The sequence below is a fragment of the Clostridium sp. MCC353 genome (assembly GCF_018785315.1).
Lineage (GTDB): Bacteria > Bacillota > Clostridia > Lachnospirales > Lachnospiraceae > CHH4-2.
In genome coordinates this window covers 1-115,343 of the sequence record NZ_WQPN01000005.1, presented here as the reverse complement: position 1 = coordinate 115,343, position 115,343 = coordinate 1, and the positions used below count along the sequence as shown (strand labels likewise).

Sequence of the window (115,343 nt, the reverse complement as noted above, 5' to 3'; positions counted from 1 at the left end):
GAATCGGCCGGAAAATACCGAAACTGATAAACAGGGACAACGCATCCAATAAAATCGAAATACACCGCAGGTGTGTAGAATCAGCGAATACATTGCTGGACGGAGACCGGGGCGCGTTTGCAAAACAAGCGGCGGAAATGTTCGGGTATACCCATCAGCTCATCATTGAGGAGTGTAAACGGCTGGGCTACTGGAAGACAGTTCGGAATCTGTATGACGGTTCCCAACTGTGGAAATAGTAATATATTATGCCGGGGAGGACGGAAAATCAAAATGAAAATTGAAATGGGTGGCAAAGCCCAAAATACCGGAGCGGAAAAACAGCCGTGGCCCCAGAGCATGACCCTTCTGCTGGCGTTACTGCTCATTTTTGAGGTGTTTTTGTTTACCACTGCATATCGTCATTTAAACCAATCCATTCAAAATGAGCGCATCGATTCCATTGAGCAGATGAGCACCCTTATTTCGGAAAAACTGCTTCTGCTGAGGCAGAATTATGAGGATAAGGTACGGCAGGCGGCCTGTGTCATCATGGGCAACCGCATCCGGTCGCTGGACCAGGGGAGGGAGCTGCTTTTGGCCTTTGAGCAGTTATATCTGCTGTCTGAAGACGGTTCCTGCATCTCTTTTAGCGGAGAAAAAATCGTGCTGCCCGAATCGGAAGAAATCAAGATGTTGAAAACCTCAGATGTGGTTCGGACGGATTTCTGCACCGTGCAGACCAAGGGGGATTTTTGGATCTTTATGTCTCCTCTATCCAATGTAACCATAGACAATAAAGAATTTTTCGGCGTTATCATGCTGGTGGACTCGAACACCTACTCAGATACCGCCGCTACTGCCTTATATGAGAATCAGGGCGCCTCCTATGTGGTGAACCAGATGGGTGTGGTTGAACTGCGGCCAACGGAGTCAACTGCCAACGATTATTTTGGCGGGTATAACCTGCTCCATACTTTACGGGATAAAGGGGTTAGGGAAGAACAGGTCCATGTGCTGCAACAGGGAATTGAGGAGAGACAGGAAGTCAACATAACTGCCAAAATAGGAGGGGAAACATGGCGGATACAGAGTTTCCCGGATAGCTGGGGCAACAGCATCGTCATTGCAGTCCCCGTTTCAATCACGGCCCGGGCCACGTTTGACGGCATGCGCAATGTTATCGTTTTGATTGGACTCATCCTCTCAACAGTGGTGGCCTTAGCTCTGGTTTGGATCTCTTACTATGTGAAAAAAGGACAGAGAGTAAAGCTGGAGCAGGCAAAAGCCACATTGAAGAGTGAATTTATGAATAAGGTCTCCCACGATATCCGCACACCGCTGACCGCCGTGATCGGGCTGAATGATCTGCTGATGCACAATGCGGACAAACCTGATATTGTAGCGGAGTGCGCGCAAAAGGCGAAAAAGTCCGGTGAATACCTGGTCTCCATTATCAATGACGTATTGGATTTGAGCCGGATCGAAAGCGGAAAGCTGCGTCTCTCACATATGGCCTTTGATATGGAGGAGCTGCTGGAGACGGTTGTCCAGCTGGAGGCCTATCCCGCCGGTGAGAAAGCGCTGACCTTCCGACTGGACTGTCCGGATAACTTCCACAGAGGATTTTTAGGAGATGCCGTCCGCATCAAGCAGTGCCTGGTCAATCTGGTTTCCAATGCAATCAAATTTACACCCGAACATGGTACTGTGATCCTGACCTACCGGGAACAGACAGAAAGCGGCAGTTATTCCAGGGCTTATTTTATGATCGAGGATACCGGAATCGGCATGAGCGAGGAGTTTATGAAGCATATGTTCCATCCCTTCGAGCAGGAACAGTCCTCTCTTACCTCCACCCATGTAGGCAGCGGTTTGGGGCTGGCCATTGTACATAGTCTTGTGACCCTGATGGACGGCTCCATCCATGTGGAGAGCAGATTAAATCATGGAAGCAGATTTGTTATAGAGATTCCTTTGGAGAGAACCGGGCTCAGTGAACGGAACCTGGAAAACGGGCGCATTGAGGAACTGCCGGCATATTTGCTCGGCAGGAGAATCCTGTTGGCAGAAGATAACGATATCAACCGGGAGATTGTCACGGATCTCTTAGAAGGGCTGGGCTTTACCGTCGATGGGGCGGTAAATGGCGCTGAGGCTGTGGAGCGCTTCAAAAATTCGGCTGCGGGATATTATTCCATAATTTTAATGGACATCCAAATGCCGGTGATGAATGGTCTGGAGGCTGTAGCAGCCATCCGCGGTTCAGCTCACATGGACGCCAAAAACATCCCCATCATTGCCTTATCCGCGAACGCATTTGAAGAGGATGTGGAGAAATCCATTGCCCATGGCATGCAGGCCCATATCAGCAAGCCGGTAGATATCGATATGCTCAAGAAATTATTCGTAAAATTTATACACTAAAGAGGGAGTGCTGAATGAAAAAGCAGAAGTTTTTAAGCATCGTATTGGCGCTGAACATTCTGTCAGCCATGAGCGGCTGCGTCAATTCGCCGCGTGAAATGGAGGTTAAATCGCGATTCTGCCCGGAAAATGAGATTTTAACCTATGAACCTGTGGATTTTGACAAAACGGTTATCACTATTGGCGCATACGCCCCATGCAATTCAGATCCGGTGGAGCTTGCTATTGAGGCTCAATTCCCCGATATTGATATTGTCATCCTGGAAAAAGCCAGCATTCCCGACATTCAGACGCATGTAAAACAGCCTGGCGTACAGAAGGATTTAGAGGATATTTTATTCACAGGCTATATAAGGGATATGGAGGTAAGTAACAGCATATTTTACGATTTATCTGCGGAGGCTTTTACTTCTCTTTACAATCAATCTGTGTTGAACAGCATGAGTACCAGCGGGAAACTTTACCAGCTTCCGATCAACAGCTCCATACAAGGAATCTTTTACAACAAAAGCCTGTTTGAGGCGCACGGATGGGAAATTCCAGAGACAATTGAAGCATTTTATGATTTGTGCGATGAAATTTCCGCACAGGGAATCCGCCCCTTTGTCCCCTGCTTTAAGTATTCCCCTGATGGGGTTGGCCTGGGGTTCAGCAACCGCGCCATTTTTTCCACTATGGACAAGAGGGAACAGTACGACCTTTTCTGCAGCGGCCAAGCCTCTTGTAAGGGGGTGCTGGAGCCGTATTTCGAGGTGCACAAAACCCTCTATGACCGGGGCATCGTGGTGGAAGGCGACTTCTCCACCAGCTTGACGAAAAACCGCCATGCCCTTTACGCCGGTGAGATCGCTATGCTGCCGGAACAGCTTACCATGTTTTCCCTGTACGAGGACGAACGGCCGGAATGTGAGATCGGATTTTTCGGTTATCCCTCCGATACGCCCGGAGAGCGGTGGATGCAGATGATGACGGGGCGCAGCATGGCGCTTTCAAAAGCATCCATGGAAGATCCCGATAAAAAACAGGCTCTGCTGGACATCCTGACATTTCTCAGCACCAATGAGGGGCAGGCGGCTTTGCTGGAAGTCTTTTCGGGGCTGAGCAGTGTTAAATCCGCTCAGGCAGATTTGAGAGAAGAATTTTGGGACGTGCAGAAATGTATCGAAAACGGGCAGATTTTTTATGCCTCCAGAATTGGAAACGATCTGCACAACCAAACTCTGAAGGAGTATTTGGAAGGCAGGCTGACTTTGGAGCAGGCTCTTGACCAAACGGACGCCATGGTGAGAGACATCATGGCTGACCGGGGGGCCGAGGAGTTCATCGGAACCGCGGCCGAGGAGTTTACCATCCTGGAAACCAGCACCTTTATTGCCGACGCCATGCGTTCCGCCACTGGAGCGGAGATTGCCCTCATTCCCCACAACACCTATTATGTGGGAAATTTGGCCAAGTTTTATGAAGGCGATGTCACAATGCTGTACCGCTTTTATCTGAGAGGGCTGGGTACCGGGGACTGCCTGACCACCTATGAAATCACCGGCGCCAATCTGAAAAAGCTGATGGAGCACCCCATCATCAACGGCCAGGAAGTCAATGCTCTGTACGCCTTCTCCGGCTTGAACATGGAATACGCCCCCTGGCGTCCCTGGGATGAAAATGTGATAAAACTGGCCTTGGCGGACGGAAGCGGGATTGAGGATGATAAACGCTACACCGTTGCCGCCTGGCCCACCTCCATTGACCAATCCTATCTCGCCTCCATCCGAAACGTCCACAGCGAGATCGGCAGTAATATTGATCTGGTCTCTTCCGCGGTCAAACAGGCAGGAACCATTTCCCCGGCAGAGGACCATCGGCTTACCCTGCGGTGGGATTAAAACAGAAGCTGAGTAGGAGCCTATATGAAACCATCTATGAGACAATCAAAAAAATACATAACAAGAGTTTTTTCTGCGGCCATATTGCTGGTGATCCTGCTTTTAACGGATATTCCTGTTTTGGCTGCGGAAGAACACCCTGCCCGGCTTCGGATCCCATTTCCGGAAACCGAAGGATTTACGATGACCGATGAACATGGGAAACGTTCCGGCCTGATCGTGGATTATCTGTATGAAATCGCGAAATATACCGGCTGGTCATATGAATTCATTGATACCGACGCCAATGACATGGTACAGGACTTCATAGACGGCCAGTATGACCTCATGGGCGGTACATACTATTCAGAGGCATTTGAGGAATACTTTGCCTACCCGGATTATAGCTGCGGCAGTACCAAAGCAGTTTTGCTGGCCCGCCAGGATGATGACGCCATTAAGGGCTTTGATTTAAGGGATTTGAACGGAAAAACCATAGGCGTTGTGCAGCGGGCGGCCGATAATGTGCGCCGGCTGGAGCAGTTCCTCTCCGCAAATGGCTTAGTCTGCGCAATCAAACCATACACAGCAAAAGAAGCGGCCTCCAATCAGATGAATATGGATTTGGCTGCCGGAAAAATTGATCTGAAACTTGGGAACGCAACGGATGATACAGGTGAGTTCCGCGCGGTAGCGTATTTTGAAGCGCAGCCTCATTATCTGGTTACACAGCCTGACAACAAGGAACTGCTTGAAAAACTGAATTGGGCAATGGAGCGTATTCAGTTATCTGATCCTCATTTTTCAGAAGAAGTGTATAAACGGTATTTTGATGACACAGGCGTGGAGAACCTGCTGCTGACCGAAGAAGAAAAATCCTATATTCAACAGAAGGGCACAGTTACTGTGGCGGTTCCGGAATATTTCCACCCTCTTTATTGTATTGGCTACGAGGATGGGGATCATGTTGGCCTGATTCCCGAGCTGCTGGAAAAAATCACTGCCCGGTATGGGATTCAGTTTTCGTATATATTGGCCGATTCCTATGCCCATACCCAGCAACTGGTGATCGAAGGAAAAGCCGATATGGCCGGCATTTTTTTCGATGATGCCGCGGATGCCATGCGGAGTGAATTGATACAGACCAAGCCCTATGCCGCATTAAATGACTTAATTGTACGAAACAGGGCCGTGACCTATCCGGCGGACGGATTAACCTGCGGCCTTTTGGAAGGGCGCTGCCTGCCCGCTTATATAAAGGCAAATGAAGTGATTTATTTTACGTCTATTGACGAGGTTTTGTCCGCAGTGAATACGGGAAAGGTGGATTTTGCCTGTGGGCTTTCTGCGCGAGTGGAACAGATGATGCAGGAAAATGTTTATACCAATGTGGTTCCTGTTACCTTATCGGCAAACCGCATGAATATCAGCTTTGCTATGCCTATGCCGGCAAACCCTGAGCTTTTGTCCATTATTAACAAAGGCATTAACAGCTTATCTGAGGAGGACAGGTTTACTCTTTTAGACCACAATCTGGTCTCTATTGGAGATGCTAAGGTATCGCTGAAAAGTTTTGTGGAGACCAATCCCATTTTATCCATCACCGCCATATCAGCTTTTTTACTGCTGGTCATCATAGTGATTATTATGATCGCCGGCCTGCGCGTAAAAAATGCTAATATGCAAAAAGACATTGCCAGAGCGGAGGCAGAGAACAAAGCAAAAAGTGAATTCCTCTCCCGAATGAGCCACGAAATCCGCACGCCGATGAATGCCATCGTTGGAACGACCGCATTAATCTCGATGAAGGATGATATTCCTGAAAGCATAAAAGGCAATTTGTCAAAGCTGAAGGCAACTTCACAGTATTTATTGGGGTTAATCAATGATATTTTAGATATGAGCCGAATTGATAACGGTATGCTCTCTATTGCGGAAGACGACTTCTCCTTACAGCAGATGCTTGATGAACTTTGCAGTATGATGCAGACGCCGGCAAAGGCTCGTGAAATAGCCCTTTGCTGTGAAACAAATTTCCAACATTCTGATTTGAAGGGGGATGCGATCCGGTTAAAGCAGGTTTTGATGAATTTGGTTTCCAACGCTGTTAAATTTACACCGCCAGGAGGTACGGTACATCTGACCGTGGAGGAAAGCGGGGCTTCTGACCAGCAGGCCAACTATTTGTTCAAAGTCTCCGACACCGGTATTGGCATCAAAGCAGAGGATTTGGAGCGCATTTTTGAATCCTTTGTACAAACCGGGGCCAGTTTGATGCGCAGCCAGGGAACCGGGCTGGGTTTACCGATCAGTCAGAATATTGTACAGCTCATGGGCGGTACTTTGAAAGTGAAAAGTAAAATAGATGAGGGCAGCGAATTTTTCTTTTCCATTCCCCTTTCTTTTGGAAAGCACATCGAATTAGAATTGAATACGGAATTGGAGACTTCGTTCCATTTTGAAAATGTACGGATTCTGTTAGCGGAGGATCACCCGATCAATGCGGAAATTGCAATCGAGATTTTAAATTTGAAGGGAATGCAGGTAGACCTTGCCGTGGATGGCGCAGAAGCGGTCAAACAATTTGAGCAGAGCGTCCCCGGCTATTTTGATCTCATCTTAATGGATATGAGGATGCCGAATATGGGAGGATTAGAGGCGACAAAGACGATACGAGCTTCAGACCATCCTGACGCGGCAAAAATTCCCATTATTGCCCTGACCGCCAACTCATTCCAAGAGGATAAAGACATGGCAAAGGAAGCGGGAATGAATGATTTCCTTTCGAAACCATTGGAAATAGATCTGCTTTATACGGTACTTCAGAAATGGTTGTCTGGAAAGAGCTGAGAATCGTGACAGGACAGAAGAAATGGTGGTATGAAAAAGACCGGCAGAAAGCGCCGGTTTTTTTATTTCATAGGAAGGTGCGTCCTATGAAATAAAAAGCCCTCCTATGCCAGCTTTGCTGGCTATGGGATCGCACTGTGTATCGCATATAATGCGGCAGTAGGGAATTATGTGCTGAAGCGACCCGCCGCAGGCGGAGAATCCCGCAGGCGGGATTCTTTCATGTGGGAAAAAGCAGGCATACCGGTTTATTCAATATAAGCATGGCAAAGATATTGACACGGTGTCAGAATACTGCTACAATGTGATTACTGACACCGTGTCAGAATCAACTGATTTATAAAACAAGCGAAAAAAGAGCGAAAGGAGGAGTGAAAATGCCAAAAGGTTCAGAAGAACTGACCCTTGCCCGTAAGGAAGAGATTGTCAACGCCTGCGCTTCCCTCTATGAAACCATGAGTTTTAAAGAGATTACGCTGAAAGAGATCGGCAGGGCAACTTCTTTTACCAGGACATCTATTTATAATTATTTTCAGACGAAAGAAGAGATTTTTCTGGCGCTTTTGCAAAGGGAATATGAATTATGGAATGGAAGGCTGAAACAGCTTCAGAATGATCATGAAAAGATGACCCGTTTGGAATTTGCGGATGCTTTGGCCCATTCGTTGGAAGAACGGAAGAATTTATTGAAAATCATGTCCATGAATCACTATGATATGGAGGAAAACAGCCGTTTAGAGCGGCTGGTGGAGTTCAAAACAGCTTATGGGCAGTCCCTTGCGGAAGTAAGGAACTGTCTGGATCAATTTTTCCCTGATATGACGGATGCCAGTAAACAGGATTTCCTATTTTCTTTCTTTCCGTTTATGTTCGGCATTTATCCGTATACGGTTGTGACGGAGAAACAGAGAGAGGCCATGATCCGGGCAAAGGTAAATTATGTCTATATGACAATTTATGAGATTACCTTCGCCGAAGTAAAGAAACTATTAGGGTGTGTTTGAAAGGATTTTGTATATGAAAAAAGTGCTCATTATTTTTATGGCGGGCATGCTGCTGGGATGTTTGGGAGCCTGCGGCAGCCAACGTGGTTTGGCCGGAACCCCTTCTGTTTCCGCCGATGCTGCAGCGGCAGTGCAGCCGGCGGCCGAAACAGAAGAGCAGTCCGTGGCTGCAGCGGCAGAACCCGATGAATTCCCTAAATCCCTGGTTGTTTATTTTTCAGCCACCGGCAGCACAAAATCAGTTGCTGAAACCCTGGCGGAAATGAAAGGGGCCGATCTTTATGAAATCGTTCCGGAACAGCCTTATACAGACCAGGATTTGAACTATAATGACAAGTCTTCCCGCACTTCAGCGGAGCAAAATGATGAGGCCGCCCGTCCGGCCATTTCCGGCGGTATTGATAACCTTGGAGATTACGATGTGGTTTATGTGGGATTTCCGATTTGGTGGGGAGGTATGCCCCGTATCCTATATACATTTTTTGATACCTATGATTTATCAGGAAAGACCATCGCCCCTTTCTGCACCAGCGGCGGCAGCGGGATTTCCGAAGCAGTGCGGGCAATTGAAGAATTGGAGGAGTCGGCCATGGTCACAGAAGGCCTTCGAACGGAGACGTCCCATGCGGAGACGGATCTTGAAGAATGGCTGGAAGGCTTAGAGGAAAAATAGGGATTCGGCGGAAATATATCTGGAATTGTGATAAATGTTATTATATAGTAAATTTATATTAAAGTGATGGAGGGTAAAAAATGAATGGTAAATTAGTGGCATATTTCTCTGCCAGCGGAGTAACTGCAAAAGCGGCAAAAAAATTGGCGGAAGCGGCCTCTGCCGATCTGTTTGAAATCCGGCCGGCTGTTCCCTATACGGAAGCGGATTTGAACTGGATGGATAAAAAAAGCCGCAGCAGCCTGGAGATGAAAGATCCGGCGGCCCGCCCGGAGACTGCGGGCCGGGTTGAGGATATGGACGCCTATGATGTGGTATTTTTAGGGTTTCCGATCTGGTGGTACGTGGCGCCGGTTATCATCAATACATTTCTGGAACAATATGATTTTTCTGGAAAGAAGATTATTTTATTTGCCACTTCCGGCGGAAGCGGATTTGGAAAGACCGTGGAAAAGTTACGGCACAGTGTGGCGGCGGATGTAAAGATCGTGGAAGGCAGGCTGCTGAATGGAAGAGTGTCTGAAGCGGAACTGGCGGAATGGGTTAATACATTGGGCCTTTAACATGGGCTGAAACCGGTTTCCAGTTCAGCCGCACCGCCCCAGAGTTTTCCCAGGAGTATAACGTAAACAAATGGCTGGAGCCTGTGGATGGCCAATCATATAACAGCCTGTAAGGAGGAAGAATTATGGATTACAATAAGACTGACCCGGAGTTCATGGAGCGGTTTGAACATTTTGCATTTGAAGAAGTGGTAAATGAAGAGGGACAGACGCTGGATGCACCGACCAGATATATGGCCATTTTAGCGGCTCTCATCGGCTGTCAGGGAGTTGAAGCCTACCGGGTGATGCTTCCTAAGGCATTGGATGCCGGGCTGTCCCCTGCGGCGGTAAAGGAAATTGTCTACCAATCGGTGGATTATGTGGGGATGGGAAGGACCTGGCCTTTTCTTGAAGCCGCAAACAGAATTATGGAAGAACGGGGCCTCTCCCTTCCCCTTCCGGGGCAGGCGACGACCACACTGGAAGACCGTCTGGAAAAAGGAGCCCAGGCCCAGGCGGATATCTTTGGCAGCCATATGAAAGATGCCTGGAAACAGGGGCATATTAACCGGTGGCTGGCAGCCAACTGTTTTGGCGATTATTACACCAGAACGGGCCTGTCCCTGGCCGAGCGGGAAATGATTACCTTTTGTTTTCTTGCAGCGCAGGGAGGCTGCGAACCCCAGCTTACGGCGCATGTTAAAGGAAACCTGCGCTTGGGAAATTCCAAAGAATTTCTGATGAAGGTGGTTTCCCAATGCCTGCCCTATATCGGCTATCCCCGCAGCCTGAATGCGGCGGCCTGTATCAATAAGGCATGTGATTGACCGGGAAAGCAGATGGAGGAAAACAATGTATCAGCTGATTGCATTTGATATGGATGGAACATTACTGGATTCCGGGAAAACGATATTGCCGGACAGCAGGACGGCAATTGGCGAAGCCGCCCGGGCCGGTAAAATTGTGGCTTTGAATACAGGCCGCTGTCTGGCCGAGCTGGAGGAATTTTTGAGCTTGATTCCTGAAGTGCGCTATTTAAACTGTGCCAGCGGAGCGATGGTATATGACTTGAAGGAGCAAAAAACATTGTATTCCTGTTTTCTGGATGAGGACACCGTAATACAACTACTGGCCTTTGCCGGTCTGGAAGAGGCGATGCCTCACATCCTTCTGGAGAAATCCATTGTCCAGAAAAGCCATTGGGAACAGATGGAGCGGTTTGGCATGGGAGTTTACCAGGATCAGTTTGAACGCGTTGCTGAAAAATGGGAGGATATCGCCCATACATATGAAGAGAAGCCCTTTTCTGCGGCAAAAGTGAATATTTATCATACCAGCCCTGAATCCCGTGCCAGGACTGAGCAGAGGATACGGGATGCCGGTTTACAGGTTTCTATGGTGCGGGCAGAGACCACATCCCTGGAGCTATCGGCTTCAGGGATCAATAAAGGCGTGGGACTGGAAAAATTATGCCAAATCCTGAATCTGCCGCTTTGCCGGACCATTGTGGTGGGCGATGCGGATAATGACCTGGAGGCGTTTAAAACAGCAGGGCTGGCAGTGGCTATGGGAAATGCAAAACTGTCCGTAAAAGCGGCAGCGGACGTGGTGGTGTCTGACTGCGATCACGGTGGATGCGCGGAAGCGGTTAGAAAGTATCTGCTGAAATAGAGTGAGTAATTATGGAATTTAAGCTGACCGGCTTATTCAGCTTATTTCAATAATCGGACAAAACTATGAAAGGCTTTGTATGTCCTCCATAGGTCGGAAGGAGACGGGAGATGCAGTTAGACCAAATAAAATCCTATTGTATAAATAAATGGAAAGCCTGTGAGGAATATCCTTTTGGGGAAATCCCGATCTGTTATAAACTGAACGGAAAAGTATTTGCGCAGATCTATCCAAAAGCGGAGGATTATAAAATCACGCTGAAATGTACGGCTGATGCCGGGCAGTTTTACCGGCAGGTGTATCCAGGCGCTGTGGTGAGAGGCTATCATTGCCCGTCTGTACAGCAGCCGTACTGGAATACCATTTATCCGGATCAAATCCCGGATGATGAGATTCTTAATATGATTGACCACGCCTATGACACGGTTCTCCACAAGTTCAGCAAGAAAGTGCAAAATGAGATATTGACAGCGGATGACATCAAAATCCGTCCGATGACTGAGGAGGAATACCCTCTTTTAGAGGGATTTCTCTATGATGCTGTTTTTCAGCCGGAGGGAAGCGCGCCTCTGCCAAGAGAAGTGATTTTACGGCCGGAGCTTGCTGTTTACATTCAGGGCTTTGGTAAGGCGGACGATATCTGTCTGGCCGCAGAATCCCATGGTAAGGCGCTGGGGGCGGTCTGGACAAGAATCATGGCAGGAGAGGCCAGGGGTTACGGCACTGTGGACGAATCCATCCCGGAACTGGCCATTTCCGTGAAAAAAGAATTCAGGAACCAGGGCATTGGCAAAAGGCTCATGAAGGAAATCACAGCGGTTTTAAAAGAGCGCGGATATAAGGGCGTTTCCCTGAGTGTGGATAAGGCAAATTATGCATTGAGGATGTATGAAGATTTGGGGTTCAGGGTGGTGAAGGATGAGGGAGAGGGATGTTTGATGATTCTTGATTTGTAATTTGGGGGTAATTAGTAAAGGTACGCAGAAAAGCGGAACGAGGGGGCTGGGAATCCGTATGGGCCGGGCTGGCCCCCTCGTTCCGCTTTTCTGCTGGTTTTCGCTGGTTCCGGGTAATTAAATGTAATTTTGCTATGAGAAAGTAGATTTTAACATCACCTCTGCATTAAAACGTGAAGGCATTTTCGAAAATGCCTTCACGTTTTAATGTTAATAACCAGGTCATTTATATCAAATCCAGGCCCACGATGGACTATTCAATTCTTTTATTAGACAGATTGATCCCAAGAAGGGCTGGTAAGACTGCGATTACGAACTGCCCGATCTGATGTGTGATTACTGGTGTAATTTTGCAAAGACCGGCAGCACGGTGGGACGTATAGGGGTCTGACAGCGAAAAGATTATAGATAGAAACAAAAGTCAAATGAAACTTTCCGAAATAGAAAATATCAATTTAATCATTAAAAATCAGAAAAAACAAATCAACAAGAATTTTCTGGCGAATTCCCCCTATTTTAAAAATCTATAACAAAATGTCATAAAAAAGCATATTCTTTTATCATTAGACAGTTTATGACAGACATATTATACTGGAATTACAAAGATATTTGCAAATATTTTAATAACCAATAGGAGGAAAAGTAAGTCTTGAAAAAGAAAAAAATAAAATTACCAAACACCATGGTTCTTATTTTGATGATTGCGCTGTTTGCGGTTCTTTTGACTTGGATCATACCTGCCGGAGAATATGTGAGGGTTGAAAATGCAAAGGGCATTAAGGTCGTGGATCCGAATCAATTTATTTTGAAAGACAGGACGCCGGTCAGCCCGTTTAAAATTCCGTTTTTCATCATCCAGGGATATAAAAATACATTTTCTTTGTTCCTTTGTATCCTGTTCGGCGGCGGAGCATTTCATTTTGTCAGCAGCAGCGGAGCGTTGGAATCCCTGGTGGCGAAAGCGGTTAAAAGGCTGAAAGATAAGACATGGATTTTTATCCCTATTATCACGATCCTGTTTACCTTGCTTTGCACAAGCAAATCTTTGAATTCATTTATCGCGTTTGCCCCGATTCTGGTGGTGATCGCCCGGTCATTGGGGTTTGATTCCATTGTCGGCGTTTCATTTCTGATTCTGGGAGGGGCGGTCGGATTCAGCACAGGTACGCTGCAGCAGTCCACAACTATGGTGGCCCAGGGACTGGCAGAACTTCCGCTGTTTTCAGGGCTTGGATACCGGATGGTTTGTCTGGTTGTTTTTTCTGTGATTACGAACATTTATATTCTCCGCTATGCCATGAGAATAAAAAAGGATCCGCAGAAGAGCTATATGTACGATTTGGATCAGGCATCGGGAAACCAGTATGATGTAAGCACGCTGGAATCATTTGGCCCGATGACGGCAAGAAAATGGTCAGTTCTGGCGATTCTCGTGGCTACATTGACAGTTCTGGTGGCAGGAGCCATGAAATTGAAGTGGGGTATGGACGAGTTCTCCATCGGGTTTATCTGGTGCGGTTTAGCGATGGGGCTGGCCCAGGGAATGGGGCCCAGCAAGACGGTGGAAGAATTTTTCAAAGGGGCCAAAGGTCTGCTGTTTGTGGGAAGCCTGGTCTGCGTTGCCAGTTCCATCAGCCTGATTTTATCCGCAGGCGGCATCATCGATACCATTGTTCACGCTCTGGCTGTTGTGATGCTGAAGGTTCCGGCCATCCTGCGCGGCCCTGCCATGTTCCTGGTTAATATACTGGTAAATGTGCTGATTTCGTCCGGAAGCGGACAGGCCGCCGTGGTTATTCCGATCATGGTTCCTGTGGCGGATATGATCGGCATGACCAGACAGACTGCAGTTTTGGCTTATAATTTTGGAGACGGATTCAGCAACTACGTGCTGCCCACCGTCGGCTCTCTGATGGGCATTCTCGGAATGGCCAATGTACCGTATGACAGATGGATGAAATTCATGTGGAAATTATTCCTGATTTGGGTGGCGGCAGGATGCGTGATGATGATGATCGCCCAAATGATTCATTTAGGGCCCATGTAATACTGTTATAAATTGTAACCGTTCAGACGGCTCATCTTCTTGACCAAAAAGGCCGGTCAAGAAGCATCGGATGTCCATCTGATGTGAAAATTGATAAAGAAAACTGCTTACAAGCGAGCTTGACGCAGCTTTCTTTATCAATTTCCCCGCCGCCTGAACTGTTACCATAAATTAAATTCTTTGGAGGAAACTATGACGGATTTACAGGAAATATTTGATTATGTTGACCGGCACCAGCAGGAATTTCTGGAAGATTTAAAGGATCTGTGCGCATGCAGAAGCGCGGCCGGCGATACAGAGGGATTGGAGGCGGCGAGAAAGACGGCTGTCAGACAGATGGAACAGGCCGGGCTGAACGTGAAGAGAGTGCCGGTGGAAAATGGAAATGCCATGCTATATGGGGAATTGGACGGAAAAAAAGACTATACGGTGCTCTTCTATAACCATTACGATGTAGTGGAAGAAGGAAAAAAAGAAAAATGGATCACTGACGACCCTTTTAAGCTGGAACAGATCGAAGACAAATGGTACGCAAGAGGCGTATCGGACGATAAAGGGCCTCTGCTTTCCAGGGTCCATGCGGTTCAGGCTATTTTGAATACAAAGGGAAGCCTGCCCGTTCATGTGAAGTTTCTTGTGGAAGGGGATGAGGAATCGGCCAGCCCGTCCATGTTCCGGTATCAAAGGGAACATGAGGGAGAGTTTAAAGAGATGACCAAAGCGGATATCTGCTTTTGGGAAAATGGAAGGTGTGACAAAGAAGGGCGTCCCTGGGCCAGATTCGGCGTCCGAGGAGCCTGTGGATTTAATCTGAAAGTGACTACCGCCAATTCAGATGTGCACGGCAGAATGGGAGCCACTGTTCCCAGCGCATCCTGGAGGCTGGTCTGGGCACTGTCAACGCTGAAGGACAAAAACGAAAAAGTCGCGATTGAGGGTTTTTATGATGATGTAATCCGGCCGTCGGAAGCGGATTTTGAGGCCATCAGAAACTTTCCATATGAGGAAGAGAAAATTAAAAAGGAACTGGGATTGAAGGAGTTTCTCTGCGGATCCACAGGGGAAACGCTGAAAGAGAGAATCTATCAGGAACCCTCCCTTTCCATTTGTGGAATAGAGGCAGGCGAACTCTATAACGGCCCCAGAGGGATAGTTCCCCATACCGCATGGGCAAGGCTTTCTTTCTATCTGGTTGCGGACCAGGATCCTGACAAGATCCATGACCAGCTCAGGAAACATCTGGATAAACACGGCTTTCAGGATATTGAGATTGAATATATGGGCGGCAGCCGGGCGGTGAAAACACCGGTGGATATTCCGGAAAGAAAGGTGCTTGAGGAGACGGCGGAACTTGTGTATGGAAAGCCCATGGTTCTGGAACCGAGCCAGTTGGGCGCAGGGCCTGCGATCGCCATCCGCAATGCCTGGAGCGGGATCCCCATCGTCGGCATCGGCCCGGGCAATAATGGAGGAAATCATCATGCGCCCAATGAAAACCTGATTCCGGATGATTATATAAAGTCAGTGAAACAGATCATCGCATTTTTATATGGAGCCGCCAGACTCACGGATTAATGTCCCGGATCAACTGGCAGACAGGGGGCTTCAGAAATGGTTTTTCCTGAAGAATATTGATTAAAATCGGAATAAAATAGGTGATCAGTTTCGAATTAGAAGCATCTTTGGAATAACAGATGTAACGTTCCCTTTGAAAGAGAGGGTCTTCAATGGAAAAAAATGCCATGGGTTTTATCAGGTTCAGGCGCAGAGGCGTGGTGCTGGGAGTGAATATCATGCCAATCCCTGTAGAAGCCAGGCGGAGCGCATTTTCATGCCGTGTCAGTTCCATGACTATTTTGGGAGTTAAATTATACTTTTTAAAATAGCTGCGGGCCAGAGCCCCCATACCGACTTCCTGGCTGCAAATGATAAAATCCTCATTTTGGATCCGTGACGGCGGAAGATAAAAGGGCGACAGAGGCGAGTTAAGGGTCAAGTCAAAGCTCTGGGCAATCGGATGCTCTTTTGGAACTGCAAGCAAAATGGTATCGCGCAAAAACGGTTCAGCCGTGATGTTAGGAGACAGCGGCGGTGAGGAAGTGAGCGCCAGATCAATGCGCCCTCTGTCCAGTTCTTCAAGCAGGAACCGGTTATGACCCTCTTTAAAATTCAGACTTATATTGGAGTAAGTCTCCTGGAAATGAGGCAGTATGTAAGGCAAAATATGGCTGAAAAATTCAGGTGTGATGCCAATATTGAGTTTACCGTGGGGCGTCGAGGCGATCAGTTCCAGTTCAGAGATCAAATGGTTTTCCATCTCTAGTATAGACTGTGCCTTTTCAGCAAAGATTTTCCCGGCAGGCGTCAGCGTGATGGGCGATGATCCCCGGAAAAACAGTTGGATCCCCAGGTCCGCTTCCAGCCGGTTGATGTATTTGGTCAGGGCCGGCTGGGTAATGCACAGATGCGCAGCCGCTTTCGACATGTTTTGATATTTCACAAGGGCGCAGACATATTCATAAGCATGGGCAAGCATACTGTTACCTCCTTTATAACTATAACAAAATGATATGGTTTATTCATAAAAAATTTATAATTGTAATCATATTGTATCAAATATAAGAAATAAATCAATTGATATTATGAAAATTGCTGTAAATAATGGATGAAAATGTTATAGTTTTAGTAAGAGGTGAAACAAAGGAGTTAAATGGAGAATAAGACAGGAGGTGATATTCATGAAAGAAAAATTGTTCAGTAAGATCCAACAGTTGTCTCCGGAAATGATCCAATTGGCGGACCGGATCTGTGACTATCCGGAAACAGGCCTCTCAGAGTTTCAGGCCTGCGGCTGGCTTTGCCAATATCTTGAACAGTATGGGTTTAAAACAGAAAAGGGCGTTGGAGGTTTTGAAACCGCATTTCGGGCCGAATATACGGTGGGGAATGGAAATGGCCCCGGAATCGGGCTGCTCTGCGAATACGACGCGTTGGAAGGGATCGGACACGGCTGCGGACATCACATCCAGGGGCCAGGGATCGCTGGCGCCGCAGTTGCCCTAAGCCGTACATTAGACGGCAGGCTGCCTTGCAGAATCATTGTATACGGAACCCCTGCGGAGGAAACGCTGGGAGCTAAGATTCCCATGATGAAAAACGGCTGTTTCAGGGATTTGGACCTGGCATTGATGATTCATGCCAGCGGAAGCGGGAGCAGCGTTGACAATAAAACACTGGCAATGTCTCAATTTGATGTTGTTTTTACTGGAAAAGGGGCTCACGCGGCTATTTCACCAGAAAAGGGGAGAAGCGCCCTGGATGCCATGCTGCTTTCTTTCCAGGGGCTGGAATTTTTAAGGGAGCATGTGCCGGATGATATCCGTATGCATTACTGCATTCCGGAAGCGGTCAGGCCGGTCAATGTGGTGCATGACCGGGCTGTAGGGAGTTATGCTCTGCGTGGTTACAGTAGAGAAGTGCTGAATGGGGTGATACGCCGTTTCTATAAAATTATCGAAGGGGCCGCTCTTATGACAGAAACGGAATTTGAAATTCAGCCTGTGAATGAATTTGACAATGGTATCGCTGTCTCATCCCTGCAGAATCTGTTGATGGAGAATGCCCGCCTGATTCAGGCTCCGGATATCCGGCCTCCCAGGGAAAAAGCAGGGTCTTCGGATTTTGGATCGGTTTCCCACTATATTCCCGGAGCATGTATGAGGATCGCCTGCGGCTGTGAAGGAGTCCGCGGACATTCCAAAGAATTGGCTGCCCTTGGAAAATCAGAAGATTTCCATAAGGGGATGACAGATGCGGCTAAAATCCTGGCCGCTTCCATATGGGATTATTTGAATGACAAAGAATTGCAGGAGAAGATCAAAACAGAATTTGAGGAAAAGAAGGATAAGTGAGATGAATTGTTTGGGAAGAAAACAAAATCATTACATGATCAGAGATGTGGCAAAAGATCTTGTCTATGATTGTATTGGAGCCCTGCTTCAGGGCGCAGCGCTGCAGTTTTTTGTTCTTCCCGGTGAAATCGCTTTAGGAGGAGTGCCGGGAATTGCCCAGATCATCCGCCATTTGACAGGCATTTCCATCGGCCTGCTGACGCTCTTGGCAAACATTCCCCTGTTTGCCGCCGCATGGCTGTCTCTTGGAAAGGCCGTTACACTGAAAACAATTAAAAGTGTGATCATACTCAGTCTTTTTATCGACCTGGCTGCCTGGTTTATTCCAATGCATTACGAAGGGGACCGGCTTTTAGCCGCTGTGTTCGGAGGCGCTGTCATCGGGATCGGCCAGTCCCTCATCTTTCTCAGATGCTCTACCGGCGGAGGGGGCGATATTATAGCCAAAATCATCCAGAAAAAGTCCCCCGGGATGAAACTCGGACGGGCCGTCATGATTGTGAATTTCTCAGTTATGGCAGTTTACGCGTTGGTTTTAAAGGAACTGGAAACCGTACTCTACGGAATTATATGTATGGTATTTATGGCACAGGCATTGGATATGGTTCTTTACGGCCTGAATAAAGGGGCGGCAATGCTGATCATATCCAAAAAAAATGATGAGATCACAGACCGTTTTATCAATGTGCTCAGGCGGGGAGTGACCGTCTATCACGGGACAGGCGGATACAGCAGCGATGCCTGTACAACCCTGTTCTGTGTGATGAATAACCGGCAGATACCTGCCGCTAAAGCTGTGATTGACTCCATTGATCCCGAGGCATTTACGGTTGTTTCGGAGACAAAAGATGTTTTTGGACAAGGATTTACCAGTTTTTATTAAAAAGTTTGGAGGAATTTATTATGGAATACAAGTTGAATGTAGAGACACCCAGATCATTTGCGTATGTTAAACGGAATATCCCTAAAGTAACGGTTGAACAGAGAGAGAGAGCTTTAAAAGCAACCCACTATAATGAATTTGCGTTTCCGGCAGGTATGCTGACCGTTGATATGCTTTCCGATTCAGGAACTACCGCGATGACGGATCTGCAGTGGAGCGCAATGTTTTTGGGAGATGAATCCTATGGCCGGAATAAAGGCTACTATGTTCTGCTGGATACCATGCGGGATGTTTTTGAGAGAGGAGATGATCAGAAACGGATTATTGACCTGGTCAGGACGGGATGTGAAGATATTGACCGCATGATGGATGAAATGTATCTCTGTGAGTATGAAGGAGGGCTTTTTAACGGCGGGGCGGCTCAGATGGAAAGGCCCAATACATTTATCATGCCCCAGGGCCGGGCGGCGGAGAGCGTTTTATTCAGCATGGTCAGCAAAATATTGAATGACCGTTATCCGGGCAGAAATTTCACCATTCCCTCAAATGGACATTTTGATACGACGGAAGGAAACATTAAGCAGATGGGATCTACGCCCCGCAATCTGTTCGATAAAGAGCTTCTCTGGGAGACGCCTGAAAATGGAATCTATGAAAAGAACCCATTTAAGGGCAATATGGATATTGAAAAACTGGAAGCTTTGATCCAGAGCGTGGGTCCGGAAAATGTGCCGCTGGTTTACACGACAATTACAAACAATACGGTCTGCGGCCAGCCCGTTTCCATGGCGAATATACGGTCTGCCAGCAGTGTGGCTCATAAATATGGGATTCCCTATATGCTGGATGCGGCCCGCTGGGCGGAGAACTGCTATTTCATTAAAATGAATGAGGAAGGCTATGCCGGTAAATCAATCGCTGAGATTGCCAAAGAGCTGTTTTCCTACTGTGACGGGTTCACCGCCAGCTTAAAGAAAGACGGGCATGCCAACATGGGCGGAGTGCTGGCTTTCCGTGACCGGGGATATTTCTGGAGAAATTTCTCTGACTTTGACGAGAATGGAACTGTTATCAATGATGTGGGCATTCAATTGAAAGTAAAACAGATTTCCTGTTATGGAAATGATTCATACGGCGGTATGAGCGGACGTGATATCATGGCGCTGGCAGCAGGCTTATATGAATGCGCCCGCTTTGAGTATCTGGATGAACGGGTAAAGCAGTGCGAATACCTGGCCCAGGGATTTTATAAAGCAGGCCTTCCGGTAGTCCTGCCTGCCGGAGGACACGGAGTCTATCTGAATATGGATCAGTTCTTCGATTATAAACGTGGGCATGAGACATTTGCCGGAGAGGGATTCAGTCTGGAATTAATCCGCCGTTATGGCATCCGCGTCTCAGAACTGGGTGATTACAGCATGGAATATGACCTTAAAACGCCTGAACAGCAGAAAGAGGTATGTAATGTGGTACGGTTCGCGGTTAACCGCAGCCAGTTGAGCCAGGAACATTTAGACTATGTGATCGCGGCGGTCAGTGAATTGTACAAGGACAGGGAAAATATCCCGAATATGAAGATCACCATGGGACATAATCTTCCTATGCGCCATTTTCACGCATTTTTAGAGCCGTATTCCAATATTACAGAATAGTCCGGAGACGTAACAGTTCAGACAGGTTCGAACTGTTACCCGGAGACATCTGTAAAATCCTGGCTGAACCAACTGGATTTTCAAGGCACAGGCTGATTACTGCTTCTTGTTCAAAGGATGGAGGGAGAGCGGACTTCCTTCCTGATAGATGCAGTACCGGCCTTTGCCATTCTCTTTGGCATGATACATGGCGGTATCCGCCTTGGAAAACAGCGTGGTAAAATCGCGGCCATGTTCAGGATAAAAAGATACCACCGGCCAATGAAAGAACCGGTGGTATTAAAATATCTGTATAGGAAGCATTGGAAAATCAGTTTAATAAAGAGACAAAAAGATTTAAATAACCGGCATAAGTGATCCAGATAATATATGGAACTAAGAAATAAGCCGCTTTTTTAGAAATATTATAGAAATACTTAATGGTTACAATAATTAACACCCATAAAAGTATCAGCCAGAAGAATGAAAACGAGAACCATTTAAACTTAAAGAAAAAAATGGGCCAGAAGAAATTCACCGCCAATTGAGCGATATAGGCCATAAGGGCTTTGGCCTGCTGCCTGGTATAATTGGCGGCAAGCACCAGGTAGGACGCGAATCCCATCATGAGAAACAAAATGGTCCAGACAATGGGGAATATCCATCCGGGCGGAGAAAAAGGCGGTTTTTTCAACTGGCGGAACACTGCCATGCTGTTTCTTGTTATAAAACCGGACACAGCCCCCACACCGAGCGGGATTGCCAAACAGATCATTAATAATTTATTTTTCGTTTTCAAAGGCAGCACCTCCATGGTAAAAGTATATGCCAATATGACGGTATTATACGGAAATGAAAGGAAAGAATCCGGTTTACCGGCTTCTCATTCCGGACGGACATAATTTGGAAATCATAATTTTACATACAGAATTTCATGCAGATTCCATGGCATTGGCCGCAGGTCTATGTTACAATGAAATTAATTATTCCGTCATGGAGGGATGAACATGAAAAAAGCCATTACGATCCGATTATGCATCGTCATAGCCCTCAGCATGATTGCAACCGCGGTTTTAAGCTATTATCTTCAGATAAAGTCGGCAAAGGAAGTGATGTATTCCAATGCGGAACTGCGGATCAACCAGGTAAAAGAGATTCTGGAGAAAAATGATGCGGAAATCAAACAGCTGAATGAAAATTTAGAAGAAGATTATTTCATCCGGGCGAAAGCAGCGGCCTATATTGTGCAGAACCAGCCGGAGGTGATAGGGGATTTAGAGGAAACCAGGAAAATTGCTTCGCTGCTGCAGGTGGATGAACTGCACCTTTTTGATACGGAAGGCAGGCTGTTTGCCGGTTCGGAACCTAAATATTACAATTACACATTTGAATCAGGGGAACAGATGAGTTTTTTTCTTCCCATGCTGGAGGACTATTCCCTGCAGCTCTGCCAGGAAGTGACGCCAAATACGGCGGAGAGCAAGTTGATGCAGTATATCGCCGTCTGGCGTGAAGACCATAAGGGGATTGTCCAGATCGGGATGGAGCCCATCAGGCTTTTGGAGGCCATGAAAAAGAATGAGCTTTCCCATATCTTTGACCTTATGACAACGGAAGAAGGCATCACCATTTTTGCGCTGGATTTGGAGACCGGGAAGGTATCGGGGACGACGGACAAATCGATGAACGGGAGCAGCGCTGCGGATTTTGGCCTGGATATAAGCAGTCCTCATTTGAGAGAAGGGAAACAGAGTTGGGAAATTGTCATTCAGGGAAAAAAGAATTTCTGTGTGACGGAAGTCATGGACAACATTCTGATCGGCGTCAGCGGCACCCACGAAAAGATTTACCGCAATGTTCCGGACAATATGGGGCTGATCATATTCAGCCTCTGTTTTCTGGCGTTAGTGGTCATATTTTTAATTCTCAAAATGCTGGATCAAATCATAATTCAAGGCATTTATGGGATCATAGACGGGACGAAAAAAATAGCGGCAGGAGATTTGGATTACCGGGTGGAAATAAAACATACGCCGGAGTTTGCCAGGCTCAGCAGTGATTTGAACCACATGGTTGAAAGCCTGCTGGAGACCACAGGGAAGCTTTCACTGGTATTTCAGAATGTGGATATTCCGGTTGCGGTTTATGAATACAATCAGGACATGAAACGAGTTCTGGCTACAAGTAAGATTGGGGAAATCTTAATGATGACAGAGGAAGAACTTCACAGCGCCCTGTCAGACCGGAAATATTTTTCTGAGAGAATTGCGGAAATCTGTACCAGGCCGGACGAGTTGGAAAAAGACGTTTTCCTGATCGGGGAAGAGGGCGGACCGGTCCATTATGTGAAAGTGAAATCCTATGAGGAGAATGGCAGAACCCTTGGCATTATCGTGGATATGACGGAAGAAATTACGGAAAAAAGGCGGATTGAAAGGGAGCGGGATGTGGACGTCCTCACCGCGTTATTTACCCGGCGGGCATTTTTTTCCAGATTAGACGGGCTTTTAAAGGAGCCGGAGCGGGTGAAGACGGCAATGCTTCTGATGACGGATTTGGACAATTTAAAGTATGTCAATGACAATTGGGGCCATGAGTGCGGAGATGAGATGCTGAAGGCGGCCGCAGATCTTTTGATGAACTGCAAAGGCCCGGAGAAACTGGCTGCCAGGCTGAGCGGAGACGAGTTTGTGCTGTTCATCTACGGCGCGGAATCACAGACAGAGATAGAAGGATATCTGGACGAACTTTACGCCCGGATTCAGGAAACCGAACTGGTCATGCCGGACGGAGAACGGGTGAAAATGAGCCTGTCCGGCGGCTGTCTGTATTATCCGGAATGCGTTGGCAGCAGCCGGGAACTGCTGAAAATTGCGGATGAAACCATGTATATGGTGAAGAAAAGCACCAAAGGCAGGTTTGCCCGGTACAGGAAAGACGGGTAAAAGGCTTTCCTTACAGAAAGACGAGGGGCGGATTGTAATGGAATCTGCCCCTCGTCTTTCTGTGTGTGGATTACATCTGCTGGGGCTTTTCATTGACCAGGCGTACCCGGGCGGTGAAAAGACGCCCTTTTTCATCGGAACGCAGATCCAGGCTGCCGCTGTATTTACGGGCGGCCGCGCGGACGGAATCCAGACCGATCCCGATTCTTCCTTTTCTTTTGGCGGAAACCGGATGTCCGCCTATAGGGGGAGGAGGGCCGTCAAACCGATTGCTCACTTCTATCATCAGACTGCTGTTTTCGTAAAACATCTGAAAGTTGATCAAACGCTGCTCTTTGGGCAGCTTTTTTACGGCTTCTACGGCATTTTCCAGCAGATTACCCAGTATTACGCAGAGGTCGCTGTCCGACGGATAGAGAGGATCCGGCAGATCAGCATATATTTGGATTCGGATTTCCTCTTTTTGGGCCATCATGTAATAGCAGCCCAACACCATATCCAGGCTGTGAACCCGGCAGAAGGAAAGGGGGGACGTCAGGGCTTGATCCTGAACCAGGCCGGTTATGTAGCTTTCCAGTTCCTCAATCCTTCCGGTTTTTATATAGCCGCTCATTAGAATCAGGTGATGTCTGATATCATGCCTGATCTTGTGAACCTCCTCCATTTGTCCGGTCAGAGCTTTATACCGGACGTTATCCCATTCCAGCCGCAGTTCCAAATATCTGGCCCGCTGGGTCATTTCCAGATGGCTGAGATACAGCCTTCGTGAATCAAAATATACCATCACGCAAAGACAAAAGAGAAAACCCCATCCTGCCCATTCTGAAAACCATCCGAACCGGATTGGTTCAAACATGGGCCAGATCCGGTCGGCTGCCAGGGAGGCAGACAGAATACAGGCTCCTGTGGCAAGCCAGATGGATTCCTTTAATCCCTTCCTGGCAGAAGCGAAGGAGAGAAGGAAGATCCAGATGCCGGTCACCGCCTTATACATCCGGGAGGCCGATGAAAAGAAATAGAGCTGGCGGACGCTGAGGTCCGCCGCGGCGGCGGATAGGAAAAATGCGGCGAAGGGAAAAGCCATGGCCGCGATTCCGGCTCCTGTGCAGACAGGTTTGGAAACCCCGTACATTTCCCCTGCCAGTATGACGGAAAGGCCTGCCATGGCATAGCGGCAGAACAGCTCCACTGCGTAAACCGGAAAAACGGGGCATTGAAACAGGGCATGGATCAGGACAGAGCTGACGCTTCCTGAAAATGCCAGACATATGAAAGCGCACAGCAAAGCCTTTCTGCTCTTTAAGGCGGCGGCTCCAATGAATTGAAAAACCGCCAGCAATATTCCCAGAATCGTGAGGAATAAACTCCAGATAAAACGTCCGGTCAGGAGCCGGAACACGGTTTCCTGACGTCCAAATGCAGGGGGATAGACCATGCCGCTGTAAATATGGGACCAGTCGGAGACTGCAAACAACAGGCTGGTTAAGCCTGACGCGCGGAAAGTCACCGCTCCGGACTGGATTTTGTCCTGGTAAGACGCCCGGTCAGGAACTCCTTTTTGGGCGGTCAGTTGTCCGTTGACAAATAAGCGGTAAGAACTGTAAATTTCGGGAAGTTCCAGGCAGTAGGTCTGTTCCTCCTCAGGCAGCAGCAGGGTGAGGGCATAGCTGGCGCTGCCGTGGGGCAGTCCATCTGCGGAACTGTTTTCCATTCCGCCGTACTGTCCTATAAATATGTATTCTGCCGGTGTGAGGGCCGGATCTTCCAGATCCGTTGGCTCCAACAGCCGGTCGGGATAATACTCCCAGCCGTTGATTAAAAAGGTCAGGGGAAATTCGTCTGCAAAAAAAACGTCGGCCAGCAGAATTCCGTTCATAGGCTGGATTGTTTTTGCCATGTATTTATTGTCATATCGGTAAAGCAGCGCGAAAAAAGCCATGGACAGAACAGCCGCCAGGATCAGCGGAAGGATCATTCTCAGTTCCCGCCGCTGAAGCCCGTTCATGGCTTCCTCCTTTTCAGATAATGGACTGCCGCCGCCATACATGCTGCGGCGGCAAAGCCCCAGCCGGCTTTTTTCAGCAGATCTGGTTTTTTCACCGGATCCGGCTGTTTCTGTATTTCCGCTTTTTCTGTGACTGCGGTGCTGGCAAGTTCCAGCTTTATCTCTGTTTTATCTTCAATTTCTTTACCGTCTACAGCGATTTTGACCATATAGGGGCCGATATCAGGCGTCACCTCATTCAGGGCTTCATAGACCTTAATTTCCACCTTCGAATGATCTTCCGCATGGGATAAGACATGGGGAGGAATTGAAATCTCAACATCACTTTTTTCAAAGAATAAAGGCTTGTTTGGCCGGGCAGCCTCCATGGCTTTGATCCGGCGCCCGGACAAGACGATATGATCCGGCCCTTCTTCTTCCGAAGGCATAGGTGCCATACCCTGTATATCTTCGATTTGTTCCAGCTTTTTTGTGGGTTCCGTATGAGAAGAATCGGAATCTCCATCGTTGTCCGTATGGGCAGGAGCGCTGCCGCCGGATGTACCGCCGGAAGTGCCGCCGGAAGTGCCGCCGGGTGTATTGCTGGATGTATCGTCGGAAGTACCGCCGGGTGCACCGCTGGAAGTGCCGTCAGAATTGCCGCCGGTTTCCGGCGCCGGGGAATCATTTTCCGGACGTTCTTCTGATGCCGGTTCATCAGGCGGAGGTTCTACTAAAGGCGGGTTTACAGCGGCCGGAGGAAGGGTCTGCTCCTCCCTGTCTCCTCCGTCCCTGTCGCCTCCTATGTCTATGTTATCGCCGCCCCTCCAAACCGCTTTTACAGAATTAGACCATTCTTCCCCGGCGCGGATACGGAAAAAATAGGCCGCGTCTTTTTGCATAAGGGCTGGATTCCATATCATGGTATTTCCACGGATATACAGCAGTTCTTCCTTTTCATCCTCTGTAAATGGGCCGTCATCCACCGCGTAATACGCGCGGATGCTCAGAGTTTCGTCCACTTCTTTCAGCCAGTAAGTATACAGCAGGCCGTTGGCACGCCTCTCAGGAGTAGAGAGGGTCAGACGGTCCGGGGACTGGATGGAGACCGTGTTTTCCACCCCGTTCAGACCGGAGGGCATCAATACCCCTTCCGGCAGCAAAGGTGATGTAAGAACCGGATATTCCCCTGGTATCTGAGGATTCACCTGGGAACTATCGCTCACTGCGCTGCTGATAAAATTCATCCCGTTTTCCGCGGTGAAGCTGAGAGTTCGATAAAAAGGCTGGGAAAATGAACCGCTTATTTCCTCCATATTGGTTCCCAAAGGGAATACGGTTGTGGACGGGGCCCTCTGACATTCCGTCAGCATCAGTTCTGTGGGGGCCGCCGGATCATATACGAAGACCGGCAGGTAAAATGTATTCTGCTCCCCATCAAGCCTGTGCCCGCCGCCATCCTCCAGGCGGCAGGTCAGATAATGGAGGCCGGTTTCGCTGAGAGGAAATTCTTCCGTTTCATAGACAAAATACAAAGTTACCGCGTTCCCGGATTCTGTGAACCCCCTCACGGATTCCGGAAGGCCGCTGTTAAAAATGGCGTCATCCAGGCTGTTTCCAGCTTCCGACAATTGGATGTAACTGCACAATTCCTTCACCGCCTGCCTGATATTAATGGGAATTTCCGGTACTTCCCAGGGCGCGGCGTCTGCCAGGTCATTTTCCAATTCTTCCTCACCGTAATTTTCATCAGAATCAGACGGAGAGGCATTGGACGGAGAGGCGTCAGATGGAGAGGCATAAAAAGCAGCATCCGAAGCAGCCGCATCCCACAGAACTGCATCCGGGGGAGAGGCATTTGGTGTATCAGAAACAGATACGAAAGCACAGTGGATTTTTTCTTCAGCCGTGGAAATGAGAAAGGATGCAGGCATACAGAAAAATAGTATACAGATGAAACCGAAAAATATGTGAATTCTCTTCATTTGAGAAGCTCCTTTGTATGCTTTGTGTGGTTATTAGAACAGAACTGAGGAAGTAAGTCTATTTTAACATAGGGGGATGTGTATAGGAATCATCAGATAACATTTTTGCGGACATTTCGTGCTGATCTGTGTCAGTTGGTGCAGTTTGGCTTATTTTTATTGAAAAATATGGTATATAAGACTTAATTATTGCATCAATTTGTGCCGGAGCGTCGCAAATTTTATGTGACTGGGCAGAAACTGCCCTATTGTCCACAGGGGTATTTTTACGCTTCAGAATGGAGGATAACATGGGTAAATGTAACAGGAAAGTGAAAAAGGGGATTTCTCTGCTGCTTTCAGTGTGTTTGATCTCTTCCATATCTCCGGCAGCGGGTTATGGACAGACGCTGTCTGTGAACGAAGAGAATGAAAGAAATGAAGGGGATGGCGGGAACATTGTATTGATCGCCGGATTCCGGGATTTGGATGAATCCGTGGCCTGTCAGGAAGTGTTTACCGGAACCGAATTAGAGGATGAAACACAGCTCATCTTTCCAAAAACGCTGTCAGCCGCAGAGTATGTTGAGGATGAGATGATCACTGCTTCCGGTTCCAATGGGGGACGTCAGGAGGATGGACTGGAAAAAGATGATGAATACGATCTTGTAATCGAAGGCGTAACCTGGGAATGTGATGAGATTTACGATGAAACCCAGGAGGGGGAATATGTGTTCCGGGCTTTAGCAGGCAGCCGCTACCAGGTGGCCGACGAGGCTGTGGAGTGGCCGCAGATTACAGTGACCGTGATAGAAAAAGAGGATGTTCCGGATGCGACCATGTCAGACGGAACTTTAGAAAATGATTCAAAACCCCTTTCAAATGGTATGACAGAGCTTTTTAGCCAGCGGACTGCATTTTCGGACAGCACAGAGTGGAAAGACCAGGCTGCGGACGGGTTTGAGGGAGGAGACGGATCAGAAGAATCTCCGTATCTTATTGCGGATGCCTCTCAACTGGCGTATTTGGCGAAACTCTCGTTGGAATCCAATACCGTCACTAGGGGGAATTATTATAAAATCACAGAGGATATCGATCTCGAAGGCTATAACTGGAATCCGATTAGCGATTTCCAGGGGGATTTTGACGGAGATTCCCACACGATTTCCAATATGTACTGCATTAGCAGTTCTGGATCAGGTTATACAGCAGGCGCCGGTTTGTTTGCCAGAATCAGCGGTATGGATACGGACCGGATGCTGGTGATAAAGGACATTAATTTTGCAGACTGTAAGATCGAAGAACTGTCTGCAGGGAATATCGAGAACAGCGCAGGAATTCTGGCGGGCTATATTGAGCCAGGCGTTACGGTCAGCGGATGCAGCGTTGCGGATTCCGGGATCACGCTTCAGGGAAGCCGTTTGGGAAATACAGGAGGACTGATCGGTTTTATCGGTGCTGCAAGGGCAAACCCATCAAAGTCCAATAAGGTTTTGGACTGCAGCGTATCGAATACTTGGGTAAAAAATGCATACGGCAACATAGGCGGGCTGATCGGCCAGGCATACTATTCTCTGGAAGAGATCAGCGGCTGTACATTGGAGAACGTGACTGTAAGTATTACCGCTTCCGGCCAATACACAAAAATGGGCGGTATGCTTGCTTATTACATAGCAGGAGGACGGCCTCTTACAATCGAAAATTGTTCCATAACCGGAAACAGTTCTGTCTCTTCATGTGAAAATAGTAAGGTTGAAAGGATTGGTGGATTAATCGGTAGTCTCGCTTTCAATCAATCTTCTTCGGTAGAAAAGAAACTGATTTCAGTCATAAACTGCAGCAGTGAAGCGGATGTGAACTACCATACTTCCAGTTCAACGTGCTGGATCGGAGGTTTGATAGGTGAGGCCCAGGGTGGAACCAGTTCTGCGGAAAAGGATTTTCTGCTGATTAAGGACTGCTATGCGTCCGGTGATATCAACAACCGTTCCAGTTGGAAAAATCAAAGAACCGGAGGCTTGATCGGGCTGCTGGCAGGTAATCTGGAAAACTGCTGGGCTTCCGGCAATGTGTCCGGCCAGCATTTTACGGGTGGTCTGGTGGGAGATTCATCTTCCAGCTTATCCGGCAGGATGTCGAAAATAATTAATTGCTATGCAACAGGTACAGTGGAAGGGGCCAGTTATGTAGGTGGCTTGATCGGTAATTCCGAGGAGACCTATTTTGAATCCTGTTATGCGGCTGGAAAAATTTCGGGAGAAGATACGGTTGGCGGATTCGTGGGGGCTGGAGAGAGCAATACGTTTGAAACCTGCTATGCGGCTGGGGAAACTTCGGGAGAATATAACATTGGCGGATTCATGGGATCCGGACAGCGCAATACGGTTGAATCCTGCTACGCGGAAGGAAATGTTGAAGGCGGCTTCAATATGGGCGGATTCATAGGAATGGGCACGAATCTGACGGTTGAACGGTGTTGGGCTGCCGGAGATGTGGAGGGATATAACTGGCAGCTGGGAGGATTTGCCGGAATCATCACAGCCGACATTTCCGACTGCTTCGCCACGGGAAATGTCTCGTCCCTGGTAGATGAAGATTTTGAAATAAGGATAGGCGGTTTCATTGGAAACGCCAATGGATCCGTAATAAATAATTGTTATTCAAAAGGAGAGGTTCAATCAGCGTTAGCGGATCCCCAGCCCACAAATGGCAAATTTATCGGAACCAGTCAAAAATACAGCGGCGGCTCATATAGCCTGTCGGATATAACCGTCGTCAATTGTTATTATGAAAAAGACGGCCTGGATGCGGTGGAAGGCATGGGAACTTGCGGGAGTGGTTCAGATATCCGGCTTACTGCCCTGACAAAGGCCCAAATGGCACATCCAAATCTGGCCTATCACCTCAATGAGAACGGCGTCAACAGCATATGGGGCTGGCAAAACGGTAAAAATGACAACTATCCCTATTTGGGAGATCCTGTTATTTCCAGCCCCCTCAGCAGCAATGCAGATTTAAGCTCTCTGGCAGTGTCAGCCGGAAGCCTGATACCGGAGTTTGCGTCCGGGATCAAAGAGTATCAAATCGATACATTTATGCCGGAAACCCGTATATCCGCAGCCGGTGATGGGGGAGCCGTGCTGACGATTACAGGCAGCGACGGCCGGACACAGCCATTTACAGACAGCATCCGTATGGAACTGATTCCGGGGATCAACAGAATCACCATCCGGGTTACATCGGAAGACGGGACACAGGTTCAGGAATATCTGCTGCTCATAAACAGAGAAGAATTGAAAGAAGGGACTGCGGCCGGAGTTGTTTTAGATGCCGCCGGTTCTCCCGCAGCAGGCGCACTCGTTGAAGTGAAGAGCGGCGGAACGGACGGAACTTTGGCGGATGGCAAAGGAAATCCGGCTGTTACGGATGAAAGAGGAATGTTCCGTTTTTCGGAGATTCCTTACGGGGTATACAGTTTAGTGATCACCAGAGGGGAACAGACGGTAACCAGGCAGATCACCGTCGGACAGAATGCGGTAAATCTCACGGTTTATCTGCCGGAACCAGGCGCTAATTCCTATGTGGAGATCGTAAAAAATGCACCCGATCTTTCTGCGGACGGCCTGGATTCCCTGCTTCTTGAAAACGCGGCAGCCGATCATCAGGGAATTACCGAGGCGGACAGACGCCTGGCGGCGGAACAGGACGGAACTATTGAACTGAAACTGACGGTATCCGGGCTGGAGGAATTGGAAGTTCCGGAAGATGTTTTAAGGATTTATGAGGCGCTGGAGGAACATTCCGGCCGGCTGCGCCTGTGGGGCCTCATGGATTTATCCATACAGAAGATTATCCGAAATGCAGACGGTACGGTACTGAGAACCGCATCCGTCACCGATACGGAAGAACTATTAAAACTGGTGATTACAATCCCGGAAGAGATTCAAAATGAAGAGCACATCGCCCTTTTCCGCGTACATAACGGAACAGCCCAAGCGCTGATTGAAAATACCAGCGGAAAAGAGGGGACTTATTACCGGGAAGGCAGGTACATATACCTCTTCTCCAGCCGTTATTCTACCTATGCTTTGGCGATACGTGATACTTCGTCGGCAACGCCGGAAGTGCCTTCCGGTTCTTCCGATAAAACAGGCTCCGAAAGCGAAAGCGGAGGCGGACTGAGCGGACGCTGGATTCAGGATCAGACCGGCTGGTGGTATCAGTGGTCTAACGGGACATGGCCGTCTGACGGATGGTATTATCTGTATTGGAACAACGCTTATTACTGGTATCATTTTAATTCCAACGGATATCTGGATACCGGCTGGTTCCGGGATAAGGACGGTTCCGTCTACTATCTGCACCCCTATCAGGATGGAATGCGGGGATACATGTATACCGGCTGGCAGGAAATTGGCGGAAAATGGTATTATTTCGAAACGAGAGCCGGATATGGTCTGGGAGCGCTTATTATCGGAAGGGAGACGCCGGACGGATACCGGACAGATGAAAATGGGGTTTGGATTGAAAATGAGAATTAAAAATAGGAATTAAAGGTAAAATACGTATTAAAAATTGAATGCCAGGTTTAAAAAGAAAAGGCCATGCTGCCGCTTTGCGGTTCCATGGCCTTTTTGTTATCAGATTGAGGAAAGCCGTTTCATTCTATATGATACTTTTCCTTGATCCTTTCCCGTACCCGGTCAAAACTTTCAGGCGTCCGCTGTCCATGAACGTGTTCGCCGATATGTTTTTCCATCCATACCATGTTATACCAGCGGTCAAATTTATATCCGCACTGCCTGAACTCCCCTACCCACCGGTAGCCCAGATGCTCGTGGAATTCCACGCTGTTTTTGTTCAGATATTCGTCCTCTGTTTCAGGATAAGCGATACAAGCGTTCATATTCAGGATGCCCTGCTCCTTCAGGACCGTTTCCAGGGCGTCATGGAGTTTCTTTCCAATCCCCATCTTCTTTTTGTTCCGGTCTACATAAATGGAAGTTTCCACCGCCCAGTCATAGGCCGGCCTGGCGTGAAAACAGCCTGCGTAAGCATATCCTAAAAGCTGGCCGTCCCGTTCCGCGGCTAAATATGGATATTTCTTCAAAACGCCTTTGATTCTGTCGGCAAATTCCCCGGCAGATGGGACGTCGTATTCAAACGTTATGGCTGTCTGCTCCACATAGGGAGCGTATATGCTGAGCAGTTTTTCAGCATCCTGTTCTGTGACGATTCTTATTTTGATATCTTGATGTTCCATAATTTCCTCCATTTTAGACTGGTTTAAAGAAAACGATATTCTGCTGAAGCGCTATTCCGTTAAGCATTCTATACTTTATAATTCTACTCTGTTAACCTGCTGCTGAATCAAGGGTCTTAATGTATCTACAAGTTTTGCACATCTGATTAAATTAGGGGTTTCATCTTTTAAAACAAAAGTTTTAAATCCTCCATCTGTTCCTTTGTAAGATATGATGGCATAGCATTTAACTTCACGTTTGGTTTTGGTTTTAGGGGCCGATCCAATAACTGCGCCGCTTACACCGAACATAGCTGCTCCAGCAATACCTGCAGCAATACTGCTTTTAAGATACTGTTTTTCATCAATATCTAACTGATAATCAATATTCTTAATTTTATTGTACCGCAGGAAAAATTCATTACCGCCGCAAATAACCGTCAATCCGTCCGGATTCAAAATCACGGAACATTTACAATTATTAGGGGCATTTAATCCCCCGATATGAACAATATTATCAAAACGGCTGATTCAGGCAGCCTTATCCTCAGCCCGCCGCAAACGCCCAGCCTTTTGTGCCTTGCTTGTTAAAATTATCATCATAAAGCAAAATACCACAAAAGCGGCCATTAAGCCAAGTATTAAAGACGTCATAACTAATGTCCCCATACTCTGTCCAGTTTTATTAATACTGTTTAAAAGAAAACCTATAATTAAAGCAGATACCCCCCAGACAATCAATCCTAGTAAACAGCCTCCTGATTTTTTGGTTTCCATAATCAGCCCCTCCTGCACCGTGTTTTTTTTCTTTTGATTATACCGCAGTTTCTGAGGAGTCTCTACCTCTATCTCTTAACCTTTTCGTCTCTTTTTATCCTTCTAGCCGATTGGTTTACTGTTGCAATATCGCAACAAATAAAATACCACCAGCCCTAACTAGTGGTATTAATTCTATGGATTATCATATCCGCTGATAATCATAGCGAGCATTTCTGTATATTGCATCAGACTTTGCTTTTTGTTTTCCGGGCCGTCAGAGTGTAAAAATTTATGTACGTCTTCATGCAGTTTTAACCACCCTTCTTTTGTTTGGGGCGGGCTGTAGCATAAACGGTAAAGCAACTGGTCTCCGGGAAGTGTACTTTCTCTTAGCCTAATTTCTGCTTTTTTCTGATTTTTAATCTTCGAAAGTAACTCTTTTACTTTATCAGCCAGTAAAATCACCTCCCGGCACTCCAATATATCCCATTATCTGTTCTGCTTCCTCAAATCTTTTCGTCCATAACAGTTATTTTGTTCACATTTCTTATTACCAGCTTCTATAGAACCGCACCATTTACTGCGGTATTGTATCAAAAAATAACTCTATTAATAAATCCAATGCTTCTAAATCATTTGACTGAAACCAGCAACCATAATCTAAGTCGAATACAAACTGAAATTCATGGTTATGTATAGTACACCTATAAATGTCTTCTGACGGCCCCATAATATATTCTTCCACATTAATAAACTTGTTCTCAGATAATATATTAACGATTAAATTTGCCACCTGTCTTCTTATTGAGTATCTTTAAAATATAGCTTATTACCTGATCTTTTCAATTTCATAATCTTTTCCCTTTTTTATTATAATACTGTAAAATCTGTCAAAAGAAAAGTCCCCATCAACCAACAAGCGTTAATGAAAAGGAGTTCAGTAATCAGTTCCCTTCTAATTATGTAATGGGTTTTGATGTAACCATTGACATTACAACTGTAGAGATTTACAATGAGAGAAAGAGGAGGTGCTGCCATGCAGATATCCAGCAGATTTACAATAGCGGTTCATATATTTGCCTGTATCCGCATGTTTGAAAAAGACTATAAAGTTACCAGCGAGTTTCTGGCTTCCAGCATCAATGTCAACCCGGTCATTATCCGGAAAATTATGCTTCAGCTTAAAAATGCGGGCCTGATCACCGTAGCCCGGGGAACCGGAGGCATCTCTGCTGTAAAAAGTCCGGACCAGATCACATTTTATGACATTTACCGTGCCGTGGATCTGATCGAGAACGGGACCCTGTTTCATTTTCATGAAAATCCCTGCCCCAAGTGTCCGGTGGGGAAGAATATTCACTTTGCCCTGGATGGCAGGCTGAGTGACATCCAGAAAGCGATGGAAGATGAGATGAAGAAATTCACCATAGAAGATGTGGTAAAAGAGATAGAAATGCGTAATGAACGTGAAAACTAGTGCTCCATCCAGTCAGAAACTATACTGCCAGTGCTGGAAGTATAGTTTCTGGCCGGATGGAGCACTAGATGGAAAGCCCCTGCCTGGCGCGTCATATACTTCCCGGGATATGACGTTTGCAATAACAGTTCAGACCTGTCTGTACTGTTGCCATTTGCAAAGGGACAGGATTTCCGGGAATGGGAAGGAGATGGACATGTTGTCTGAAAAGAGGAAGGTTACATTTAACAGTTTCATTAGCGGAATACCCGCTGAAGCCTATATATTTCAAAAGAGCCCGTATGAAGAGCTGATCGCCAAAGCAGCCCGGATGATCGAATCAGCGGATTATATTCTGATCGGAGCCGGAGCAGGTCTGTCCACGGCCGCCGGACTATCCATGGGTGGCCGCCGGTTCAGGGATAATTTCAGGGAATTTATTGAAAAATACGGCGGCCCCTATATGAGCGATATGTACAGCGCCGGTTTTTACCCATTTCCATCGGAAGAAGCCAAGTGGGGATACTGGTCTAAGAGCGTCATGATTAACCGGATTCTTCCCGGCCCTCTGCCTTTATATGAAAAAGTTCGTAAACTGGCAGAGAAGAAATCTCATTTTGTGCTCACCACCAATGTGGATCATCAGTTTTATCTCACCGGATTTTCTGAGCAGAAAATCTTTGCCGCCCAGGGGGATTATGGGCTGATCCAGTGCCGGAAAGGCTGCCATCCTAAGACTTATGACGGAATCAGCCTGTTCCGCCGTATGGATCAGGCCAGAAAAGACTGCGCCGTACCTTCTTTTTTGGTCCCCAAGTGCCCGGTCTGCGGCGGGCCGATGGAGATGAACCTGCGCTGCGACCAGTTTTTTGTGGAAGATGAGAAGTGGCATGAGGCCGAACGGAATTTCAGCTCATTTTTAAATGAATGTATGGATAAGAAAACGGTTCTGCTGGAATTGGGAGCCGGTTTTAATACCCCGGTTATCATCCGTTACCCCTTTGAAAAAATGGTACGGGACCATGAGAACCTGTCCCTCATCCGCCTGAACTTAGATGAGGCATTTGTGCCTGAAGAAGCGGGTGAACGGGCGGTTGGAATTGGCGGGAATATGGAAAAAAGCGTGGAGGATTTATTGGGGAAGGAGATAGTATGAATCAGGAAGAAAAACGGCTCTTTTTAATCCATGCCTTGATGAATGAAATGCCGGAATACAAAGATATCCGAATACCAAAGGACCAAACAGGACAGAAACAGCTTCTGCGTTCCCTGTTCAATATCCGCCCCCCTTATCCGGCCCGTAAAGAGTTTCTGGACATTCAGGATGAATACCTCACAGAGCGGGTGAAAGAGCGGGGCGTCACAGATGCCGCCGGACTTAAACCGTCCAAGGTGAATGACCGGATTTATCTCTGGCAGGGCGATATTACAACCCTGAAATGCGATGCCATCGTAAATGCCGCCAACAGCGCCCTTCTGGGCTGCTTCCAGCCCTGTCACTCCTGTATTGATAATATCATCCACACATTTTCAGGCGTTCAGCTCAGAATCAGGTGCAATGAGATCATGCAGGCCCAGGGGCATGAAGAAGAGACCGGTACAGCCAAGATCACGCCGGGTTATAACCTGCCTTGTAAATATGTGCTGCACACGGTGGGCCCAATTATTTACGGAACTCCCAACCAAAAAGACTGTGAGCTGTTAGCGGGATGTTACCGTTCCTGCCTGGAACTGGCCCGGGCCCATGGGATCGAATCCGTTGCCTTCTGCTGCATTTCCACAGGCGTGTTTCATTTTCCCCAGGATCAGGCGGCAGAGATCGCTGTGAAGACGGTTACGGAGTTTTTGGAATCAGATCAGACCGTCCGGCAGGTCATCTTTAATGTATTTACCGGTCAGGATTTGGAAATTTACCGGCGTATGCTGGAAGCATAGAATTACTTTATCATGGAAAACTGATAGGCTTCCTGAATCCAGCCCAGGAGTTCTTCATCGATTTCATTTTCCTGCTCCACGATCACATGATGGGTCCAGCGGTTTGGATAGGCCTCCACAGACTGTGCAATCCGCGGGGATTCCTTCTTTGCGGGCAGGCCGAAGGAAACCAGAAGATACGTTTCCGGCCATCCCTTGATCTTCCGCCACGGCAGAGAGGCCATGGCGAATACGTAGCGGCTGCGGAACGATATCTGGGTTTTTGTGACTTTTATTGTCATGTCGGGATAGGAAGTCATCAGCTTATTCTTCAGGGTCTCGTAAAGAGGCATCATTTCCGGTGTTTTGTCAAAAAACAGCAGTTCTTCAGTGCTCATAGAGTTACCTCCGATTTATAAATGGCGCGTGATTTTAGTTCCGGCTTTTGAAAGATGTGGTTAATATATCACGGTAATTCCTGTTCTGAATCAGGTGATAAAATTATTATATATTGCAGAATGGGCGGTGTCAAACGAACAAAGGCGTACTTACATTTGTAAATGGGAGATTAATGCGTAACAGTTCGGACCTGTTTGAACTTTCACATTAATACATTGTTGACGCAATTTGTAATTCAGCTTATATTGTATATAAGGTATTATATAAGTTTGTTGGTTGAGAAGTCTATGATTGCGGCGTAAAAATATGAAAAGCTGATTTCAAAAATGGCGTACAATAGAGATGTGTGCAATGAAACCATTAACGTATGAATTATGTGGAGGGAAAATATGAACGAACTAACCCGTTTCCTGACCGCCCAGGAAAGCAGCTACCCCCAGGCCCTTCAAGAGATTAAAAACGGCCGGAAAGTGAGCCATTGGATATGGTATATTTTCCCGCAGATCAAGGGCCTGGGATTCAGTCCGACCACCCAGTACTATGCCATAAAGGACCGGGCCGAGGCAGAAGCCTATATGGCCCACCCCATTTTAGGAGCCCGCCTGCTGGAAATCTCCGGGGAACTGCTGAAACTGAAATCCAACGACCCCGCCCAAGTCATGGGCTGGCCGGATGACATGAAACTGAAATCATCCATGACCCTGTTTTTTATCGTGAGCCAAAATCCCGTATTCAAACAGGTGCTGGATAAATATTTCGGCGGCGAGCTGGATGATTTTACGGTAAAAGCCTTATCCTAACTGGATTATAGGATAATCGGATGCAAAAAAGATACGAAGTAAAAACTCAGGAGGAACGGTCATGGGAGTAAAAAGTAAAAAACGCTGGATAACTTCTCCCCGGGAACTGGAAGCCCTTGTTCAGGATTTCGGTTTCCTGCCATTTTTCAAAAATGAATTTGATGGATTTTCGGTAGAAGAATACACGCCCCAGGAACTGTGGTTTTCCAGGGAAAATGACGGCCCCTGGGAATGGAAAGGTCCTGTAGCCCGGGGAAAACAGTGCGCCTACGGAAAACTCTTCCGCGGAAAGGCTGGATTCGTCAGCAGAGAGTGGTTCCCGGACCTGTGCAACTGGAGAAGGGACGGTTATGATTTCGACGCCCGCTATGAGGACGGCCTGGCTTCCAGAAAAGATAAGGAGATTTACGAGACCACCCGGGAAAATGGTTCCATGCTCACAAAAGAAATCAAAGCGGCCTGTGGATATGGAAAGCAGGGAAAAAAGGGATTTGATACGATTATCACAAGGCTTCAGATGCAGACGTATCTGACCGTGGCCGATTTCGAATATGCCAAAGATAAATTGGGAAATCCATACGGCTGGGGCCTGGCCCGGTATGCCGCGCCGGAGACCTTATTCGGTGAAGACTTCCTCCGCCAGGCATATAAACGGGAGCCTGAGGAATCCAGAACCCGCATATTCAATCATCTCATCCTGCTTCTGCCGGACGCCGATGACGATGAGATACGCAGAATCATTGGATGAATCAGGAATGAATGTCTTGCCGAAAAAGCCTTCATGTTTTAAAGTAAAGGGTGAAGGCTTTTTCGAAAATCCCTTCACCCTTTATGTAAAATTTGTGTCGGAGCCACAAATTTGATTCACGACTGGGATACAAAAATTCTCAGCGCGTGCCTGCGTAACGCATCATTTGCGTAACGCATTATTTGCGTAACGTAATTAATGCGCAAAAAAAAACGCTCCGGTATGGAGGAATAATGAAACAATTCGCTTGTGAACTATGCGGTGCAAATGACTTGATAAAGCAGGATGGCTTGTTTGTCTGCCAAACTTGCGGGTGTAAATATACGGTTGAAGAAGCTAGAAAATTGATGTTTGAAGGCAGTGTAGAGGCAGCCGGCACTATAAAAGCGGACAATAGCAGCTTAATTAAAAATTATCTGGAAATTGGGAATAATGCGTTGGATGGCAAAAACGGGCAGTCTGCTTTTGATTATGCTAACAAGGCATTAGAACTATCGCCTAAATGTGTAGATGCATGGATTATAAAAATGAAATCATTGACCTTCATCGGTACTGTAGGTGATGCCAGGGTGGCGGAAATTGCTGTTGCAGGCAGAAATGCGATAGAATACGCATCTGATGATAAAGAAAGTGTAGAACTGCTAGTTTATACACACTATTTAACTACAGTGGCAGATATGATAAAAGCCTCTATAATAAAATTGGATGACCATGAGATAATAGAAGAAACATTTAAAAATTACACGAAAATAAACTATGTGACAGCGGGAGAAGAGTGCAGAAAATTTGATGCATCTGCCATCAAGGTCATGGACAATCTTGCGAATGAGGCAGTTGCATTGACAAAAAAGGTATCTGATGAAGCTCTTATCAAACACCGTGAATTGCGGAGATTACTTAGAGAGTGCGCAATACAATATAAATATGAAACATTTGCCATAAATAATCGGCTGGATGTATACGGTTCCCGTCTCACTTATGAAGCTATGCGCCTCAGAGATTCGAATATGAAGGAAATGGAATTAAGGGCCGAACAAGCTGAACAAGCATATTTAACGCGAAAGGAAAAAGAAGGTCAGGAAAAAGCCGAGGCATATTGGAAAGAAAATCCCAAAGAGAAACAGCGGCTTGAAATGGAGCGGGCGGATTTAAGGAAACAAATTGCAGATATAGACAGACAAATACTTAATAATCCTAAAGTTTTAGAAGAACAGTCGTTAGAAAGTGAAATAGCAGATTTAGAATCCCAGGCTGCTTCTCTTGGACTTTTTAGAGGAAAAGAAAAAAAGGAATTGCAGTTGAAAATCTACGAGAAAAGTAGCCGGCTTCTTGAACTGAAAGAACAGTTTAAAGATGAAAAAAAGAAGTTGCTGGAAGTGAAAAAAGCAAAAAAGGGATTGTTAGATACCATTGAATACAAACTTACTTATGGAGAATAACAGGCTGCAAAAATATTAATCAGATCGACAGGAAAACTTGCTGTTTATTTTTAGGTTCATGTGCTATGATTACCTCTATATCATGATTCGCTATTTTCAGCGGTGAAAAATGCTGAATCTCAGCTTAGGATTTTAACTACATAAGCTGATCAACCGCATAAGAAACAGGAGGAAGAAAACATGATTTGCCCTAAATGTGGACATGAAGCAGACGGCAACTATTGTAATAACTGTGGTGCCCCTCTCCGCTTAGAAGATACCTATTTTTTAGATGATCCGATGACACCCTATGAGGATGACGGATTTGAACAATTGATTTTAAACCAAACATATGAAATAGATGATATATATGATGCGGATAATACAAATGATACAAATGATGCAAATGATGCAAATGATGCAAATGATGCGGATGATGCAGTTAATGCAGATTGCGCGGAACCGGATTCCGATTGGCAGGAAATCGATCTTCACGCTCGTGAAAGCAAGCCGCAGGTTCTCCAGGCGCCATTCCGTTATAAAGCCCCGCTAAAACCGGAAAAGACCGGCAGCAAGCCAAAAGAAAAGAAGGCTGTAAAGAAAACGAAGACTAAACGCCGCCGTATCAAACAAGAGGAACTTCCTGCAGAGCGGGATGTGAAAGAACCGGAACTGCAAAGTCATTTAAGGCAGGGCAGGAGCGATGCCAGGCCTATTGAAGAGCAGGACAACCATCAGGTGAAGAGTTTTGGTGACCGTGTGGTAAACAGGATCAAAGGTCTTATCGTGGCCGCTTCCCGCCTGATGCAGGCCGCTTCCGCCTTATTGATGGGTTTCATGACAGGCACCATGGCCTATTCATTCTGGATAAACGGACAGGGGCTGGGCAGCCTTCAGATGATTGCGGCGGAAAAAAACTATGGGCTGGCACTGTATTTGGCCTTTGCCGGGTTATCGTTATTTATGGGAATTATCTGGTGTTTTTGGATTTTATCACGGAAAGCGGCAGGCGGCGGATACAGGCTGAAACGGTATGACACGGGACGGGGCTTTATCCCGTTTCTGATCTGCGCGGCCGTCGTATTTGCGGCGGAACCGGTTTTGGACCGGCTTCCTTTAGAAACCGATCAGTGGAATGGGATATTAAACGGCGGGCGGGCAGCGTTGACAGCCATTGTCCTGCACAGAAAACAGCTTTTACTTTGCAGCGCTTCAGGCGCAGCGTTGTCTTTCATAAGAAAAATACTGAGTGTTTAGGCAGAGAAAGTGAGGCCCGGTTGGCAGTTACGCCCTGAAAACAATCCCTGAAAAGCGGGCCCGGGTCAGAATGCAGGTTAAATAAAAAGAGCCATCCCCATGACAGGGACAGCTCTTTTGGCTTTTTATTGATTATATGACAATTATCAGCTGTTATGCTGCACACACATTAACAGCCTGCATTCCGCGGTTGCCTTCAATGGTGTCGTAAGTCACTCTCTGGCCGTCATCCAAAGACTTGTAACCGTCTGTGGCGATTCCGGAAAAGTGTACGAATACTTCTTCTCCTGTAGCGTCATTTGTAATAAATCCAAAACCTTTGCTGCTGTTAAACCATTTAACTGTACCGTTATTCATTATAGGTACCTCCATAATATTATTATATCTTTTCTAAAATAAAAAAATCACATGCTTTTGTAAATTATCAATAAAAATTAATGACTTACAAAAGTATGTGAAATCGAAATCTTATTAAGAATACTCATAAAGTCTACCATGAAAAAGGAAGACTGTCAAGCGAAATATAAAAAAATATTTGAAATATAAAAGCATTAATAATTATAAATTATGGAATAAAAAAACAATCGGTCAAAATCACCAAAAATCCAATCTAAAAATTATAAAAAACAGAGAAACTCCGAAAGCCCCCTTGTTAGAGATTGACATCCATTTTAAACTATGTTACGATTCGGACAGATACAGGATGGTGATTGCCAAGGCAAGCTATACCTATATGCAGAGATGAGTTTGAAAGCCCATGCTTTCGGATTTATTTGTGCATATAGGTTTTTTTATTTTAAAGGGGAAATGCCCGGAGAAAGTAATGCGGGCGGATGCCTGGTTTGGATAAAGGGGGAAATGTCATGAAGATATTTAAAATCCTGAATAATAATACGGCGGTGATCCGGGATGAGAACGGGCGGGAAAAGGTCGTGATGGGAAAAGGGATCTGTTTTAAGAAAAAAGCGGGAGAAGAGATCAGCCCGGAAGTCATTGACAAGACATTTTCCCTGTCGGCCCAAGAAGCCCATAATAAGTTTTTGGTGCTGGTTCAGGACGTGCCCATGGAGCACATCACCCTGGGAGAAGAGATCATCTCGGAAGCCAAGTTCCGCCTGGGAAAGAAGCTGAATGATATGATCTACATTTCGCTCATCGACCACGTGCACACCTCCATACTCCGCTTTTTAGACGGCGTGACCGTGAAAAATGTGCTGTTATGGGATATACGCCGTTTCTATAAAGACGAATACCAGGTGGGGCTGTGGGCTCTCGACCGGATCGAAGAAAGCCTGAAGATACGGCTGCCGGAAGACGAGGCGGGATTTATCGCCCTGCATTTAGCCAACGCCCAGATGGACCAGGAGATCATGCACAATATGTATGAGATTACCCGGGTGATGCAGGAAGTGGTGAATATCGTCAAATATTTTTTCCATATCGATTTCGATGAAGACGATGTTTACTATTACAGGTTTATCACCCATCTGAAATTTTTCGCCAAGCGTCTGGTGGAACACAAAACCTATGAAGATGAGGATAATGAGGATCTGTGGCAGCTCATCAAAGGGAAATATAAGGAATCTTACCGCTGTGTGGAAAAGATCACCCAGTTTATAGAAAAGAAATACGGATACTGTCTGTCAAAGGATGAACAGCTTTATCTGACCATTCACATCGAGCGCGTCGTCGCTAAAACAGGCGCCTGAAATGTTTTTAGAATGCAGCAGCTCAGGCCTGTCTGGAAAGCTGCTAAAGTATACCATGTATGCCAGGGTGGTGACATTGAGTTGGCCAAACCTTCATAAAATAAAAGTTTAATGGAGGAAAAACGATGGGAAAGTATGAAAATCTGGCAAGAGAAATTGTCAGGAACGTAGGAGGAAAGGAGAATGTCAGCAGTCTGACCCACTGCATCACAAGGCTCAGGTTTAAGTTAAAAGACGAGACCAAAGCCCATGACGAGATCATTAAAAATATGGACGGGGTCGTGACGGTGATGAAGAGCGGCGGCCAGTACCAGGTGGTGATCGGGAACCATGTTCCGGAAGTATATGCGGATGTGCTCCCTTTAATCGGCCAGGAAGAAGGCGGAGCGGACAAAGACGGGGCCAATGAAGAAGACGGGCCCTCCGGCAGCCTTTTTAACCGGGCCATCGATGTGATCTCCGGCATTTTCCAGCCGATTCTGGGAATTATGGCGGCCTGCGGTATGGTAAAAGGCTTCAACGCCCTGTTTGTGGCCCTGAAATTATACGACAGCGCCTGCGGCGGATATCTGGTGTTAAATGCCATCGGAGACGGGCTGTTCACCTTCATGCCCCTGTTTTTAGGCTACACTGCAGCGAAGAAATTCAAGCTGAAGCCCATGCTGGGACTGGTCATCGGGGCCATCATGTGTTATCCCACGGTGCAGAACAGCGCCCTTTCCGCGGGAGGGGAGGCCCTCTACACCTTATTTGCGGGAACCATGTTTGAATCCAAAGTCTACACGGAATTTTTCGGCGTTCCCATGATCGCCATGGATTACACGGGCACCGTGATTCCGGTGATTTTTGTGGTGTATTTTGCATCCAAATGCGAGAAGTTCTTTTCCAGGTTCATCCCTGATCTGGTGAAATTCTTCTTCGTGCCCATGCTCACCCTGCTTGTGGCAATCCCCGTGGGATTTTTAGCCATCGGGCCTCTGGCGACGTTTGGCTCCGCAGTCATTGCCGGAGCAGTTATGGCAGTCCGCAATTTCAGCCCCATGCTGGCCGGGGCCATTGTGGGCCTGACCTGGCAGATTCTTGTCATATTCGGCCTTCACTGGGGCTTCATTCCGGTGTATATCAACAACATCATGACCAATGGCTACGACAATGTGATGATGCCGTTTTTCGCGTGTACCTTCGCAACCTCAGCGGTGGTGCTGGCAATTTTCTTCAAAACGAAAAACCGCCAGTTGAAAGAAATGGCCCTGCCCAACTTCATTTCCGGCATATTCGGCGTGACGGAACCGGCCATTTACGGTATCCTGCTTCCACTAAAGAAGCCGTTTATCATCAGCTGTATCGCAGGAGGCATCGGCGGCGGCTTCTACGGAGCTTTTAATTTCAGAAAATTCATGATGGGAGGCATGGGGATCTTTGAATTTCCAGCCATGATCGAACCTGACGGAAGTATGGGGAATCTGATTGTGGCGGTCAGCGGCGTAGTGCTTACCATGGCAATCGCATTTGCGGCAACCATGATTTTTTACAGAGAGGATGGCCAGAAGGCGGAATCCGGACAGAATGGGGCTAAAACGCCTGTTTCCGACGCGGCGGAAGGTGCTAAACCGGAAAAGATGGTGAGACAGATTGAGATATCCAGCCCCATCAAAGGAACGGTGTTAAAACTGGCCGATATCAAAGATGATGCGTTTGCATCCGGCGTCCTGGGCAAAGGAGCGGCCATTCTGCCGGAAGAAGGAAAGGTCTATGCGCCCGCAGACGGCGTGGTATCCGCGCTGTTTCCGACCCTTCACGCCCTCGGCCTGGTGACGGACGGCGGCGTCGAAGTGCTGATCCACATCGGCCTGGATACAGTCCAGTTAAACGGCGAAGGCTTTGAGACCATGGTGAAGCAGGGGGACCGGGTGGAAAAGGGACAGCTTCTCATCACCTTTGACAAGGATTTTATAGAAGGAAAAGGCTACTGCATGGAGACACCGGTGCTCATAACCAATACGGACCAGTTTTTAGATGTGGTGGAAACCGGAAAAGAGCAGGTGAATCCCGGCGACTGCCTGTTGAATATTTTGAAATAGGAGGCGGATTCATGGGATTTCAAAAGGATTTTTTGTGGGGAGGGGCCACGGCGGCCAACCAATGCGAAGGAGGAATCTTTGAAGGAGGACGGGGACCGGCCAATGTGGATGTGTGTCCGTCGGGCAAAGACAGACACGCGGTGATCACCGGGCGCTTGAAGATGCTTGAAATGGATGGGGAGCACCATTATCCGGCAGCAGAAGCCATCGACCATTATCATCATTATAAAGAAGATATCCGGCTGTTTGGAGAAATGGGCTTTAAAGTGTACCGGTTCAGCATTGCCTGGACCAGAATCTTTCCCAACGGGGATGAGGAGAAACCAAGTGAAGAAGGGCTGGAATTTTACGAAAACATTTTAAGGGAATGTAAAAGGTATGAAATCCGGCCTTTGATCACCATTTCCCATTTTGACTGTCCCATCGGCCTCATTAAGAAATTCGGCGGGTGGAGGAGCAGGGAAATGATCGGCTGCTATCTGCGCCTCTGTGAGACCCTGTTCACCCGGTTTAGGGAGTATGCCGTGCACTGGCTGACGTTTAACGAGATCAACATGATCCTGCACGCCCCGTTTATGGGAGCGGGAATCTGCTTTGAAGAAGGGGAGAATGAAGAGCAGATCAAATATCAGGCCGCTCATCATGAACTGGTAGCCAGCGCCCTGGCGGTCAAAATGGCCCATGAGGTGAACCCTGAAAACCAGGTGGGATGCATGTTTGCGGCGGGAGCCGCCTATCCCTGTTCCTGTAAACCGGAAGACGTATGGGAAGCGCTTTTGACCGACCAGGAGAATAATTTCTTTGTGGACGTGCAGGCGAGAGGGTATTATCCCTCTTATGCGGTGAAGCGCCTTGCCAAAAGGGGAGTATTTCCGGTGATGGAGCCGGGAGATGAGGAGATTTTGAAGAACTATCCGGTGGATTTCATTTCCTTTTCCTATTATAACAGCAGATGCATTGCCGCGCCTGGAAAAGACCGGGAAGAGGCGGAAGGGAATCTGTTTAAATCCGTCAAGAATCCATATCTGTCCTACAGCCAGTGGGGGTGGCCCATTGATCCTCTGGGGCTGCGCATCACCCTAAACCAGGTCTATGACCGCTGGCAGAAGCCCTTGTTCATCGTTGAAAATGGGCTGGGAGCCGTGGATAGTCCGGATGACAACGGATGGATACAGGACGATTACCGGATTCAGTATCTGAGGGAGCACATCCGGGCCATGAAGGCGGCTGTGGAAGAGGACGGCGTGGAGCTGATGGGATATACCTCCTGGGCCCCCATAGATTTGATCAGCGCGGGAACCGGGGAAATGAAAAAACGGTATGGATTCATCTATGTGGATAAACAGGAAGACGGGAGCGGAACATTAAAAAGGTTGAAGAAAAAATCATTTGACTGGTACAAAAGGGTGATAGAGACGAACGGGGAAGTTTTGTGAAAAAGGGGCTGCGTCAGCAGCCTCTTTTCCTGTGCTTTTCCGGTCTTCTTCCGTCGGGGAAAACATTGCGTTTTCAAGGCCCCTATGATAAACTTAAATAACATATAAACAGGGGAAAGGGGCTTCTAGTATGCAGGAACGATATCTCTCACAAAACCAGATGACGGCCGTACTCGATAATGCTCCGGTAGCGATTTATGTCAGCGCCACCGACAATTGGGAGCTGCTCTATGCTAATCATTTAGCCACGGAAATAATGATGCAGAATTCAGGAACCGTGGGAACCACCTGCTATTCGGCGGCCGGATTTCGTGAACCCTGCCCCTTCTGCAACGCCAAAAAGATGAGCGGGACAGAGCTGATGGTTAGGGAATTCCATCATCCGTCCGACGGCCGGATTTACCAGTTAAGCGGCAAGCTGATCGACTGGGAAGGAAGGCCCGCCCATATCGAATATATCATGGACATAACGGAGAAAAAGAGGGAAGAGGACAGCGCAAAGGCGTTGAAGGAACTGCTGCAGGTGACGTTCAGCAGCATTCCCTGCGGCCTGTGCGTGTACCGGCATGACGGTAAAAAGATCCTGCCTCTGTTTCATAATCCTGCCTTTTATTCCATTATGGGGTATTCTGAGGAAAACATACGGAATGTGGAACAGAGCACCAGTTTTCTTGGAGTCCATCCGGAAGACCTGGAACGGCTGGTGGAAGCGGTTAAACAAGCGGTCAGGTGCAGCGGCCTGGTCCATCAGACTTACCGGGTGTTTAACGATAGAAAACAGGAGTACCGATGGATTCATCTGGAAGGATCGGTAAAAACACAGCCCGACGGCACAAAGCTTCTGTACGGCGTATACAGCGATGTGAGTGACCAGCAGCGCCTGGAAAAGGAACTGGCGGCAGCCAATGAAAAGCTGCAGGATATTATCAACGCCATTCCCGGAGGAGTTGCGATCTATAAAATCCGGGATATATTTGAGACGGTGTATTTTTCCGACGGAGTGCCGGCTTTGACCGGCTATTCGGTGGAAGAATACAAGGAATTGTGCAGGCGTGACGCGGCTGAGATGACTTATCCGGAGGATACGCCCATGGTGATGGCCAAGGTGATGGAAGCGGTTCAGAATCATGGGGTCGTGGACTGTGAATTCAGGAAAAGGCACCGGGACGGCCATATCATATGGGTACGGGTTCAGGCCAAGGTGATTGGGGAGGAAAACGGATATCCTCTGCTTTACTGTATTTTCCACAATATTTCCGATATCAAGGAAGCCCAGTTGGAACTGGATCACCTGGTCAATTCCATTCCCGGGGGCATAGCCAGTTACCGGGTGGAAAATGGATGTTTTATTCCTGTTTTCATCTCAGACGGCGTTATGGCCCTGTCCGGCCATACCAGGGAAGAGTACAATCAGGTTTTGGATCAGGGCGTTTTCGGCACCATTTATGAGCAGGACAGGGAACGGTTAGCGGCCGCAGTGCAGGAAGCGCTGCTGAGCGGAGAGGTGCTGGATGTATCCTACCGTATGTACCACAAAGACGGGCATATGATCTGGATTCATCTCAATGGCCGTCGTATGGGGCCTCTTTCCAATGTTGTCAAGTTCTATGTTGTTTTCACCGGAATGTCGGAAGAAACCCATTTGTACCAGAAAATTGCCAACGAAACGGCAGATGGAATCTATGTGATAGATAAGCGGAATTACGACCTTCTCTACGCCAATGAATCGAAGGACCTTTTCATGCAGGAGAAGGACTGCGTCGGCAAAAAATGTTTCAGCGCCCTCCACGGAAAAAGCGCGCCCTGCGAATATTGTACGCTGGCCGGCCATGAACCGGATGGGGTGGAACATGAGATGAGAATCGAGGGGAGCGGCAGGTTCTACAGCACCCGTTTCCGGGAAACCAACTGGAACGGAATACCGGCCTACGTCAAATCTGTCCGGGATGTGACGGAAGAAGTCCTCACCAGGAAAGAAAAGGAACGGCTGGAACAGTATTTTCAAACCATGGTGAAGAACATGCCCGGAGGCCTGGCAGTAGTGCGTTATGAGAAAGACGGGAGCATGGTGCCGGAATTTTTATCCGACGGATTTGTCGCCATGACAGGAATGTCCATGGAAGAAGCATGGCAGCTCTACGGTCAGGATGCGATGACAGGGGTCCACCCTGAGGACAAGCAGTCCGTTAATGACCAGATGAACGCATATATAGCAGGAGGAGAGAGTCACTGCGAGCTGGTGTACCGCCTGAAAAAGGGAAAAGATGATTATGTATGGGTAAAAAACACCCTTTCCCTGATCCAGAATGAAGACGGGGAAGGCCGGGTTTATGCGGTATATCACGATATTACCAAAGAGAGGGAGGAGAGGGAGAAGATCCGCCGGCAGTATAAGGATATGATTCTCCAGCATTACAAAGCTCCGGACCCCAATGCGCTGATCATCGGCCACTGCAATATCACCCGGAATGTTATTCTGGAAATCATAGATCATACGGATTCCGACCTCTTGAAGACTTTTGGTACGGTGAGGGAAACATTTTTCAGCGGGCTCTCCACCCTTGTTGTGGATGAAAAAGAGAGGCAGCAGTTTTTAAATACTTACCTCAACAAACCCGCTCTGGATGCATTTAAAAGGAATGAAACGGAACAGATTTTGAGGTGCTTTGTCAGGCTTCCAAGGGAAGAAACCGGGCGTTATGTCCAGTTTAAAGTGAACCTGGTGGAAACCCCGGACAGCGGGGATATTACGGGAATCCTGACCGTGACGGATATTACTGTTCAGACGGTTACGGACAAGATCCTGCACCAGTTATCCGTAACCAGCCATGATTTTGTCATCGATTTGGATCTTCTGAAGGATACATATACCGTGCTGACCCATAACAGGCTTGCTGAGTCCATACCGGAGACCGGAAGCCATTCCCGCTGGATTGCCAATGTGCGGCAGACTTCGGTTGTGCCGAGAGATAAGGAACTGTATTTCAAATCTCTGGAGCCGGAGGAGATGAAACGGCGGCTGGCTGAGGAGGGGCCTTATACATTCACCTACTCCCTTGCAGATGAAAAAGGGGACATCCGTACTAAGAATATGACGGTATCCGCCGTTGACCTGCGGCTGGGGCGCGTCTGCCTGGTGAGAACCGATATCACGGATTCTGTCCGCGAGCAGCAGGGGCTGCTGAATATGATGGCCTATACCTTTGAACTGATGGGATTTATCGATATCCACAGCAACCGTTTTACCATGTATACCCGGAAGACGGTGCTGGAAAACCTTTCCCCTTATGTGGAGGAAAGTTATGATTCTTCGGTGGATACATTTAAAAATTACTATGAACCGGATATGGATATTAGTGATATAAAGAGGCAGTTCAGCCTGGATACCATGCTCCAAAAGCTTGAGGAAAAGCCTTCCGGCTATGATTTTGTACTGCCTTATCCGACGGAAAATGGCCTGAGATATAAACAGATCAATGTGCTCTGGGGGGATGATAACCGGCGGACGGTCTGCATGGTGCGGGCGGATGTGACGGATATGCTGGCTGCCGAGAGGGAGAGCAAAAAGACATTGAAGGATGCCTTAGGGCTGGCGGAGGAAGCCAGCCAGGCGAAAAGTGATTTCCTGTCCGCCATGAGCCACGATATCAGGACGCCTATGAACGCTATTATGGGAATGACCACATTGGCGGCGGCCCATCTGGACGACCGGGGCCGGGTTGCGGATTGTCTGGAGAAGATATCAATTTCCTCCAAACATCTGCTGAGCCTGATCAATGACATTCTGGATATGAGCAAAATTGAGCGTTCCAAAATCACCCTGAACCGGATGAAGATATCCCTTTCAGAGCTGACGGCCCAGCTTTCCGCGATCATGATGCCCCAGGCCAGGGCGGCCGGAATCCGGTTCGTCATCAAAGGCGGAAACACCGCCCACGCTCATTTTTATGGTGACAGGCTGCGGATCAACCAGATTCTGATCAACATTCTGAGCAATGCTGTAAAGTTCACGCCGGAAGGCGGAAGGGTGGACTTCCTGATAGAAGAAGTGTCTCCGTTAAAAGAAGGGAATCAGGTCCGTTACCGGTTTACGGTCAGGGATACGGGAATCGGGATGACAAAAGAGTTTCTGTCCCATATCTTTGAGCCCTTTAACCGGAGCGGCAGCGTTTCGCGTGTGGAGGGAACCGGTTTGGGCCTCAGCATCACTAAGGGGCTTGTGGATCTGATGGGAGGAAGCCTTTCAGTGGAAAGCAGGCTGGGCAAAGGAACTGATTTCCAGGTGGAACTGGAATTTGAAACCGCTGAGGCGGATGCTGAAATTGGCCTTTCGGATGCCAACCCCGGGTTTGGAGAAGGGGAAAACAGCAGGTTGTTTGCCGGACGCCGCTTCCTTATTGCTGAGGATAACGCCATCAATGCGGAAATCCTCTGTGAGCTGTTAGCCATGTATGGGGCGGAATCTGTGGTGAGAACAGACGGCAGACAGGCAGTGGACGAGTTCGGCGCATCGGCCCGGGGGACGTATGATGCGGTTTTGATGGATGTCCAGATGCCGGTGATGAACGGATATGAAGCCACCCGCGCCATACGGAGGATGAACCGGCCGGATGCGGCGGCCATCCCAATTGTGGCCATGACTGCCAACGCGTTTGCCGAAGACGTTCAGGCTGCCCAGGATGCCGGGATGACGGCTCATGTGGCAAAGCCAATTGATTTAGAGGTTCTTAAAAATACACTGGGGAAGGTTTTAAAGCAGAGGGAGTGAATCCCGGGAATGAAAGAAAGAGGATGTGAACGCTTTAAAAAAGGGCTGCCGCGCCATTGAAAAATCAATGGTGCGGCAGCTTTTTTGTCTGTCCGCTGCTAAATTGTTTCCGGTAAGCGGAGGGCTGCATGGAGGTGACTGTGCGGAAGGCATTTATAAAGGCGGACATGCTGCGGTAACCGGATGCGGAAAACGCCTGTGTTACCGACTGGCCATCGTTTAACGCCTGTTTGGCCGCTTCTATTTTCTTAGCCATGATGTATTCAGAAAGGTTGGTGTTGAAATATTGTTTAAATATCCGTGAGATATATTCGCGGCTGTAAAAGAAATGATCCGCGATCTCGGCGGTGGAGGTAAGGGTCTGGAAATTTAAGTCTATGTAGTTCTTGATCTGAAGAACCTTTGAGGGCAGTTTGGAAAAACATTCCCTTCCCGACTGGGCATGCTGCTCAATCAAGAGCAGAAGCTGGAGGATTAAGCTGAAACACTGGAGGGCGGTATCGCCGTCCGGGTTTGCGGCCACGTAATTAAGCTGCTCCAGCAGATAGTAATACCGGCCCCGGAATTCACTGCTGACTGTGAGGTAGTCGGCATCGGTTTTGCAGAGAAAAGCGGGAAGGCTGCCCGGCCCCAGGAATTCAAATGCCTTGGTGTCAAAATAGAAGACCATGCGGTCATACTCGCTTTTCTCGATCAGCCGCGCGGTGTGGGAAATGCCGGGTGGAATGCAGAGTATGCCTCCTCTCACGGGAAATACCTCATTGCTGGATACCACATAAGTGATCTTCCCGCTTAAAAAGATACAGATTTCATAATAAGTATGTGTGTGCAGTTTTTCAGGGAAAAAGGGTGGGATGTAAGAGGTGGTGCGGTGGGAATATACGATATTCTGGCCGATAAAAAAATCGTTCCACCCGCTCTTGTTGGAATAAATTTTAAGGTTCTGATACTGCTCACAAGACGGATTATAAAAATGACGTAAATGCTCTGTTAAATAATTGTTCATAACGCCTCCGATGATCACAAAACCGAAAATTTCATGACACATTTCCAGAAGTTTTTTCGAATTTTTTATGCTATAGTTCTAATATAAAGAAAGAAACTCGTAAAGTCAAGCCAGAAGCGGAGGAAGCGCAAAAACGGATCTGATATTCGGTTTGCGCGCCTGCAGTAAACGCTTCGGAATGGAGGAAATGAAATGAAAAAACTACTTGCGTATGGAATCTCATTATTTATGGTGATGGGAATGGCAACAGGCTGTGGCGGACAACAGGCGGCAGAGACTAAGACCGCGCAGACGGAAGCGAAACCTGCAGCGGATGCCGGTACTGCGGGCGCAGCAGGCAGGACAGAAGGGGGAACGGCGGATTCAGCAAAAACGACGGATTCAGCAAAACCAGCGGATTCCACAGAGCCGGTTTATATTGAACCCGGCGCCGCCGGCATGACCGGTACGGTCCGTTTTTACACGGCGTTTGCCGGGGCCAATGGAACCGACGCGCTGATTGAGGAATTTAATACCCATTATCCCAACATCACTGTGGAATATGAGGTTTATAAGAACAGCGGCGATGGAAACGTAGGCCTTGATACAGCCATGATGGCGGGAAATGTGGATGTTCTTCTGACGTTTGGCGTAAAAAATACTTCAAACCGTTGGAGCAATGGGATGCTGATGGATCTCACCGACCGGCTGAAAGCGGATAACCTGGATCTGGTAAAAGAGTGGGGGACGGATGTTTATACATATGAAGGCCGGACTTATGTATTCCCATCGGGAGGAATTTCCCTCTATATCGCCATCAACCAGGACAAATGGGATGCTGCCGGCCTGGGCGAAATTCCGGATTCATGGACCTGGGAGGAGTATCTGGACGTGTGCCGGACCCTGACAGAGAAGGACGCGTCTGGCAACACGGTCGTTTACGGAGGATCTGATTTCAACCAGACGGATTACTGGACCTACTCCGCCCGTCAGACAAAAGGGGTTAACGTCTATTATGATGAGGAAGGAAATGCGGATTTTGACAATCCGATCTTTAAACAGATTCTTGAACGGGAGATCAATGCGGAAAACGAAGGCATCTGGTTTTCAAAGGCAAATTATCTGGCGGACAGCACAAAGTCAAGGGATATGTTCCTGAACGGAACCAATGCCACCACGGTGGAATCCATTCTGACCCGTTACATTACGGCCGCTGATCCCCAGTTTAAAATCACCTACGCGCCTTATCCTGTGAATCAGGAGAACGAAGTGAATTATATGGCAGGAGTGGTGCCGGAGGATTTCGTGGCTGTGGCTGCCAATGCCCAGGATCCGGACGCTGCCTATGCATTTGCCAAGTTTTTGGCAACGACAGGAAGCAAATATATGTTTGCTGCGGGCCATGCCAGCACCTGGACCGGAACTGACCCTTCGGAAATTCTGGATATTACGTTCGGTTCCAGGGAAGAGGCCGGGAAGTATATTGACACGGACGCATTCGAAAAATACGTGATCGCATCCAATGAGCCGTCTTATTCGGAAGATTATATCACAGCTTATGCCGATATCCGCAGCCTGATCGATGAGTATACCAAATACGTGTTAAACGGGGAAATGACTGTGGACGACGCGTTGTCGGAATTGCAGGAGAATGCGCAGAAGGCGATAGATGACGCAAAGTAAGGGCTGTTTTCGGCTTTTGTGAGAAAGAGAGAGGCATATGAAGAATCAAACAAGACGGCAGCAGGCAGAAAACCGCGCAGGCTGGCTGTTTATGGCTCCCGCCATGGTCGTTTTTTTGACCATGGTGGTGCTCGCAGTCATCATGTCGCTTGCGCTGTCATTTTCAGAATGGAATTTCTTATCAGGAATGAGCGGCATTAAATGGGTGGGTTTTAAGAATTTCGTCCGGATTTTTGCGGACAGGAAATTTAAGATGGCCATGACCAACACCATGGTTTATGCCATAACCGTTGCGCCGGTTTCCATCGCGCTTGCGCTGCTGTTCGCATTTTTGCTGAACGATAAGGTCTATTTGCGGAAATTTAACCGGATGTGCCTGTTTGTCCCATACATTTCCAGCATGGTTGCGCTGACTGCGGTGTTCCGGTTCCTGTTCAGGAGCGACGGACCGGTCAACATGATTTTAATCAATGTATTTCATATGAGTGAAGTTCCCAAATGGCTGACCAGTTCTTCACTCTGCAAAATCCCGGTGATCTGTGTGATGGTCTATGCGGGGATCGGCTTCAGCCTGATTGTCTACATGGCGGCGCTGCAGAATGTTCCGGGAGAACTATATGAGGCAGCCAGGGTGGATGGGGCAAACGGATTCAGGCAGTTTTTCAAAATTACCATCCCGCTCATTTCCCCAACCACGTTCTATCTATGCATTGTCCGTCTGATCGCCGCATTTAAGGCTTTTACGGTGATCAATATCATGGGGATGTCAGGAAATGCTCCCAGCATGGTGACTGAGATATACGGAAATGCCTTTAACAGCTATAAATTCGGATATGCCAGCGCGGAAGCCTGGATTCTGGTGGGGGTCATCCTGATCATCACCCTGGTTCAGTTCAAGGTGCAGAAACGGTGGGTTTATTATTAAGGGGGAAATGGAATGGCGAAAAGGAAAGCAATAAAATGGATCAATACCTTCTGGGTGACCGGATGTGGAATTCTCTTTCTCCTGCCCCTCCTTTGGATGATGTCCGCTTCTGTAAAGGCGGGACCAGAGGTATTCAGCATGGATTTTCACTGGCTTCCGGAACGGTTTCAATGGGAGAACTACCGGCGGGTGTGGAACGACAGCAAGGTGCCGTTCTGGCATCTGTATATGAATTCTATCTTTGTAGCTGTTGTGGGCACCGCGGGACAGCTTTTGGTTTCCTCCATGGCGGCTTACGCCCTGGCTAAAATTAATTTCAGAGGCAGACATATAGTATTTACCGCCATGCTCATCACCATGATGATCCCGGCCCAGGCCACGATTATTCCGCGCTATATGATGTTTTATACCATCAAAATTTATGATACTCTATGGGCTTTGATTCTGCCGTCCCTGTTTAACATAACGTCTATCTTTTTGCTGAAGCAGTTCTATGCCGGCCTGCCGGATGAACTGATGGAAGCGGCGGTTATGGACGGCGCCTCCCACCGGGAAATCTGGTTGAAGATTATCGTCCCGCTGACCAAGCCGCCCATGGTGACCGTGACGGTTCTGGCATTTATCAATGCATGGAACGAGTATTTAAACGCGTTGATCTTTCTGCCGTCCAATAAGAATTTCACGGTATCCCTTGGCATTCAGTACTGGATGCAGATGACGGACGAATATAACCTGATGATGGCGGCGGCGGCCAGCGCCATTGTGCCAGTTATTGTGCTGTTTTTATTCACACAGAAATATTTCATTGAAAGCATCGCCAGCACAGGGGTGAAAGGATAGCTATGGAGGACAGGATCTATCGAAAACAGGATTATAAGCATTTAAAACTGATTGCCCACCGGGGATTTACGCCGGAGGGGCCGCCAAACTCTTTGAAAGCCTTTGAAGCAGCCGGAAAACAGGGATTCTGGGCCATTGAGACAGATGTGCGCCGCACCAGAGATGGAGTGCTGGTATGCTGTCACGACGAAACCGTGGACAGTCTGTATGACGGAAGGGGACCGGTGTGCGCCATGGATTGGAAGGATTTATCCAGGCTGCGTTTTACAGAGGACAGGGGAGAGCGGATGCCGCTGTTTGAGGAGTATTTGGAGATTTGCAAAAGTTACGGGGCGCTGCCTTTTATCGAGACGAAGACAATGGATGGGAAGGCTGTGATCAAGGCTGCGCTCCGGCATTTTGGGGAAGAAGAGCTGGTGTTATCCAGCACCTGTCTGGATCACCTTCTGGCGGCAAGAGAGGTATCGGCCGGAGTATTTATTCATCATATATTCAGCACGCCCCAAACACTGGAAATCCTGGGGCCTCTGGGACGGTGCGGGGTGTCATATAACTATAATGACTTATCAAAGGTTCCGGAGCGTCTGATTGAAGAAACTCATGAAAAAGGTGTTTTGGTATGTCTGCGGGCCGGGGATACGCCGGAAGCTGTACGGCAGATGGCCGTTATGGGGCTTGATTATATTCCCACAAACAGGATGACAAATAAAGCTCTGTGGCAGGGATGAAAGGAGGCGGTCAAACATGCCGCTTTACAAAAAGGAAGCCGTTTACGAGCTGATTGTGGCGGGCGGCGGCATATCGGGGATCTGCGCTGCCATTGCCGCGGCAAGAGAAGGGATTAAGACTGCCATCGTGCAGAACCGGTCTGTGTTCGGCGGTACGGCCAGTTCGGAAATCAGAATGCATATTGTGGGCGCAAACTGCCATTCATCGAAGCCCGATTTGAGAGAGACGGGAATTCTGGAGGAACTGCTGCTGGAAAATAAACGGCGGAATCCCTATGCCTCATTTCCGGTTTTCGATATGATTCTGTGGGAAAAAGTCCATATGGAGAAAAATATCACTGCGTATTTAAATACCAACATGGACGATGTCATCATGGAACAAGGACGGATCACGGGAATTGTATGCCATCAGAACAGCACGGAGACAGAATATATTCTTTATGGAAAGCTGTTTATTGATGCCACCGGGCACGGCACTCTCGGCGTGATGGCGGGTGCGTCTTACCGCATGGGAAGTGAAGCACGGGCGGAATTTCAGGAACCAACGGCGCCGGAACAGGCCAACTGTGATACCATGGGAAATACGATCATGTTCCGGGCTGTGGACCGGGGTGAGCCGGTCCGTTATGAGAAGCCGCCATGGGCCAATACCTACACAGAGGAGGATTTGAAATACCGCCCTCATGTGGATAAAATCTGCGCCCAGGCGGACGGAGGCGGTATGGTAAGACCTGAGGAGGGGAAAAACCAACTGCCTGAATTTTCCAATATGGATGCCGGATACTGGTGGATTGAGCTGGGCGGTGATTATGACAACATCATTGAACAAGGGGAGGAAATCCGTGACGAATTGCTCAAATGTGTGTATGGCGTCTGGGATCACATCAAGAACCAGGGAGATCACGGAGCAGAAAATTATGATCTGGACTGGGCCGGCATGGTTCCCGGATATCGTGAGAGCCGGAGGCTGGAAGGCGATTACATATTGAATGAAAATGATGTGCGGGCCAACCGCATATTCGAAGATGCGGCCGCCTACGGAGGCTGGCCGATGGATGTACACGTGCCGGGCGGAATCCGGGATTTGAACAGCTATGGCTCTAAAGTCTATAATTTTGAAGGCTGCTATACGATTCCTTACCGCTGTTACTACAGCAGGGATGTGGAAAACCTGATGATGGCGGGCCGTAATATCAGCACGTCGAAGATGGCGTTTTCTTCCGCGAGGGTTATGGGCACATGCGCCGTGGGAGGTCAGGCGGTTGGGACGGCGGCGGCGCTGGCGCTCAGATACGGCTGTACGCCAAGGCAGGTGGGAGAGCGTTATATTCACGAGCTGCAGCAGGAATTGATGAAAAATGACTGCTTTATTCCGGGATTTATCAATGAGGATGAGGCCGATCTGGCGAGGTATGCGGATATCAGCGCCGACAGCCAGGCTGAAAACTGCCGGGCGGAAAATGTGGCAAACGGGATATCCAGGAATTACCTGGGGCAGATAAACTGCTGGAGATCGGATTCTTTAAAGGCACCCCAGACGTTGACGCTGAAACTGGCTGAAAGAAGTCCTGTTCATCAGGTCCGTCTCACGTTTGATACAGATTTAAGCCATGAAATCCAGCCGTCGATGATAAAAAATGTGCTCGGCAGGCAGGGAAAAGGGCTTCCGGAGACATTGGTGAAGGATTACAGCGTGTCGCTGTTATTGGACGGAACGGTTGTCGGCAGGAAGGAAGTTGAGAACAACGGACAGCGCTTAAACAGACTGGATTTCGGTGGGATAGAAGGGGATGAAGTCCGGATTACTGTAAAATCTTCCCACGGATGCGGTTATGCGGCGATTTTTGAAGTGAGAATATATTGAATGGGGATATATTGAATGTGGGTATACCCCGGTTTGTGCAAAAGCGTCACAAATTGGGAACCGCAGAACCGAAGCTGGCAGCCGGTTCGCGCGTCTGCAAAAAAAGAACGCTTAGGTATGGAGGAATGATATGGAACTATATTGGATACGGCATGGGCAGACCATAAGCAATGTGGAGGTGAGCCATGGAGGCTGGGCGCCGGTGAGCCTTACCGGTCTGGGAAGGAAACAGGCGGCCGGGGCCGGTGAGCGGTTAAAGGGGATCGCATTTGACCGTCTGTATGTGAGCGATTTGGTGCGCACACAAGAGACGGCGGATATTATTTTCCTGGAACGGGAGCGGATTCTGGACAGCCGGATACGGGAGCACAGTGTGGGAATCCTGGAATACCAGAAGGTCAGTGAATGCGCGAAAAAATACGGACAGTCTTATTTAAATGCCCGGGAACGGGATGATTTTTCTTCCTATGGGGGAGAAAGCGCAGGGATGATGGCTGACCGGGTGGCTGATTTTATGAAATCCATGGAACAACTGGGCGCAGAAAATCCAACTTGGAAAGTGGCTGTCGTAGCCCATGAGGGTTCTATTTTCTATGCCCTCTGCTACATTCTGGGCATGAGTCTGCCAAAGAAAAAGCTGCCTGTGGCCAACTGTTCCATCAGCAAATTTTTATATCAGGACGGCCTTTGGAAAGTGGGAGTTTGGAATTATTCAGGCCTGTCCGAGGGATAAGAGGAGGAAACTATGAAAACATTTATCCATGAAATTCCCGGAGCTTCCGACAATCCTCCGGTGAAGCTGCATTACGATGTGCTGGTTATTGGAGGAGGGATGAGCGGTATCTGCGCGTCCATTGCATCCGCCAGACAAGGGGCGAAGACCGGTCTGGTCCATGACCGCAGCGTCTATGGCGGAAACGCCAGTTCAGAAACCAGAATGCATATTTCCGGCGCTTCCTGCCATTGGGGAAAAAAGGACGCGGCTGAGACGGGTATCCTGATGGAGCTGCAGCTGGAAAATAAGTATCTGAACGATTCTTACAACTACTCTGTCTGGGATGGGGTCTTGTGGGATAGAGTGAAAAATACTGAAAATCTGGATAGTTACATGAATACAACCATGTATCACGTGGCTTCCGACGGACGGGAAATCCAGTATGTGGACTGCTACCAGATGACCACAGAAGTGCACTATCAGTTTACTGCGGATATCTACATAGATGCCACCGGCAATGGGACGCTGGGATATTTTGCGGGCTGCGAATACCGGATCGGCAGGGAGGAAACGTCTGAATTCAGGGAAAAGGACGCTCCGGACCAGCCGGACGGCAATACCATGGGAAACACCATCTATTTCTGCGCCCGTGATATGGGAAGGCCGGTGAAATTCATAAAGCCGGACTGGGCCAGCAGCCTGGATGAGAGCTGGTTTGCCCACCGTTACCACGGGGATATCACCGTATACCATAATGCGGATGATGTGGTGGTGCTGAAACCGGGCGAGGATTATGAAGATCATTCGGATGAACTGGTGGAAAAATACGATGTGGAGTCCGGCTACTGGTGGATCGAACTGGGCGGCGACTGGGATGACATCATCAAATCCTCAGAAGATATCCGCTATGAACTGTATAAATGCGTCTATGGCGTATGGGATCATATTAAAAACGGCGGTGATCACGGAGCTGAAAACTATGAGCTTGTGTGGGTAGGCGCTGTGGCGGGCATGAGAGAAAGCCGCCGTCTGGCAGGCCATTATATCCTGACTGAAAATGATATCCTGGAGAACCGGTATCATGAGGATGGGGTGGCATATGGCGGCTGGCCCATGGATGAACATACGGCGGGCGGATTTTGGGCAAAGGGCCAGATCCCTTCCAGAGTCAGAAGTTTTAAAGGCCTGTATTCCATTCCGTACGGCTGTTACTGTTCAAAAAACATTGAAAATCTGATGATGGCCGGGCGGAATATCAGCGCGTCCAAACTGGCAATGGGTTCTGCCCGTGTGATGGGAACCTGCGCCGTCGGAGGCCAGGCGGCAGGAACCGCGGCGGCTATGGCGTCGCTTTCAGGCATGTCTCCAAGAGAATTCGGTGAAAAAAAGATGTGGAATCTGCGCCAGGAGCTTCTAAAGAACGACTGTTATCTGCCAGGGGCCCGCAATGAGGATGAGACGGACCTGGCCCGCAGATGTGAGATCAGGGTATCCTCTGAGAGAACCGGGTATGAGGGCTCCAATGTGATCAACGGCATTGCCCGTACTGTGGGCGAAGAATCCAACCTGTGGCGCTCCCGGGGAATGGGGCCGGATGGGGAAGCGCTGAGTTTAAAACTTCCTGAGGTTAAGAAGATATCCCAGCTGCGCCTGACCTTTGATCCCAACTTATCGGAAGAGAGATGCATTTCCGTGTCTAAAGCATTTATCGATAAGGAACCGGTGGGCGTGGCAAAGGAGCTGGTAAAGGATTACCGGGTGACCTTTTATAAAAACGGTGAAGTGTCGGATACAATGCTCATAACCGGCAATCACCAGCGGTTAAATGTGTTAGACTTACAGGCAGACGTGTGGGCGGATCTGGTGGAAATACGGGTGCTGGCCACCAATGGGGATACGGACGCCAGAATTTTTGAGGTGAGGATTTATTAGACTGAGGCCAATATCTTTAGCGCAGAAATGCCTCAGGCATACAAGCTGGAAAAGCCATGAAACGCCCTGTTCATCCGCTTTTCCAGCATCATTTACCAATTCAGCAACATGTAATCATTTATAAACGTCTGTATTAGTCCCTAAGCCGTTAACACTCATTCTCCATTCAACATTCGTTAAAAACAAATGAAATAACAAATTTCGTCTTAATCAAACTCATCTTTGTTTTTCTGCTCTTTTTTCCAAAAACTCTTTAATAAGCAGTACAGCCTTTGGCCCTCCTTTTTGCCGTCCGTTCTAATCCTCTACCCCAGGTTCCCCTTCCTGCAGGTGATGTTATCACCAATACGCTAAAAAAGAATATGTAACAGCTCTGTCTTCTCCGGCTCAGGGAAATTAGAGGGCAGGGGGATAAATCCCGGTATGGAACGGTTATCTTGAAAGTATAGAGTGCATATACGATGCGTAAAACGTTAACGATAACGTATTTGAAATCTTAATAGAAAATACAAAGTACAAAGCTTGATAATCCATTGATTAACAAATATAGACAAAAATGTATTGGAATAATAAAAAAGTATTGACATTATGACGACAGAGTGATAATCTAAAAACATAAATTAACGTTAACGTTAACGAAAAACATAAAACTGAAAAAGAAAGGAGGGAAGAGTATATGAAGTGTAAAAATGTGGTTGTGATTCTGGCAGACCAGCTCAGGAAGGACTGCATTGGCGCTTATGGGAATCCCTATGTCAGAACGCCGAATATAGACCGGCTGGCAGCTAAGGGGATACGGTGTGAGCGGTTTTATGTGGCGAACCCGATCTGCAGCCCTAACCGGATGACCTGGTTTTCCGGAATGTATCCTTCCAATCATGGGGTATACACCAACGGGCTGCTGAAGCAGGATGACGGCCGGACCATTATGCATGAACTCAGTAAAAACGGATATCAGACAGCCAGCATTGGGAAGATCCATTTTAATCCTTACAGTGAGGAATCGGCAGGCAGGAGTTTTGAAAGCGTGGGAAACTGGGAGCAGATGCCGGAAGAAGACGGATACCGGGGCGGATATTTTGGATATGAGTATCTGGAACTGACCATCGGCCACACGCTGCCGAAATCGCATTATTATAAATGGTTTAAGGAACACGGCGGCACGGACGATATGTTTACAGTAACTCCCTGCGGGGAAGTTTACAGCCCAGATGAAATCTGCGGCGTCCGGAATATGCCGTCCGGGCTTTCCTCGTCCGCCTTTGTGGGAGACAGGAGCGTGAATTATCTGAGGAATGTGAGGGATCGGGAGAAAACGTTTTTTCTGTGTGCCAGCTTTCCTGATCCCCATCATCCCTTCACTTCCTGTTATGATGATTATGAGAGATGGAAGGGGCAGGCGGTGAAAGAGGCCGCTGGAGGCCCGGAGGATTTAGACAGGCGTCCAGCCCACTTCAAACAGCATTTTCAGGGGCGCTGGAGCCGAAAGGGAGTGAACGGCTGCAAATATGAGAGCGGCATACCCAAAGAGGAGGCAGAGGAGAGGGTGCGCCATACATATGCCATGATCGAGGCGATTGACAGAAATGTGGGGCTGATTTTGGATGAATTGGAACGCCAGGGGCTGATGGACGAAACGGTTATCATACTGGGCTCAGACCATGGAGAACTTTTAGGAGATCACGGGCTGTGGCTGAAAGGGCCGTTTCTGTATGAAGGTCTGATCAACACCCCTCTGCTCATGTACATTCCGGGAGCTGTGCCGGGAGTATCTGAAGACTTGATATCTGCCGCCGATATAACGCCCACAATCCTGGAACTTCTGGGAGCAGAAATCCCCTCTTATGTGGATGGAATCCCTCAGGCGCGCCGGATTATGGGAGCCGGGGGCTGCGGCCGGGACGTGTGCATGGTGGAATACCGGAACGGATATGACTGTGATGTGAATGTAAACGCCATTGTAGGAAAAAAGAGCAAATTCATTATGTATGAGAATGGTGACCAGGAGTTTACGGATCTGGAAAAAGACCCGGAAGAGAGAAAAAATGTGGCAGAATCAGGGGAATATGAAGATGCTGTGGCAAATGGGGCAAAAACGCTGCTTTTAGAGCGGCTGAAAGCGAAAACGAAAGGGAATGTCCAATACGGACACGCATAAAAAGAGGAGGGTTTATATGAAGAGATTGATAGGTTTTATAGCGGCAGCCGGAATGATCATGGCTTTATCTGCCTGTGCGGGCAAGAGCGCCCCTGAACCGGCGGCAGTTCCGGCAAAGGAAACAGCCCGGAGCCAGGAACAGACAGAACCGGCGGAAACGAAAACAGAGGCTTCCAGTGAAGGGGTGAAGTGGCCAACCGGAACGGTAACCATCTATGTCCCCGGAAAAGCAGGAGCTAACCTGGATACAAAGGCCCGGCTGACGGCCAAGTATCTGGGCGGCGAACTGGGAGTTGACGTGGTGGTTGAAAACAGGCCGGGAGCCGGTGGAATCACCGCATGTACGGAGTATCTGACCGAAGAGCCCAACACCAACAACATCCAGTATATGGCAGCCTCCAATCTGGCTGTGGCCCCTATCTATAATGACTGTGAGTTTACTGCTGATGATTTTGTGACCGTGGCCGGGCTGGACAGTGTGGAGAACGGGCTGTTCGTGGACGCCAAACTTGGAATTAAGACCATGGATGAGCTGAAAGCATATGCGGAAGGAAAAGTGCTCCGCTTTGCCAGCGCCGGAGTGGGAAATGATTCCTTTCTGGTTTCCAAAATAGTGATGGAAGATTTGGGCGTCAAATCCGACAGCGTCAACGGCGACGGGTTCGGTGATGCGCTTGTCAATGTTATGAACGGTTCTGCGGAAGTGTGCTACTGCGCCCTTAACCAGGCGGCGCAGTATGTGGAAGACGGTTCGATAGTCCCCCTGGCCGTATATAGTCAGGAAGCCTATACCGGATATGCGGACTACGGGTTTGAACAGGTGCCCACTCTGGAAAGCCTTGGCATTGACGTGACTTATTCCACGATCACCTGGTTTTCGCTCAGGAAGGGGACGGACGAAGCGGTTGTGAAAAAGCTGGCGGATTCTCTGAAAAAAGTATATGACAATCCGGAGTTTCAGGCTGAATTCGCAGAAGCTGGTTTTGTGATGCTTCCTGACGTTTCTACAGAAGCGGTGTCCGCGCGCGTGGAATCCATGATCGAAGACTGCGCCGCCTTTGCTGAGAAAATAGGAGGCTGATCCGCCTAAAGAGCATTTTTAATCAGGAGGGCCTATGAAGAAAATTGTGTTGAAAAAGAATCTGAGTTCAGGTGTTATTGCCGCATTTATGGGCATCCTGTTCCGGGTGATGCTTCCTTACAGCATCAAAGCCAAGGTCCATACGGTGACGTCTGCCGTGGGACCGGATTACCTGCCAAAGCTGGTAATCTACGGCATGATTTTATTTGGAGCAGGGCTGATTTTCCTCAGTCTGGTGCTGAAAAAGGACGAAACGATAGAGATTGATCCTGGCAGGGAGGGCCATGTGCTGATCTATTTTGCGCTGCTGCTCGCATATATGACAGCGATGAAATATGCTGGATTCCTGCTGGCGTCCATGGCCTTCTCCGCCGTTTCCATGTGGCTGATGGAGGATAGAAACTGGAGACATTATCTGTCTATTGAACTGCTGGTTGTGGTGATTTTTGCGTCGTTTAAGTATGGACTGCAGGTGCCGCTTCCTACGGTTTTTCTGTAAAGGAGGCGGGCTGTTGTGTTTGAATCGATTATAAACGGTACGGTTGACGTATTTACACTGACCAATATCATCATGATATTTACCGGCTGCTTTATCGGGATTGTATTTGGAGCCATTCCCGGATTGTCCACGGATCTGGCGGTGATTCTGTTTCTGCCGCTCACCTATTCCATGGATATCCTTCCGGGAATCCTGCTTCTTCTGGGCATCTACTGCGGAGGAACCTATGGGGGATCCATCACTGCGGTTCTCATAGGAACGCCGGGCACGAATGTGGCAATGGCGACTGTCTTCGACGGCCATCCCCTGGCCCGGAAGGGGCGTCCCAGAAAGGCGCTTCAGATGTGTCTGTATGCATCTGTCATCGGCGGAGTGATCAGTTCCCTGCTGCTTCTGTTCACAGCCCCTTATATTTCCGGATTTGTTCTGAAATTCGCGGCGCCGGAGTATTTTGCCCTGTCCCTTTTTGGAATATCCATCATAGCGGGCGTCAGCGGAAACAGCATGATGCGGGGCATATTCATGGGATGTCTGGGTATTTTGATGGCCTGTGTGGGCGTGGACGCGTCGTCGGGAGCCACCCGTTTCAGTTTCGGGAATATCTATCTCATGAAGGGGCTGGGGCTGCTGCCTGTTCTTTTGGGGGTATTTGCCCTGCCCAATATTTTAAACCAGATATGCAGCAAGGGATATTTAAAATGTTTCGTCTATAATGAAGCCATTGACAAGGCCGATGTCCTTACAAAGGAGGAGAAGAAAGCCTGTATGCCGATTATTCTCAAATCTACGGGAATCGGTTCCCTGATCGGGGCAATTCCCGGGGCAGGCGCCGGAATTGCGGCATTTATGGCATATAATGAAGGGAAAAGGGCGTCCAAAAACGGCCATAAATTCGGCACCGGCGAGTTGGAAGGAATCGCTGCGCCGGAGGCGGCCAACAATGCGGTCACCGGCTGTTCCCTGATTCCTCTGTTCACTTTAGGAATCCCGGGCAGCGTTGTGGCGGCTCTGCTGATCGGTGCATTTACCATGAAGGGGCTGACGCCTGGGCCTATGCTGTTCCGCAATCAATCGGCCCTGATGTATGCGATCATGATAGGCATGCTGGTGGCAAATGTGGCAATGCTTTTGGAGGGGAAATACCTGCTCCGTTTCTTCATGAAGATTTCGAGGCTGCCCCAGCCCATCTTGTTTACCGGTCTGGCGCTGTTTTGTGTGGCGGGGTCCTATTCCTTTTCCAATAACATGTTTAACGTGTACATTTTAATGTTTTTCGGCATTCTCATGTATGTGCTTCAGAAAACCGGATTTCCGGGAGCGCCCTTTGTGCTGGGAATCGTTTTGGGCTCCCTGCTGGAGGGAAATCTGAAGAATTCCCTGGTACTATCGGGGGGATCCTGGCTGATCTTTTTTAAACGCCCGATCTGCGTTGCCATCATTCTCATTACGGTTGTCTTCACTTATTATTCCGTTAAGAAGACCAGGAGTTTAAAAAAGAGCAGCGCGGCCGTTACAGGCGGTGATGAGGCAACGGCATTGGAGGATTGATGTTGCTTTAGCCCGCATATTATTGTAAAATTATGGCAGTAATTATTTTGGAAAGGCGGGTTCATACCATGAGGGTAACGCTAAAGTCAATTGCTTCAGCATCAGGAGTTTCCATAGGCACGGTAGACCGTGTGATGCATAACCGCAGCGGAGTGAGCGAGGAAACCAGGGTTCAGGTGCAGAAAGCGGCTGAAGAGCTGGGATATAAATCTAATATTGTAGGTAAAGCGCTTGTGGCACAGCGAAATCCGCGGAAATTGGGCGTGATTATTAATGCCAGGGAGTTCAACTATTTTGCAGAAGAAGTTTGGCGCGGAGTGGAGGCCGGGAATGAAGAGATAGAGAGTTTCGGCGTTTCGGTGCTCTATTACCCGATGGAAACAGTGGATGAAGCCGCTCAGCTCTGCCTGCTGGAACAGGCGAGAAAAGACGGCGTAAACGGCTTGGTTATCAAACCGGTGAACAGCCCGGCAGTGCAGGAGGCGATTGACCGGTTTGTGGATGATAAGATACCGGTTATCACCTGCACTTCGGATATTGTAAATTCCAAACGCCTTTGTTTTGTGGGCCATGACCACCGGCATGAAGGCCGTCTGCTGGGAAGCCTTTTGAGCAAAGTGGCGGTGCCGCAGGCCAGGATTGCAGTTATTACAGGTTCCATGCACGTTTTGGGACACAGGAGAAAAACAGAAGGTTTTACCTCTGCGGTGATGGAGCGCAGGCCGGATGTGAAGATGCTGGGGGTTTTTGAAACGAACCACAACATCAGCCTGGCCGTATCCATTGTGGAAGCCCTGGAAAGAGAGGGAGGGGTGGACGCCCTCTGTGTCCAGTCTATGGATAAGCCCGGGGTGGAAAGCATATGCAGCCTGTTTCATGGTGGAAGGAAACCCCTGATCTGTTCCTTTGGAACCGGCGCGGAGCTGTCCGGGCTGATTTTGGACGGGCTGGTGGACTTTGCGATAGAGGAGAATCCCTACCAACAGGGCTATACGGCCATAAAAACCATGTTTGATGTGCTGTTTGACGGTTTTGTCCCTGATTCACCCTTCTGTGAGGTAGACGCTCATATTGTGATCGATGAGAGCTATAGGAACCATTAACAGAAAGGATTTTTATGAAAAGACCGAACATAATTTTTTACTTTACCGACCAGCAGAGATGGGATACCTGCGGTGTTTACGGACAGCCTCTGCCGGTCACTCCCAATCTGGACGCGCTGGCGCGGGATGGGGTGGTTTTTGAAGAGGCCTACAGCCCCCAGCCGGTCTGCGGCCCCTGCCGCGCAGTCTTTCAAACCGGTAAATATCCAACACAGACAGGATGTTTCCGCAATAACCTGGCCCTTCCGCCAGGGGTTAAGACGGTGGCCGATTATTTTAATGAGGCCGGTTATGAAACCGCCTATATCGGCAAATGGCATCTGGCAAGCAGCGGAGAACTGGAGAAAACGCCTGTAGATGACTTCACCATAACCGCGGTTCCCCCGGAGCGCCGGGGCGGCTACAAGGGATTTTGGAGGGCGGCTGATGTGCTGGAGTTCACCAGCCACGGCTATGGGGGATATGTGTTCGATGAGAACATGAATCAATGCACATTTACCGGATACCGGGTGGACTGTATTACGGATTTTGCCTTGGAATACCTGGACGGATATACAGGGGAGCGCCCATTTTTTATGACCATTTCCCATATCGAACCCCATCATCAGAATGACCGGAATTGTTATGAAGGCCCCCATGGCTCCAAAGAGCGGTTCGCGGATTACCAGCTTCCGGGAGACCTGGCGGCCTTAAAAGGCAATGCAGAGGAGATGTATCCTGATTATCTGGGCTGCTGCTGCAGTCTGGATGAAAATCTGGGCCGGATTACCGGTAAACTGAAAGAGTTGGGGATATTTGAAGATACGGTTATTATCTATGCTTCAGACCATGGAAGCCATTTTATGACCCGTAACAGGGACGGTCATTTGAACGGTTATGACGACTATAAGCGCACCTGCCATTCCGCAGCTCTGCATGTCCCCCTGGTCATCGCGGGGCCGGGCTTCAGGGGAGGAAAACGGGTTTCTGATCTGGTCAGCACGGCAAGCCTTCCTAAGACATTTCTGGCTATGGCCGGTATCGATGTGGGGGAGGAAATGATAGGCGAAGATCTCCGCTGTGTGGCAGAGGGCATGGCAGCAGGACGGGAAAATGTGGTTTTCGCCCAGATCAGCGAAAGCCGGGTGGGCCGGTGTGTGCGCACGAAAGACTATCTGTACAGCGTTTACGCTCCGGGGATAAACGGCGGAGCGAAAGCGGACAGCGACATTTATCTGGATGATTTCCTTTATGATTTATCAAAAGATCCCTATGAACTGAATAATCTGGTTGGAGACAGCAGATATGATCAGGTACGGGACCGGATGGCGGACTTGCTGGCCGCGCAGATGAAAAAGGCGGGAGAGAAGGTTCCAAGGATTTGCCGGAAGGAGTGAGGCCAGATGTCCGGCTTACAGGATTCTCATCTTTTGTTGTAAATATTCCTGCATCCACAGATACTGGTCTCTCTGTATCTGGATTTTGCCGCGGCTGATGGCCGCGGCTCCTTCTTTTTTTAGGGAAAGAAGGGACCGGTTTATGGTTCTTACGGAACAGCCCAGCTTCTGGGCGATCTGGGGCCGGGTATAGGCGATGGAGTATGGGGGCGCCTGTCCGTTCAGGCGGCTGCACTCCGTGAACAAAAAGTAGATGAGCCGGGTCTTGTTATCCAGAAAAAAGTTCTGCCTCTCAATCTGGTTCTGGGTGGAAATCTGGCTGATCAGTTTCTGGGTCCGGATAAACAGGGCATTGGCATCATTCTGTATCCAGGAAAAATATGCATTGGAAGGGATGATGAGGAAGGACGAGGCCTCCAGCGTGGTTAATGTGATTACCCGGTGTGAGACCTGCTGGAACAGTTCGTAATCTCCCACGATATCCATGGCCGGGATTTCCATAAAACTGTAGGGGTCGTCGGTAACGTATTCTTCAACGGCCTGCAGCCGCCCGTCCAGCAGAAGATAGACATGGGAGCAGGAATCCCCGGCGCTGATCAGCCTGTGGTTTTTGGGGAATTTTTTATATATGAAATTTGCTGCAAAACTGTCCGGGCAGTTCCGGAAAAATCTATGTAAAAAATCAAGCTGTCCATCAGTCAAATCAATGGCAATTGCCTCTGGAATGTTCATTTCCAATTCCTTCCTGAAATTTAAAAAAAGAGGACAGGTGTCCTTTTTGATGTTCCATTAATATAGTATTGTATTTATATAAGAAATGCAAGCATTATAATAAGGAGAATGAATAAACTAAGGAGGTATTTATTATGTCTACACCACACAATCAGGCGGAAAAAGGGGATATTGCAGCAAAAGTATTGATGCCGGGTGATCCGTTAAGGGCTAAATTCATCGCTGAGACATTTTTAGAGGATGCAAGACTTGTCAATGAAGTGCGGAACATGTATGCGTATACCGGAACCTATCAGGGACATCCGGTAACTGTGATGGCAAGCGGGATGGGAATGCCGTCCATGGGGATTTACTCCTATGAACTTTTCACCCAGTACGGAGTGGAGCAGATCATCCGCATCGGATCGGCGGGAGCTTACGTGGATGAATTGAAATTGTATGATGTTGTGCTGGCGGACAGCGTATGGAGCGAGACCAGTTTTGCACGCACACAGAATGGCTATGAGAAGGATATCGTTTATCCCAGTGAGAGCCTTAACGGGACGATTGTGGCGGCGGCTGAAAAACTGGGAATCCCGCTGACGTTAACCAGGGTTCATTCCAGCGATGTATTTTACTGTGAGGACAATGTGGATGATTTCAGGGAGATCAACAGAAAGCATCAGTGCACCTGCGTCGATATGGAGAGCTTTGCGTTGTTTCACAATGCTTCCGTCCTTGGAAAACAAGCTGCCTGCCTGCTGACCATTTCCGATTCCTTTACCTCGAACCAGAAGGCGACGGCTGAGGAACGGCAGAATTCCTTTACCAATATGATGAAAATTGCATTAGAGGCATGTTTATAAAGGAGAATGTATGGAAAAATATAAGAGGATTTTTACAATAGTGATCGATTCCCTGGGCATAGGAGCCATGCCCAATGCGGCGGAGTATGGGGATGAGGGAACGGATACCCTGGGCCATATTGATGAACATATGCCTGGGTTTTCCATTCCCAATCTGGCAAAATTAGGGATCGCTAATTTACACCCCATGACCCATGTTGCGCCTGCTGAAAGGCCCATGGGATATTATGGACGGCTGTCGGAGGCCAGTGTGGGAAAGGATACTATGACCGGACACTGGGAAATGATGGGGCTGCATATTACCAAACCATTTCAGACATTTACCGATACCGGTTTTCCAAAAGAGCTGCTGGATGAACTGAGCAGGAGGACCGGTCATAAGATTGTGGGCAATAAATCCGCCAGCGGTACGGAAATCCTGGATGAGCTGGGAGAGCATGAAATAGCAACCGGTGATATGATCGTCTATACGTCTGCCGATTCGGTTTTGCAGATCTGCGGCAATGAAGAGACATTTGGATTGGATGAACTGTACCGCTGCTGTGAGATCGCCAGGGAATTGACTATGAAGGACGAATGGAAAGTCGGCCGTGTGATCGCCAGGCCTTATGTGGGACGGAAAAAAGGCGAATTCAAGCGCACTTCCAACCGACACGACTACGCGCTGAAACCCTATGGAAAAACCGCTCTGGATGCGCTGAAGGACCATGGGCTGGACGTGATCAGCGTGGGGAAAATCAAGGATATTTTCGACGGGGAAGGGATAACGGAGAGCTATAAATCCAAGAGCAGCGTCCACGGCATGGAGCAGACCATAGAGATTGCGGACCGGGATTTCCATGGCCTCTGTTTCGTGAATCTGGTGGATTTTGACGCCCTTTGGGGACACCGCAGGGATCCGGAAGGATATGGAAAAGAGCTGGAGCGGTTCGATGAAAAGCTGGGCATTCTCCTTCAAAAACTCCGGGAAGATGATCTATTAATGATAACAGCGGATCATGGCAATGACCCCACCTATAAGGGAACGGACCATACCAAAGAATGGGTGCCGTTATTGGCCTATTCTCCATCCATGAAGGGATATGGAAGGCTGGAAGATGGGGATACCTTTGCAGCGGTCGGCGCCACGGCTGCGGCCAACTTCCAGGTTCCCATGCCGGAGGGTACGATTGGGCAGTCCATATTGGATGAGCTGGTCTGACCGGGATGGTGCTTTGCGGATTGCTGTTCACAGCCTCCTCTGGCTGGGCCGGCCTGTCGGCCGTGCGGCTTTGCGGCGCGGCCTCTCTTGACTATTAAGGCACAATATATTATGATTGTGATAAATAAATTTAGCAAGAGGGGAAAATAATTGAAAGTTAAAGTTAAGGATATTGCGAAAGCGGCGGGAGTGTCTGCGACGGCAGTATCATTGGTTTTAAATGATAAGCCCTGCAGGCTGTCCGAGGCGACCAAAGAACATATCCTGCGCATTGCCCGGGAAATGAAATTCCAAAATGAAAATCATATGAACTTCAGTTCCGTCGGCAGAGTGAAGACCATAGGGCTTGTGATACCGGACGTTCAAAACCTGTTTTACCAGCAGGTGTCCCTGGCGGCTGTAAGATACCTGTCCCGGGAAGGCTATACGGTTTTTCAGTGCGGTGTGGATGAAGACTTGAAGACCTGTTATCAGGCGCTGGAATGTCTGACCAGCAAGAATACGGACGGCATCATCGTGATTCCGCCGTGCATCCACAGCAAAGATGATAAACTGATCAAGATGATGAAGTCGCTGCAGGACAGCGGCGTTCCCATGATCTTGGTTGACCGGGCGGTATATTCCGTGTTCTGTGATTTTGTTACCGCAGACAACAAACATGGAGGAAAGACGGCAGCGGAATATCTGATAAAAAAGGGCCATAGAAGGATCGGATGCATCCTGGGCAATAAAGAGGTATATACGGTGAGAAAGCGGCTGGAAGGCTATAAACAGGCTCTTGCGCTGAATGGGATTTTGTTTGATGAAGATCTGGTTTTCTACGGGGATTACGATGGGGAAACCGGCTTTCAAGGGGCAAAAGACCTGTATGCAAAAGGGGTGACGGCTGTTTTTGCGGGCAATGATGAAATAGGCTATGGGGTTTATCAGTACTGTAAGGCCGAAGGAATCAGGATCCCGGAAGATTTATCGGTGATAGGATTTGACAATACCCGGATCTGCAGCCTTTTACAGCCGGGCCTGACCAGTATCGACCAGAATGCCGGCAGGATCGGTGAACAGGCGGCGGAAGTGATCCTGCAGAATATCAACCCGGCGGATCAGGAAGAGGGGCCCAGGAATTATTATTTTACCCCCTTTCTTGTGGAGCGGGAATCTGTTGCAAAACGGCGGGATGACGTGGAACCGGAGGGGATAGGAAATGCGGAGCCGGGCCGGGTGATGCCGGAATAGGCGGAACAGGGCTTGGGCTAGCTGGGGCAGGCAGAACCGGGGCAAGCAAACCGGGGCAGGCAAACCGGGGCAGTCGGGGCCTGACTGACCGGGGCATACCCGGTCTGGGGCAGGTACGGGCGTGACGGAGTTTGAACCGGAATGGCCGGACCTGGTTAAATTTGTAAAATTGAATTTATTGCAGACAGAAGTTATGGAATACAGGCAGGGACCGCAGATAAAGGATTGATTTATCCTCCGCTATCCGCGGTCCATTTGTTTATAGAAAAACCCCCTTTCTTTGGGTCCGGCATGGAGGATTGGCGGTGAAAAAATATTTGCTAAATAAATGATAAATATTTTTAAAATATTGTTGAAATAGTAAATGAAAGATGATATAATTTATCAAACGATAAAAATTTAGCAAATATTTACCAAAGGAAGGAAAGAAGACGATGGCAAAGAAAATTATTCTTGATTGTGACCCTGGTATGGATGATTCCATGGCAATTGTGATGGCATGTAAATCAGAGGATTTGGACGTATTGGCAGTGACTACGGTCAATGGAAACTATCCGGTGGATATCACCAGCAAAAATGCGCTGAAAATTTTGGAGATGCTGGGCCGCACGGACATTCCGGTGGGGAAGGGAATGCCTGCCCCTATTGTGAGAGAATCGCCGAAGGATCCATTTACCCACGGAACGGACGGACAGGCGGAGAATTTCCTGCCGGAGCCCACTACCCCTCTTTGCGAAAAGCACGCTGTTGATCTGATGATTGATCTCATCAAAGAGAACGCGGGTGAGATTTACATATTATGTACGGCTCCTATGAGCAATCTGGCTATGGCTATGATGAAGGCGCCTGAGATAAAAGACATGATCGCCGGTGTGTATGCGATTTCAGGAGCATTTGGCCTGAACAAATACGCATTTGCCAATGCGACGGGAGATACGCCTCAAAGTGAGTGGAACGTCTATGTGGATCCGGAAGCGGCCGATATTGTATACCGGTCAGGGGTGAAGCTGGTGGCCATCGGCCTGGATGTGGCTACCCATTTTGATGTAAATCTGACGGATAAAGATATCGAAGATTTGAAAAACAGCGATAAAAAGGAAGCGAAATTCCTGCTTCAGGCCATTAATTTTGTGAACGGAAGAGGGTTTGAAGCATATTGTACGGTTATAGACTGCATGGCGGTGGGATATGCCATTGATCCCACTTTAGTGGAGACATTTATGGGAAGAGTGGGGATCGAGACCAAGGGAGAACTGACCCTGGGCAACACGGTATTGGACGCGAGACACCATCACGTTTGGGAACACCTTCCGCTGATCGAGATCGCCAAAAGCGCTGACCATGAAAGATTTCTGCAGTTACTGATGAAACTGGTACTGTCATAAAGAGGGGGGAAGCCAATGTTTGAGAACGAAAAGATTTATATCGCCGGGCCCGAATGCTTTTACACCGGAGGCCCAGCCGTTTTAAATGCCATGAGACGGAGGGCCGAGAGCCTGGGATTCGGCGTAACCCTGCCCAACGACCATCCGCTGGATATGGAGAACCCCAGCCTTCAGAAGAGGGCGGACAGCATTTTTGAAGATTTGAAGGTGGATATGAACGAATCCACCGCCATTATTGCAGATTTGGAAGCTTACAGGGGATCGGAAGCGGACAGCGGCACTATTTATGAAATCGGTATGGCATACGCCAGGGGAATCCGGTGTTATGGATATACCAGGGATAAAAGGCCCCTGGCCTGGAAAGACCAGAAATACGTGATGAGGGATAAGAAGGTTTATGACGAACACGGCAGGCTGGCGCCGTATAAAGACCTTCCATTTTCACCCTGTGTTGTTGGTTCCACCAAGATCGTGGAAGGGGATTTTGACGACTGTCTCAAGATGCTGATGACGGACATTGAAGAAGAGCATAAATCCGCCGGAAGAGGTGCGGGTAAAACATCCCAATCCACAAGCGCCACTGCTAAAAAGGGCGGACGCCCCATGGTGTATCTGGCGGGGATGGAACGGTACGATGAAGACGCAGAAGAAAAGTATGAGATCATGAAAAGAATCTGCGATAAATACGGGATGGATGCCTGTACGCCGTGTGACTGGGCCGACGGAGTGAGCCGGATCCATACGGATAACCCATACACAGCCGCCGCCAATCTGCTGGAGAATTACGCCGCTCATGTGAGAAACTGCGATCTGATCGTAGCTGACCTGAATGACTACAGAGGGTATGAATGCAGCAATGACGTGGGGTTTGAATGCGGGATGGCCTTCCAGCTTGGAAAACAGCTATATGGATATATGGACGATGCAAGACCTGTAAAATACCGCATCCCCCATCTGGGGGAGGACAGGGAATACAGGGATATGAGCGGATGCAATGTGGAGGATTTCGATTATCCGCTGAACCTGATGTTCGGTTGTTCCATGAAGATATTTGAAGGGGCATTTGAAGCGGTTATGGAGCGCATAGCTGAAGATTATTTTAAGTAACCGTTCAGACGGCGGGAAATTCAGTTCAGAAAGCGGCGCTTCTTGACCGGTTATTGCGGTCGGGAAGATTACCCCTTTGTATTGTTATTATTTAAAAAGAACGGAATATCGAGATAAGGATAAAGAAATCCCTCTGAGCGGCGAGAATCAAGCCCGCAGAGGGATTTCTCCGATTGAAAGGCGACAGAAAGGAGACGGTATGAGTTATGCGGAATTGATGACCCAGATGGAGTTTGTTCTCAGGATTGTGGGAGCCTGTGTCTGCGGCATTGTGATTGGTTATGAAAGGAAAAACAGGAATAAGGAGGCTGGGATCAGAACCCATGCCATCGTAGCGCTGGGATCGGCTCTGATCATGATTGTATCCAAATACGGGTTTGAGGATATACCCGACTATGATGCGTCCAGGGTTGCGGCTCAGATTGTCAGCGGAATCGGTTTTCTGGGAGCGGGAATCATTTTTATCAAAAATAATACGGTCAGCGGGCTTACAACCGCGGCCGGAATCTGGGCCACATCCGGCATCGGAATGGCCATCGGGGCGGGCCTTTACTATATAGGCGGAATAACGGCGCTGCTGATCGTTTTCATCCAGTTCATTCTGCACCGCAGGTTTATTATAAATTCTGAGCACAAATACGAGATGGTCGAACTGATGATAAATAACAATCCGGAAACCATGGGGATCATCCAGGGTGAATTCGCAAGAAATAACATCGAGGTGATATCAATGGATATGGAGAGAATGCAGGGCGGAGGGTTCAAAGCCGAACTGGGGATTGTGCTGCCTAAGGAATGCAGTAAAAGCAGGCTGACGGAACTGCTTTTAAGCTGCGGCGACGTAAACGGAGTGAAGTGTTAAGTTACCTCTGCGCTTTGGAGTACTGCGTAAAAACAGGGCGGTACAGAATTGTAAAATAGACATTGTGTTTCACATTTGATACAATGAAAATCAACACATGAAATTTGTGAATCCACGATGTGATGATGGGAGAAAAGCGCGATGTTAATCAGCAATGGGGAAGAGTTGTTAAGAGAGTTTTCAAAAGGGGCCTATCCGTATGAGGTATATCAAATCAATGACAGGGTCTGCCATGTGGTAGGATTAGGCCACAGCAACAGCTGTGTGATAGAAGGTGATACTTCGGTGATTCTGGTGGATGCCCTGGATACCGATTTGAGGGCCGAAAAGCTGAAAAGCCTGATCAGGGAGAAAACCGATAAGCCGGTACGGACGATTATTTATACACATGGGCACCCGGATCACAGAGGCGGCGCCGCTGCGTTTAAAGACACGGTACAGGAGATCATTATGTTCGGGCCTAAAAAGCCTGTTCTCAAACATACCGACAGGATCGGCGGTATTTTGGCTAAAAGGACAAACCGGCAGTTTGGATATGGCCTGTCCGACGAAGAATGTTTCTGCCAGGGGATCGGAATCCGTGAAGGGAAGGCCTGCGGTGAAGGGAACTATAATTTTCTTCCGCCGGACACGGTTTACCATGAAGAGGAAGTGGAGAGGGAGATCGACGGCGTTAAGATGAAGATGGTTTCCGCGGTAGGTGAAACAGATGACCAGATGTTTATCTGGCTGGAAGAGGATGGCGTCATATGCTGCGGCGACAACTATTTCGGCTGCTTTCCAAATCTCTATGCCCTGAGGGGGAGCCAGTACCGCGACGCTGCGGCCTGGGTGGATTCTCTGGAAAAGATCATGGAATACGGGGCCAAGGCCCTGCTCCCAGGCCATACAAAACCGGTTCTCGGATCGGACAATGTCCGGGAGGTGCTGGGGAATTATAAAGACGCCATCGAATACATTTTACTGAATACCCTGGACTGCATGAACCGGGGAATGAGCATGTCCCAGTGTGCGGAGCAGGTGGTTTTGCCTGAAAAGTACAGGAAACTGCCCTATCTGGGTGAATTTTACGGGGCGGCGGAATGGGCTGTCAAAGGGATCTATACAGGTTATGTGGGCTGGTTTGACGGAAATCCTGCCAATCTCCATCCTCTGCCGGATCAGGAATTCAGCAGCAAATTAGTCTCCATGATTTCCGCAGAGAAGGTGCTGGAAGAGAGCAGGGAGGCCATGGAAAATGGCAGCTTTCAGATGGCTCTCCAGCTATGTGACCTGCTGATCCAGGCAAAAGAGGAGGAGAGCGCTGCAAAACAGTTAAAACGCCAGGCATTACTGGCACTGGCCCGTCAGGAGACCAGCGCCAATGGAAGGAATTATTACATGATGTCAGCAAAAGAAATGGAAGCTGGGGACAGGGAATAAAAAATAATTTGAAATTTGTGGTCACAAAACGGGACTCCGCTTGTCTAACACTTATAGGAGGTAAATGAAACGGAAAGGCTATAATATATAATATGCCTGAACCGTTCAGGATAACTGTAGGAAGATGAGGAGGTACAGATGAATACAAAATTGATATTGGACTATTTAAAGGATCTGGAAGAGAATAATAATCAGGAATGGTATCATGCCCATAAGGAAGAATACAAGCAGGCGTACGATGAGTTTTTAAAGGTAATAGAAGCGTTTATGATGGAATTGGGGAAAATGGAGCCGGCAGTGCTGGAATATGAACCCAAACAGCTCACATTCAAACTGAACCGGGATACCAGGTTCAGCAAGGATAAATCCCCATACAATCCGTCTTTCCGCGCCCACATCTCATCAAAAGGGAAACTTCCGGTTCCTGTGGGCTGGTTCCTGGTTTTGAAACCATCAGGCTCTTTTTTAGGCGGAGGTCTGTTTGCCGACATGTTTAAAGACGCCACGGACAGGGTCCGGGATTATATCACGGCCCATGGTAAAGAGTGGGAAGAGATCATAGAAAACCCTGAATTTAAGGAGCGGTTCCAGGTAAAGGGGAATGCCTTAAAGAACGTGCCCAAGGGATACGATGCCGCCCATCCCCAGGCCGAATATCTGAAATATAAAAGCTGGTTTCTGGAGTATTTTATGGAGGATGAACAGATCCTGGACAGTGAGAAATTTATAGAAGAGGCGCTGGAAGCCTGCAGAATCATGAAACCGTTTAATGACTTTTTAAATAGAGCCCTGGACGGCTTTCAGATGCCCAGCCGGTAAAGGTTGAACAAAAGTCATTGACAAATATTCAATCAAGGCTTATCTTAATATTGAGGTGAGAAAATGCGCATATCCAAAGAGCCGGAAGTGAGAAAACAGGAAATCATAGATACGGCCATGAAAGTATTTGCCCAAAAGGGTTACGAGGCTGCGACCATGAAGGACATCGCCAGGGAGATGAATGTGGCTTCCGGCCTGTGCTATCACTATTTTGAGAATAAGCAGGTGTTGTATGAGACTGCGGTATCCCAGTATGCCAAAGCCTGCGCCGGTGTTTTTATTGAGATATTCCGGCAGACAGACCTTCCTCTGGAAGCGTGTCTGGAAAAGCTGGGGGCGGCCTGGCTGGGCGGACAGAGAAGGGGCTCTTATGCCTATGAAGAATTCTTCCACGGCGAGGGCAATGAGCTGTTCCACCGTCAGTTGGATATGCATATGATTCACGAAGTTGTGCCATATGTGGAAGTTTATCTGGAAGAATTAAAGAAACGGCAGGAGATTGAAGTTGAGGATGCCAGATCAGCGGCCCTTTTCATTTTAAACGGGCAGGCCGGGATCATCAATGATATGAGCATACCTGAAGAAAGAAGGTATGAACTCCTGAAAACCCTGATTGTAAAGGTTCTGAAATAACCCCGCTTTCAACGGCGGGGTACTTTTAAACAATGCGATTGAATAAGTGTCAATGAGAAAAAATCAATGGAGGAAAAGATGATTAAGAAAAAGGATTTCCGAGAGGAAACAAAACGGTATTTTGACAACACTGCCCTTGATTATGACAACAGCGGGGACAGGAAATTTGTACAGTGCCTTTACGGGGAAATAACCGCAAGGGCTGCGGCCATACCGGCAAAAACGGTGCTGGATCTGGGCTGTGGCAATGGAAATATTATCGGTATGCTGAGACAGCAGATGGAAGCCGCTTTTTACGGTGCGGATATTTCGGGAGAGATGATCCGGGAAGCCCGGAAACGCTTGGGGGAAGAGGTGAAACTGGATGTTGCCGATGCAGCGGAACTGCCCTATGATGATGAGATGTTTGACCTGGTCATTTGCAATGCTTCCTTTCACCATTACACCGACCCGGTTAAAGCGGTAATGGAAATCAGGCGTGTGCTGAAAAAGGGTGGAACCTTGATTTTAGGCGATCCCACAATTCCGGGACGGGTTTTCTTGAAACTGCTGAACTGGAGCCTTCATCAGGGGAATACGGGCGACTGCCGGATTTACTGTAAAAAAGATATTGTTCCCCTGTTTGCCGGACATGGGTTTGTTGTAGAGAACTGGAAGTCTGTTAATTACCGGACGTTTGTGTTCAATGCGGTCAAGATGTAATGGTTCAGGCGGTTCCTCTTCCAGACCGAAAAAAACGGTCAGGTGACTTGGATGTTCATCCGGTGAGAAATTTTCCTCTATCTGCACATCGCAAAATGAAAAAGACTATGATATAATTTAAGCATTATGTGCCTGAATCAAGCCATAATTGTGATTTTTATCGAATGGAGGGAACAACATGCTTGAATATAGATATGATACCCAACTGCTGTTGGAGGGTGAAGATCTGGACGAAGATAAAATTAGTGAATATTTTACAGACCATTTTAAAGGAGACTGCCTGCTGGCGGTTGGGGATGAGGAACTGGTTAAAATTCATTTTCATACCAATGAACCATGGAAGGTGCTGGAATACTGTGCATCCATGGGAGAGATTTATGATATTGTGATTGAAGATATGGAGAGGCAGGCGAAAGGGCTTCCGGGATGAGGAAAGCAGAGAGCTGATGATATGCGCGGAGAGTTAAGCTGGCCGCCAATAGGAGGATGACATGGAGATCAGGATTCTGGAACAGGATTTTTCAGTTTGTAAGTTAGAAGATTTGACCCAGGTGGATTTTTCAGATGAATTCTGCTTCATAGGAAAAACCGATGAAGAATTATCCCTGGTGTGCAGTACCAAACGCGTGCCGTCCAACACTGTGGAGAGAGAAGACGGCTGGAGGGCTTTTCGGATTCAGGGAACTCTGGATTTTTCCCTGATCGGCATTTTATCCAGGATTTCCGCCCTTCTGGCTGGCTGCGGGATCGGAATATTTGCCGTATCCACGTATAATGCGGATTATATTCTGACGAAAGCGGAGCAATTTGAGGCTGGGGTGAAGGCTTTGGAAGAGGATGGATATGAGATTATAAGGTAAAACCGTTACATTTTAAATGATGTTGCTGAAAAAAGGCTTGACCTAAACCTAACTTTAAGTGCTACACTAATACAAAATACTGGAATAGGAGTGATAGCAATGGAAAAGTCAAAGGTTTATTTTACAGATTTCCGCACAGTAGCGTTTGGAGACGGTCTTCCAACTAAATTAAAAAAGATGATAAAAAAAGCCGGTATCGGCCAGATAGATATGGAAGGGAAATTTGTCGCGATCAAGATGCATTTCGGTGAGTTGGGAAATATCAGCTATCTGCGGCCAAATTATGCAAAGGCAGTGGTGGATGTGGTCAGTGAGCTGGGCGGAAAGCCATTTCTCACAGACTGCAATACCATGTATCCGGGAAGCAGAAAGAATGCGCTGGAACATCTGCAGTGCGCATGGGAAAACGGATTCTCCCCATTGTCAGTGGGCTGTCCAATTTTGATCGGGGACGGACTGAAAGGTACGGACGACGTGCTGGTTCCTGTGGCCGGGGGCGAGTATGTGAAGGAAGCGAAAATCGGCAGGGCTGTTATGGATGCGGATGTATTTATCAGCCTGACCCATTTTAAAGGCCATGAGATGACTGGTTTTGGCGGCGCGATTAAGAATATCGGTATGGGATGCGGGTCCCGGGCCGGTAAGACGGAGCAGCACAGCAACGGAAAGCCATGTATTGTGGAAGAATCATGCCGGGGCTGCCGCAAATGCCAGAAGGAATGTGCCAACGACGGCCTTGTTTTCAATGAAGAGACCAAAAAGATGACGGTGGATTTGGATCACTGCGTGGGCTGCGGACGCTGTCTCGGCGCATGTAACTTTGATGCCATTGAGTTTAACGACAGCAATGCCAATGAAGTCCTTAACTGCCGCATGGCTGAATACACAAAAGCAGTGGTGGACGGAAGGCCAAACTTCCATATTTCATTGGTTGTGGACGTTTCCCCTAACTGTGACTGCCACGGTGAAAATGATGCGCCGATTCTGCCTAACATAGGCATGTTTGCGTCCTTCGACCCGCTGGCTCTCGATCAGGCCTGTGTGGATGCCTGCCTGGCGGCGGATCCTCTTCCCCACAGCCAGCTCAGTGACCATTTAGCCAGCCATGATTTTGTAGACCACCATGATCATTTTTCAAACTCGGCTCCGGAATCGGAGTGGCGGAGCTGCCTGGATCATGCGGAGAAGATCGGGCTTGGAAGCCGGGAATATGAATTGATTGTTGTGAAATAAAAGCATCTTTAATAGCTGGATTTTAAATAATACTGTTTTACATAATTCCTCTATGGACCGGAAGGGCATAGGGGAATTACTGAATTACTATAGAAGGTCCCCAACTGGCCCGGATTGCCGGCAGGGGATCTTTTATAGTAATATAGAGGCCTTTTCGGTCAAGAAGATGAGCCGTCTGAACTGTTGCTCTGGAATGGCTTTGATTTAGAAAAAAGATGGTGAAGGAATGGACAAGAAAAAATTATATGATATACTGAAATCATTCCTGAGTTTAGAATTACATTTCCTGCGGATTTCTTCCGCAGAATCATTTATTGCCGCAATGGCAGTCTGAGGTGTAAAACACCGTGATGACCGGTTCGGTCGAGAATTCAAAGCTTGAAATACGGATTGGAAGAGAGGTGGGGAATTTAGCCAGCATCTATTGAAGTTATGCCTTATTTTGATTATACTGAAAGGAGAAAAATGAATGGGGAAGAAAACCTTACAGTGGCACCCCGCGTTCCAGGCTGCCTTGCAGCTGGAACTGGACGAAGACCGTCCTTACCTTAGCTTTTTAGAGGAATATAATTTGAGTAAAAAGCCGCTGCAGATGGATACTCTGATCATAAAGCAAAAGCCGGATCATGTGGTTGCAAAGAGTATCGGGAGAATCTTTCGGCAGTTTAATGTTGTGGAATATAAAAGCCCGGAGGACTATGTAAGCATCAACGATTTTTACAAGGTTATGGGTTATGCATGCATTTATCAGTCCAATACGAAAAAAGTGATGGAGATACCGCCGGAGGAACTGACTGTTTCCTTTGTATGCAGTTGTTATCCAGCGGTATTAATCAAACATTTGGAAGAGATGTACAGGATCGGGCTGAGAATGGAGTATGAAGGGATTTATTATGTGGACGGGCTGATGTTTCCGATGCAGATTCTGATAACAAACCGGCTGCCCAAAGAGGAGTATATTTGGCTGAGCCGTCTGGGGAAGAACCTGGAACTGAAAGAGGATATTGAGCCATTGGCCAGGGCTTATAAGGGGAACGAAACAGACCCTTTGTACCAGGCGGTGATGGATTTGATTATCCGGGCCAATTGGGAGAAATATGAGGAGGTAAGAGATATGTGTGAAGCGTTAAGGGAATTATTTGCGGATGAACTGGCGGAACGAGAGGAAAGGGGACTTGAGAGAGGACTTGAAAATGGAATCGAGCGGGGCACCAGGCTAAAATTAATTTCGATAGTGCGCAAGAAACTAGAAAAAGGCCTGTCTGCCTCTGAAATTGCTGAACTGCTGGAAGAAGAGGAGGATGCGGTACATAGGATATACAGTGCAATTCAGGAACATGCGGGATGCACGGACGAAGAGGTTTACGAACTCTGTTTTAAATAAGAATTATGGAAGGTGAAGGCCTCCAGGGAAGGACAATACCGGATCTTCTCACAAGCATTTTTATAAAATATAATGGAATAAGGAGCAGACATGGAAAGTTTTATATTAGCATTCCGGGTAGTATTTCCGCTTTTATGCTTAATGGTTTTGGGATACTATTTGAAACAGAAGAAATTTATGGAAGAGAAAACCCTGAATCAGATGAACCGGGTAGTCTTCAATGTGTTTTTACCCTTTATGCTGTTTAAGAATATCTACAAAACGGAAATGGAGGAAGGGCTGGATTTTGGCATTGTACTGTTTGCATTGCTTGCTGTGCTGGGACTTTTTATATTTCTATGCCTGACCATTCCGCGTGTGGAAAAACGGAAGGAGCGGTCGTCGGTTATCATTCAGGGCCTTTACCGGAGCAACTTTGTGCTGCTGGGGATCAGCATTGTTTCCTCCATTTATGGAGAAGGGAATATCGGTATGACCGCATTTGTGGCGGCTACCATAATTCCGCTTTACAATGTGCTGGCCGTGATTCTGTTTGAAACATTCTGTACGGGAGAGTGCCATTTCAGCGGGATTTTAAAAGGGATTGCTAAAAATCCTCTGATCAGGGCATCTCTTTTAGGCTTTATTTTGTTAGCTGCCGGAATAAAAATCCCTGGCCCGGTCATGACTGTGGTAAATGATGTTTCATCCCTGGCGACGCCAATGTCTCTCATCGTGCTGGGTGGTATATTTACTTTTGAGGGGCTTAGAAAGTATAAGAAAGAACTTATTTTTGTTTCTGTGGGAAGGTTGATTCTGGTTCCCGCTGTGGTGGTGTGTCTCAGCCTGCTGATGGGATTTAAGGGGGCAAACCTGGCGGGGCTTATGGTGATGGCGGGAGCGCCTGCCGCCGTATCTTCCTGCGCCATGGCGGAACAGATGGGAGGAGATGCGGAACTGGCAGGGCTGATTATTGTGGTCACTTCTGTGTTATCGGTGTTCACCATCTTTTTGTGGATTTTCGGGCTCAATCTGGCCGGAGTACTATAAGTTGTTTTGTAAAAATGAGTTTGTACAGATAGTTAAAGGAAGGGGTGAGCGCTTTGCTGTTAGGGCGTGTTTGAAAATTCGTTCCCACCATCTGTACGCCCCGCCTGCAGTAGAATTCGTTCTGATTTGGCCAACGCAGCCCGCTGCGCTTTCCTCATCGGAACCGAATCTTCCACAAAGTGTGACGCACATCTGACGGAAAGCAATTCCCGAATACCTTTTAGTCTGCCAGCAGCGCTTCTTTCATGATATCCACCCTTACATAATCCTTTACATCTCCGGAATCCACCTTTTTATCTTTTATGAATCCGTCCAGCTGGCTTTGGTAGATATCGTAGAGGCTTTCATCTTCAATCATCTTTTTCAGATCATCGGCGCTGTAGAATACCGCTGAATCCCTGGTTTCCTGAAGCTTTTCAATCTCTAGTTTTCCGAATTTGGCGGACTGCTCAACCGTTTCATCCATGTGTCCGGCCCGGTATTGGTATACTTTATTTAATGCGCGGCAGAACCTGACTGCCACATCGCGGTTTTCTTCCAGATATTCCGGTGTGGCAACCCAGCTTCCGGGGAATGAACGTTCATCGATAAAATCCGATGTCTGGGCCAATACAGCCAGTTCTTCTTCTACTGTATTTCTGATCTTTACGGAATGGGTATCCCAGCTTGCGATGGCGTCGGCTTGTCCGGCTATGAAGGCTGATACGGCCCCTGCCATATCCATGGCGTAGATATTGACTTCATTTTTGCCGATCCCGGCCCTTTCCAGCGCCAGATTTAATATGGCCTCTCCGGAAGTTCCCAGTTGGGTAACGATTTTCTTCCCTTTCAAATCCTCCATCGTTTTGATTCCCGAACTTTTACGCACCAGAACCTGTTCTGAATTGCTGATATGGGAAAGGGAGATCACATCCGCCTGTCCCTGAGCGCACAGGGTATGGGCGCCGTGGCCGATATATCCGAACTGCAGGTCGCCGGAAACCATAGCGGCTATTTCCGGCGGGCCCGCTGTAAACTGGACCCAGTTGACTTTCAGCCCTTCTTCTGCAAAATAGCCCTTTGCTTCTCCTAAGCCCGGCACACAGAGGGCGGCCAGGCCAGGGTGATAGGCTGCGCTGATCTCTGTCAATTCCTTTTGCTCCTGTCCGGCCGTTGTTTCAGTCCGGGCCGCTGTTTCAGTCTGTGCTGCCGTCTCAGTCCGGGCCGCAGACGGCTTTGTGCAGGCGCCAAGAGCCAGTGACATCACCATGCCTGTAATAAAAACTGTTGTTCTGTATTTCATACTGGTTTCCTCCTATTTTTTCTGAGCCAGATATTCCGTATATACTTCAGACCATATCTCATTTTTAATTTCGATAAAACGGGGTTCCATTTTTGTTTCCTGATTTCTGGGATAGGGGATGTCGATATCCACGATCCGTTTGATTCTTGCCGGGCGGCTGCTCATGATCACCACTCTCTGCGCCAGAAGGACGGCCTCTTCCACATCATGAGTGATAAAAAAGCAGGTTTTCTGCTCCTGTTCCCAAGTGTCCAGAAGATCCGACTGAAGCTGGGCTCTGGTCTGGGCATCCAGCGCTCCGAAGGGTTCGTCCAGCAAGAGAAGCTGGGGATTCATGGCAAATGCCCTGGCTATGGCAACTCTCTGTTTCATGCCGCCGGACAGTTCTTTGGGATAGGAACCTGAGAATTCGTCCAAGCCTACCATTTTAATATATTTTTCAGCGGCTTTTTCTGCCTGTTCCCTGTTCATCTTCTTATTTTTCAGGCCGTACATGATATTTTTTTTAACGGTCAGCCAGGGAAAAAGCGCATACTGCTGGAAGACCACGCCCCGTTCGGTGCTGGGTTCTTCCACTTTTTCACCATCTACCAGAATTTCGCCTCCTGTGGCCTGATCCAGCCCGGCCATAATGTTGAGCAGCGTGGATTTTCCACATCCGGACGGCCCCACCACACAGACAAATTCATTTTCATAAATCTGAAGGTTGATGTGATTCAGCGCTTTTACAGGACCCCGGCTGCTTTGGTAGACGCGGTCTATGTTTCTGATATCCACCTTTACTTTTTTTACACCGTTCTCGTTTCCTGCCATCCGGTAATCCTCCTCTCCAAAACCGCGATCACGCGGTCCAATAAAAATCCGATGATTCCGATGATTAAAATCCCCAGAAGCACTACATCCATCTGGAAATACATGCTGGCTTCCTGAATCATCTGCCCCAGGCCGATCTGTGCTCCGGTCAACTCTGCCGCCACAAGGGTGGTCAGTGACGCCGACATGCCCAACCTCATTGCGACCAGGATATGGGGCAGGGAAGAGGGGATGATCACCCGGTAAAAGATCTGAAAATCATTGCTTCCCAGCACCCGGGCCGCTTTAATCAAGGTATTGTCCACCCCGATTACGCCCTGATAGATGGAAATCACCATAACCAGAAAGGAACCGATGAAGATTACAGTGATTTTAGCGGATTCACCAATGCCCTGTGCCACGATGACCAAGGGGATGTATGCGATGGGCGGTATGCTCTTAATGAACTTCACCCATGGTTCCACGATCAGCCGGAACGGCTTATACCATCCCATTAAAAATGATACCGGCAGAGCGCATATAAATGCCAGGGAAAATCCCCCCAGAGCCCTTGACAAACTGGCCCCGATATGGGTCCAGATCACTCCGCCTTCCGATTTTGCGGCGAATGCCCTGCATACCTTTGCCGGGCTGGCAAATATTTTGCCTGCGGAAGAGGAAGAAATTGCTATCCATACGATCATAAAAATGCTGAAAGATAAAATGCCGAACAGCGCTGAAGTTTTCTGCGCCCATATTTTTTTAGTTTGTTCCATTCTGCGCCTCCATTTCATTACAGGTAATGAATCCTGTCCTTATATTCCTCCAGCAGGCGGCGGTTTTCTTCGTCTCCCCCGTCTACATTCGTGCTATGCACGACCGGAGGCACAAATCCTTTTTCCAGCAGCAGTTCACAGGTGCGGATTTCCAGTGTATGGCCGATAAAGGACGCTGTGATGGTTGAGGTAGCGGCTACCTTCTGTTTCATACCTTCAATTAAAATGCTGGCGTCTCCAAAATCTCCGCAGTCATCGATCACCACGTCACTTACATCATACAGCATATAGCCTTTTGGATCAAAAGAAGTTACATTTTGGGCAAATTCCATGTTGATTATGGAAGAGACGAATATTCCCCTCTGTCTGGCCTCTACGGCCATTTCCGTCACAATCGGAATGCGGCCCGCCACAGAATGTATGATCAGCATATCCCCGCTTTTGATGGGCACGCTGTTCAATACCAGCGCCCCGGAACCGGGAAGCTTTTCCAGTTCCGACGTGGTGGTAATGGGCCGGTTGCTGACCAAGGTTCCGGGATGGAGGATCGGATTGGCCAGAATCAGCCCTCCTGCCCGGTGGTACAAATCCTGGGTGAAGATTCCCGCATGTCCGGGGCCGAACAGAAAAATGCTGCCTCCGTTTATGATGGTTTCCGCCATCTTTCCCGCAGTTTCTTCTATTTCTTTTTCCTGTGTGGAACTGATTTTCTGAAGCATCTCCATAACGTGGTCCAAATACATTTTTGAATAGTTACTCATAACAGCCTTCTCCTTTAATTTTCGTCTCATTTGTCCGGACAAATTGAGTGGTTAAGCAGATCATAACACAGATATTTTTTCTCAGGCAGTCATAAATTTTTTATACCCCCCGGCCTTGGTTTCCTTCATTGACTGCCTATGGAAAGCGTGCTACAATCGACACAAATAACCCTTGTCCCTTCCATTTAAGGAGGTAATCATGTTCTTTTATTTGCTCACATTGGCGATTTCCTGTTTATTAGTGGTTTTTCTGATAAAAGACATCAAGGTCATTTATTTCGTGCTGGTTTTTCTTGGCCTCACTCTGCTCATTATAGGCTTTATGTTCTACTTTGCCAAAATCGGAGGCATTTCAAATGAACTGTTCACCATTTTTTATCTGTCCAGGCCGCTTCATGACTACATGCAGAATTATCCCATAGGAAGCAATCTGCTGAACCAGATCATTAATTCGGGGCGGAGCCTGGCTCTCTATGGATTTTTTACATTTTCTATCAGTGAAACTCTGGCTGCCGGAAAATGCAGCCGCAAACTCTGTCTGGGTCTGGCCGCACTGCCGTCCCTTCTCCTGTTCACCGCATTCACCCCTCAGGTTTATTTTTGGCTGGCAGCCAATTGTCCCCAGAGTGTTCTTAAAAATATGGATACAGGGTTCCGCCTGCTGATGATCACTGTGATCCTGTTTTCTGCCGGCCTGCTGATCCATAACTTTACCAAGGTCCGCGTCAAATGGCTCCGCAGCAAGCTGCTCAGCCTCTATGTTTCCATGTGTGCGCTGATGCTCTTTTTTACGGTCATCGGCATTATCACTCCGCTGCAGGTGGTTTTGCTGGACCGCATTTATTTCCTGCTTTCCCGCATCTTTTTCTACAGCAGCCGCTGGTCCGACCGGTACTGGAAGGCCATCATCGGCTGTTCCATCTGCTTTACGATTCTCTGTGTGATCTCCTTTACCCGTTATCTGAAGATGGAACGGCTGCTGGCAAAGCCCAACGGTTCCATTGAAAAACGGCAGGCGAACAGCGATTTGGGAGTGCGCGTGATCGCCCACAGCATAAAAAATAATCTGATATCCAATATGGTGATTTTGAAGGAATTGGAAGAGCATCTGAAGGAAAACGGCGATGAGCAGTCCAGGGAAATGATAAGCTGCCTGATCGACGGAAACAGCTCCGTGCTGGACAAAATGAATGATCTGAATAATTTTTTTAAAGAAAAGAAGTTCCATTTTGAAAAACTCCCGGTTACGGATCTCATTAGGAAGGCCAAAGCGGAATTCGAATCCATTTCAGAAAGAGAGCTGGAGATACAGGAAGAGGAAGACGGCCTGTTTGTCCTGGCCGACGGGCAGCTTTTGACCCAGACGCTGGTGAATATTCTGAAAAATGCGCTGGAAGCCATAAAAGGGATTGGGGACGGCAGTGTAGAGGTGCTGGTGTTTTCAAACCACTATCAGGTCATTATTGAAGTCCGCGACAATGGAATCGGTATACCCAGGGATCAATTAAAACAGATCTTCACCCCATTTTACACCTCAAAGAATTCGAAAAACAATTGGGGGCTGGGGCTGGCATATGCGGAAAAGATCATTAAGATGCATAAAGGCATGATCAGGATCGAGAGCAGGGTAAATGAAGGAACTTCCGTCTACCTGATGCTTCCCCTGTACGAAGCGCGGAGAAAATAAACCTGAATCACTTTAAGGAATGGAGGAAAAGATGAATCCTGAAATGATTAAAATCCTTCTGGCCGACGATGAAGTATTCATACGGAAAAACATAAGAAAATCCATTCAGTCCATCGGTCATTTTGAAATTGCAGGCGAAGTATCGTCGGGAAAGGAGGCGGAAGCCTTTGTGGCTGCCAACCGGGTGGATATTGTGATCATGGATGTGGAAATGGACAGCAGCAGCGACGGCCTGACCTCCGCGTACAACCTGTCCATGAACCACCCGGAAACGGCTGTGATCATGATGACCGTAAGAGATGACGACAGCACGATCTATAATTCCTACTGCATTCCCTCTGTGCGGGATTATGTGGTAAAATCCTATAACAATGATGAATTGGTCGCAGCCATACAAAGAACCGTGGAAGAACTCAGGAAAAACCATTCGGCAAACCAAAAGCTGCGGGAAGAATTCAAACGCCTGAAAAAGACGGAAACCAGCCTTATGTTCGCTCTGGGGCTTTTGTCCGGTTTGACGGCTTCGGAGAAGGAGATTATCGCGCTGAAACTGGATGGGGTCAGCAACCGCCAGATCGCGAAACGCCGGTTTGTCTCTGAGGGCACGGTGAAAACCCAGATCACCACCCTGCTGAAAAAACTGGGGTATAAAAAGACGAGCCAGGTGATTGATCTGATCCACGAACTAAAAATCGAACATTTCTTCAAAGAAGAGGGCGGCCGGTAATTTTTTTCAATAACATACCTGCCGCATGTTATCGACCGGAATCCTTAATTCCACACTGCCGGAACCGAGTATTCTGAAGGTCCCTTTATGGGCGGCGGCAATCTGGGAAACCACTTGAAGCCCCATGATGTGAAGCCCTTCCGGGAGTTCCCTGTGGCGGTCCGGAGAAGAAAAATATTCAGCCACCGCCGGAGGAATTTTGCAGCCCGTATCGGAAAAGGTGAGAATGCAGATGGATTCATCACCGTCTGCCGTGACCGTAATGAAACAGCCGTCCGGATTATGACGGATGCTGTTGCCAATCAGATTGGTGAACGCCCTGTTTAACAGGCGCTGGTCGGCGGATAAGAGAATCCGTTCCGCTTCATTTCGAACCTGCAGACTGATTTCATACTTTTGGGGCAGATCCTGGTTATAATACTCTGCGATTAAAGTCCGCAGCATGGAGGCAGGAGAACAGAGGGACAAATTGAGAGGCTGCATCTGGTATTCCAGCTTGGAGGTCAGGTTCAGGTCTTCGATCAGATCCCTGATGATCAGGCTCTGTTCTTTTATGATCGCAGCTTCATGGCGCTGTTTGGGGGGAAGAGACTGGTTGGATTCCAGGCTTTCCGCATACCCCATGACCATGGAAAGAGGTGTCCGTATGTCGTGGGATACCCCTGCAATCCAGTTTGTGCGGGCCGTGTCCCTTTTATTTAAGGCATTGTGCTGGGCGGTGAGGATGGCGGAAGCCTGATTCAGCTTTTTAGCCAGCTCGAATGTGATGCCCGTCTCCTTGAGGCAGACCGGCTTATTTTCCGACAGGTTTTCAATGCCGCGGCCAAGGGGCAGGAGGGAGCGGTACAGCCTGACAGCCAGAATGATGCACAAAAGGAGGATAAAAGCCAGATTCCAGGCAGGAAGCAGGACTAAGACGGCATTTAAGGCCTCAGGAGCTATTTCCAGCCGGTATTTGGCGATGCTGTTTTTGGGCAGGCCTCCGACAAAGGTTCCATATTGATTATTCCAGACCTTGACCGGATAATCGTTCAGATACCAGCGGGTCATGGACGCCATGTCGGCCAGGGAATATTTCTGATTCAGCTCTTCGGGCAGCCGGTAATCCCAGATTATGTTTCCTTCTTCATTTAATTCCATAGCGAATATAAAGTGTTTTTCCAGCAGTTCTAAACTTTCTTCAGACAGATCTATGTTTTGATCATCTTCATTCCAATAAAATCCTTCTGTAATTTTCCCTAAAGTATGGTAAATGCCGCTGGTGGTGCGGTACTTGATGACGCTGTACACATAGGCAGAAAAACTCAGCGCCAGAACGGCGAAGCTGATTAAGCAGGCAGTGGTAATATATCGGATCACTATGCGGAGCAGGCTTTTCATCGGCTGTGGCCTCCCTTTGAAAGATTTAGTTTGTATCCCAGTCCCCGCACCGTTAATAACCATTGGGGAGACGAGGGAGTTTCCTCAATTTTTTCCCGGAGCCGCCGGATATGGACCATCAGGGAATTTTCATAGCCGTAATAGGAATCTCCCCAAAGGGCCTGGGACAGCACATCGAAGGTTACGATGCTGCCCGGACGCTTGGAGAGCTCCTTTAATATTGCCAGTTCTTTGGCAGTCAGTGAGAGGGAGGAGCCGTCTTCACAGGCCACCGCAGCGCTTTCCAGATTTACGGTCCGGTTTCCCAGCATAAGGACAGGAACGGCCGAAGGCGACAGCTTCAGCGGAAAATAAGTCCGCCTCAGAATGGAGGAAATCCTTAAAACCAGTTCTCTTGCCAGAAATGGCTTTGTCATATAGTCGTCGGCCCCCAGCCCCAGGCCCAGCAGCCGGTCTTCGTCTTCATCCTTTGCGGAGAGAAACAGAACCGGAACCTGGGAACGGGCCCTCAGCTTCTGCATGATCTCAAATCCGTCGCCGTCAGGCAGCATAACATCCAGTATCACAAAATCAGGCCGGTATTTCTCAAAATACTCCAGGGCCGTTTTGCAGTCAAAGGCCTGAGTGATAAAGGAGTAACCGGCATTATGAAGGATTTCTGACAGCATGTCCTGCAGTTCTCTGCTGTCGTCCACAATCAATAATCTGCACTCATAAATGGTATTCACAAAGATCATTTCCTTTCCGGATTTAGCGTGTGTCTGAAAGTTCCTTCCCGTCATCTGTCCGCCCTGCTTCGCGGTGTTTCTGCCCCGGATTCAGGTTACGCAGCCAGCTATGCACCCTTCATCCGGGACAGATCTTCCCACAAACTGTGCCCCAATTCTGACGGAGGGCAATTTTCAGACCCACTCTGGCAGGAGCTCGTCAAGGAGCTCCTTATAGTGGTGATTATAAAACAAAATATGGCGCCTGACATGATTTCAGGCAAAATGTAAGGTAAAAGTAAGGAGCAAAACAGGCTGAAGACAGGTTTGCAGTTTACCATTAATATGTGGTGGGCGCTGGAAATCTGCTGCACCGGATGAAAACAGAAAGGCAGCAGCCGAATGAGGCAGATTGTGAAAACAGAAAGAAAGGCGGCAGCCGAATGAGGCGGATTGTGGAAACAGAAAGAAAGGCGGCAGCCGAATGAGGCGGATTGTGGAAACAGAAAGAAAGGCGGCAGCCGAATGAGACGGATTGTGGAAACAGAAAGAAAGGCGGCAGCCGAATGAGACAGATTGTGGAAACAGAAAGAAAGGCAGCAAACAAATGAGATGGATTGCAGAAACAGAAAGAAAGGAAGTATTCAGATGAAACCGATTGTAGAAACAGAAAACCTGGGAAAAGAATATGGACAAAAGAAAATAGTCGCGAATTTGGATTTAAAAATACCGGAGCACAGCATTTACGGATTTTTAGGGCCCAACGGAGCCGGTAAATCCACTACGATGAAAATGATCCTGGGGCTGGTTAAACCAAGCGCCGGGCAGGTAAAAGTATGCGGGACGGTTATGAACCGGAAAAACAGGCTGGAGATATTGAAAAAAACGGGCTCCCTGATCGAGACGCCCTCTTATTACGGCCACCTTACAGGGCGGGAGAATCTGGAGATCATTGCAGAGCTGAAGCAGGTTCCTGCACAGGAGATCGATGAGGTTTTAGAGACCGTCCGCATGGAAAACCAGCAGAATAAAAAGGCGGGGCAGTATTCCCTTGGGATGAAACAGCGCCTGGGACTGGCCGGGGCACTTCTTGGAAAGCCGGGGCTGCTCCTTTTGGATGAACCCACAAACGGCCTGGACCCGGCAGGAATCCAGGAGATGAGGGAGTTAATCAAAAGCCTGCCAAAACGGTACGGCATGACCGTAATGATATCCAGCCATTTACTGGGGGAGATAGATCTGATGGCCACCCATGTGGGAATCATCAACCAGGGAGAATTGATTTTTCAGGATACCATCGAACACCTCCATGAATACAGCAAAAAAAGAATCCGCCTCCGCACCCTGGATGACGGGCGGGCCGTGCTGCGGATGAAGGACAAAGGCATTTCTGTACACAAGGGCCGGGAAGGCTTTCTGATCCCTGACTTAGCGGATGAGGTTCTTGCCGGGCTGGTGAGAGAACTGTCTGATTCCGGGATCGGGGTGCTGAGAATTGAAGAATACCAGAAAAACCTGGAGGACATTTTTCTGGATCTGACCGGGAAGGGGATGAGTTTGTAATGATGGAAAAACAGAACATAGGAAAAGTGGAAAGAATGAAATTAAAGCATAAAAAGCTGGGACTGATCGGAGCCGGTTCCATGTCCCTGATGGCATTGTGGATATGGTACGGCCTATTGCATGGTTCCCAGGTCTGGGAAGACGGCTATTCATTTCTGATTTATGATATCGGGATTTTGCAGACCATCTTTATGCCTCTGGTTCTTGCCATGACCGCCAGCCGGATTTGTGATGTGGAGCACAAAGGGGGCGCCTGGAAACTGCTTTATACTTTGGCAGACAGGGACACAGTTTATTATGGAAAGATCCGTTCCGGTACACGGTATGTGCTGCTGCTGGCCCTGATCCAGCTCCTTATCATACTGGGGGCCGCAGCGGTTTATCCGGTCACCCAGCCCCTTCCGGTGAAAGAACTGCTGTTTTGGCTGGCGGGAACCCTGATATTGAGCGAAGGCTTGTTTCTGTTTCAAATGATCCTGTCATTTTCCGTGGAAAACCAGCTTATCTCCCTGGTGATCGGGCTGCTGGGTTCATTTTTGGGGCTGTTTGCCCTCTATCTCCCTGTGATCTACCGTCTGATTCCCTGGTGCTATTATGCCGTTCTTGTCCCTGTGGAGATGGAATGGAATATAGAAACCAGAGCCGTGTCCTATGATCTCACACGGCCTGATTATGGTCTTCTGGCTGTGGTTCTGGTTTTGGACGGGATCTTATATGGATGGGGAAAATGGCTGTTCCGAAAGAAGGAGGTATAGAGATGAATGGATTTCGAATTGCGGTGAGGGCGGAACGCAGAAAAATGGCCCACAATCCCTGGTGGCTGGTTTTTTTCCTGATTCCCGTATTTCCGGCGGTGATGGGAACCGTTAATTATCAGATGAACCTGGGAATATTAAAAAACGGCTGGTATGATTTATGGACCCAGGTCACTCTGTTTTATGCCAATTTGTTCTATGGGCCGTTGATCGCCATCTGTTGTTCCTATTTGTGGAGGCTGGAACATTTAAATGGGAACTGGAATTCATTCATGACGGCGCCGGTTTCCATACCCTGCCTGTACGGGGCCAAACTTTTTGAGGCAGTGAAGCTGACCGTATTTCTCCAGGCTTTCGTGTGGATTCTATATGTGGCCGGCGGAAAGGCGGCAGGGATTCCAGGATTTCCCCCAGCGGTTGTGGCAGTCTGGCTGATCCGGGGAACCTGGGGAGGCATGGTCATAGCCGCCCTGCAGCTTCTGCTGTCCATGGTGATCAGAAGTTTTTCCGTTCCTGTAGTCATCGGGCTGCTGGGCGGAATCTCAGGAATGCTGATCAATGTGGCAGGAATGGGCCTTTACTGGCCATACGGGCTGATGATGATTGCGATGAACAGCAACCAAAGCGAGGACCTGTTGTCAGGCCGGCTGGTTTTATTTATGGTTATGAGCATTATTTATCTCGGCGGGGCGGCCGGTGTTTCCATGCTTCTGCTTACAAAAAGGGATGTAAACAGCAGCCATTAGTATGAAATATGACATGCTGTTGTCATATTCTGTCTGATATAATAAAAATCGAAAATAAAACATTTAGGAAGGCATTTAGGATAGGGATTGAGTGAAAAATAATCCCGATGGTTTATTTTTACGCCGAATTTGTGCCGGAGCCACAAAATTGAATTGCAGCCGGGAATTTGGAATTCTCAGCGCGTGTCCGTGTATCGCAAGATTTTGTGCATCGCAAGATTTTGTGTATCGCAAGATTTTGTGTATCACAAGATTTTGTGCATCGCAAGATTTTGTGCATCGCAAGATTTTGTGTATCGCAAGATTTTGTGCATCGCAACATTTTGCATATCGCAACATTTTGCATATCACAATATTTGCAAAAAAATATGGAATGGAGGAATTATATGGAATGGAGTGAGAAATATTCGAAGGGCAGTCCTCCGACCACAGAGGAGATAAAGGAATATGTAAAAAGCTCTCATTGGACGGATTTGTGCAGTTTCATAGAAAACACATATTCCCTGAAACCGAATGTGGAATACAGCGGGTGTTCAGGGGCGCCGGGATGGAATGTGAAATATAAAAAGGGCGGACGGTCTTTGTGCACCCTGTACCCCAACCGGGGCTATTTTACCTGCCTGATCTCCATTGGGAGAAAGGAGGCGCCGGAAGCGGAACTGGTGTTGAATTCATTCTGCGCGTATCTGAAGGAGCTGTATCAAAATACGAAATTATTTAACGGTTCCAGGTGGCTGATGATCGATGTGACCACAGATGAGATTCTGGATCACGTAAAAGACCTGGTCTCCATCCGGGCAAATCCGTCTAAGAAATAGAAGACAGAAACTGCGGACCGAAAGGGCAGGATCGAAGAGAACCTTAATATGTGTTATGATGGAATGGGAATAAACGAAAAGGGATTAAGAGAATCAGGGAGGAACAGAGCATGATTGAATTGCCGGAGGCAATGGTATTAGCAAAGAACTTGGAGGACGAAGCGGCGGGCAGGACGGTAAAGGAAGTCTGTCCTCCGTCTTATGTCCATAAATTCTGCTGGTTTAATGGGGAGCCGTCGGAGTATGGAAACAAATTAAACGGGGTTAAGCTGGAGAAAACAGAGGCATTTGGCAGTTATGTGGAAATGGTTTTTGACAATGATATCCGCCTGACCGTAAATGACGGCGTCAACATCAGGCTGTTGGAACCATGCGCGCCCAGACCGGTAAAATACCAGCTTCTGATCGAATTCGAAGACGGTTTTGGCCTGGCATTTACAGTGGCTATGTACGGAGCCATTTACTGCCATACCGGGAATTTTTATAACGAGTATTATGAAAAGAATAAGTACGGCCTTTCTCTGTTTGACGAAAAATTCGACGATATTTTCATGGAACTGTTAAACTCCGTGAAACAGAATATGAGCGCAAAGGCATTTCTTGCAACCGAACAGAGGATACCGGGATTGGGAAATGGTTCTTTGCAGGATATTCTGCTCCATGCCGGGATTCATCCGAAGCGGAAGGTGGGAACCCTGTCTGACGGGGAAAAAGAGAAGCTTTTGGAGGCGGTGAAGGGCATTATGGACAAGATGATACGCCAGGGCGGAAGGAATACGGAAAGGAACCTGTACGGAGAGCCCGGCGGCTACCAGACGCTGCTTTCCAAAATTACCTACCAATCGGGATGCCCTTACTGCGGCGGGGATATAACAAAGATGGCATATTTGGGCGGAACCGTTTATTTCTGCCCCCGGTGCCAGCCGGAAAAGAAGGACTGATGAGGAAAAAAGGGGAGTGACTATGGAGAAAATGATGAGCTGCTGCGGCGTGGTCTGCGGGGAATGTGAATATTACCCGGAAGGCTGCGGCGGATGTGATAAGATAAAGGGGCAGGTGTTCTGGTTGGAGTATACAGAAGGAACGGTCTGTGAGATTTACGATTGCTGCATGAATAAAAAACAGTATCACAACTGCGGGGAGTGCGAGGAACTTCCATGCGGATTTTATGATTTGCAGGATCCAACAAAGACAGAAGAAGAGAATGAAAAGGGGCTCAGACAGCAGTTGATAAACCTGAGAGGATATGAATATGATGGAAGCAAGAATTAGGACGGTATTTGACTGCCCGGTAGAACGGATTTGGGCAGTGGTAACGGATCTTGAAAATTACGGCTGGAGAAGCGATTTGAGCAGAATAGAGGCGGCGGAAGATGGAAAGCATTTTGTGGAATACGCGAAAAACGGCTATGCAACCAACTTTGTCATAACTGCATCAAAGCCGCCCTGCCGCTATGAATTCGATATGGAGAATGACAACATGGCAGGCCATTGGACAGGAATTTTCACCGTCGCTGAGGAAGGCACGGTTCTGGATTTCAGAGAGTGCGTGGAGGTGAAAAAATGGATTATGAAACCATTTGCCGGAATCTATCTGCGCATTCAGCAAAGGCAGTATATGAAAGATTTGAGGAGGGCGCTAAAGGACCATGGGCGAGCTTAGAAAAATCCCCGGAGTGGGAAAAGAGACGGAAAAGAGTTTGATCATGCTGGGATTCAACACCATTGAATCGCTGAAAAATCAGGATCCGGAAAGACTATATGAGAAGGAATGCCTGATGAAAGGATGCAGGATCGACAGGTGCCAGCTTTATGTGTACCGCTGCGCGGTGTATTATGCGTCTGTGGAAAACCCGGACCCGGAAAAGCTGAAATGGTGGAATTGGAAGGATTCCAATCTTTAAGGGATTGGAGAAGGGGACGCGGGAAAGACGGCGGGCGGACCTTACCGAACCTCCGCCCGCCGGCTTTCCTGCTGTTTTTTTCTGACTGGAGGAATATAGAAAAAGCTGCATTTCCAACAGTAAAATTGTATCAGTTCAGACGGCTCATCTTCTTGACCGAAAGAGCCGGTCAAGAAGCATCGGATGTCCATCCGATGTGAAAATGGATAAAGAAAACTGCTTACAAGCGAGCTTGACGCAGCTTTTTTTATCCATTTTCCCGCCGTCTGAACCGTTACGTAAAATTATTCTTTTTTCCTTTTCCTCTTGAGGCTGGACTTTATATGTTTAAACAAAACATATCCTATAATCCCTGCAATCCCTCCCATTAATGAGATCACAAAATAACTGAATCCTATAATCAGCATGGAGCGAAGCCGTTCGAAGAATCCGGCGCCTGTCACGAACGGGAATAATGCGGTGAAGATACAAAGCATTGCGGCTGTAAAAGAATGGATTACAAAGCCGTCTCTTTTTTTTGCGCCATATAAAAACGATATGATAAAGCAGCCCAAAGGGATATATCCGAACAGGATTGCTGATGCCATGTCCGTTCTGTCTCCGGATGGAAACCGCAGGCTCAGAATTCCAAATTCGATAAATGGCAGTAGATATAAATTTATAAAATGCAGGACGAGATACCATTTCATCTATCTGTTTCCTCCGTGTCAGGCTGATAAATATTAAAAATATAGCAGCGGCCTAATTGTTTCTATTCACAGCCCTCGCTGGCAGCCGTGCCGCTTTGCGGGGCTGTGAACGGTAACGCCTAATTGATTTTATTCTAGTATCCGCCTTGACAGATGTCAAATGATTTCATAAGTCAAATGATTTCACGAAGATTGAAGCCCGGCCCCAGGCCCGCTTCAATCTCCATGGAAAATTCACAGGCCTTCCGCCCTTTCCAGCCTCCAGCGCGCGCAAAACAGAATAAAAATATCCAGACATAAGAGCATGAAGAGGATGAAGAGCAGGTATCCGGGTTCGGCGCCGCCGGTTATGATCAGGCTGCGCAGGCCGTTGATCACATGGGTAAAGGGATTTAAACGGATGATGACAGCCAGCTTTTTGCTGACCATATCTGCCGGAAACAGGGCTGTGCTGAGGAAGAAAACAGGGAGGACTACCCCGTTCATCACCGTCTCATACATCACTTCATTGGGAAGGAACAGGCTGGCCGTATAAGCCAGTCCGGCCATAAAGAATGAGGCCAGGAACAGGATGAGCACAGCCAGAACCAGTTCTCCCGCACCGAAGGAGAATCTGGCGGACAGAAGCAGGCTTAGTCCGCACATGATACAGACTTCTAAAAAGGAACAGAGAACCGCCTCTAAAATCTGGCCGGCAGCGATAGACGTCCTGGAGACAGGGGCGGTCAGGATTCTGTAAAAACTCCCGTCCCTCCGGGTCAGATAATTCATAATTCCTGTGCTGCTGCACACGCCGAAACAGACCAGCACCATCAGGCCGGGCAGGATAAATGAGGGATAATGCCCGATTCCCGCAGCGCTCATAGACTGGCCGGCAGTCGTGCTGTATAATACAAGCCAGATTAACGGCTGTATGATGGTGGCCAGAATGGTGGCCGGGTTATAAAGGCGCCATTTTATGCTCCGCCGTAAGATTGTCAAAGTATTCATCTCATTTCTCCCTCCGTTAATCTCAAAAATACATCCTCTAAAGCGGGTGCCTCTATGCCGATTCCCAGAAATGGGACATGGTTCTGGAATAGAAAATTCCCGGCTTTTTCCATATCCGCCTCATGATCTGTGGAACTGACCAGTACCGCATTGTTAAGAACCTGAACCTGGGAAGGAGCCAGCAGTCCGGTCAGCCGGGATTTCCACTGCGCAGCCAGAGCGCTGTCGAAAAAACGGATTTTCAGCGTATTCTGTCTGATATAAGTCTTTAGTTCCCATGGGGAGCCCTGAATTACCGATTTCCCATCCCGGATAATGCAGATTTGGTCACTGAGCTGGTCCGCTTCTTCCAGGTAATGGGTCGTCAGAAAGATGGTTGTCCCAAGATCACTGCGTATTTTCCGTATCATGTCCCACAAAGCCATGCGGGACTGGAGATCCATGCCGGCGGTCGGTTCGTCTAAAAAGAGGATTTGAGGATTGGGGATCAGGCTCAGAGCCAGGTCCAGCCGCCTTTTAATTCCGCCGGAATAGGAGAAAATGGGATAGTTCAGATAAGGTTCCAGTTCAAATACGGAAATCAGCATTTGTATGCGTTTTTGCGCCTCTTTCTTAGTGATATGATAAAGCCTGCTCTGAAATATCATATTTTCCATGAACGATAAATAGGGATCAATGGAGCTGTTCTGTGCGGCGCATGCGATCCGGGAACGGATTTCTTTGGCGTCTTTGGGAAGCTGTTTTCCGAACATGACCGCTTCTCCCGAGGTGGGGGATAAAAAAGTGGTCAGGATATTGATTAATGTGGATTTTCCGGCGCCATTTTTGCCCAGAAGGGAGAAGACAGTGCCTTTTTCCACTTCCAGGGACAGTCCGTCTAAGGCCCGGACGCCATTTTTATATTGTTTTGTCAAACAGTTTGTATAGACTGCAGTTTCATGTTCCATAGATCAGAACTCCTTTTCTTTTTTTACAGCGATCCACACCTGGGTGTGTCCATATTCCGGTTTTTCTTCATCAAAAGGATACACTTCGATATCCGGAAGTTCGGCGTAGGCATAACCTGAAAATGGCAGCCATTCCGTCAAAAAGCGTTTGAAAATATTGTGTACGGATTCCTTATATGGGCCGTCGCTTTCAAAAATGACCCAGGTGGCCGCTGGAATCCGGTATTCAGACATGCCCTCCGGCGCGGGCAGGCTGGTGGCGGAAGCGATATAATAATAGAGATCAGACGGACCTTCACAGACCGATACCCCTAAAATACCGTCCGGTTTTTGGTTGGAGAGGCAGCCGATTTCCAAATGTTTTTTATGACGCAGACACTTATCCCAAAATCCGGGAATGATTTCCCTGTTATGTTCCATGTCTTCCGTCATCGGGGTCCGTATGCCCACAATGCGCAGTTCTTCTTTTTGTTCAATCCGATATGCCATAGCAGTTCCTCCTGTTATCTGCAGTGAAAATCTGATGGGTGGGTATGCGTTTAAACAACAGCCTTCTGACTTGGCAGAAACGGGAGAAATCCCGTGCACAGCCTGAAATGCCCGGTTAAATGAGGTGGGGGACGTGTAGCCGTACTTCAAGGCAATATCCAGCACCTTTTGATTTGTGGACTGCAGCTCAAATGCCGCCTGCGTCATTTTGCGCCTGCGTATATATTCCGACAAAGTAATCCCGGCCATATAGGAAAAGATGCGCTGGAAATTATAGGTGGAACAGCAGGCCGTCCGGGCCGCCGTTTCGTAAGAGATTTCTCCGGTCAGATTGTTTTCTATATAGTCAATGGCGCTGCTCAAATGTTTTATCCACTCCATGTTAGTTCCTCCTCAATGAAAGAATAGAGGAAAAGGGCAATTTATTCCTCTCATTCCGTGTCCGTTTTTGTAAACTAACTTTAACCGATCCATATTTTATATTCAAGGGAAAAGAGAGGGAGAAACGGCAGTGATAATTGTTTAAAACGAAAGGACGTATTAAAATAGACTTTCTGGTGAAGTGATGGTAAAATAGAAGGAAAGCGGGCAGTCCTGCGGATTTATACATCCTGCGGCAGCGGCGATTGAAATGAGATCCGGGAGATAAAGATAAATATGGCAGATAAAAAACAGAAAATACTGATTGTAGATGACACCGAGTTCAACCGGGCACTGTTGACCGACATGCTGATGCAGGAATACGAGATTTTAGAAGCAGTCGATGGCCTGGATGCAATCACAGTGATCAATAAGCACAGTGAAGACATTTCTTTAATTTTATTGGATATTGTGATGCCCAGAATGGACGGATTTGAAGTGCTGGCCATCATGAATAAAAGCGGGCTCATAAATACCATACCGGTCATAACGATTTCTTCAGAAACATCATCAGTGAACATAGACCGCGCATATGATCTGGGCGTTACGGACTATATCGCCCGTCCATTTGACGGCAGAACCGTCCAGCGCCGTGTTAAGAATACACTGCTTCTCTATACCAAGCAAAAGCAGTTGGAGAGTTTAGTCACCGAACAGATACTGGAAAAAGAAAAGACCAACCTTCTGATGGTTGAGATCCTGTCCAACATCGTGGAATTCAGGAATGGGGAAAGCGGGCTCCATGTTTTGCACATTCAGATGATTACGGAACTGCTTCTAAGGCGTATGGTTCAGATCACGGACCAGTACCGTTTGACAGCTTCCCAGATTTCTCTGATTTCCAATGCGTCAGCTCTGCACGATGTTGGCAAGATATCCATTTCCGAAGAGATTTTGAATAAACCGGGCAAGCTGACTGAGGAAGAATTTGAGATTATGAAACAGCATACCGTGATCGGCGCCCAAATCATTGAATCGACGCCTTACGGAAGGCAGGAAGAACTGGTTCTGATCGCCAGGGATATCTGCCGCTGGCATCATGAACGCTATGACGGAAGCGGTTATCCCGATCATTTAAAAGGGGATGAGATTCCCATATCCGCCCAGGTGGTTTCCCTGGCAGACGCATATGACGCGCTGACCAGTGTAAGGGTTTATAAGCCGGCGTATTCACATGAAGAGGCCATTAAGATGATTCTCCGGGGAGAATGCGGCGTATTTAACCCCATATTGGTCCAGTGCCTGCTGGATATCGGGGAACGCATGAAGGAAAAACTTCAGATTCATTCGCCGGGAGATGTGACGAAGACGGAGATGCACCAATTTGTGCGTGAACTTCTGAGTCAGGGACAGGCATCCAACCGCACTCTTGCGCTGCTGGAACAGGAGAGGACAAAATACCAGTTCTTTGCGGCGATGTCCAAGGAAATTCAGTTTGAATATAATATACAGACAGACATGCTCTCATTTTCCGAGTGGGGGGCGGCTTTTTTGGGAGTCAGGGAGCTGATAACCCATCCGAGTGAGAACCGGGAACTCCTTTCCATCATTTCAGAAAAGGATTACCGTGATCTGGAGCGGCGTATTAAGAAAACCACATCCGCCAACCCGGTGATTTCCTGTAACTATCAGATGAATATCCACGGGGCTTCCAGGTGGTTTAAAATTGTGGCCCGTTCCCTGTGGGTGGGAGATGACCCCGGCGAGCTTACGGGCATGATCGGTAAATGTACGGATATCCATGACGAACACATCCGGGTGGAGACGTTAAAGCAGATGGCGGATCAGGATCCGCTTACCAAGCTTTATAACCACAGATCGGTGCGCCAGGCTATTGAGAGGCTGCTGGTCAGCGGCAGGGAACGGCGTTTTGCATTGATCCTGTTTGATCTGGATCATTTTAAAAATGCCAATGACCAGCACGGCCATCTGTTTGGCGACAATGTGTTGAAATACACGGCCCAAAAAGCCATAGACAGTATACGGAAGGAAGATATCGCGGCCCGTGTGGGCGGAGATGAATTCGTCATTTTCATCGAATTCAGGGATGAGATAGAACCGGTTGTGGAACGGATCTTCAATTCGTTGGTGGGCCAGTGCGGCGGATTCAGCATATCAATCAGCATGGGCGTGGCCCTTTATCCGGAACACGGAACCAATTATGAAGAATTATTTGGCAACGCGGATCAGGCGCTCTATTATTCCAAGCAGAACGGAAGAAAGCAGTTTAATATCTATAATCATTCTGTTCAGGGATTTTTATCGGCGATTTCTCCGATGGATAATGAACTGGCTACGGGGAATGGGGAATGAGGCATGCGCTGCCTCATTCCTGTTCCCGGCCTGGCTGACTTAATTTTTAGCATAGATATAATGATACAGAGTAGTAAACAGATCTTTAGGGTCAATCGGTTTTGCCAGGTGGGCGTTCATGCCCGCCTGTTTTGCTTTTGTGACGTCTTCATCGAACGCGTCGGCTGTCATGGCGATAATCGGAATGGTTTTGGCGTCCGTTTTATCCAGGTGGCGGATGCTTATGGTGGCCTGGAGGCCGTCCATATAGGGCATGCGGATGTCCATTAAGATCGCGTCATAGTATCCCGGAGGAGCCAGAGTGAACAGTTCCACGGCTTTGATTCCATTTTCAGCATGAACCACATCCATGCCCTTGTCTTTTAAAAGGTATTGGGCGATTTCCGCATTCATCGGGTGATCCTCTGCGAGAAGAACCCGTTTTCCCGTAAAATCAAAGACCTGCTCCACAGCGGCGGCAGCTTCCTCTTTTTGGTCGAAGGCTTTTTGAAAGGCTGAAACCAAAGAGGATTTAAACAGAGGTTTGCTGACCAGCATGTTGACCCCGGCTTTTTTCGCCTCCTGCTCAATGGAGGACCAGTCATAAGCTGTGATGATGATGATGGTAACGTCAGGCCCCACGATGCCCCGTATCTGCCGGGCGGTTTCAATCCCGTCCAGTTCCGGCATTTTCCAGTCGATTAATATCAGGTCAAAATACTGTTTTGCTTCCCATTTTTTCCGCACAAGTTCGATGGCGCGGCGGCCGCTGTCCACCCAGTCCGCCTTAATGCCGATTTCATGCAGGGTGATGACCGCCTGTTCACAGACCGCCACATCGTCGTCCACAACCAGTGAGGTCAGATTAGAGAAGTTATAAGGATGTTTGGAAGAACGTTTCAGTTTGGATTCCTTGGTAATCCCCAGTTTGACGTCTACCACAAATTCCGAACCGATGCCAGGCATGCTCCTGACCTGGATCTGCCCGTCCATGAGATCCACAAAATTCTTGCAGATGGCCATGCCCAGGCCGGTTCCGGCGTATACATTGATGCAGTCCGCATGTTCCTGGGCAAAGGGCTCGAACAGTTTTGGTATGAAATCGTCGTTCATGCCGCAGCCTGTGTCGCTGATGACAAATTCCAGAACGGCATTTTCCCGCATCCGTTTTTTCTCCCGCACCCGGAAGGTGACATTGCCGCCGGGAGGGGTGAATTTTACGGCATTGGATAGTATGTTGATCAGGATCTGCTGCAGTTTCATGGCATCGCCCACATAATAATCGTCTAAATGGGCATCCACAATGCTTTCGTAATCGATGTCTTTTGCCTGTGCCTGGGTATAGCAGATGGAGTTGACTCCATTGATAAATTCTTCAAAGGGTATCCGTTCATTTTTCAGCAGTACCTTGCCGCTTTCGATCCGGCTCATGTCCAGGATATCGTTGATAAGAGTCAGCAGGAAACGGGATGATATGCCGATTTTGGACAGGCATTCGGACACCTGCTTGTCATCGCCGATGCACTGGGAAGCGATGGTGGTCATGCCGATAATGGCATTCATAGGAGTGCGGATTTCATGGCTCATGCGGGATAGGAAATCCGATTTTGCAGTGCTGGCCTGCCTTGCGGCATCCAGGGCATCTTTGAGGATTTCCGCTTTTCTCTGCTCTTTTGCCAGGATATCCGTGATATCACGCCTTGTTGCGCACAGGATTTTGGCGTCCCGGTCCAGATAGGAGAGCTGCATTTTTCTGGTGCGGATGCTGCCGTCCTGCTCTATGGTTTCAAAATTAAAAGAAAACTGATCGGATGTTTCCAACGCTTTCAAAATGTTTTTGGGTTCCAAACAGCGCAGGTAATCCTTCCTGGTAGTTTCGCTGATTCGTTTTTCCGCCTCGACCAGACAGATCTGGCGGTAAGAACCGTAAGCAGTCGGAATTGAGGTAGCGTTCATGTTATGGCTGTACATCTTATAAATATCGTTGGGGATATCAATGGTGGACAGGTAGTCGTATTCTGAATTAACCACTTTGTCGAATAGAAGCTGGGTGATTTTCCGGTCGTCTGTGTCAAATGTATATAAAAGAGCTTCGATATCTCCTGTTTCAGGATTTTTCATGATATTCGCATGGGTTTCCACCCATTCGGTCCGCCCGCCGTTTATGGTGGTTTTATGTTCTAGCTTCAGGTGCTGTCTTCCGGCCTGAAAACTGTCTGTCATATTCTTACGGCAGAAAATACTCTGGTAAGCCTGTTTTTGAAAACCGTCCGGGATAAACGGATAAAGAGAATTAAAAAATTCGTCCACCGTCTTAAATGCCAGCAGATAATCCGCCTCCCGGCAGGGGGCAATTCCAGGGCCCAGACAGTTGTGGCTCAGGTTAAGGCGGCAGTAACTGGATACATTCTGTTCCACAATATTCCGGAAGGACATCTGTTCGTTAAACGCGTCTTCCAATTGCTGCCTGGCCAACTGAAGTTTATGTACTTCCTGTAGGGCATTTTCGATCTGAAGGGAAATCATATCGGGATCATAAGGTGATTTTATCAGGGTGGTGATGCCGGATTTCAGGGCTTGCATTTCAAACTGCTTTCCTCCCGGTCCCACATCTGCAATCACTGTGATATGAGCCAGTCCGGGATTAGAGTGCACAGCCTCAAATATGCCCGGGCCGTCGCTCCCAGGGGTATGAAAATCCAGAATCAGAAGATCAATATCGCTGTTGGGATCCAAAAGATGGGGCTGAACAGAATCCTGGCTGCAAAGAATGAGATCATATTGGGATTCCAATACGGCAGCCAGCGTTTCCTGGTTTTCAATGCCGGCGTCTTGTATTAATACTTTTTTCATTTCTGCTCCTTCGTAAGTTTGGCTTATTTTTAGGACTTGTATTCTGATACGGCAGAACCCCGTACCACATACGGATTTAAGCCAAATATGTTCTCATTATATCACGTGAAAGCTGTTTGTAAAAGAAAAATTCATTTGTCTTAACCGATTGGAATATGTTATTTGGCCCATAAAATGGAATTATTGTGGTGAAGAGGACGGCGGAATGGTATAATACATAAAACGAGTGCGGAGGAGGGACAAAAGATGTACGAATTAATCCAGGCAGGTGCACAAACTTACTATATCAACTGCCCTGCAAAAGCCGGCATTTATGTCAGGGAAAATTCAGAGGCTTATCTGATTGACAGCGGAGGGGATAAGGATGCCGGGAAAAAGATTTTAAAGATTCTGAACGCCAATGGGTGGAAACTTCAGGGGATCATCAATACCCATTCCAATGCGGATCATATCGGGGGAAACCGGTATTTGCAGAAACAGACCGGATGCAACGTATTTGCCGCCGATCTGGAGGCGCCTTTTATCCGCCATCCGGTATTGGAACCGTCATTTTTGTATGGAGGATTTCCATGCAGGGATTTAAGACATAAATTTTTATTGGCGGAGGAAAGCGGGGCTTTGAGTCTGGAGGATGAGCGCTTTCCAAAGGAATTGGAAGTGATCCCTCTGCCGGGGCATTTTTTCCAGATGATCGGGATCAGGACGCCGGACGATATTGTATTTCTTGCCGACTGCCTGAGCAGCCGGGAGACTTTGGAAAAATACCAGGTATCTTTTATCTATGATGTGGAAAAGTACCTGGAAACCCTCGATATGGTGGGAAAAATGCAGGCCGGCCTTTTCGTTCCGGCCCACGCGGCGGCGGATACGGATCTGGGACCATTGCTGAAATACAACAGGGACAAGATTCTGGAGATTGAATCCATGGTGCTGAAGTTCTGTGAAACGCCGTCCTGTTTTGAAGATTTGTTAAAGCGTCTGTTTGATGAATACCGGCTGACCTTGAATTTTGAGCAGTACGTGCTGGTGGGAAGTACACTGCGTTCCTATCTTTCCTGGATGAGGGATAAGGGAAATGTGGATGTGGTGTTTGAAGACAACCGGCTGCTTTGGAAAGCCGGTTGACTTTGGAACGGTTTTGGTGTTATAGTGGGAATATCAATGAGGAAAGGGTGAGAACCATGTAATCGTATCAGAGTTTCAGGCAAAGATGGAACAGGGAATCCATAAAGTCCCGTTTATTTTTGTTACCCGAAAATTCTGATACGATCCGCCATGGGACTGACTCTACTGTGTGACAGGCTGCGGGACGTTTGTTTCTGCAGCCTTTTTGTATTCTGTCATATGTGCCATATCGTATCAATCATGAAGAAACGAAGCGGATTACGCAAAATAGCCGCTTGGGCATGGAGGAGCGTGTGAGAAATAATCCCGATGGCTTATTTTCACACTCCGATTTGTGCCGGGCTCAAATTAGAATCGCAGTTGAGAATCTGAAATTCTCAACGCGTGCCTGCGCAGCGCAATCTTTGCGCAAAATACCGCTTCGGCATGGAGGAGCATATGGAAACGATATTAAAATACCCGAGAACCCGGCATATTGAAGGGTCGAGAATACAGGCCGGGGATGAAGATTTGAAAAATGTGCCATTTGATGAGATCAAAGGGCGTTGTGTGGTGCTGGAAGAAAAAGTGGACGGCGCAAACTGCGGCATCAGCTTTGGAGAAGACGGCCGCCTTCTGCTGCAGAGCAGGGGGCATTACCTGAACGGAGGATATGGAGAAAAGCAGTTTGACCTGTTTAAGATGTGGGCCAGCTGTTTCCGTTCTGAACTGTACCATCTGTTGGGAAACCGGTATATCATGTATGGAGAGTGGCTGTATGCCAAACATACCATTTATTATGACCAGCTGACCCATTATTTCATGGAATTTGATCTGTTCGATAAGGAAAAAAATGCTTTTTTAAGCACGCAGAAGAGGAGAGAACTGCTGAAAGAATCTCCGTTTATCGTTTCGGTTCTGGTACTGTTTGAAGGAAAATTGAACAATTTAATGGAACTGACATCCTATTTGGGAAAGTCCCATTTCAAATCGGAAAGATTTCCGGAAGTTTTGGAAAAACAGTGCCTGGAGCAGGGATTATCCTTTGAAACGGTAAAACAGCAGACCGATATTACGGATTTGATGGAGGGAATTTATATCAAAGTGGAAGAAGGGGATTATGTTGTGGACCGGTTAAAATATGTCCGGAAATCTTTTCTCAGCACGATACTGGATTCGGAAACCCACTGGATTGACCGTCCGTTGATCCCGAACCGGTTAAAACCGGGGACAGATTTGTTTGCCATGGAGGAATAAGATGAAACAGAGGCTTTTGGATGTTCTGGCACAGAACCAATATGAGATAGAGATATTTGAAGAGAAATTTAAGCTGGCGGAAATGATGGAGAAAACCCAACAGGACCCTGTTTATCATAGGGAAGGAAATGTTTGGAACCATACGAAAAGGGTTTTGGAAGAGATCAAAAAACTACCTGAATGGAATGCGCTGGAGGAAGAGGAAAAAGGGATACTGAGTATGGCCGCGTGTTTCCACGATATAGGGAAAATAAGATGTACAAAGGAGGAGTTCGGCAGAATCATATCCCCTAAACATGCGGTGACCGGAGCGAAAATGTTCCGGGAACTTTGTTATAGAGAATATGCATCCAGGTTTGAAATCAGCTTTCAGGAACGGGAGGAAATCGCATGGCTGATCCGCTTTCATGGGCTCCCCTCCCTGTTCCTGGAGAAGGAACCGGTGGATGTGAATTTGCTGCGGGCCAGGGAGTGCGTCCGTTTTCCCCTGCTTTACCTGCTGGGCAAAGGGGACGTTCTGGGGCGGATTTGTGAGGATTCCGGGCAGAAGCTGTCAACGGTGGAATATTTTAAGGAGTACTGCCGGGAACTGGATTGTTATGGGAAAAAGCCGGTATTTGCCAATGAATACACCCGGCTCCGTTTTTATCAGGGGGCCAGGGTGTGGCAGAAGAGCAGCCTGTTTGATGAAACAGAATTTCCGGTCTATCTGATGTCCGGCCTTCCCCTGGCCGGGAAGGATACATTTATCAGGGAATATCTGAAGGATGTTCCTGTCATATCATTGGATGATATCAGGGAGGAATGGGGAATCGGCCCTCAGGACGGCTCCGGGGCGGTCGCGGCGGAGGCCAGGGAACGGGCCAAGGTCTATTTGCGGAAAAAACAGCCTTTTGTCTGGAACGCCACCAATATCATCTCAGATACCAGAAGAAAGCTCTGCAGCCTGTGTGAGGGCTATGGGGCCAGAGTGACGGTTTTCTATATCGAAGCCCCCTATGAGCAGCTCCTGCAAAGAAACCAGATACGGAAAAGGAGCGTGCCTGTCCCGGTGATCGACCGGATGATCGGTAAGATGGATATGGTGGAGCCCACAGAGTGCTGCTGCGTAAAATATCTGGCAGACGGTGCGGTTTGGGAACTGCAGCGGTAAATAGTTACTGTCCGCAGTCCCACCGGGCTGCGGCTTTGACGATGAGGGGCTGGGAACAGTTACGGAAAATGGCGGAGAATTGGTAAAAGAGCTTGACAAATTATACTGTAACAAATATAATTACAGTATAAATGGATAGATTTAACAGGAAAGGAAGCATAGAACTATATGAAAAATAATGTCAAAGGCGTGGCTGCCGTTATTTTCAGTATTTTGCTGGTATCCGCTGCTATATTGTCAGGCTGTTCGTCTGAAAAGGGCAGCAGGGATGAAAAGGTAACGGCCTTGATGGAGACGGCGGACCGGGCGGCCTCAGTCACCATGTATTATGGATATCAGTGTTACTCTTATTATAAAGAAGATCCGGAATCCATTAAAGAGGTGGCGGATGCCTTCCGCAGCATGACGCTGGAGGAAACGGATCAGAGCATTGATGAGGCCACCTCCTTTACCGTTTATTTTGTGGTGAATGATGAGGAGAGCGTTTCGGTTGATGTGGATAAAAACGGTATTTTCTGGCTGAGCAAAGAGCAGAAATTCTATAAAGACGTTTCCGGGACATTTGATTATGATGTGCTGGCGGACTTGTATGCGGGCAGCGGCGGCAATATGGAACCGAATGCAGCCTGTGAACTGAATCTGGATTAGCGCAGAATTTTTAGTAAAATGTATCAAATATACCATGGTTTATTCCTGTGCAAAACTGACGAAATATAAAAAAACGCTTATGAGGCGTCTGGAAAAGTGTTATGATAGTGATGGAATTATGTCCGCATTTGGAAAAGGTTGTGGTGAAAGATGATAGAAACAGGATATGAGAAACAGGATTACGTAGTTCACTGGAGCGGAAAAGTCTGTAGAATTGATCAGATTTCAAAGCTTAAAATGATGGATAAAGAAGAGGTGTACTATATCATGCACCCCGTCAGGGAGGCGAAAGAGACCATTTATGTGCCGGTAAGAAAAGCAGATGAATCCCTACGCCCCGTGATGTCCAAAGAAGAGGCCGTGAAAGTGATTAAGGAACTGCCTGACATTGAACCTCTTAGGATACATGATGAAAAGATGAGGGAGCGGGAATATAAGAATGCGTTTCATTCCAACGACTGCCGCGCCCGGGTCAGAATCGTAAAAGAGCTGTATCAGCGAAAGCAGGAGCGGGTCAGCGCCGGAAAAAAGATGGCATCCTCTGATGCGGAAACCATGTCCATGGCGGAGCGCTCCTTTGAAGAAGAACTGGCCGCGTCCCTTGGCATACGGATGGAGGAGGTTAAAGGAGTTATTTCGAAGATTTTGAAGAACGTCAGAGAAGAGTAGAGGGGCAGAAGAATAGAGAGAGATAAACAATTTAACGAAAAAAGCCGCTGCATATTATGCATCGGCTTTTAATTATTATGCACTCAAAGCGGTTTCCTGATTCATGAAAGCTTTCAGGTTTCCCATGTAAACCTCATCTTTGCCTGCGGGAGCGATCTCACGGAAGCCAAAGCTGTTGAACATGGGGATCAAATCCCTGCTGGCCTTTAAATAGAGTTCATGGTTGCCCAGGTTAAACTGTAATTCATACAGGTAAGAGAGCACCTGGCTGAGAAGGCCTTTACCACGGTGAGCGGCATCAACTGCCAGGCTGTGGAAATGGTTCTCATAAGTTGAACCGGTTGCAACCAGGTTATAGTCTTCATCGAAGACGCCGAGTGTAAAATCTGCCGCATGTTCAGGAACGATTCCTGCATGTGCAAGTAAAGTATGCAGCTGTCTCTGTGCTCTTTTGTCGGATTCCTTGATTTCACTGAAGATATAAGATGCCATATGTGGTTCCTCGCTTTCTTTATATTCTGCTTTGTTTTAATTTCCTTTGTTGGCACTAAGAATACCATAAATAAAACTTACAGTCAATAGGTTGTTAGAATAACAACTAAAAAACTGTGATTGAGGCCGTAGAATAACTATTGACATTAATATTTATGCGTTTTTTGCCGATTAAATGCAAGTCTCGTGTATACAAATTAATAAAATAAAGGCGAAATGCGGTTTTTTTGATTATTTACTGGCGTTCTGATTATTTTCTTCTGCATAGGGCTTTCATACAGGTTTTTTAATACAGGTGAATAGTTGTAGATCCGGCAGGATTTTTGGACTAATTCTATTATGTACATTCCTATTGCCCGGTATACGAACCGATTGGATCAGCCCGGATGAATTTAAAATTATAAAAGTTGAATGAAAATCTTAAAGCTTTTTTTGACCAGTTATGATATGCTGGCAGACAAAGTTACAGAGAGGAGTAAGGTTGAAAAATAATCCCGAAGGCTTATTTTTCACATCCAAATTTGTGCCGGAGCCACAAATTTGAATCGCAGCCGGGAAGCTGTCATTCTCAGCGCGTATCTCCGCGAAAAACTGCTCCGGCATGGAGGATTAAGATGAAAAAACAAGTTTACGGATTGCTGGCGGCTGTCTCTGTCATGGCGGCACTGATTTCCGGCTGTGGAAATAAAAAGGCGGATCAGGAAACCGGGCAGATGACAAATGCCGCTCAGGAGGAAACCTCAGGCGTTACCCAGGACGCAGCAGGAGTTGAAACGAAAGGACGGGCAGAAGCTGGAACAGAGGCCTCAGATCAAGCTGGGACAGGAACTGCCGAAACTACAGGGAACGGGGCGGCGCAGATAGAACAGGAAGATGATCCCATGTATGCGGTAAGCGGGATAGGAAAGAAAGAGGCGGATTCATTTATACAGACCTTGGTTTCCCGCCTGGAAGCCGGTGAAAAGGCGGAGGCCGCAAAAATGATCTATTATCCAAGAAAGGTGACTGTGCCGGACGGCGATTTGATTGTGGACAATGCAGAGGAATTTATGGATTATTATGATGATATTTTTACCGAAGACTTCATAGAGAAGCTGAAAGAGGACAGCAAAAAAGAGTTGAATTACAATTATCAGGGAGTGTGGATCGGTGATGGAGAGCTGTGGGTGATGTCGGTGGATGACAAACTGTATGTCAACTCCATTTTTAATGCAGATGACCGGTCGGTGAAATATGAAGGGGAACCCGGAGTGCAGCCGGGGTGATGAAACCAGAATTAAGAAAAAAGTCGAAAGCGGACATTTTCAGCCGTCCGCCCAGACTTTTTTTAATTTCCGGGAAATAATCAGAATTATCGGGACATAGTGATGAATATACTATATATAAGCAGCCGTTCGGACATCTCATCTTCTTAACCGGAAAACAGGTCAAGAAGCATCGGATGAACGGTTGTTCATATAAACGAAAGAGGATTCCAAGTGTTCTGAAAACATTTATGTAAGATGCGCGAGGATTTTGTGTAAAGCAGTTTTCGGACAAACTTTAATAGAATAGATTTGAGGAGGAGATAGGAAATGAATATTTTAAACAAGATGATGGATTCAATTCGTTTAAATGACTATGGAGATGAAGATGATTATGACTATGATCAGGAGGAACAGGAAGAAACCAAAGAAGTGAAATACAGTATGCCCGCTCTTTTCTTTCACACCCCGGCCGTAAAAGAGGAAACACCCATGGAGGTGGTAATGCTCCGCCCCACATCGATGGAAGACGCAAAGGAGATATCTGATTATCTGCTGGAAGGCAGAACTGTTATCATAAGCCTGGAAAAACTGGATATCAGAAATGCCCCCAGAGTGATTGATTTCACATCAGGAGCCGTATATTGTGTCGACGGAACCATTGAACGGGTATCGGATCACATTTTCATAGCAGCGCCCCGGGCCGTAGATCTGGCGGGCAGTTTTGCCTGAACAAAGGACAAGTTTAAAAATGACAATACAATAAAATATGGTCCTCTCTCTTGACCATGGGGCAGCCCCATAGTTTATAGTAGATTCCATGGAAAATTTTATTGGGAGGAAAATATGGACATTATATTTAAGCCTGTAACGGCAGAAAACAAAAAAGACGTGTTGAGTTTACATATAGCCGGGAGCCAAAAAGGCTTTGTGGAAACCGTAAAACAATGCCTGGATGAAGCGGAGCAATGGTCATGCTGGAGGCCTGTTGGAATCTATGCCGACGGCCTGCTGGTAGGATTTGCCATGTATTGTAAGTGGGAAGAAGAGGGCATAGAAAGCCGTGTCTGGATGGACAGGCTTTTAATCGACGAAAGATTTCAGGGCAGGGGCATCGGAAAAGCCTGTCTCCCCATTTTGCTGGATAAGATTACCAGTGAATACGGCTGTGAAAAAATTTATCTCAGCGTAGTGGAAGAAAATCAGACAGCCATTCATCTCTATCAGGAGTTCGGTTTCCGCTTTAACGGTGAGACGGATATCCACGGAGAAAAGGTTATGGTGGGTGTGAAATCTTTGTTTGGGTGATTGGCAATGGTAACGCCTGTAAGAAGGGGAACCTGGGGCGGAGGACAAGGACAGGCGGCCAAAGGGGCGGACCAAAGGCGGCGGGGATCTGATTCCGGCCGTTAAGTGGAACTAAGGCTTTCAGGATGGAAAAAGACGGTCCGATGCCCATTCACGGTAAACTCCTGATGACTTTACCGTTCAGTGGGCATCTCAGAAACTGACTGGGAATTCAGTTTCTGCCCGTCTTTTTCCATCCTGAAAACCTAAGTTCCACTAAACGGTCTCCACAGGATCCCCGCCGCCTTTGGTCCGCCCCTTAGTCCGCCTGTCCTTGTCCTCCGCCCCAGCTCCCCCTTCTTACAGGCTGTGCATGGGCATCGCTAGAGATAAAAAAGATTTGGGGATAGGAGTAAGGAGGCGTTTAAACGTGACTGTATTTGATATTTTATATGGGGGTTAGTGAATATGACATGGAGATTTGATGTAAAGGGTGAGGGGATTTACATCAAAGGGTGAAGCCATTTTCGAAAATGCCTTGAGGGTTAATGTAAGGGTTGATGTTAAATTGTTTTTAATTACTTGAGCTAGAGAACACCAGCAGGAAAGCGGGAGGAGGGGAGGAACAGAGTATAATGTACCCATAAGTGTGGACACTTTGAAGAGTGGGGGCCCCGTCTTTTTAGACAGATCGTCTCCTCTGCTCCCTAA

The 115,343-nt window shown here is 47.9% G+C and carries 101 protein-coding genes (1 of these 101 running past the window's edge); 75 read left to right on the top strand and 26 right to left on the bottom strand.

Translation table 11 applies throughout. The features are described 5' to 3' along the window. The 12 genes from GPL15_RS01170 to GPL15_RS01110 form a co-directional block, all read left to right on the top strand. Positions 1-239, top strand: partial view of a GntR family transcriptional regulator gene (locus GPL15_RS01170; RefSeq protein WP_215695195.1) — the 3' end only. 1,231 nt of this gene lie to the left of the window's left edge; the window shows 239 of its 1,470 coding nt (coding positions 1,232-1,470); the start codon falls outside the window, past its left edge; it ends in the stop codon at positions 237-239. Between the two features lie 34 nt (positions 240-273). Continuing rightward, a complete protein-coding gene (locus GPL15_RS01165) occupies positions 274-2,406 on the top strand; it encodes an ATP-binding protein (RefSeq protein WP_215695194.1) in 2,133 nt (710 codons plus the stop codon). Positions 2,407-2,420: 14 nt separating this feature from the next. Next, positions 2,421-4,286, top strand: a complete 1,866-nt coding sequence (locus GPL15_RS01160) for an extracellular solute-binding protein (RefSeq protein ID WP_215695193.1) — start codon at positions 2,421-2,423, stop codon at positions 4,284-4,286. A 36-nt stretch (positions 4,287-4,322) separates the two neighbouring features. Continuing rightward, positions 4,323-7,115: a transporter substrate-binding domain-containing protein gene (locus tag GPL15_RS01155; protein WP_252198015.1), complete on the top strand. Its 2,793-nt coding sequence runs from the start codon at positions 4,323-4,325 to the stop codon at positions 7,113-7,115. Between the two features lie 377 nt (positions 7,116-7,492). Then, positions 7,493-8,119 (top strand): TetR family transcriptional regulator, encoded by a 627-nt coding sequence (locus GPL15_RS01150; protein WP_215695191.1) that lies wholly within the window; start codon positions 7,493-7,495, stop codon positions 8,117-8,119. A 13-nt stretch (positions 8,120-8,132) separates the two neighbouring features. After that, complete coding sequence (locus tag GPL15_RS01145) at positions 8,133-8,792, top strand: flavodoxin (protein WP_215695190.1); 660 nt, start codon at positions 8,133-8,135, stop codon at positions 8,790-8,792. Between the two features lie 80 nt (positions 8,793-8,872). Then, positions 8,873-9,355: a flavodoxin gene (locus GPL15_RS01140; RefSeq protein ID WP_215695189.1), complete on the top strand. Its 483-nt coding sequence runs from the start codon at positions 8,873-8,875 to the stop codon at positions 9,353-9,355. 125 nt (positions 9,356-9,480) lie between these two features. Continuing rightward, entirely contained in the window at positions 9,481-10,164 is a 684-nt protein-coding gene (locus GPL15_RS01135) for a carboxymuconolactone decarboxylase family protein (RefSeq protein WP_215695188.1), read from the top strand. 25 nt (positions 10,165-10,189) lie between these two features. Then, positions 10,190-11,008 carry an HAD family hydrolase gene (locus GPL15_RS01130; RefSeq protein WP_215695187.1) on the top strand — a complete coding sequence of 273 codons (819 nt, stop codon included), beginning with the start codon at positions 10,190-10,192 and terminating at the stop codon, positions 11,006-11,008. 110 nt (positions 11,009-11,118) lie between these two features. Next, positions 11,119-11,964: a GNAT family N-acetyltransferase gene (locus GPL15_RS27220; protein WP_252198014.1), complete on the top strand. Its 846-nt coding sequence runs from the start codon at positions 11,119-11,121 to the stop codon at positions 11,962-11,964. 649 nt (positions 11,965-12,613) lie between these two features. Next, on the top strand, positions 12,614-14,011 hold the full coding sequence (locus tag GPL15_RS01115; protein ID WP_252198012.1) for a Na+/H+ antiporter NhaC family protein: 1,398 nt from the start codon (positions 12,614-12,616) through the stop codon (positions 14,009-14,011). Positions 14,012-14,203: 192 nt separating this feature from the next. Beyond that, entirely contained in the window at positions 14,204-15,586 is a 1,383-nt protein-coding gene (locus tag GPL15_RS01110) for a M20/M25/M40 family metallo-hydrolase (RefSeq protein WP_215695186.1), read from the top strand. On the opposite strand, the gene GPL15_RS01105 is transcribed toward GPL15_RS01110, so the two are convergent. Continuing rightward, entirely contained in the window at positions 15,576-16,547 is a 972-nt protein-coding gene (locus GPL15_RS01105) for a LysR family transcriptional regulator (RefSeq protein ID WP_215695185.1), read from the bottom strand. The two genes, GPL15_RS01110 and GPL15_RS01105, sit on opposite strands and share 11 nt — an antisense overlap. Positions 16,548-16,749: 202 nt before the next feature. On the opposite strand from GPL15_RS01105, the gene GPL15_RS01100 reads away from it, so the two are divergent. The 3 genes from GPL15_RS01100 to GPL15_RS01090 are packed head-to-tail and all read left to right on the top strand — an operon-like array spanning position 16,750 to position 20,457. Further along, the gene (locus GPL15_RS01100; protein ID WP_215695184.1) at positions 16,750-17,922 is read left to right on the top strand and encodes an amidohydrolase; all 1,173 of its coding nucleotides are present in this window, start codon (positions 16,750-16,752) and stop codon (positions 17,920-17,922) included. A 1-nt stretch (position 17,923) separates the two neighbouring features. Then, positions 17,924-18,805: a YitT family protein gene (locus GPL15_RS01095; RefSeq protein WP_215695183.1), complete on the top strand. Its 882-nt coding sequence runs from the start codon at positions 17,924-17,926 to the stop codon at positions 18,803-18,805. A 20-nt stretch (positions 18,806-18,825) separates the two neighbouring features. Next, the gene (locus GPL15_RS01090) at positions 18,826-20,457 is read left to right on the top strand and encodes a tryptophanase (RefSeq protein ID WP_252198010.1); all 1,632 of its coding nucleotides are present in this window, start codon (positions 18,826-18,828) and stop codon (positions 20,455-20,457) included. Positions 20,458-20,767: 310 nt separating this feature from the next. On the opposite strand, the gene GPL15_RS01080 is transcribed toward GPL15_RS01090, so the two are convergent. Continuing rightward, the gene (locus tag GPL15_RS01080; protein ID WP_346344876.1) at positions 20,768-21,244 is read right to left on the bottom strand and encodes a TspO/MBR family protein; all 477 of its coding nucleotides are present in this window, start codon (positions 21,242-21,244) and stop codon (positions 20,768-20,770) included. A 199-nt stretch (positions 21,245-21,443) separates the two neighbouring features. On the opposite strand from GPL15_RS01080, the gene GPL15_RS01075 reads away from it, so the two are divergent. Beyond that, entirely contained in the window at positions 21,444-23,381 is a 1,938-nt protein-coding gene (locus GPL15_RS01075) for a diguanylate cyclase (RefSeq protein ID WP_215695181.1), read from the top strand. Between the two features lie 70 nt (positions 23,382-23,451). Here the strand turns inward: GPL15_RS01075 and GPL15_RS01070 are convergent, their stop codons facing one another. Both GPL15_RS01070 and GPL15_RS01065 read right to left on the bottom strand, forming a co-directional pair. Further along, complete coding sequence (locus GPL15_RS01070) at positions 23,452-25,386, bottom strand: GHKL domain-containing protein (protein WP_215695180.1); 1,935 nt, start codon at positions 25,384-25,386, stop codon at positions 23,452-23,454. Beyond that, complete coding sequence (locus GPL15_RS01065; protein WP_215695179.1) at positions 25,383-27,350, bottom strand: hypothetical protein; 1,968 nt, start codon at positions 27,348-27,350, stop codon at positions 25,383-25,385. Before GPL15_RS01065 ends, GPL15_RS01070 begins: the two co-directional genes overlap by 4 nt. Positions 27,351-27,640: 290 nt before the next feature. On the opposite strand from GPL15_RS01065, the gene GPL15_RS01060 reads away from it, so the two are divergent. Next, positions 27,641-31,870 carry a GLUG motif-containing protein gene (locus GPL15_RS01060; RefSeq protein WP_215695178.1) on the top strand — a complete coding sequence of 1,410 codons (4,230 nt, stop codon included), beginning with the start codon at positions 27,641-27,643 and terminating at the stop codon, positions 31,868-31,870. 119 nt (positions 31,871-31,989) lie between these two features. On the opposite strand, the gene GPL15_RS01055 is transcribed toward GPL15_RS01060, so the two are convergent. The 4 genes from GPL15_RS01055 to GPL15_RS01040 form a co-directional block, all read right to left on the bottom strand. Continuing rightward, positions 31,990-32,592 carry a GNAT family N-acetyltransferase gene (locus GPL15_RS01055; protein ID WP_215695177.1) on the bottom strand — a complete coding sequence of 201 codons (603 nt, stop codon included), beginning with the start codon at positions 32,590-32,592 and terminating at the stop codon, positions 31,990-31,992. Between the two features lie 75 nt (positions 32,593-32,667). Further along, the gene (locus tag GPL15_RS01050) at positions 32,668-33,030 is read right to left on the bottom strand and encodes a hypothetical protein (protein ID WP_215695176.1); all 363 of its coding nucleotides are present in this window, start codon (positions 33,028-33,030) and stop codon (positions 32,668-32,670) included. A gap of 72 nt (positions 33,031-33,102) precedes the next feature. After that, the gene (locus GPL15_RS01045; protein WP_215695175.1) at positions 33,103-33,348 is read right to left on the bottom strand and encodes a hypothetical protein; all 246 of its coding nucleotides are present in this window, start codon (positions 33,346-33,348) and stop codon (positions 33,103-33,105) included. 174 nt (positions 33,349-33,522) lie between these two features. Beyond that, on the bottom strand, positions 33,523-33,795 hold the full coding sequence (locus GPL15_RS01040) for a hypothetical protein (protein ID WP_215695174.1): 273 nt from the start codon (positions 33,793-33,795) through the stop codon (positions 33,523-33,525). Between the two features lie 571 nt (positions 33,796-34,366). On the opposite strand from GPL15_RS01040, the gene GPL15_RS01035 reads away from it, so the two are divergent. From GPL15_RS01035 to GPL15_RS01025, 3 genes are all read left to right on the top strand, one after another. Next, entirely contained in the window at positions 34,367-34,807 is a 441-nt protein-coding gene (locus GPL15_RS01035; RefSeq protein ID WP_215695173.1) for an Rrf2 family transcriptional regulator, read from the top strand. 196 nt (positions 34,808-35,003) lie between these two features. After that, entirely contained in the window at positions 35,004-35,942 is a 939-nt protein-coding gene (locus tag GPL15_RS01030) for a Sir2 silent information regulator family NAD-dependent deacetylase (protein WP_215695172.1), read from the top strand. After that, on the top strand, positions 35,939-36,721 hold the full coding sequence (locus GPL15_RS01025) for a protein-ADP-ribose hydrolase (RefSeq protein ID WP_215695171.1): 783 nt from the start codon (positions 35,939-35,941) through the stop codon (positions 36,719-36,721). The genes GPL15_RS01030 and GPL15_RS01025 overlap by 4 nt, the downstream gene beginning before the upstream one ends. A gap of 2 nt (positions 36,722-36,723) precedes the next feature. Here the strand turns inward: GPL15_RS01025 and GPL15_RS01020 are convergent, their stop codons facing one another. After that, on the bottom strand, positions 36,724-37,098 hold the full coding sequence (locus GPL15_RS01020; RefSeq protein WP_215695170.1) for a DUF5655 domain-containing protein: 375 nt from the start codon (positions 37,096-37,098) through the stop codon (positions 36,724-36,726). 390 nt (positions 37,099-37,488) lie between these two features. Between GPL15_RS01020 and GPL15_RS01015 the strand changes: the two genes are divergently transcribed. From GPL15_RS01015 to GPL15_RS01000, 4 genes are all read left to right on the top strand, one after another. Continuing rightward, entirely contained in the window at positions 37,489-37,899 is a 411-nt protein-coding gene (locus GPL15_RS01015) for a DUF1810 domain-containing protein (protein ID WP_215695169.1), read from the top strand. A gap of 61 nt (positions 37,900-37,960) precedes the next feature. Next, positions 37,961-38,647: a hypothetical protein gene (locus GPL15_RS01010; protein ID WP_215695168.1), complete on the top strand. Its 687-nt coding sequence runs from the start codon at positions 37,961-37,963 to the stop codon at positions 38,645-38,647. Positions 38,648-38,880: 233 nt separating this feature from the next. Beyond that, positions 38,881-40,086, top strand: coding sequence for a TFIIB-type zinc finger domain-containing protein (locus tag GPL15_RS01005; RefSeq protein WP_215695167.1), 1,206 nt, complete (start codon positions 38,881-38,883; stop codon positions 40,084-40,086). A gap of 180 nt (positions 40,087-40,266) precedes the next feature. Then, positions 40,267-41,322 (top strand): zinc ribbon domain-containing protein, encoded by a 1,056-nt coding sequence (locus tag GPL15_RS01000; protein ID WP_215695166.1) that lies wholly within the window; start codon positions 40,267-40,269, stop codon positions 41,320-41,322. A gap of 153 nt (positions 41,323-41,475) precedes the next feature. Here GPL15_RS01000 and GPL15_RS00995 read toward each other — a convergent pair whose 3' ends face one another. Continuing rightward, positions 41,476-41,679, bottom strand: coding sequence for a cold-shock protein (locus tag GPL15_RS00995; protein WP_215695165.1), 204 nt, complete (start codon positions 41,677-41,679; stop codon positions 41,476-41,478). A gap of 506 nt (positions 41,680-42,185) precedes the next feature. On the opposite strand from GPL15_RS00995, the gene GPL15_RS00990 reads away from it, so the two are divergent. From GPL15_RS00990 to GPL15_RS00975, 4 genes are all read left to right on the top strand, one after another. Further along, the gene (locus tag GPL15_RS00990; RefSeq protein WP_215695164.1) at positions 42,186-43,031 is read left to right on the top strand and encodes a PRD domain-containing protein; all 846 of its coding nucleotides are present in this window, start codon (positions 42,186-42,188) and stop codon (positions 43,029-43,031) included. A 125-nt stretch (positions 43,032-43,156) separates the two neighbouring features. Beyond that, entirely contained in the window at positions 43,157-45,112 is a 1,956-nt protein-coding gene (locus tag GPL15_RS00985) for a beta-glucoside-specific PTS transporter subunit IIABC (protein ID WP_215695163.1), read from the top strand. 11 nt (positions 45,113-45,123) lie between these two features. Continuing rightward, a complete protein-coding gene (locus GPL15_RS00980) occupies positions 45,124-46,548 on the top strand; it encodes a 6-phospho-beta-glucosidase (RefSeq protein WP_215695162.1) in 1,425 nt (474 codons plus the stop codon). 130 nt (positions 46,549-46,678) lie between these two features. Further along, on the top strand, positions 46,679-51,316 hold the full coding sequence (locus GPL15_RS00975) for a PAS domain-containing protein (RefSeq protein ID WP_252198008.1): 4,638 nt from the start codon (positions 46,679-46,681) through the stop codon (positions 51,314-51,316). Between the two features lie 64 nt (positions 51,317-51,380). Here the strand turns inward: GPL15_RS00975 and GPL15_RS00970 are convergent, their stop codons facing one another. Further along, positions 51,381-52,322: a helix-turn-helix domain-containing protein gene (locus GPL15_RS00970; protein WP_215695161.1), complete on the bottom strand. Its 942-nt coding sequence runs from the start codon at positions 52,320-52,322 to the stop codon at positions 51,381-51,383. Between the two features lie 192 nt (positions 52,323-52,514). Between GPL15_RS00970 and GPL15_RS00965 the strand changes: the two genes are divergently transcribed. The 13 genes from GPL15_RS00965 (at position 52,515) to GPL15_RS00905 (ending at position 68,753) form a co-directional block, all read left to right on the top strand. After that, the gene (locus GPL15_RS00965; protein ID WP_215695160.1) at positions 52,515-53,984 is read left to right on the top strand and encodes an extracellular solute-binding protein; all 1,470 of its coding nucleotides are present in this window, start codon (positions 52,515-52,517) and stop codon (positions 53,982-53,984) included. Positions 53,985-54,021: 37 nt separating this feature from the next. Continuing rightward, positions 54,022-54,909, top strand: coding sequence for a sugar ABC transporter permease (locus tag GPL15_RS00960; RefSeq protein ID WP_215695159.1), 888 nt, complete (start codon positions 54,022-54,024; stop codon positions 54,907-54,909). A gap of 12 nt (positions 54,910-54,921) precedes the next feature. Further along, complete coding sequence (locus GPL15_RS00955) at positions 54,922-55,749, top strand: carbohydrate ABC transporter permease (RefSeq protein WP_215695158.1); 828 nt, start codon at positions 54,922-54,924, stop codon at positions 55,747-55,749. A 2-nt stretch (positions 55,750-55,751) separates the two neighbouring features. Further along, positions 55,752-56,477, top strand: coding sequence for a glycerophosphodiester phosphodiesterase family protein (locus GPL15_RS00950; protein ID WP_215695157.1), 726 nt, complete (start codon positions 55,752-55,754; stop codon positions 56,475-56,477). A 16-nt stretch (positions 56,478-56,493) separates the two neighbouring features. Further along, on the top strand, positions 56,494-58,341 hold the full coding sequence (locus GPL15_RS00945; protein ID WP_215695156.1) for an FAD-dependent oxidoreductase: 1,848 nt from the start codon (positions 56,494-56,496) through the stop codon (positions 58,339-58,341). A 130-nt stretch (positions 58,342-58,471) separates the two neighbouring features. Beyond that, a complete protein-coding gene (locus GPL15_RS00940; RefSeq protein WP_215695155.1) occupies positions 58,472-59,074 on the top strand; it encodes a histidine phosphatase family protein in 603 nt (200 codons plus the stop codon). A gap of 12 nt (positions 59,075-59,086) precedes the next feature. Beyond that, positions 59,087-60,988 carry an FAD-dependent oxidoreductase gene (locus GPL15_RS00935; protein WP_215695154.1) on the top strand — a complete coding sequence of 634 codons (1,902 nt, stop codon included), beginning with the start codon at positions 59,087-59,089 and terminating at the stop codon, positions 60,986-60,988. A 676-nt stretch (positions 60,989-61,664) separates the two neighbouring features. Beyond that, complete coding sequence (locus tag GPL15_RS00930) at positions 61,665-63,146, top strand: sulfatase-like hydrolase/transferase (protein ID WP_215695153.1); 1,482 nt, start codon at positions 61,665-61,667, stop codon at positions 63,144-63,146. A gap of 16 nt (positions 63,147-63,162) precedes the next feature. Continuing rightward, positions 63,163-64,227: a tripartite tricarboxylate transporter substrate binding protein gene (locus tag GPL15_RS00925; protein WP_215695152.1), complete on the top strand. Its 1,065-nt coding sequence runs from the start codon at positions 63,163-63,165 to the stop codon at positions 64,225-64,227. Between the two features lie 34 nt (positions 64,228-64,261). After that, positions 64,262-64,726, top strand: coding sequence for a tripartite tricarboxylate transporter TctB family protein (locus GPL15_RS00920; protein WP_215695151.1), 465 nt, complete (start codon positions 64,262-64,264; stop codon positions 64,724-64,726). Positions 64,727-64,741: 15 nt separating this feature from the next. Then, complete coding sequence (locus tag GPL15_RS00915; RefSeq protein ID WP_215695150.1) at positions 64,742-66,274, top strand: tripartite tricarboxylate transporter permease; 1,533 nt, start codon at positions 64,742-64,744, stop codon at positions 66,272-66,274. A 68-nt stretch (positions 66,275-66,342) separates the two neighbouring features. After that, complete coding sequence (locus GPL15_RS00910) at positions 66,343-67,377, top strand: LacI family DNA-binding transcriptional regulator (protein WP_215695149.1); 1,035 nt, start codon at positions 66,343-66,345, stop codon at positions 67,375-67,377. Between the two features lie 14 nt (positions 67,378-67,391). Then, positions 67,392-68,753: a sulfatase-like hydrolase/transferase gene (locus GPL15_RS00905; protein ID WP_215695148.1), complete on the top strand. Its 1,362-nt coding sequence runs from the start codon at positions 67,392-67,394 to the stop codon at positions 68,751-68,753. A 15-nt stretch (positions 68,754-68,768) separates the two neighbouring features. On the opposite strand, the gene GPL15_RS00900 is transcribed toward GPL15_RS00905, so the two are convergent. Next, the gene (locus GPL15_RS00900; protein WP_215695147.1) at positions 68,769-69,485 is read right to left on the bottom strand and encodes a Crp/Fnr family transcriptional regulator; all 717 of its coding nucleotides are present in this window, start codon (positions 69,483-69,485) and stop codon (positions 68,769-68,771) included. A gap of 134 nt (positions 69,486-69,619) precedes the next feature. Here GPL15_RS00900 and deoD point away from each other — a divergent pair, with 134 nt between their 5' ends. From deoD to GPL15_RS00825, 15 genes are all read left to right on the top strand, one after another. After that, positions 69,620-70,330: a purine-nucleoside phosphorylase gene (gene deoD, locus GPL15_RS00895; protein WP_215695146.1), complete on the top strand. Its 711-nt coding sequence runs from the start codon at positions 69,620-69,622 to the stop codon at positions 70,328-70,330. Between the two features lie 10 nt (positions 70,331-70,340). Further along, the gene (locus GPL15_RS00890; RefSeq protein WP_215695145.1) at positions 70,341-71,531 is read left to right on the top strand and encodes a phosphopentomutase; all 1,191 of its coding nucleotides are present in this window, start codon (positions 70,341-70,343) and stop codon (positions 71,529-71,531) included. Positions 71,532-71,681: 150 nt separating this feature from the next. Next, positions 71,682-72,764 (top strand): LacI family DNA-binding transcriptional regulator, encoded by a 1,083-nt coding sequence (locus tag GPL15_RS00885; protein WP_215695144.1) that lies wholly within the window; start codon positions 71,682-71,684, stop codon positions 72,762-72,764. Positions 72,765-73,198: 434 nt separating this feature from the next. Continuing rightward, a complete protein-coding gene (locus tag GPL15_RS00880) occupies positions 73,199-74,149 on the top strand; it encodes a nucleoside hydrolase (RefSeq protein ID WP_215695143.1) in 951 nt (316 codons plus the stop codon). 15 nt (positions 74,150-74,164) lie between these two features. After that, positions 74,165-75,256 (top strand): nucleoside 2-deoxyribosyltransferase, encoded by a 1,092-nt coding sequence (locus GPL15_RS00875; RefSeq protein ID WP_215695142.1) that lies wholly within the window; start codon positions 74,165-74,167, stop codon positions 75,254-75,256. A gap of 199 nt (positions 75,257-75,455) precedes the next feature. After that, on the top strand, positions 75,456-76,118 hold the full coding sequence (locus tag GPL15_RS00870) for an MgtC/SapB family protein (protein WP_215695141.1): 663 nt from the start codon (positions 75,456-75,458) through the stop codon (positions 76,116-76,118). Positions 76,119-76,259: 141 nt separating this feature from the next. Further along, positions 76,260-77,540 carry an alkyl/aryl-sulfatase gene (locus tag GPL15_RS00865; RefSeq protein ID WP_215695140.1) on the top strand — a complete coding sequence of 427 codons (1,281 nt, stop codon included), beginning with the start codon at positions 76,260-76,262 and terminating at the stop codon, positions 77,538-77,540. Positions 77,541-77,678: 138 nt separating this feature from the next. Then, positions 77,679-78,359, top strand: coding sequence for a DUF2461 domain-containing protein (locus tag GPL15_RS00860; RefSeq protein WP_215695139.1), 681 nt, complete (start codon positions 77,679-77,681; stop codon positions 78,357-78,359). 63 nt (positions 78,360-78,422) lie between these two features. Beyond that, positions 78,423-78,992 (top strand): TetR/AcrR family transcriptional regulator, encoded by a 570-nt coding sequence (locus tag GPL15_RS00855; RefSeq protein ID WP_215695138.1) that lies wholly within the window; start codon positions 78,423-78,425, stop codon positions 78,990-78,992. 78 nt (positions 78,993-79,070) lie between these two features. Then, entirely contained in the window at positions 79,071-79,694 is a 624-nt protein-coding gene (locus GPL15_RS00850; protein ID WP_215695137.1) for a class I SAM-dependent methyltransferase, read from the top strand. A gap of 178 nt (positions 79,695-79,872) precedes the next feature. Beyond that, on the top strand, positions 79,873-80,124 hold the full coding sequence (locus GPL15_RS00845; protein WP_215695136.1) for a kinase to dihydroxyacetone kinase: 252 nt from the start codon (positions 79,873-79,875) through the stop codon (positions 80,122-80,124). Between the two features lie 61 nt (positions 80,125-80,185). After that, entirely contained in the window at positions 80,186-80,554 is a 369-nt protein-coding gene (locus GPL15_RS00840) for an ACT domain-containing protein (RefSeq protein WP_215695135.1), read from the top strand. 99 nt (positions 80,555-80,653) lie between these two features. After that, positions 80,654-81,787, top strand: coding sequence for a DUF362 domain-containing protein (locus GPL15_RS00835; protein WP_215695134.1), 1,134 nt, complete (start codon positions 80,654-80,656; stop codon positions 81,785-81,787). A gap of 469 nt (positions 81,788-82,256) precedes the next feature. After that, on the top strand, positions 82,257-83,171 hold the full coding sequence (locus GPL15_RS00830) for a 3-isopropylmalate dehydrogenase (protein WP_215695133.1): 915 nt from the start codon (positions 82,257-82,259) through the stop codon (positions 83,169-83,171). A 90-nt stretch (positions 83,172-83,261) separates the two neighbouring features. Beyond that, complete coding sequence (locus GPL15_RS00825; protein ID WP_215695132.1) at positions 83,262-84,200, top strand: AEC family transporter; 939 nt, start codon at positions 83,262-83,264, stop codon at positions 84,198-84,200. Here the strand turns inward: GPL15_RS00825 and GPL15_RS27860 are convergent. Genes GPL15_RS27860 through GPL15_RS00805 form a run of 5 tightly spaced genes read right to left on the bottom strand, consistent with a single transcriptional unit; the run spans position 84,195 to position 87,811 of the window. Continuing rightward, entirely contained in the window at positions 84,195-84,392 is a 198-nt protein-coding gene (locus tag GPL15_RS27860; RefSeq protein ID WP_346344874.1) for a DUF6783 domain-containing protein, read from the bottom strand. The two genes, GPL15_RS00825 and GPL15_RS27860, sit on opposite strands and share 6 nt — an antisense overlap. Positions 84,393-84,420: 28 nt before the next feature. Next, complete coding sequence (locus tag GPL15_RS00820; protein WP_215695131.1) at positions 84,421-85,482, bottom strand: ABC transporter substrate-binding protein; 1,062 nt, start codon at positions 85,480-85,482, stop codon at positions 84,421-84,423. Positions 85,483-85,494: 12 nt separating this feature from the next. Continuing rightward, on the bottom strand, positions 85,495-86,295 hold the full coding sequence (locus GPL15_RS00815; RefSeq protein ID WP_215695130.1) for an ABC transporter ATP-binding protein: 801 nt from the start codon (positions 86,293-86,295) through the stop codon (positions 85,495-85,497). Continuing rightward, positions 86,271-87,050 carry an ABC transporter permease gene (locus GPL15_RS00810; RefSeq protein WP_252198007.1) on the bottom strand — a complete coding sequence of 260 codons (780 nt, stop codon included), beginning with the start codon at positions 87,048-87,050 and terminating at the stop codon, positions 86,271-86,273. Before GPL15_RS00810 ends, GPL15_RS00815 begins: the two co-directional genes overlap by 25 nt. Before the next feature lie 17 nt (positions 87,051-87,067). Continuing rightward, positions 87,068-87,811, bottom strand: coding sequence for an SIS domain-containing protein (locus GPL15_RS00805; RefSeq protein WP_215695128.1), 744 nt, complete (start codon positions 87,809-87,811; stop codon positions 87,068-87,070). Positions 87,812-88,010: 199 nt separating this feature from the next. Here GPL15_RS00805 and GPL15_RS00800 point away from each other — a divergent pair, with 199 nt between their 5' ends. Beyond that, complete coding sequence (locus GPL15_RS00800; RefSeq protein ID WP_215695127.1) at positions 88,011-89,498, top strand: HAMP domain-containing sensor histidine kinase; 1,488 nt, start codon at positions 88,011-88,013, stop codon at positions 89,496-89,498. A gap of 31 nt (positions 89,499-89,529) precedes the next feature. Further along, complete coding sequence (locus GPL15_RS00795) at positions 89,530-90,225, top strand: response regulator transcription factor (protein WP_215695126.1); 696 nt, start codon at positions 89,530-89,532, stop codon at positions 90,223-90,225. 6 nt (positions 90,226-90,231) lie between these two features. Here GPL15_RS00795 and GPL15_RS00790 read toward each other — a convergent pair whose 3' ends face one another. Together GPL15_RS00790 and GPL15_RS00785 are read right to left on the bottom strand one after the other, a co-directional pair. Beyond that, on the bottom strand, positions 90,232-91,605 hold the full coding sequence (locus tag GPL15_RS00790; protein WP_215695125.1) for a HAMP domain-containing sensor histidine kinase: 1,374 nt from the start codon (positions 91,603-91,605) through the stop codon (positions 90,232-90,234). Further along, positions 91,602-92,333, bottom strand: a complete 732-nt coding sequence (locus tag GPL15_RS00785; protein WP_215695206.1) for a response regulator transcription factor — start codon at positions 92,331-92,333, stop codon at positions 91,602-91,604. Before GPL15_RS00785 ends, GPL15_RS00790 begins: the two co-directional genes overlap by 4 nt. Before the next feature lie 627 nt (positions 92,334-92,960). Between GPL15_RS00785 and GPL15_RS00780 the strand changes: the two genes are divergently transcribed. From GPL15_RS00780 to GPL15_RS00745, 8 genes are all read left to right on the top strand, one after another. Further along, on the top strand, positions 92,961-93,875 hold the full coding sequence (locus GPL15_RS00780) for an ABC transporter ATP-binding protein (RefSeq protein WP_215695124.1): 915 nt from the start codon (positions 92,961-92,963) through the stop codon (positions 93,873-93,875). After that, the gene (locus tag GPL15_RS00775; RefSeq protein ID WP_215695123.1) at positions 93,875-94,630 is read left to right on the top strand and encodes an ABC transporter permease; all 756 of its coding nucleotides are present in this window, start codon (positions 93,875-93,877) and stop codon (positions 94,628-94,630) included. Before GPL15_RS00780 ends, GPL15_RS00775 begins: the two co-directional genes overlap by 1 nt. A gap of 2 nt (positions 94,631-94,632) precedes the next feature. Beyond that, a complete protein-coding gene (locus GPL15_RS00770) occupies positions 94,633-95,376 on the top strand; it encodes an ABC transporter permease (protein ID WP_215695122.1) in 744 nt (247 codons plus the stop codon). A gap of 386 nt (positions 95,377-95,762) precedes the next feature. Beyond that, positions 95,763-96,194, top strand: coding sequence for a DUF3788 domain-containing protein (locus GPL15_RS00765; RefSeq protein ID WP_215695121.1), 432 nt, complete (start codon positions 95,763-95,765; stop codon positions 96,192-96,194). A gap of 110 nt (positions 96,195-96,304) precedes the next feature. After that, positions 96,305-97,135, top strand: coding sequence for an endonuclease VIII (locus GPL15_RS00760; protein ID WP_215695120.1), 831 nt, complete (start codon positions 96,305-96,307; stop codon positions 97,133-97,135). A 22-nt stretch (positions 97,136-97,157) separates the two neighbouring features. After that, a complete protein-coding gene (locus GPL15_RS00755) occupies positions 97,158-97,466 on the top strand; it encodes a DUF3795 domain-containing protein (protein ID WP_215695119.1) in 309 nt (102 codons plus the stop codon). After that, positions 97,447-97,857, top strand: coding sequence for an SRPBCC family protein (locus tag GPL15_RS00750; RefSeq protein WP_215695118.1), 411 nt, complete (start codon positions 97,447-97,449; stop codon positions 97,855-97,857). Before GPL15_RS00755 ends, GPL15_RS00750 begins: the two co-directional genes overlap by 20 nt. Next, positions 97,844-98,098 (top strand): helix-hairpin-helix domain-containing protein, encoded by a 255-nt coding sequence (locus GPL15_RS00745; protein ID WP_215695117.1) that lies wholly within the window; start codon positions 97,844-97,846, stop codon positions 98,096-98,098. The genes GPL15_RS00750 and GPL15_RS00745 overlap by 14 nt, the downstream gene beginning before the upstream one ends. A gap of 284 nt (positions 98,099-98,382) precedes the next feature. Here GPL15_RS00745 and GPL15_RS00740 read toward each other — a convergent pair whose 3' ends face one another. The 4 genes from GPL15_RS00740 to GPL15_RS00725 form a co-directional block, all read right to left on the bottom strand. Then, a complete protein-coding gene (locus tag GPL15_RS00740) occupies positions 98,383-98,685 on the bottom strand; it encodes a hypothetical protein (RefSeq protein ID WP_215695116.1) in 303 nt (100 codons plus the stop codon). Between the two features lie 336 nt (positions 98,686-99,021). Beyond that, positions 99,022-99,777, bottom strand: a complete 756-nt coding sequence (locus GPL15_RS00735; protein ID WP_215695115.1) for an ABC transporter permease — start codon at positions 99,775-99,777, stop codon at positions 99,022-99,024. Next, positions 99,774-100,724, bottom strand: a complete 951-nt coding sequence (locus GPL15_RS00730; protein WP_215695114.1) for an ABC transporter ATP-binding protein — start codon at positions 100,722-100,724, stop codon at positions 99,774-99,776. Before GPL15_RS00730 ends, GPL15_RS00735 begins: the two co-directional genes overlap by 4 nt. A 3-nt stretch (positions 100,725-100,727) precedes the next feature. Next, positions 100,728-101,594: an AraC family transcriptional regulator gene (locus tag GPL15_RS00725; protein WP_215695113.1), complete on the bottom strand. Its 867-nt coding sequence runs from the start codon at positions 101,592-101,594 to the stop codon at positions 100,728-100,730. A gap of 276 nt (positions 101,595-101,870) precedes the next feature. Here GPL15_RS00725 and GPL15_RS00720 point away from each other — a divergent pair, with 276 nt between their 5' ends. Next, the gene (locus tag GPL15_RS00720) at positions 101,871-103,946 is read left to right on the top strand and encodes a diguanylate cyclase (protein ID WP_215695112.1); all 2,076 of its coding nucleotides are present in this window, start codon (positions 101,871-101,873) and stop codon (positions 103,944-103,946) included. 39 nt (positions 103,947-103,985) lie between these two features. Here GPL15_RS00720 and GPL15_RS00715 read toward each other — a convergent pair whose 3' ends face one another. Further along, the gene (locus GPL15_RS00715) at positions 103,986-106,778 is read right to left on the bottom strand and encodes a response regulator (RefSeq protein ID WP_215695111.1); all 2,793 of its coding nucleotides are present in this window, start codon (positions 106,776-106,778) and stop codon (positions 103,986-103,988) included. 246 nt (positions 106,779-107,024) lie between these two features. Between GPL15_RS00715 and GPL15_RS00710 the strand changes: the two genes are divergently transcribed. From GPL15_RS00710 to GPL15_RS00690, 5 genes are all read left to right on the top strand, one after another. Then, positions 107,025-107,903: an MBL fold metallo-hydrolase gene (locus GPL15_RS00710; protein ID WP_215695110.1), complete on the top strand. Its 879-nt coding sequence runs from the start codon at positions 107,025-107,027 to the stop codon at positions 107,901-107,903. A 438-nt stretch (positions 107,904-108,341) separates the two neighbouring features. Next, complete coding sequence (locus GPL15_RS00705; protein ID WP_215695109.1) at positions 108,342-109,139, top strand: RNA ligase family protein; 798 nt, start codon at positions 108,342-108,344, stop codon at positions 109,137-109,139. 1 nt (position 109,140) lies between these two features. Beyond that, positions 109,141-110,292: an AAA family ATPase gene (locus tag GPL15_RS00700; RefSeq protein ID WP_215695108.1), complete on the top strand. Its 1,152-nt coding sequence runs from the start codon at positions 109,141-109,143 to the stop codon at positions 110,290-110,292. Positions 110,293-110,460: 168 nt separating this feature from the next. Next, a complete protein-coding gene (locus tag GPL15_RS00695) occupies positions 110,461-110,940 on the top strand; it encodes a hypothetical protein (protein ID WP_215695107.1) in 480 nt (159 codons plus the stop codon). A 150-nt stretch (positions 110,941-111,090) separates the two neighbouring features. Beyond that, on the top strand, positions 111,091-111,609 hold the full coding sequence (locus GPL15_RS00690; RefSeq protein WP_215695106.1) for a CarD family transcriptional regulator: 519 nt from the start codon (positions 111,091-111,093) through the stop codon (positions 111,607-111,609). Positions 111,610-111,684: 75 nt separating this feature from the next. Here GPL15_RS00690 and GPL15_RS00685 read toward each other — a convergent pair whose 3' ends face one another. Then, on the bottom strand, positions 111,685-112,101 hold the full coding sequence (locus tag GPL15_RS00685) for a GNAT family N-acetyltransferase (protein ID WP_215695105.1): 417 nt from the start codon (positions 112,099-112,101) through the stop codon (positions 111,685-111,687). Positions 112,102-112,715: 614 nt separating this feature from the next. On the opposite strand from GPL15_RS00685, the gene GPL15_RS00680 reads away from it, so the two are divergent. The 3 genes from GPL15_RS00680 to GPL15_RS00670 all read left to right on the top strand — a co-directional run bounded on the left by GPL15_RS00680 (position 112,716) and on the right by GPL15_RS00670 (position 114,653). Continuing rightward, positions 112,716-113,366, top strand: coding sequence for a hypothetical protein (locus GPL15_RS00680; protein WP_215695104.1), 651 nt, complete (start codon positions 112,716-112,718; stop codon positions 113,364-113,366). A gap of 309 nt (positions 113,367-113,675) precedes the next feature. Next, positions 113,676-114,077 (top strand): cell division protein SepF, encoded by a 402-nt coding sequence (locus tag GPL15_RS00675; protein WP_215695103.1) that lies wholly within the window; start codon positions 113,676-113,678, stop codon positions 114,075-114,077. Positions 114,078-114,191: 114 nt separating this feature from the next. Continuing rightward, positions 114,192-114,653, top strand: coding sequence for a GNAT family N-acetyltransferase (locus GPL15_RS00670; protein ID WP_215695102.1), 462 nt, complete (start codon positions 114,192-114,194; stop codon positions 114,651-114,653). A 438-nt stretch (positions 114,654-115,091) separates the two neighbouring features. Here GPL15_RS00670 and GPL15_RS00665 read toward each other — a convergent pair. Then, positions 115,092-115,343, bottom strand: a 252-nt coding sequence (locus tag GPL15_RS00665) for a hypothetical protein (RefSeq protein ID WP_215695101.1), incomplete at its 5' end; no start/stop codon positions are given.

What these genes read in the sequence shown, in the direction of transcription:
- GPL15_RS01145 (WP_215695190.1), top strand. Translation starts at nt 8,133, where the DNA reads ATGAAAAAAGTGCTCATTATTTTTATGGCGGGCATGCTGCTGGGATGT.
- GPL15_RS01135 (WP_215695188.1), top strand. Translation starts at nt 9,481, where the DNA reads ATGGATTACAATAAGACTGACCCGGAGTTCATGGAGCGGTTTGAACAT.
- GPL15_RS00840 (WP_215695135.1), top strand. Translation starts at nt 80,186, where the DNA reads ATGGAGATCAGGATTCTGGAACAGGATTTTTCAGTTTGTAAGTTAGAA.
- GPL15_RS01000 (WP_215695166.1), top strand. Translation starts at nt 40,267, where the DNA reads ATGATTTGCCCTAAATGTGGACATGAAGCAGACGGCAACTATTGTAAT.
- GPL15_RS00905 (WP_215695148.1), top strand. Translation starts at nt 67,392, where the DNA reads ATGAAAAGACCGAACATAATTTTTTACTTTACCGACCAGCAGAGATGG.
- GPL15_RS00795 (WP_215695126.1), top strand. Translation starts at nt 89,530, where the DNA reads ATGAATCCTGAAATGATTAAAATCCTTCTGGCCGACGATGAAGTATTC.
- GPL15_RS00875 (WP_215695142.1), top strand. Translation starts at nt 74,165, where the DNA reads ATGTTTGAGAACGAAAAGATTTATATCGCCGGGCCCGAATGCTTTTAC.
- GPL15_RS00870 (WP_215695141.1), top strand. Translation starts at nt 75,456, where the DNA reads ATGAGTTATGCGGAATTGATGACCCAGATGGAGTTTGTTCTCAGGATT.
- GPL15_RS00890 (WP_215695145.1), top strand. Translation starts at nt 70,341, where the DNA reads ATGGAAAAATATAAGAGGATTTTTACAATAGTGATCGATTCCCTGGGC.
- GPL15_RS00750 (WP_215695118.1), top strand. Translation starts at nt 97,447, where the DNA reads ATGATGGAAGCAAGAATTAGGACGGTATTTGACTGCCCGGTAGAACGG.
- GPL15_RS00800 (WP_215695127.1), top strand. Translation starts at nt 88,011, where the DNA reads ATGTTCTTTTATTTGCTCACATTGGCGATTTCCTGTTTATTAGTGGTT.
- GPL15_RS00865 (WP_215695140.1), top strand. Translation starts at nt 76,260, where the DNA reads ATGTTAATCAGCAATGGGGAAGAGTTGTTAAGAGAGTTTTCAAAAGGG.
- GPL15_RS00755 (WP_215695119.1), top strand. Translation starts at nt 97,158, where the DNA reads ATGGAGAAAATGATGAGCTGCTGCGGCGTGGTCTGCGGGGAATGTGAA.
- GPL15_RS00820 (WP_215695131.1), bottom strand. Translation starts at nt 85,482, where the DNA reads ATGAAATACAGAACAACAGTTTTTATTACAGGCATGGTGATGTCACTG.
- GPL15_RS00780 (WP_215695124.1), top strand. Translation starts at nt 92,961, where the DNA reads ATGAAACCGATTGTAGAAACAGAAAACCTGGGAAAAGAATATGGACAA.
- GPL15_RS01035 (WP_215695173.1), top strand. Translation starts at nt 34,367, where the DNA reads ATGCAGATATCCAGCAGATTTACAATAGCGGTTCATATATTTGCCTGT.
- GPL15_RS00990 (WP_215695164.1), top strand. Translation starts at nt 42,186, where the DNA reads ATGAAGATATTTAAAATCCTGAATAATAATACGGCGGTGATCCGGGAT.
- GPL15_RS01100 (WP_215695184.1), top strand. Translation starts at nt 16,750, where the DNA reads ATGAAAGAAAAATTGTTCAGTAAGATCCAACAGTTGTCTCCGGAAATG.
- GPL15_RS00705 (WP_215695109.1), top strand. Translation starts at nt 108,342, where the DNA reads ATGGAAACGATATTAAAATACCCGAGAACCCGGCATATTGAAGGGTCG.
- GPL15_RS01140 (WP_215695189.1), top strand. Translation starts at nt 8,873, where the DNA reads ATGAATGGTAAATTAGTGGCATATTTCTCTGCCAGCGGAGTAACTGCA.
- GPL15_RS00715 (WP_215695111.1), bottom strand. Translation starts at nt 106,778, where the DNA reads ATGAAAAAAGTATTAATACAAGACGCCGGCATTGAAAACCAGGAAACG.
- GPL15_RS00670 (WP_215695102.1), top strand. Translation starts at nt 114,192, where the DNA reads ATGGACATTATATTTAAGCCTGTAACGGCAGAAAACAAAAAAGACGTG.
- GPL15_RS00850 (WP_215695137.1), top strand. Translation starts at nt 79,071, where the DNA reads ATGATTAAGAAAAAGGATTTCCGAGAGGAAACAAAACGGTATTTTGAC.
- GPL15_RS00960 (WP_215695159.1), top strand. Translation starts at nt 54,022, where the DNA reads ATGAAGAATCAAACAAGACGGCAGCAGGCAGAAAACCGCGCAGGCTGG.
- GPL15_RS00815 (WP_215695130.1), bottom strand. Translation starts at nt 86,295, where the DNA reads ATGGCAGGAAACGAGAACGGTGTAAAAAAAGTAAAGGTGGATATCAGA.
- GPL15_RS01030 (WP_215695172.1), top strand. Translation starts at nt 35,004, where the DNA reads ATGTTGTCTGAAAAGAGGAAGGTTACATTTAACAGTTTCATTAGCGGA.
- GPL15_RS00745 (WP_215695117.1), top strand. Translation starts at nt 97,844, where the DNA reads ATGGGCGAGCTTAGAAAAATCCCCGGAGTGGGAAAAGAGACGGAAAAG.
- GPL15_RS00985 (WP_215695163.1), top strand. Translation starts at nt 43,157, where the DNA reads ATGGGAAAGTATGAAAATCTGGCAAGAGAAATTGTCAGGAACGTAGGA.
- GPL15_RS01020 (WP_215695170.1), bottom strand. Translation starts at nt 37,098, where the DNA reads ATGAGCACTGAAGAACTGCTGTTTTTTGACAAAACACCGGAAATGATG.
- GPL15_RS01165 (WP_215695194.1), top strand. Translation starts at nt 274, where the DNA reads ATGAAAATTGAAATGGGTGGCAAAGCCCAAAATACCGGAGCGGAAAAA.
- GPL15_RS00685 (WP_215695105.1), bottom strand. Translation starts at nt 112,101, where the DNA reads ATGGCATCTTATATCTTCAGTGAAATCAAGGAATCCGACAAAAGAGCA.
- GPL15_RS00805 (WP_215695128.1), bottom strand. Translation starts at nt 87,811, where the DNA reads ATGAGTAACTATTCAAAAATGTATTTGGACCACGTTATGGAGATGCTT.
- GPL15_RS00950 (WP_215695157.1), top strand. Translation starts at nt 55,752, where the DNA reads ATGGAGGACAGGATCTATCGAAAACAGGATTATAAGCATTTAAAACTG.
- GPL15_RS00860 (WP_215695139.1), top strand. Translation starts at nt 77,679, where the DNA reads ATGAATACAAAATTGATATTGGACTATTTAAAGGATCTGGAAGAGAAT.
- GPL15_RS01065 (WP_215695179.1), bottom strand. Translation starts at nt 27,350, where the DNA reads ATGAAGAGAATTCACATATTTTTCGGTTTCATCTGTATACTATTTTTC.
- GPL15_RS00935 (WP_215695154.1), top strand. Translation starts at nt 59,087, where the DNA reads ATGAAAACATTTATCCATGAAATTCCCGGAGCTTCCGACAATCCTCCG.
- GPL15_RS01005 (WP_215695167.1), top strand. Translation starts at nt 38,881, where the DNA reads ATGAAACAATTCGCTTGTGAACTATGCGGTGCAAATGACTTGATAAAG.
- GPL15_RS00790 (WP_215695125.1), bottom strand. Translation starts at nt 91,605, where the DNA reads ATGAAAAGCCTGCTCCGCATAGTGATCCGATATATTACCACTGCCTGC.
- GPL15_RS00930 (WP_215695153.1), top strand. Translation starts at nt 61,665, where the DNA reads ATGAAGTGTAAAAATGTGGTTGTGATTCTGGCAGACCAGCTCAGGAAG.
- GPL15_RS27220 (WP_252198014.1), top strand. Translation starts at nt 11,119, where the DNA reads ATGCAGTTAGACCAAATAAAATCCTATTGTATAAATAAATGGAAAGCC.
- GPL15_RS00920 (WP_215695151.1), top strand. Translation starts at nt 64,262, where the DNA reads ATGAAGAAAATTGTGTTGAAAAAGAATCTGAGTTCAGGTGTTATTGCC.
- GPL15_RS00675 (WP_215695103.1), top strand. Translation starts at nt 113,676, where the DNA reads ATGAATATTTTAAACAAGATGATGGATTCAATTCGTTTAAATGACTAT.
- GPL15_RS00945 (WP_215695156.1), top strand. Translation starts at nt 56,494, where the DNA reads ATGCCGCTTTACAAAAAGGAAGCCGTTTACGAGCTGATTGTGGCGGGC.
- GPL15_RS00740 (WP_215695116.1), bottom strand. Translation starts at nt 98,685, where the DNA reads ATGGCATCAGCAATCCTGTTCGGATATATCCCTTTGGGCTGCTTTATC.
- GPL15_RS00975 (WP_252198008.1), top strand. Translation starts at nt 46,679, where the DNA reads ATGCAGGAACGATATCTCTCACAAAACCAGATGACGGCCGTACTCGAT.
- GPL15_RS01025 (WP_215695171.1), top strand. Translation starts at nt 35,939, where the DNA reads ATGAATCAGGAAGAAAAACGGCTCTTTTTAATCCATGCCTTGATGAAT.
- GPL15_RS00910 (WP_215695149.1), top strand. Translation starts at nt 66,343, where the DNA reads ATGAGGGTAACGCTAAAGTCAATTGCTTCAGCATCAGGAGTTTCCATA.
- GPL15_RS00690 (WP_215695106.1), top strand. Translation starts at nt 111,091, where the DNA reads ATGATAGAAACAGGATATGAGAAACAGGATTACGTAGTTCACTGGAGC.
- GPL15_RS01155 (WP_252198015.1), top strand. Translation starts at nt 4,323, where the DNA reads ATGAGACAATCAAAAAAATACATAACAAGAGTTTTTTCTGCGGCCATA.
- GPL15_RS01060 (WP_215695178.1), top strand. Translation starts at nt 27,641, where the DNA reads ATGGGTAAATGTAACAGGAAAGTGAAAAAGGGGATTTCTCTGCTGCTT.
- GPL15_RS01070 (WP_215695180.1), bottom strand. Translation starts at nt 25,386, where the DNA reads ATGAACGGGCTTCAGCGGCGGGAACTGAGAATGATCCTTCCGCTGATC.
- GPL15_RS00900 (WP_215695147.1), bottom strand. Translation starts at nt 69,485, where the DNA reads ATGAACATTCCAGAGGCAATTGCCATTGATTTGACTGATGGACAGCTT.
- GPL15_RS27860 (WP_346344874.1), bottom strand. Translation starts at nt 84,392, where the DNA reads ATGTGCGTCACACTTTGTGGAAGATTCGGTTCCGATGAGGAAAGCGCA.
- GPL15_RS00775 (WP_215695123.1), top strand. Translation starts at nt 93,875, where the DNA reads ATGATGGAAAAACAGAACATAGGAAAAGTGGAAAGAATGAAATTAAAG.
- GPL15_RS00955 (WP_215695158.1), top strand. Translation starts at nt 54,922, where the DNA reads ATGGCGAAAAGGAAAGCAATAAAATGGATCAATACCTTCTGGGTGACC.
- GPL15_RS00995 (WP_215695165.1), bottom strand. Translation starts at nt 41,679, where the DNA reads ATGAATAACGGTACAGTTAAATGGTTTAACAGCAGCAAAGGTTTTGGA.
- GPL15_RS00825 (WP_215695132.1), top strand. Translation starts at nt 83,262, where the DNA reads ATGGAAAGTTTTATATTAGCATTCCGGGTAGTATTTCCGCTTTTATGC.
- GPL15_RS01105 (WP_215695185.1), bottom strand. Translation starts at nt 16,547, where the DNA reads ATGCTTGCCCATGCTTATGAATATGTCTGCGCCCTTGTGAAATATCAA.
- GPL15_RS00700 (WP_215695108.1), top strand. Translation starts at nt 109,141, where the DNA reads ATGAAACAGAGGCTTTTGGATGTTCTGGCACAGAACCAATATGAGATA.
- GPL15_RS00980 (WP_215695162.1), top strand. Translation starts at nt 45,124, where the DNA reads ATGGGATTTCAAAAGGATTTTTTGTGGGGAGGGGCCACGGCGGCCAAC.
- GPL15_RS00810 (WP_252198007.1), bottom strand. Translation starts at nt 87,050, where the DNA reads ATGGAACAAACTAAAAAAATATGGGCGCAGAAAACTTCAGCGCTGTTC.
- GPL15_RS00845 (WP_215695136.1), top strand. Translation starts at nt 79,873, where the DNA reads ATGCTTGAATATAGATATGATACCCAACTGCTGTTGGAGGGTGAAGAT.
- GPL15_RS01130 (WP_215695187.1), top strand. Translation starts at nt 10,190, where the DNA reads ATGTATCAGCTGATTGCATTTGATATGGATGGAACATTACTGGATTCC.
- GPL15_RS01110 (WP_215695186.1), top strand. Translation starts at nt 14,204, where the DNA reads ATGACGGATTTACAGGAAATATTTGATTATGTTGACCGGCACCAGCAG.
- GPL15_RS01055 (WP_215695177.1), bottom strand. Translation starts at nt 32,592, where the DNA reads ATGGAACATCAAGATATCAAAATAAGAATCGTCACAGAACAGGATGCT.
- GPL15_RS00725 (WP_215695113.1), bottom strand. Translation starts at nt 101,594, where the DNA reads ATGGAGTGGATAAAACATTTGAGCAGCGCCATTGACTATATAGAAAAC.
- GPL15_RS00925 (WP_215695152.1), top strand. Translation starts at nt 63,163, where the DNA reads ATGAAGAGATTGATAGGTTTTATAGCGGCAGCCGGAATGATCATGGCT.
- GPL15_RS01160 (WP_215695193.1), top strand. Translation starts at nt 2,421, where the DNA reads ATGAAAAAGCAGAAGTTTTTAAGCATCGTATTGGCGCTGAACATTCTG.
- GPL15_RS01010 (WP_215695168.1), top strand. Translation starts at nt 37,961, where the DNA reads ATGGGAGTAAAAAGTAAAAAACGCTGGATAACTTCTCCCCGGGAACTG.
- GPL15_RS00940 (WP_215695155.1), top strand. Translation starts at nt 58,472, where the DNA reads ATGGAACTATATTGGATACGGCATGGGCAGACCATAAGCAATGTGGAG.
- GPL15_RS00765 (WP_215695121.1), top strand. Translation starts at nt 95,763, where the DNA reads ATGGAATGGAGTGAGAAATATTCGAAGGGCAGTCCTCCGACCACAGAG.
- GPL15_RS01045 (WP_215695175.1), bottom strand. Translation starts at nt 33,348, where the DNA reads ATGGAAACCAAAAAATCAGGAGGCTGTTTACTAGGATTGATTGTCTGG.
- GPL15_RS00730 (WP_215695114.1), bottom strand. Translation starts at nt 100,724, where the DNA reads ATGGAACATGAAACTGCAGTCTATACAAACTGTTTGACAAAACAATAT.
- GPL15_RS00835 (WP_215695134.1), top strand. Translation starts at nt 80,654, where the DNA reads ATGGAAAAGTCAAAGGTTTATTTTACAGATTTCCGCACAGTAGCGTTT.
- GPL15_RS00770 (WP_215695122.1), top strand. Translation starts at nt 94,633, where the DNA reads ATGAATGGATTTCGAATTGCGGTGAGGGCGGAACGCAGAAAAATGGCC.
- GPL15_RS00855 (WP_215695138.1), top strand. Translation starts at nt 78,423, where the DNA reads ATGCGCATATCCAAAGAGCCGGAAGTGAGAAAACAGGAAATCATAGAT.
- GPL15_RS00880 (WP_215695143.1), top strand. Translation starts at nt 73,199, where the DNA reads ATGGCAAAGAAAATTATTCTTGATTGTGACCCTGGTATGGATGATTCC.
- GPL15_RS01015 (WP_215695169.1), top strand. Translation starts at nt 37,489, where the DNA reads ATGAACGAACTAACCCGTTTCCTGACCGCCCAGGAAAGCAGCTACCCC.
- GPL15_RS01090 (WP_252198010.1), top strand. Translation starts at nt 18,826, where the DNA reads ATGGAATACAAGTTGAATGTAGAGACACCCAGATCATTTGCGTATGTT.
- deoD (WP_215695146.1), top strand. Translation starts at nt 69,620, where the DNA reads ATGTCTACACCACACAATCAGGCGGAAAAAGGGGATATTGCAGCAAAA.
- GPL15_RS01075 (WP_215695181.1), top strand. Translation starts at nt 21,444, where the DNA reads ATGAAAAAAGCCATTACGATCCGATTATGCATCGTCATAGCCCTCAGC.
- GPL15_RS00965 (WP_215695160.1), top strand. Translation starts at nt 52,515, where the DNA reads ATGAAAAAACTACTTGCGTATGGAATCTCATTATTTATGGTGATGGGA.
- GPL15_RS00735 (WP_215695115.1), bottom strand. Translation starts at nt 99,777, where the DNA reads ATGAATACTTTGACAATCTTACGGCGGAGCATAAAATGGCGCCTTTAT.
- GPL15_RS00720 (WP_215695112.1), top strand. Translation starts at nt 101,871, where the DNA reads ATGGCAGATAAAAAACAGAAAATACTGATTGTAGATGACACCGAGTTC.
- GPL15_RS01150 (WP_215695191.1), top strand. Translation starts at nt 7,493, where the DNA reads ATGCCAAAAGGTTCAGAAGAACTGACCCTTGCCCGTAAGGAAGAGATT.
- GPL15_RS00710 (WP_215695110.1), top strand. Translation starts at nt 107,025, where the DNA reads ATGTACGAATTAATCCAGGCAGGTGCACAAACTTACTATATCAACTGC.
- GPL15_RS00970 (WP_215695161.1), bottom strand. Translation starts at nt 52,322, where the DNA reads ATGAACAATTATTTAACAGAGCATTTACGTCATTTTTATAATCCGTCT.
- GPL15_RS00760 (WP_215695120.1), top strand. Translation starts at nt 96,305, where the DNA reads ATGATTGAATTGCCGGAGGCAATGGTATTAGCAAAGAACTTGGAGGAC.
- GPL15_RS00695 (WP_215695107.1), top strand. Translation starts at nt 110,461, where the DNA reads ATGAAAAATAATGTCAAAGGCGTGGCTGCCGTTATTTTCAGTATTTTG.
- GPL15_RS00830 (WP_215695133.1), top strand. Translation starts at nt 82,257, where the DNA reads ATGGGGAAGAAAACCTTACAGTGGCACCCCGCGTTCCAGGCTGCCTTG.
- GPL15_RS00680 (WP_215695104.1), top strand. Translation starts at nt 112,716, where the DNA reads ATGAAAAAACAAGTTTACGGATTGCTGGCGGCTGTCTCTGTCATGGCG.
- GPL15_RS01095 (WP_215695183.1), top strand. Translation starts at nt 17,924, where the DNA reads ATGAATTGTTTGGGAAGAAAACAAAATCATTACATGATCAGAGATGTG.